The sequence below is a fragment of the Pedococcus bigeumensis genome (assembly GCF_006438965.1).
In the GTDB taxonomy this organism is placed as follows: domain Bacteria; phylum Actinomycetota; class Actinomycetes; order Actinomycetales; family Dermatophilaceae; genus Pedococcus; species Pedococcus bigeumensis_A.
Window position 1 is genome coordinate 224,611 of the sequence record NZ_RCZM01000003.1, and the last position, 114,060, is coordinate 338,670.

Annotated in this window: 104 protein-coding genes and 1 pseudogene (2 of these 105 cut by a window edge); 38 read left to right on the forward strand and 67 right to left on the reverse strand. The window is 69.6% G+C overall.

Annotated elements, in window-relative coordinates:
* The 4 genes from EAH86_RS09455 to EAH86_RS09470 form a co-directional block, all read left to right on the forward strand.
* On the forward strand, positions 1-230 hold the final stretch of the coding sequence (locus tag EAH86_RS09455) for a VOC family protein (protein ID WP_140739645.1). Its footprint begins 241 nt before the window's first position; the window shows 230 of its 471 coding nt (coding positions 242-471); its start codon lies off the left edge, out of view; it ends in the stop codon at positions 228-230.
* 174 nt (positions 231-404) lie between these two features.
* On the forward strand, positions 405-1,886 hold the full coding sequence (locus EAH86_RS09460) for a DHA2 family efflux MFS transporter permease subunit (protein ID WP_140739648.1): 1,482 nt from the start codon (positions 405-407) through the stop codon (positions 1,884-1,886).
* Between the two features lie 2 nt (positions 1,887-1,888).
* The gene (locus tag EAH86_RS20535) at positions 1,889-2,992 is read left to right on the forward strand and encodes a phosphotransferase (RefSeq protein ID WP_194150770.1); all 1,104 of its coding nucleotides are present in this window, start codon (positions 1,889-1,891) and stop codon (positions 2,990-2,992) included.
* A 54-nt stretch (positions 2,993-3,046) separates the two neighbouring features.
* On the forward strand, positions 3,047-4,648 hold the full coding sequence (locus EAH86_RS09470) for a glycoside hydrolase family 13 protein (RefSeq protein WP_140740748.1): 1,602 nt from the start codon (positions 3,047-3,049) through the stop codon (positions 4,646-4,648).
* A gap of 112 nt (positions 4,649-4,760) precedes the next feature.
* Here the strand turns inward: EAH86_RS09470 and EAH86_RS09475 are convergent, their stop codons facing one another.
* Both EAH86_RS09475 and EAH86_RS20210 read right to left on the reverse strand, forming a co-directional pair.
* Positions 4,761-5,192 (reverse strand): VOC family protein, encoded by a 432-nt coding sequence (locus tag EAH86_RS09475; protein ID WP_140739651.1) that lies wholly within the window; start codon positions 5,190-5,192, stop codon positions 4,761-4,763.
* A pseudogene (locus EAH86_RS20210) lies at positions 5,107-6,683 on the reverse strand (low temperature requirement protein A). The gene EAH86_RS09475 and the pseudogene EAH86_RS20210 overlap by 86 nt, the downstream one beginning before the upstream one ends.
* Positions 6,684-6,799: 116 nt before the next feature.
* On the opposite strand from EAH86_RS20210, the gene EAH86_RS09485 reads away from it, so the two are divergent.
* Complete coding sequence (locus tag EAH86_RS09485; RefSeq protein ID WP_140739657.1) at positions 6,800-8,038, forward strand: hypothetical protein; 1,239 nt, start codon at positions 6,800-6,802, stop codon at positions 8,036-8,038.
* Between the two features lie 4 nt (positions 8,039-8,042).
* Here the strand turns inward: EAH86_RS09485 and EAH86_RS09490 are convergent, their stop codons facing one another.
* The 5 genes from EAH86_RS09490 to EAH86_RS09510 form a co-directional block, all read right to left on the reverse strand.
* Complete coding sequence (locus EAH86_RS09490; protein WP_277752327.1) at positions 8,043-9,059, reverse strand: GTP pyrophosphokinase; 1,017 nt, start codon at positions 9,057-9,059, stop codon at positions 8,043-8,045.
* Between the two features lie 30 nt (positions 9,060-9,089).
* The gene (locus EAH86_RS09495; protein WP_140739663.1) at positions 9,090-9,647 is read right to left on the reverse strand and encodes a DinB family protein; all 558 of its coding nucleotides are present in this window, start codon (positions 9,645-9,647) and stop codon (positions 9,090-9,092) included.
* A 100-nt stretch (positions 9,648-9,747) separates the two neighbouring features.
* A complete protein-coding gene (locus EAH86_RS09500; RefSeq protein WP_140739666.1) occupies positions 9,748-10,236 on the reverse strand; it encodes a DUF664 domain-containing protein in 489 nt (162 codons plus the stop codon).
* 9 nt (positions 10,237-10,245) lie between these two features.
* A complete protein-coding gene (locus EAH86_RS09505; protein WP_140739669.1) occupies positions 10,246-11,064 on the reverse strand; it encodes an SDR family oxidoreductase in 819 nt (272 codons plus the stop codon).
* Positions 11,061-12,452 (reverse strand): flavin-containing monooxygenase, encoded by a 1,392-nt coding sequence (locus EAH86_RS09510; RefSeq protein ID WP_140739672.1) that lies wholly within the window; start codon positions 12,450-12,452, stop codon positions 11,061-11,063. Before EAH86_RS09510 ends, EAH86_RS09505 begins: the two co-directional genes overlap by 4 nt.
* 116 nt (positions 12,453-12,568) lie before the next feature.
* Between EAH86_RS09510 and EAH86_RS20435 the strand changes: the two genes are divergently transcribed.
* The gene (locus EAH86_RS20435) at positions 12,569-13,492 is read left to right on the forward strand and encodes a hypothetical protein (protein ID WP_140739675.1); all 924 of its coding nucleotides are present in this window, start codon (positions 12,569-12,571) and stop codon (positions 13,490-13,492) included.
* 76 nt (positions 13,493-13,568) lie between these two features.
* Here the strand turns inward: EAH86_RS20435 and EAH86_RS09520 are convergent, their stop codons facing one another.
* Positions 13,569-14,621: a family 43 glycosylhydrolase gene (locus EAH86_RS09520; protein WP_161988617.1), complete on the reverse strand. Its 1,053-nt coding sequence runs from the start codon at positions 14,619-14,621 to the stop codon at positions 13,569-13,571.
* A gap of 178 nt (positions 14,622-14,799) precedes the next feature.
* On the opposite strand from EAH86_RS09520, the gene EAH86_RS09525 reads away from it, so the two are divergent.
* Together EAH86_RS09525 and EAH86_RS09530 are read left to right on the forward strand one after the other, a co-directional pair.
* Positions 14,800-15,687 carry an endonuclease/exonuclease/phosphatase family protein gene (locus tag EAH86_RS09525; RefSeq protein WP_140739681.1) on the forward strand — a complete coding sequence of 296 codons (888 nt, stop codon included), beginning with the start codon at positions 14,800-14,802 and terminating at the stop codon, positions 15,685-15,687.
* Between the two features lie 111 nt (positions 15,688-15,798).
* Positions 15,799-16,905: a DNA glycosylase AlkZ-like family protein gene (locus EAH86_RS09530; protein WP_140739684.1), complete on the forward strand. Its 1,107-nt coding sequence runs from the start codon at positions 15,799-15,801 to the stop codon at positions 16,903-16,905.
* Between the two features lie 69 nt (positions 16,906-16,974).
* On the opposite strand, the gene EAH86_RS09535 is transcribed toward EAH86_RS09530, so the two are convergent.
* Positions 16,975-18,012, reverse strand: a complete 1,038-nt coding sequence (locus tag EAH86_RS09535; RefSeq protein ID WP_140739687.1) for a fatty acid desaturase family protein — start codon at positions 18,010-18,012, stop codon at positions 16,975-16,977.
* A gap of 339 nt (positions 18,013-18,351) precedes the next feature.
* Here EAH86_RS09535 and EAH86_RS09540 point away from each other — a divergent pair, with 339 nt between their 5' ends.
* A complete protein-coding gene (locus tag EAH86_RS09540; protein ID WP_241668304.1) occupies positions 18,352-18,912 on the forward strand; it encodes a phosphotransferase in 561 nt (186 codons plus the stop codon).
* Between the two features lie 174 nt (positions 18,913-19,086).
* Here EAH86_RS09540 and EAH86_RS09545 read toward each other — a convergent pair whose 3' ends face one another.
* On the reverse strand, positions 19,087-19,617 hold the full coding sequence (locus EAH86_RS09545; protein WP_140739689.1) for an orotate phosphoribosyltransferase: 531 nt from the start codon (positions 19,615-19,617) through the stop codon (positions 19,087-19,089).
* Positions 19,618-19,706: 89 nt separating this feature from the next.
* On the reverse strand, positions 19,707-20,978 hold the full coding sequence (locus EAH86_RS09550; protein ID WP_140739692.1) for a cysteine desulfurase-like protein: 1,272 nt from the start codon (positions 20,976-20,978) through the stop codon (positions 19,707-19,709).
* Positions 20,979-21,095: 117 nt separating this feature from the next.
* Here EAH86_RS09550 and EAH86_RS09555 point away from each other — a divergent pair, with 117 nt between their 5' ends.
* Positions 21,096-22,061, forward strand: a complete 966-nt coding sequence (locus EAH86_RS09555) for a DUF429 domain-containing protein (protein ID WP_161988618.1) — start codon at positions 21,096-21,098, stop codon at positions 22,059-22,061.
* Here the strand turns inward: EAH86_RS09555 and EAH86_RS20540 are convergent.
* Both EAH86_RS20540 and EAH86_RS09570 read right to left on the reverse strand, forming a co-directional pair.
* Positions 22,038-22,313, reverse strand: coding sequence for a hypothetical protein (locus EAH86_RS20540; RefSeq protein WP_194150771.1), 276 nt, complete (start codon positions 22,311-22,313; stop codon positions 22,038-22,040). The two genes, EAH86_RS09555 and EAH86_RS20540, sit on opposite strands and share 24 nt — an antisense overlap.
* A gap of 70 nt (positions 22,314-22,383) precedes the next feature.
* The gene (locus EAH86_RS09570; RefSeq protein WP_140739698.1) at positions 22,384-22,926 is read right to left on the reverse strand and encodes a hypothetical protein; all 543 of its coding nucleotides are present in this window, start codon (positions 22,924-22,926) and stop codon (positions 22,384-22,386) included.
* A 256-nt stretch (positions 22,927-23,182) separates the two neighbouring features.
* On the opposite strand from EAH86_RS09570, the gene EAH86_RS09575 reads away from it, so the two are divergent.
* Both EAH86_RS09575 and EAH86_RS09580 read left to right on the forward strand, forming a co-directional pair.
* The gene (locus tag EAH86_RS09575) at positions 23,183-23,719 is read left to right on the forward strand and encodes a GNAT family N-acetyltransferase (RefSeq protein ID WP_206665793.1); all 537 of its coding nucleotides are present in this window, start codon (positions 23,183-23,185) and stop codon (positions 23,717-23,719) included.
* Between the two features lie 473 nt (positions 23,720-24,192).
* Entirely contained in the window at positions 24,193-24,585 is a 393-nt protein-coding gene (locus EAH86_RS09580) for a hypothetical protein (protein ID WP_140739704.1), read from the forward strand.
* 85 nt (positions 24,586-24,670) lie between these two features.
* Here the strand turns inward: EAH86_RS09580 and EAH86_RS09585 are convergent, their stop codons facing one another.
* Positions 24,671-25,729, reverse strand: coding sequence for a cation diffusion facilitator family transporter (locus tag EAH86_RS09585; RefSeq protein ID WP_140739707.1), 1,059 nt, complete (start codon positions 25,727-25,729; stop codon positions 24,671-24,673).
* A gap of 87 nt (positions 25,730-25,816) precedes the next feature.
* Between EAH86_RS09585 and EAH86_RS09590 the strand changes: the two genes are divergently transcribed.
* The 4 genes from EAH86_RS09590 to EAH86_RS09605 all read left to right on the forward strand — a co-directional run bounded on the left by EAH86_RS09590 (position 25,817) and on the right by EAH86_RS09605 (position 28,015).
* Entirely contained in the window at positions 25,817-26,200 is a 384-nt protein-coding gene (locus tag EAH86_RS09590; protein ID WP_277752328.1) for an ArsR/SmtB family transcription factor, read from the forward strand.
* 74 nt (positions 26,201-26,274) lie between these two features.
* Positions 26,275-26,661, forward strand: coding sequence for an ArsR/SmtB family transcription factor (locus EAH86_RS09595; RefSeq protein WP_140740754.1), 387 nt, complete (start codon positions 26,275-26,277; stop codon positions 26,659-26,661).
* Positions 26,658-27,479 carry a cation diffusion facilitator family transporter gene (locus EAH86_RS09600; RefSeq protein WP_338325240.1) on the forward strand — a complete coding sequence of 274 codons (822 nt, stop codon included), beginning with the start codon at positions 26,658-26,660 and terminating at the stop codon, positions 27,477-27,479. Before EAH86_RS09595 ends, EAH86_RS09600 begins: the two co-directional genes overlap by 4 nt.
* The gene (locus EAH86_RS09605; protein ID WP_194150772.1) at positions 27,467-28,015 is read left to right on the forward strand and encodes a DinB family protein; all 549 of its coding nucleotides are present in this window, start codon (positions 27,467-27,469) and stop codon (positions 28,013-28,015) included. Before EAH86_RS09600 ends, EAH86_RS09605 begins: the two co-directional genes overlap by 13 nt.
* Before the next feature lie 210 nt (positions 28,016-28,225).
* Here the strand turns inward: EAH86_RS09605 and EAH86_RS09610 are convergent, their stop codons facing one another.
* The 4 genes from EAH86_RS09610 to EAH86_RS20215 all read right to left on the reverse strand — a co-directional run bounded on the left by EAH86_RS09610 (position 28,226) and on the right by EAH86_RS20215 (position 32,079).
* Positions 28,226-29,164, reverse strand: a complete 939-nt coding sequence (locus tag EAH86_RS09610) for a DUF2336 domain-containing protein (RefSeq protein WP_140739710.1) — start codon at positions 29,162-29,164, stop codon at positions 28,226-28,228.
* 690 nt (positions 29,165-29,854) lie between these two features.
* Positions 29,855-30,841 carry a CU044_5270 family protein gene (locus EAH86_RS20440; protein ID WP_170212790.1) on the reverse strand — a complete coding sequence of 329 codons (987 nt, stop codon included), beginning with the start codon at positions 30,839-30,841 and terminating at the stop codon, positions 29,855-29,857.
* Positions 30,831-31,361, reverse strand: coding sequence for an RNA polymerase sigma factor (locus tag EAH86_RS09620; protein ID WP_140739716.1), 531 nt, complete (start codon positions 31,359-31,361; stop codon positions 30,831-30,833). Before EAH86_RS09620 ends, EAH86_RS20440 begins: the two co-directional genes overlap by 11 nt.
* Positions 31,362-31,428: 67 nt before the next feature.
* The gene (locus EAH86_RS20215; RefSeq protein ID WP_161988619.1) at positions 31,429-32,079 is read right to left on the reverse strand and encodes a phosphatase PAP2 family protein; all 651 of its coding nucleotides are present in this window, start codon (positions 32,077-32,079) and stop codon (positions 31,429-31,431) included.
* Positions 32,080-33,311: 1,232 nt separating this feature from the next.
* Here EAH86_RS20215 and EAH86_RS09630 point away from each other — a divergent pair.
* Positions 33,312-33,581 carry a hypothetical protein gene (locus EAH86_RS09630; protein ID WP_140739723.1) on the forward strand — a complete coding sequence of 90 codons (270 nt, stop codon included), beginning with the start codon at positions 33,312-33,314 and terminating at the stop codon, positions 33,579-33,581.
* A 47-nt stretch (positions 33,582-33,628) separates the two neighbouring features.
* Here EAH86_RS09630 and EAH86_RS09635 read toward each other — a convergent pair whose 3' ends face one another.
* The 9 genes from EAH86_RS09635 to EAH86_RS09675 all read right to left on the reverse strand — a co-directional run bounded on the left by EAH86_RS09635 (position 33,629) and on the right by EAH86_RS09675 (position 40,062).
* Entirely contained in the window at positions 33,629-33,913 is a 285-nt protein-coding gene (locus tag EAH86_RS09635; protein ID WP_140739726.1) for a YrhB domain-containing protein, read from the reverse strand.
* A gap of 94 nt (positions 33,914-34,007) precedes the next feature.
* Positions 34,008-34,277, reverse strand: coding sequence for a hypothetical protein (locus EAH86_RS09640; protein ID WP_140739729.1), 270 nt, complete (start codon positions 34,275-34,277; stop codon positions 34,008-34,010).
* The gene (locus EAH86_RS09645; protein WP_140739732.1) at positions 34,274-34,759 is read right to left on the reverse strand and encodes a hypothetical protein; all 486 of its coding nucleotides are present in this window, start codon (positions 34,757-34,759) and stop codon (positions 34,274-34,276) included. Before EAH86_RS09645 ends, EAH86_RS09640 begins: the two co-directional genes overlap by 4 nt.
* Positions 34,756-35,331: a phosphoribosyltransferase family protein gene (locus EAH86_RS09650; RefSeq protein WP_140739735.1), complete on the reverse strand. Its 576-nt coding sequence runs from the start codon at positions 35,329-35,331 to the stop codon at positions 34,756-34,758. The genes EAH86_RS09645 and EAH86_RS09650 overlap by 4 nt, the downstream gene beginning before the upstream one ends.
* 67 nt (positions 35,332-35,398) lie before the next feature.
* The gene (locus EAH86_RS09655; protein ID WP_140739738.1) at positions 35,399-36,091 is read right to left on the reverse strand and encodes a hypothetical protein; all 693 of its coding nucleotides are present in this window, start codon (positions 36,089-36,091) and stop codon (positions 35,399-35,401) included.
* Positions 36,088-36,534 (reverse strand): hypothetical protein, encoded by a 447-nt coding sequence (locus tag EAH86_RS09660; protein ID WP_140739741.1) that lies wholly within the window; start codon positions 36,532-36,534, stop codon positions 36,088-36,090. Before EAH86_RS09660 ends, EAH86_RS09655 begins: the two co-directional genes overlap by 4 nt.
* The gene (locus tag EAH86_RS09665) at positions 36,531-37,220 is read right to left on the reverse strand and encodes a hypothetical protein (protein ID WP_140739744.1); all 690 of its coding nucleotides are present in this window, start codon (positions 37,218-37,220) and stop codon (positions 36,531-36,533) included. The genes EAH86_RS09660 and EAH86_RS09665 overlap by 4 nt, the downstream gene beginning before the upstream one ends.
* A 76-nt stretch (positions 37,221-37,296) precedes the next feature.
* Positions 37,297-37,833 carry a hypothetical protein gene (locus EAH86_RS09670; RefSeq protein ID WP_140739747.1) on the reverse strand — a complete coding sequence of 179 codons (537 nt, stop codon included), beginning with the start codon at positions 37,831-37,833 and terminating at the stop codon, positions 37,297-37,299.
* A gap of 948 nt (positions 37,834-38,781) precedes the next feature.
* Entirely contained in the window at positions 38,782-40,062 is a 1,281-nt protein-coding gene (locus EAH86_RS09675) for an IS110 family transposase (protein WP_140739750.1), read from the reverse strand.
* A 392-nt stretch (positions 40,063-40,454) separates the two neighbouring features.
* Here EAH86_RS09675 and EAH86_RS09680 point away from each other — a divergent pair, with 392 nt between their 5' ends.
* The 3 genes from EAH86_RS09680 to EAH86_RS09690 all read left to right on the forward strand — a co-directional run bounded on the left by EAH86_RS09680 (position 40,455) and on the right by EAH86_RS09690 (position 42,251).
* Positions 40,455-40,799 carry a helix-turn-helix domain-containing protein gene (locus tag EAH86_RS09680; protein WP_140739753.1) on the forward strand — a complete coding sequence of 115 codons (345 nt, stop codon included), beginning with the start codon at positions 40,455-40,457 and terminating at the stop codon, positions 40,797-40,799.
* Between the two features lie 62 nt (positions 40,800-40,861).
* Complete coding sequence (locus EAH86_RS09685) at positions 40,862-41,611, forward strand: ImmA/IrrE family metallo-endopeptidase (protein WP_161988620.1); 750 nt, start codon at positions 40,862-40,864, stop codon at positions 41,609-41,611.
* Between the two features lie 34 nt (positions 41,612-41,645).
* Positions 41,646-42,251: a hypothetical protein gene (locus EAH86_RS09690; RefSeq protein WP_140739757.1), complete on the forward strand. Its 606-nt coding sequence runs from the start codon at positions 41,646-41,648 to the stop codon at positions 42,249-42,251.
* A 39-nt stretch (positions 42,252-42,290) separates the two neighbouring features.
* On the opposite strand, the gene EAH86_RS09695 is transcribed toward EAH86_RS09690, so the two are convergent.
* The 5 genes from EAH86_RS09695 to EAH86_RS09715 form a co-directional block, all read right to left on the reverse strand.
* A complete protein-coding gene (locus tag EAH86_RS09695; RefSeq protein WP_140739759.1) occupies positions 42,291-42,725 on the reverse strand; it encodes a DUF5615 family PIN-like protein in 435 nt (144 codons plus the stop codon).
* A complete protein-coding gene (locus tag EAH86_RS09700; protein ID WP_161988621.1) occupies positions 42,722-43,354 on the reverse strand; it encodes a DUF433 domain-containing protein in 633 nt (210 codons plus the stop codon). The genes EAH86_RS09695 and EAH86_RS09700 overlap by 4 nt, the downstream gene beginning before the upstream one ends.
* Positions 43,355-43,478: 124 nt before the next feature.
* Positions 43,479-44,024 carry a hypothetical protein gene (locus tag EAH86_RS09705; protein WP_140739765.1) on the reverse strand — a complete coding sequence of 182 codons (546 nt, stop codon included), beginning with the start codon at positions 44,022-44,024 and terminating at the stop codon, positions 43,479-43,481.
* Positions 44,025-44,147: 123 nt separating this feature from the next.
* Entirely contained in the window at positions 44,148-45,629 is a 1,482-nt protein-coding gene (locus tag EAH86_RS09710) for a hypothetical protein (protein WP_140739768.1), read from the reverse strand.
* Positions 45,626-46,144 (reverse strand): hypothetical protein, encoded by a 519-nt coding sequence (locus EAH86_RS09715; RefSeq protein ID WP_140739771.1) that lies wholly within the window; start codon positions 46,142-46,144, stop codon positions 45,626-45,628. The genes EAH86_RS09710 and EAH86_RS09715 overlap by 4 nt, the downstream gene beginning before the upstream one ends.
* Before the next feature lie 581 nt (positions 46,145-46,725).
* Between EAH86_RS09715 and EAH86_RS09720 the strand changes: the two genes are divergently transcribed.
* The 5 genes from EAH86_RS09720 to EAH86_RS09740 all read left to right on the forward strand — a co-directional run bounded on the left by EAH86_RS09720 (position 46,726) and on the right by EAH86_RS09740 (position 51,692).
* The gene (locus EAH86_RS09720; protein WP_140739775.1) at positions 46,726-47,304 is read left to right on the forward strand and encodes a hypothetical protein; all 579 of its coding nucleotides are present in this window, start codon (positions 46,726-46,728) and stop codon (positions 47,302-47,304) included.
* Positions 47,304-48,914, forward strand: a complete 1,611-nt coding sequence (locus EAH86_RS09725; RefSeq protein ID WP_140739778.1) for a DDE-type integrase/transposase/recombinase — start codon at positions 47,304-47,306, stop codon at positions 48,912-48,914. Before EAH86_RS09720 ends, EAH86_RS09725 begins: the two co-directional genes overlap by 1 nt.
* Before the next feature lie 77 nt (positions 48,915-48,991).
* On the forward strand, positions 48,992-49,792 hold the full coding sequence (locus EAH86_RS09730) for an ATP-binding protein (protein WP_140739781.1): 801 nt from the start codon (positions 48,992-48,994) through the stop codon (positions 49,790-49,792).
* On the forward strand, positions 49,789-50,988 hold the full coding sequence (locus EAH86_RS09735) for a hypothetical protein (RefSeq protein ID WP_140739784.1): 1,200 nt from the start codon (positions 49,789-49,791) through the stop codon (positions 50,986-50,988). The genes EAH86_RS09730 and EAH86_RS09735 overlap by 4 nt, the downstream gene beginning before the upstream one ends.
* Complete coding sequence (locus EAH86_RS09740) at positions 50,985-51,692, forward strand: helix-turn-helix domain-containing protein (RefSeq protein ID WP_140739787.1); 708 nt, start codon at positions 50,985-50,987, stop codon at positions 51,690-51,692. The genes EAH86_RS09735 and EAH86_RS09740 overlap by 4 nt, the downstream gene beginning before the upstream one ends.
* Before the next feature lie 71 nt (positions 51,693-51,763).
* Here the strand turns inward: EAH86_RS09740 and EAH86_RS09745 are convergent, their stop codons facing one another.
* Together EAH86_RS09745 and dnaB are read right to left on the reverse strand one after the other, a co-directional pair.
* Complete coding sequence (locus EAH86_RS09745) at positions 51,764-52,051, reverse strand: hypothetical protein (RefSeq protein WP_140739790.1); 288 nt, start codon at positions 52,049-52,051, stop codon at positions 51,764-51,766.
* 614 nt (positions 52,052-52,665) lie between these two features.
* Entirely contained in the window at positions 52,666-54,033 is a 1,368-nt protein-coding gene (gene dnaB, locus EAH86_RS09750) for a replicative DNA helicase (RefSeq protein ID WP_241668305.1), read from the reverse strand.
* Between the two features lie 394 nt (positions 54,034-54,427).
* On the opposite strand from dnaB, the gene EAH86_RS09755 reads away from it, so the two are divergent.
* From EAH86_RS09755 to EAH86_RS09765, 3 genes are all read left to right on the forward strand, one after another.
* Positions 54,428-54,700, forward strand: a complete 273-nt coding sequence (locus tag EAH86_RS09755; protein WP_140739796.1) for a DUF2277 domain-containing protein — start codon at positions 54,428-54,430, stop codon at positions 54,698-54,700.
* 132 nt (positions 54,701-54,832) lie between these two features.
* Positions 54,833-55,675 (forward strand): hypothetical protein, encoded by an 843-nt coding sequence (locus tag EAH86_RS09760; RefSeq protein ID WP_140739798.1) that lies wholly within the window; start codon positions 54,833-54,835, stop codon positions 55,673-55,675.
* 67 nt (positions 55,676-55,742) lie between these two features.
* Positions 55,743-57,281 carry a DHA2 family efflux MFS transporter permease subunit gene (locus EAH86_RS09765; protein ID WP_140739801.1) on the forward strand — a complete coding sequence of 513 codons (1,539 nt, stop codon included), beginning with the start codon at positions 55,743-55,745 and terminating at the stop codon, positions 57,279-57,281.
* Between the two features lie 106 nt (positions 57,282-57,387).
* On the opposite strand, the gene EAH86_RS09770 is transcribed toward EAH86_RS09765, so the two are convergent.
* A complete protein-coding gene (locus tag EAH86_RS09770) occupies positions 57,388-57,735 on the reverse strand; it encodes a hypothetical protein (protein ID WP_140739806.1) in 348 nt (115 codons plus the stop codon).
* A 70-nt stretch (positions 57,736-57,805) separates the two neighbouring features.
* Between EAH86_RS09770 and EAH86_RS09775 the strand changes: the two genes are divergently transcribed.
* Positions 57,806-58,495: a DNA alkylation repair protein gene (locus EAH86_RS09775; protein ID WP_140739808.1), complete on the forward strand. Its 690-nt coding sequence runs from the start codon at positions 57,806-57,808 to the stop codon at positions 58,493-58,495.
* Here the strand turns inward: EAH86_RS09775 and EAH86_RS09780 are convergent.
* Both EAH86_RS09780 and EAH86_RS09785 read right to left on the reverse strand, forming a co-directional pair.
* Complete coding sequence (locus EAH86_RS09780) at positions 58,482-59,690, reverse strand: MFS transporter (RefSeq protein WP_140739811.1); 1,209 nt, start codon at positions 59,688-59,690, stop codon at positions 58,482-58,484. The genes EAH86_RS09775 and EAH86_RS09780 overlap by 14 nt on opposite strands.
* On the reverse strand, positions 59,683-60,495 hold the full coding sequence (locus tag EAH86_RS09785; RefSeq protein ID WP_140739814.1) for a PIG-L family deacetylase: 813 nt from the start codon (positions 60,493-60,495) through the stop codon (positions 59,683-59,685). Before EAH86_RS09785 ends, EAH86_RS09780 begins: the two co-directional genes overlap by 8 nt.
* A 114-nt stretch (positions 60,496-60,609) precedes the next feature.
* Here EAH86_RS09785 and EAH86_RS09790 point away from each other — a divergent pair, with 114 nt between their 5' ends.
* Genes EAH86_RS09790 through EAH86_RS09800 form a run of 3 tightly spaced genes read left to right on the forward strand, consistent with a single transcriptional unit; the run spans position 60,610 to position 65,209 of the window.
* Positions 60,610-63,105 (forward strand): glycoside hydrolase family 3 protein, encoded by a 2,496-nt coding sequence (locus tag EAH86_RS09790; RefSeq protein ID WP_140739817.1) that lies wholly within the window; start codon positions 60,610-60,612, stop codon positions 63,103-63,105.
* Between the two features lie 15 nt (positions 63,106-63,120).
* Entirely contained in the window at positions 63,121-63,801 is a 681-nt protein-coding gene (locus EAH86_RS09795) for a TetR/AcrR family transcriptional regulator (RefSeq protein ID WP_140739820.1), read from the forward strand.
* Between the two features lie 28 nt (positions 63,802-63,829).
* On the forward strand, positions 63,830-65,209 hold the full coding sequence (locus tag EAH86_RS09800; RefSeq protein WP_241668306.1) for an MATE family efflux transporter: 1,380 nt from the start codon (positions 63,830-63,832) through the stop codon (positions 65,207-65,209).
* 155 nt (positions 65,210-65,364) lie between these two features.
* Here the strand turns inward: EAH86_RS09800 and EAH86_RS09805 are convergent, their stop codons facing one another.
* Positions 65,365-66,891, reverse strand: a complete 1,527-nt coding sequence (locus EAH86_RS09805) for a gamma-glutamyltransferase (RefSeq protein ID WP_140739823.1) — start codon at positions 66,889-66,891, stop codon at positions 65,365-65,367.
* A gap of 99 nt (positions 66,892-66,990) precedes the next feature.
* Between EAH86_RS09805 and EAH86_RS09810 the strand changes: the two genes are divergently transcribed.
* Positions 66,991-67,731 carry a sulfite exporter TauE/SafE family protein gene (locus EAH86_RS09810; protein WP_140739826.1) on the forward strand — a complete coding sequence of 247 codons (741 nt, stop codon included), beginning with the start codon at positions 66,991-66,993 and terminating at the stop codon, positions 67,729-67,731.
* Here EAH86_RS09810 and iolD read toward each other — a convergent pair.
* The 6 genes from iolD to EAH86_RS09840 are packed head-to-tail and all read right to left on the reverse strand — an operon-like array spanning position 67,728 to position 74,413.
* Entirely contained in the window at positions 67,728-69,686 is a 1,959-nt protein-coding gene (gene iolD, locus EAH86_RS09815) for a 3D-(3,5/4)-trihydroxycyclohexane-1,2-dione acylhydrolase (decyclizing) (RefSeq protein ID WP_140739829.1), read from the reverse strand. The genes EAH86_RS09810 and iolD overlap by 4 nt on opposite strands.
* Complete coding sequence (gene iolB / locus EAH86_RS09820) at positions 69,683-70,603, reverse strand: 5-deoxy-glucuronate isomerase (protein WP_140739832.1); 921 nt, start codon at positions 70,601-70,603, stop codon at positions 69,683-69,685. The genes iolD and iolB overlap by 4 nt, the downstream gene beginning before the upstream one ends.
* The gene (locus EAH86_RS09825; protein WP_140739835.1) at positions 70,600-71,496 is read right to left on the reverse strand and encodes a Cgl0159 family (beta/alpha)8-fold protein; all 897 of its coding nucleotides are present in this window, start codon (positions 71,494-71,496) and stop codon (positions 70,600-70,602) included. The genes iolB and EAH86_RS09825 overlap by 4 nt, the downstream gene beginning before the upstream one ends.
* The gene (iolC, locus tag EAH86_RS09830; protein ID WP_140739838.1) at positions 71,493-72,500 is read right to left on the reverse strand and encodes a 5-dehydro-2-deoxygluconokinase; all 1,008 of its coding nucleotides are present in this window, start codon (positions 72,498-72,500) and stop codon (positions 71,493-71,495) included. The genes EAH86_RS09825 and iolC overlap by 4 nt, the downstream gene beginning before the upstream one ends.
* Before the next feature lies 1 nt (position 72,501).
* Positions 72,502-73,407, reverse strand: coding sequence for a sugar phosphate isomerase/epimerase family protein (locus tag EAH86_RS09835; RefSeq protein WP_140739841.1), 906 nt, complete (start codon positions 73,405-73,407; stop codon positions 72,502-72,504).
* A 1-nt stretch (position 73,408) separates the two neighbouring features.
* Positions 73,409-74,413 (reverse strand): Gfo/Idh/MocA family protein, encoded by a 1,005-nt coding sequence (locus EAH86_RS09840; protein ID WP_140739844.1) that lies wholly within the window; start codon positions 74,411-74,413, stop codon positions 73,409-73,411.
* Positions 74,414-74,569: 156 nt separating this feature from the next.
* On the opposite strand from EAH86_RS09840, the gene EAH86_RS09845 reads away from it, so the two are divergent.
* Entirely contained in the window at positions 74,570-75,334 is a 765-nt protein-coding gene (locus EAH86_RS09845; protein WP_140739847.1) for a GntR family transcriptional regulator, read from the forward strand.
* Between the two features lie 121 nt (positions 75,335-75,455).
* On the opposite strand, the gene EAH86_RS09850 is transcribed toward EAH86_RS09845, so the two are convergent.
* The 7 genes from EAH86_RS09850 to EAH86_RS09880 form a co-directional block, all read right to left on the reverse strand.
* Positions 75,456-77,045 (reverse strand): DUF3352 domain-containing protein, encoded by a 1,590-nt coding sequence (locus EAH86_RS09850; protein ID WP_140739850.1) that lies wholly within the window; start codon positions 77,043-77,045, stop codon positions 75,456-75,458.
* A 287-nt stretch (positions 77,046-77,332) separates the two neighbouring features.
* Positions 77,333-77,779 (reverse strand): 50S ribosomal protein L9, encoded by a 447-nt coding sequence (gene rplI / locus EAH86_RS09855; protein WP_140739853.1) that lies wholly within the window; start codon positions 77,777-77,779, stop codon positions 77,333-77,335.
* Between the two features lie 26 nt (positions 77,780-77,805).
* Positions 77,806-78,042 carry a 30S ribosomal protein S18 gene (gene rpsR / locus EAH86_RS09860; RefSeq protein WP_056884210.1) on the reverse strand — a complete coding sequence of 79 codons (237 nt, stop codon included), beginning with the start codon at positions 78,040-78,042 and terminating at the stop codon, positions 77,806-77,808.
* A 166-nt stretch (positions 78,043-78,208) separates the two neighbouring features.
* Positions 78,209-78,787 carry a single-stranded DNA-binding protein gene (locus EAH86_RS09865; RefSeq protein ID WP_140739857.1) on the reverse strand — a complete coding sequence of 193 codons (579 nt, stop codon included), beginning with the start codon at positions 78,785-78,787 and terminating at the stop codon, positions 78,209-78,211.
* Between the two features lie 67 nt (positions 78,788-78,854).
* Positions 78,855-79,142, reverse strand: a complete 288-nt coding sequence (rpsF, locus tag EAH86_RS09870) for a 30S ribosomal protein S6 (RefSeq protein WP_140739860.1) — start codon at positions 79,140-79,142, stop codon at positions 78,855-78,857.
* A 172-nt stretch (positions 79,143-79,314) separates the two neighbouring features.
* Positions 79,315-80,781, reverse strand: a complete 1,467-nt coding sequence (locus tag EAH86_RS09875; RefSeq protein ID WP_140739863.1) for a glycosyltransferase 87 family protein — start codon at positions 80,779-80,781, stop codon at positions 79,315-79,317.
* Entirely contained in the window at positions 80,778-82,985 is a 2,208-nt protein-coding gene (locus tag EAH86_RS09880; protein ID WP_161988622.1) for a transglycosylase domain-containing protein, read from the reverse strand. The genes EAH86_RS09875 and EAH86_RS09880 overlap by 4 nt, the downstream gene beginning before the upstream one ends.
* 278 nt (positions 82,986-83,263) lie before the next feature.
* On the opposite strand from EAH86_RS09880, the gene EAH86_RS09885 reads away from it, so the two are divergent.
* Complete coding sequence (locus EAH86_RS09885) at positions 83,264-83,911, forward strand: PadR family transcriptional regulator (RefSeq protein ID WP_140739869.1); 648 nt, start codon at positions 83,264-83,266, stop codon at positions 83,909-83,911.
* A gap of 13 nt (positions 83,912-83,924) precedes the next feature.
* Entirely contained in the window at positions 83,925-85,016 is a 1,092-nt protein-coding gene (locus EAH86_RS09890) for an inositol-3-phosphate synthase (RefSeq protein ID WP_140739872.1), read from the forward strand.
* Positions 85,017-85,177: 161 nt separating this feature from the next.
* Here EAH86_RS09890 and EAH86_RS09895 read toward each other — a convergent pair whose 3' ends face one another.
* The 16 genes from EAH86_RS09895 to EAH86_RS09970 all read right to left on the reverse strand — a co-directional run bounded on the left by EAH86_RS09895 (position 85,178) and on the right by EAH86_RS09970 (position 111,597).
* Entirely contained in the window at positions 85,178-85,654 is a 477-nt protein-coding gene (locus tag EAH86_RS09895) for a hypothetical protein (RefSeq protein WP_140739875.1), read from the reverse strand.
* 81 nt (positions 85,655-85,735) lie between these two features.
* Positions 85,736-86,836, reverse strand: coding sequence for a hypothetical protein (locus EAH86_RS09900; protein WP_140739877.1), 1,101 nt, complete (start codon positions 86,834-86,836; stop codon positions 85,736-85,738).
* A 123-nt stretch (positions 86,837-86,959) separates the two neighbouring features.
* Positions 86,960-87,259 carry a WXG100 family type VII secretion target gene (locus tag EAH86_RS09905; protein ID WP_140739880.1) on the reverse strand — a complete coding sequence of 100 codons (300 nt, stop codon included), beginning with the start codon at positions 87,257-87,259 and terminating at the stop codon, positions 86,960-86,962.
* 96 nt (positions 87,260-87,355) lie between these two features.
* Positions 87,356-87,625, reverse strand: a complete 270-nt coding sequence (locus EAH86_RS09910) for a hypothetical protein (RefSeq protein WP_140739894.1) — start codon at positions 87,623-87,625, stop codon at positions 87,356-87,358.
* A gap of 168 nt (positions 87,626-87,793) precedes the next feature.
* Positions 87,794-92,284 carry an FtsK/SpoIIIE domain-containing protein gene (locus tag EAH86_RS09915; protein WP_140739897.1) on the reverse strand — a complete coding sequence of 1,497 codons (4,491 nt, stop codon included), beginning with the start codon at positions 92,282-92,284 and terminating at the stop codon, positions 87,794-87,796.
* On the reverse strand, positions 92,281-94,710 hold the full coding sequence (locus EAH86_RS09920; RefSeq protein ID WP_140739900.1) for a transglutaminase-like domain-containing protein: 2,430 nt from the start codon (positions 94,708-94,710) through the stop codon (positions 92,281-92,283). The genes EAH86_RS09915 and EAH86_RS09920 overlap by 4 nt, the downstream gene beginning before the upstream one ends.
* Positions 94,707-96,224 (reverse strand): DUF58 domain-containing protein, encoded by a 1,518-nt coding sequence (locus tag EAH86_RS09925; RefSeq protein ID WP_140739903.1) that lies wholly within the window; start codon positions 96,222-96,224, stop codon positions 94,707-94,709. Before EAH86_RS09925 ends, EAH86_RS09920 begins: the two co-directional genes overlap by 4 nt.
* 2 nt (positions 96,225-96,226) lie before the next feature.
* On the reverse strand, positions 96,227-97,195 hold the full coding sequence (locus EAH86_RS09930) for an AAA family ATPase (RefSeq protein WP_140739906.1): 969 nt from the start codon (positions 97,193-97,195) through the stop codon (positions 96,227-96,229).
* A 93-nt stretch (positions 97,196-97,288) separates the two neighbouring features.
* A complete protein-coding gene (locus EAH86_RS09935; RefSeq protein ID WP_140739909.1) occupies positions 97,289-103,630 on the reverse strand; it encodes an Ig-like domain-containing protein in 6,342 nt (2,113 codons plus the stop codon).
* Positions 103,631-103,646: 16 nt separating this feature from the next.
* Positions 103,647-104,363 (reverse strand): hypothetical protein, encoded by a 717-nt coding sequence (locus EAH86_RS09940; protein WP_140739912.1) that lies wholly within the window; start codon positions 104,361-104,363, stop codon positions 103,647-103,649.
* 16 nt (positions 104,364-104,379) lie between these two features.
* The gene (locus tag EAH86_RS09945) at positions 104,380-106,020 is read right to left on the reverse strand and encodes a serine/threonine-protein kinase (protein WP_140739915.1); all 1,641 of its coding nucleotides are present in this window, start codon (positions 106,018-106,020) and stop codon (positions 104,380-104,382) included.
* Entirely contained in the window at positions 106,017-107,849 is a 1,833-nt protein-coding gene (locus EAH86_RS20920) for an FHA domain-containing protein (protein ID WP_140739919.1), read from the reverse strand. Before EAH86_RS20920 ends, EAH86_RS09945 begins: the two co-directional genes overlap by 4 nt.
* Positions 107,846-108,673 carry a PP2C family protein-serine/threonine phosphatase gene (locus EAH86_RS09955; protein ID WP_206665794.1) on the reverse strand — a complete coding sequence of 276 codons (828 nt, stop codon included), beginning with the start codon at positions 108,671-108,673 and terminating at the stop codon, positions 107,846-107,848. Before EAH86_RS09955 ends, EAH86_RS20920 begins: the two co-directional genes overlap by 4 nt.
* Positions 108,670-109,143 carry a hypothetical protein gene (locus tag EAH86_RS09960; protein WP_140739922.1) on the reverse strand — a complete coding sequence of 158 codons (474 nt, stop codon included), beginning with the start codon at positions 109,141-109,143 and terminating at the stop codon, positions 108,670-108,672. The genes EAH86_RS09955 and EAH86_RS09960 overlap by 4 nt, the downstream gene beginning before the upstream one ends.
* Positions 109,144-109,324: 181 nt before the next feature.
* On the reverse strand, positions 109,325-110,089 hold the full coding sequence (locus tag EAH86_RS09965) for a glycerophosphodiester phosphodiesterase (RefSeq protein ID WP_140739925.1): 765 nt from the start codon (positions 110,087-110,089) through the stop codon (positions 109,325-109,327).
* A complete protein-coding gene (locus EAH86_RS09970; RefSeq protein ID WP_140740765.1) occupies positions 110,086-111,597 on the reverse strand; it encodes a CCA tRNA nucleotidyltransferase in 1,512 nt (503 codons plus the stop codon). The genes EAH86_RS09965 and EAH86_RS09970 overlap by 4 nt, the downstream gene beginning before the upstream one ends.
* Before the next feature lie 110 nt (positions 111,598-111,707).
* On the opposite strand from EAH86_RS09970, the gene EAH86_RS09975 reads away from it, so the two are divergent.
* Both EAH86_RS09975 and EAH86_RS09980 read left to right on the forward strand, forming a co-directional pair.
* Positions 111,708-112,202: an NUDIX hydrolase gene (locus EAH86_RS09975; RefSeq protein WP_140739928.1), complete on the forward strand. Its 495-nt coding sequence runs from the start codon at positions 111,708-111,710 to the stop codon at positions 112,200-112,202.
* A protein-coding gene (locus tag EAH86_RS09980; RefSeq protein WP_140739931.1) for a DUF6049 family protein crosses the window boundary here: on the forward strand, positions 112,202-114,060 show its 5' portion. It continues 199 nt past the right edge of the window; only the first 1,859 of its 2,058 coding nucleotides appear in the window; the start codon lies at positions 112,202-112,204; the stop codon falls past the right edge of the window. The genes EAH86_RS09975 and EAH86_RS09980 overlap by 1 nt, the downstream gene beginning before the upstream one ends.

The window sequence follows — 114,060 nt, forward strand, 5'->3', positions numbered from 1 at the left end:
AGGACCAGGCCGAGATCGACCACTACTGGGACGCCCTCACCGCCGATGGCGGCGAGGAGGGTCCGTGTGGCTGGCTCAAGGACCGGTTCGGCCTCTCGTGGCAGGTCGTCCCGGAGAACTGGGACGAGATCGCCAGCGGTGACGGAGACCGGGCCGCAAAGGTGTTCGGCGCGATGATGACCATGAAGAAGCTCGACATCGCGGCCCTCGAAGCAGCCGGAAACAGCTGACCAAGGCCCCCACCTGCGGCGATGTCGGCGCCCGACCAGGACCTGGAAAAGGGTGTGTCGGCTGTCGGTCACCAGGTCTAGGCTTTTCCACGGGCGCTACGCAACGTCGCGGGGAAGCGCTCCCTCCAACCATTCCCGAGAGGACTCCCAGTGTCTGCACCTGCCACGACACCCATGGAATACCCAGAGAAGATCGACGCTGCTGTCCTCAAGGTGGCGGGCGTCGTGGTCCTCGGGGCGATCATGTCGATCCTCGACATCACCGTCGTCAATGTCGCGCTGCGCACCTTCCAGACGGTCTTCGCCGATGGCGGGCAGCCGCTCGCCTACTCCAGCGTCGCCTGGACCGTGACCGGCTACACCCTGGCCCTGGCCACGGTGATCCCGCTGTCCGGCTGGGCCGCCGACCGGTTCGGCACCAAGCGCCTCTACATGCTGGCGATCCTGTTGTTCACCCTGGGCTCGGTGCTGTGCGCCTCGGCCACCTCGATCGAGATGTTGATCGCCTTCCGCGTGCTTCAGGGTCTCGGCGGCGGCATGCTCATGCCGCTCGGCATGACCATCATGACCCGTGCAGCCGGCCCTGCCCGGATGGGTCGGCTGATGGCCATCCTCGGTGTGCCCATGCTGCTCGGCCCGATCTTCGGCCCGATCCTCGGCGGCTGGCTGATCGACCACTTCAGCTGGCACTACATCTTCCTCATCAACGCGCCGATCGGTCTGGTCGCCCTCGTCTACGCGTATTTCGCCCTGGAGAAGGACAACCCGCAACCCTCCGAGTCCTTCGACTTCGTCGGCATGCTGATGATGAGCCCCGGCCTGGCGCTGTTCCTCTACGGCGTCTCGTCCATCCCGGGCGAGGGCGGTATCGGCCACGCCAAGGTGCTGCTGCCGGGCATCGGTGGTCTGGCCCTGATGGCGGCCTTCGTGGTCTACAGCTTCCGGCCCAAGCACCCGCTGCTCGACCTGCGACTGTTCAGGAACCGCAACCTCACGGTCTCGGTCCTGACCATGTTCATCTTCGCCGCGGCCTTCTTCGGTGGCCTGCTGCTGATCCCCCAGTTCCTCCAGCAGGTTCAGGGTGAGACGCCGCTCAACGCCGGCTGGCTCGTCGCACCGCAGGGTCTCGGCGCAATGCTGACCATGCCGATCGCCGGCGCGCTCACCGACCGCATGCCGGTCGGGCGGATCGTGCCGTTCGGGCTCCTGCTCATCATCGGCGGCATGTTCACGCTGACCCAGATCCAGGCCGACTCCTCGCACTGGGGTTTCCTGATCCCCGTGCTCTTCGTGATGGGGCTCGGCATGGGCGCCACGATGATGCCGATCATGACGTCCGCGCTGAAGACGCTCACCCACCACGAGGTGGCGCGCGGGTCGACGCTGCTCAACATCAGCCAGCAGATCGCGAGCTCCGTCGGTGTCGCGCTCTTCTCGGTCGTCCTCACCAACGCGCTCAAGGACAACCCGCCCGCCAGTGCCCAGCCCGCCGCTGTCGCGAACGCCGCGGCTGACGCATTCGCGCACACGTTCTGGTGGGCGGCGATCCTCGTCACGCTGACGCTGGTCCCGGCGTACTTCCTGCCGCGCAAGCGTGAGGCCTCGCACCTGCTCGACGAGGGATCGGAGGCGGCCCCGGCCGCGTTCATCCACTGACCGTGGAGCTCCTCCGTCGGGTCCGTGAGGGCTTCGGCATCCCGCTCATCGGCGTCCGACCCACCGGGTTGGGCGCCGATGCGCGTGCGTCGCTCTGGCGCGGCGTCACGGCCGACGGCAGCACGTATGCCGTGAAGACCAGCTCGGCGGTGCAGCCCGGTCTCGCGGTGGCGGACTTCCTGGCGCGCCGAGGCGTGGCCGGCGTTCCGGCACCGTTGCACACGCTGTCCGGCGGTCTCACCGTTGACCACGATGGCGGCATGGTCAGTATGGCGCCCTGGATCGAAGGGCCGCGTGCCATCGACGTGGGTCTGGACCAGCAGCAGTGGCGCGCGTTCGGAGCGGTGCTCGGCGCCGTCCACGCGACGGCCCCGGCAGAACCGCTGCTGGGTGCTGGGGCACTGCTCCCCGTCGATCGGCACGACCCGGCCCCGGAAGTCGCGCGGGCGCGGGCGTTCCCCGAACGGCTGGCGCGAGCCGGGGCTGCCGCGCCGGACGACGCCGTCATCGGTGAGCTGGCGGCCCTGTGGGCGCGGTGGGGTGGGGACGTGCTGGCGGTGGCCGAGCTGGCCGAGGGGTCAACGCACTCCAGTGCCTGGTCCGGTGTCGAGGGCGTGATCTGCCATGCCGATCCGCACCACGGCAACCTGCTGCTCGGCGACGGCGGCAGGGGCGACGGCGGCGGGGGCGGCGGGGGCGGCGGCGGGGGCGACGGCGGCAGGGGCGACGGCGGCGGGGGCGGCGGGGGCGGGGTGTGGCTGGTCGACTGGGATGACGCGATCCTCGCGCCGCGCGAAGCCGACCTCATCTTCGTCGTCGGCGGCGTCTACTCCTTCGCGCCGATCACGGCCGCCGAGGAGCGGTCGTTCTTCGACGGCTACACGCCGGCCTCGGGCGGCGTGACCCGCTCCGACCTCGACACCGACCGGCTGACCTACTACCGCAGCGTCCGGGCCCTGACCGACTTCCTCGACTTCGCCGACGACGCCGTCGACCCCCGGCGCGGCGCGCTTGAGCGGGCCGACGCCCTGCGCATCGCCGGCGGTGCCCTGTCGCCCGCGGGCATCGTCGCCCTGACCCTGTCGGAAGCTGCTGCGGGGCACTAGGTTCGGCCTGTGGCCGATGACCCGCAGGCGCCCCCCTGGTGGCGCTCCGCCGTGATGTACCAGGTGTATCCGCGCAGCTTTGCGGACGGGAACGGCGACGGCGAGGGCGACCTCCCCGGCCTCCGCGCCAAGCTCCCCTACCTCGCCGACCTCGGTGTCGACGGCCTGTGGATCTCGCCGTGGTTTCCCTCGCCGATGGCAGACGGGGGCTACGACGTCAGCGACTTCCGCGGCATACACCCGATGTTCGGCACTCTCGAGGACGCCGACGCGGTCCTGCGCGAAGCCCGCGCGCTCGGCCTGCGCGTGATCATCGACCTCGTCCCCAACCACACGTCCGACCAGCACCCGTGGTTCCTCGCGGCGCTCGCCTCGGTCCCTGGATCACCCGAGCGGGCGCGCTACTTCTTCCGGGACGGTCAGGGCGAGTCCGGCGAGCAGCCGCCCAACAACTGGATCAGCGCGTTCGGGGGGCCGGCCTGGACGCGGGTCACCGATGCCGACGGGAGCCCGGGGCAGTGGTACCTGCACCTGTTCGCCCCCGAGCAGCCGGACCTCGACTGGAGCAACGAGGCGGTGCTCGACGACTTCGACGAGGTGCTGCGGTTCTGGTTCGACCGTGGGGTCGACGGGCTTCGGATCGACGCCGCCCCCGCCATGTCCAAGAAGGCGGCCCTGCCGGACGCCGACTACGGCGGGGTGCTGCAGTTCCGCACCGTCGACTGGGACGACAACCCGCACTGGGACGTCGACACGGTGCACGACATCTTCCGTCGGTGGCGGGCCATCGCCGAAACCTACGACGGTGACCGCGTGTTCGTCGCCGAGGCCGTCGTCAGCTCGCCAGAGCGGCTGGCTCACTACCTGCGCCCCGACGAGATGCACACCGCCTTCAACTTTCCCTACCTCAAGGGGCCGTGGGAGGCCGGACCGCTGCGCGAGGTCATCGACGACACGCTGTCGTCGTTCGCACCGATCGGGGTGCCGTCGACCTGGGTGCTGACCAGCCACGACGAGATCCGCCCGGTCACGCGATATGGCCGCACCACGACGAGCTCCCACTTCATCTCCGACGGCGCCGGCGAGGTCTCCGACCTTGCCCTCGGCACGCGCCGGGCCCGGGCCGCGGCGATGCTGATGCTCGCCCTGCCGGGCGGCGCCTACGTCTACCAGGGCGAGGAGCTCGGGCTGCCCAACGTCGACGACCTGCCCGACGAGGTGCTCCAGGACCCGATGTTCTTGCGCAGCGCCGGCGAGATGCGGGGCCGCGACGGGTGCAGGGTGCCCTTGCCGTGGAGCGGGCAGGCGCCGCCGTTCGGCTTCTCGCCCGACGGCGTCACGCCGTGGCTCCCCCAGCCGGCGTCGTGGCGGGACCTCACCGTGGAGGCGCAGGAGGGCGACCCCTCCTCGATGCTGGCGCTCTACCGAGAGGCGTTGCGGCTTCGCCGCGCGACCGAGGGCCTGTATGCCGCCGGGCTGGCCTGGCGCGACTCCCCAGAGGGCGTCCTCGACTTCGACCGCGGCGAGGCGCTCCGCTGTGTGGCCAACCTGTCAGGTGGACCGGTCCCGGTGCCGGCTTACCGCGTCGTGCTGTCCAGCATCCCGCTCGAAGGCGGACTGCTGCCCCCCGATGCGACCGCCTGGCTGCGCCCCTAGCCAAGACCCATGCACTCCTGGCCACCCATGCTCCACCGGCACCCGATCTGGGCACACCCGTGCCACACCAGTGGCCAGAAGTGCGGGCCGAGCAGCGGCAGACCTCACGACGTCAGGAGGTGGCCGCTCCCTCGCCAGGTGCACCGGCGATGTTGACCATCCAGCCGATCCCGAACTGGTCGACGCACATGCCGAACTCGTCGCCCCACATCTGCTTCTCCAGCGGGACGGCGACGGTGCCGCCGGACGACAGCCTGTCCCAGTAGCCGCGCAGCTCGTCGCCGTCATCGCCGGAGAGGCTGACCGCGATGTTGGTGCCGGGGTTGTGATCCATGCCGGGAGGGGTGTCGGCGGCCATGATCCGGAAGCCGGAAGGGGTCTCGAGGTTGCCGTGCATGATGCCATCGGCACCCGGCTGGCTGGGGTCGCCGAACTCCCCGAAGGTGCTGATCGTGAGCTCACCACCGAAGGTCTCCTGGTAGTACTCCAGCGCCTGGCGGGCGTTGTCCCTGAACGAGATGTAGGGGTTGAGGATGCTGGCCATCGGGGTCTCCTTGGGTGCGCAACGGGTGGGTGTCTCGCAGACTAAACCCCGGCGGTGTCAGCGTCAGGTGGCAATCTTCGGGGCCGCCGCTGTCGCCCGACGCGACCGGCCACCGGCGACCGGCGACCCGGGCATACAGGATCAACCACGCGATCAGCGCGAACATCAGGGCGACGACCCGCGCGTTGGACAGGTGCGAACCCCAGGCCGCGAGCGCCAGCGGGGCGAGGGTGCAGGGCACACCCCACCCGAGCAACCATCGCAGCGGCGCCCCGCCGGTCACGCCGCTGATCGTCATCACGAGGAAGTGCAGCGACAGGCCGGAGCACATGATCCACCGCAGGGCCGTCCCGATGTGGTGCTCCGGCTCGGCCGCCATCTTCCCGAAGCCCGCCGCCAGCGCGAGCACACCCGTGGTCGTGAGCAGGTGCATCGGCAACCCGAACCTGGGTTGCAGCAACGCCATCCGCGTGTGCGGCGCCCCGCCGAACCCGTAGCTGAAGGTGAGCCACCACAGACCCACGAGGACGATGAAGGCCGCCACGGCGACCCCGACGAAGTCACGACCCCACTCACGCGTGGACGCGGCAAAGACGAGCTGGCTGACCACCTCGCCGAGCACGATGATGACGAACAGGCCCAGCCGCTCCTGGAGGTGGTCCGGGTCGACGTCGACGACCGAGACCTGGACCGGGTCTGCCTTGGCCCGGGCGCGCTGTTCGGCGCCCTGTCGACCGCCACCCCGACGAGTCGACTCCTGGTCGAACCGTTCCTGGATCCGGGCCAGGCGTTCGTCGTCGATCGAGTTGCCCCGGAGGAGTAGGAGGCCCAGGTCGAGACCGAGACCCAGCGCCCACAGGACGTACTCCACGGGGTGTCGACCCAGATGGCCACGATCCACGGCAGAGTGGCGCCACCGAACTGCAGCAGCGGCCAGCCCTGCAGGATCCGACCGGTCCGGATCGAGCTCTGCGAGGTCACCACCCGGAGCACGACGAAGGCGATCGCGAACGCGTTGGCTCGCTGCTCGAAGTGGATCGGTGCGGTGGCCGCCATGACGGCGACGAGGAACATGCCGACGAGGATGGTCCGGGTGCGAGTGGCAGACCCCGCGACGTTGGCATAGAGGACGACCTGCACCCAGCTGAACCAGATCCCGACATAGAGGAGGGCGAACAGCCCGACGCCGGCCCAGGCGGGCTCCTCGCGCAGCCCCTCGGTGAGCACCGCCACTGCTGCGACGACGACCAGGTCGAAGAACAGCTCGAGCCATTCGATCGTCGAGGTCGCCTCGTGGCCGGAGCCTGCCGCGGCTGTCGCGTCCCCAACATCCCCCGCGCCCCGCGCGTCGCCCTCCTGCTGCGCCATGCGACCACCGTAGCCAGAGGGCAGCCGGCGATGCGGGGCCGCGCGACAACCGCTTGGACCTCTGCCGCACCTCATCCAAATGACGGAGGACACCCCTGAACGGCAGAGGACAATCGAGAACATGGCTTCGGGGAGCCCACCACCTGCCACCCGTCCCACCAGGTGTCAACCAGAGGCATTCGCACCAGTCGTCGACCGGGCGAGAGGCGGCTCCCTGACCGGAGGCCGAGGGGGAACCCATGAGCGGTGACGTGGTCAGCGTGAGCGACGTGATGGCGGTCCAGACCAGCTTCGTGGCGCTGCGACGGACCGTGGCGGCGGTGCAGGCCGACTGCAGGGAGGTCGCCGAGACGTTGGCTGCCCTGGAGGACGCCCTGACCGTGGTGACCCACGGCAGCAGTCAGGGTGGGGGCGGCGGTCAGGCGTTGGCCGGCTTCGGGTTGATCGGCCTGCCGATCGCCGGGGCCATGCGGGCGGTGAAGGCGTTGGCCAGCCATTACGTCAAGCAGCAGACCGGGGTGCCTCTGGCCACGTGGACCGAGTTCGTGACGTCCGCGTCCACCGAGTTCCAGTCCTACCTCGCCGACCTCGAGCGGGTCAGCGACCTCGCCGAGAAGCAGCGGCAGTCCCATGACGGCGAGTTCGACGCGACGCGGATCCGCAAGGACCTCAAGGTGCTGGACGACATCCGCTGGCGCACCACGGCGTGGAAGACCGTGCTCGGACGAGTGGCCCAGCTGGGCCAGGTCGTCGACGCCATCCTGCAGGTCGACCTCAGCTCCGTAGAGGGCGAGTCCGGTGAGAGTGACCGTCCTGAGGCGCCGTCGGGGTTCTCGAGCTCCCTGCAGCGCCGCCTCAAGGACGTGCAGCACCGGACCACCGACCGGTCGGGCGACCTGAGGGAATGGGTGATGCGGCCGTTCCTCGACGTCCGCGACAAGGTCCGGCTGCTGCCGGAACAGGTCACGCACCTCTCGCACGAGGTGGGGCTGCTCGAGCTGTTCCTCGAGCTGGAGCTGGCCGAGCTGCGCAGCCTGGCCGGCCAGCTGCCGGCAGAGGACGCCAGGATCGTGCAGCTGCGGGTGGCTGCCTCGGTGCTGCTGCCGGAGCTGGTCCACGACCTCGGCGAGGCGCGTTCCCGGGTGAACGCGGTCGAGGCCTACCAGCGCCGCCTCGACCAGGCCGGTGCCGACGGCGCGGTCGGGGCACAGGCTCACGAGCGGTTGAGCGCCGAGTACCGCGAGGAGCTGGCCGAGGCGCGCGGCCTCCTGTCCGAGCTAGAGTCCCGGGCCGGTGTGTGGCACCGCGAGGGCGGCGAGATCCTGCAGGCCTGCATCGACTGGACCACCGTCGAGCTCGAGGTGTTGGCAGCCCGGCAGGTGGCCGAACAGGCAGACCGTGGTGCCGAGCGGCGTGCGCTGCTCGAGCGGGAGCGCGACCGGCTCGGCGAGGCCCGCGCACTGCTCGACCAGCTGTAGCCGTTCAGACGGCGCGGACCTTCTCCAGCCGGGTGCGCAGGGCCACCTCGCGGTGGGCGTTGCCGTGCAGGGCGAGGTAGCGCGAGCCGTAGACCGCGAGCAGCGCGTCATCGAGCCGCCGGACCGCGCCGGCCGGGTAGCGGTAGCCCATCCGGGCGTTGATGCCCTCGAGGTCGATCGAGGACAGCAGGCCGGAGAGCTCGTCGAGCGAGGTGATGCCGAGCTCGAGCAGCAGCCCGGAGATCCACGCGTAGTGGTCGGTGCGCGACCAGCCGGCGTCCTGGAAGTGGCCGGCGAGGAACGTCGCGAGGTCCGAGGCGCTGATCCGCGGGTCGTCCTCGTCGATGGTCAGCCGCTGGCCACCCATCGTCGCCTGCAGCGTGTCGCGGATCTCGGAGAACTCCCGGTCCGCCAGCTCCAGCAAACCTGCCGCCAGCGTGAACCGGCGGTCGAGGTCGGGCACATGCTCCTCCGGGATGGTCCCCTTGTAGCGGACGTCGTGCTCGAACTCGGCCCACGCGTGCTGCAGGATCGTGCGCACCTGCACCGAGGCGCTGCGCCCCTTCAACGTCTCGTATGCCGCGGGCACGCCCTTGACGGGGTCGACCGCCACCAGAAGGTGGCGGCTTGAGTAACCGAACCGGCCCTGGCGCGCGGTCTCGCGACCCATGTCGCGGTCGTCCAGGACGCTGAACTGGTCGGACAGCAGGCCGGCCACCGCGTCCACGTCACCATGCAGGTAGGTCACCACCCGGACGCCGACCTGGTCGGTGATCTCGGTCATGGGGTCGCTGTAGACCGGCTCGCCGTCCAGCAGCCGGGTCGCCTTGGCGGCGAACGAGGCGACCGACTTGGCCCGACCGGTGACGCTGACGTAGTTGATACCGGCGTCATCGAGCAGCGAGGTGACCAGGGCGATGAACTGCTCCGTCGGCACGCGCAGGTCTGGCTGCAACGCGGCATACTCCTGCACCGCGTCATGCGCGCTCACAGTTTCAGGACGTGCGACCTCATCGCTCACGAGGGACAGGCTAAGGGCTACGGGCCGGGGCTACTGGCCGGTGCGGCCGTCGATGCGCTCGCGGATGAGGTCGGCGTGGCCGCAGTGCCGCGCGTACTCCTCGATCATGTGGACCAGCAGCTCCCGCAGTGAGATGGGGCCACGGGTGTCGTGCGTGCTCATCAGCTCGAGGGACTCGGCGCGCTCGACGAAGGCTTCGGCGTAGGCGACTTCCTCCCGCCAGGCGCGCCACGCCTCCACGACCACCTGGTCGTCGGCCACCGCCTGGTCGAAGTCGGCGTCCCGAGCCTCGTCCTTGCCCCAGAGGCGCGGCACCGGCTCGTTCGCCATCGTGATCCGGAACCAGGTCTGCTCGACCGCCGCGAGGTGACGAAGCAGCCCGAGCAACGACATCGACGAGGGCTCGACCGACCGGCGGGCCATCTGCTCGGCATCGAGTCCGTCGCACTTCATCTCGAAGGTGAGGCGGAAGTGCCGCAGGTAGTCGAGCAGGACCTCGCGCTCGCTGTTGCCCGCGCTGTCGTTCCCACGCGGGTCGTCCTCGGGGTCGACCCACATGTCTGGATACTTCTGCGCCTTCGATGCCATGGCCCGATCCTGTCGGCGATCCGGCACGAACGCCAACGCCTTTCCGGTCCGGAGCCCGTGGCTCGCCCGCTCACCAGAGCCACCGATCGGACCGCTTGCCCTACGTGATGACCACCCACTGCTTGCCGTCGATCAGCTCACGGACCGCGTCGGCGTGCCCGGCGTGCGCGGCTGTCTCGACCATCACGTGCAGCAGCACGTCGCGGTTCGACTGCATCCACTGCTCGCCCATGAAGTCCGGCCACCAGGCCGGCGCAGCGTCGAGGTCGACCTCGGAGAGGACCGCGTCGCTGAGCTGCGCCTCGCGCAGGTACAGGTCGCGGACGTCGGAGACGGAGAGCCCGTCGGGCACCGCCCAGGCGTTGCCGCTGAGGCCGGCCTTCGCGTCCACGTCACCGCCGATCACCGCGCGCACCCAGAACCGTTCGTCGTCCAGGGCGAGGTGGTGCAGCAGCTGCACACCGGACCATCCGGACGGCAGCACCGCGCGCTGCATGTCCTCGTCCGAGAGGCCGTCGAAGGCAGCGAGCACATGGCGCCGTTGGCCCTGGAGGTAGTCCAGCAGCAGAGCGAGGTCGGGTGACGTCATGCGTCGAACCTAGGGGTGCCGCCGGATCTTGCGCGCGGCCGAGCGCTGCTGGAGCCGGCTCACGCGGACGACGAGCGGCGCCACCCGCATCGCGAACCCGGGAGTCAGGTCGAACAGCCGGACCTGCGCGCCGCGCCACCGGGGAGCGGTGACGACCGGTCGTGGTCGTCGGACCACGCGCATCACCAGGTCGGCCACCTCCTCGGGCTGGAGCAGCTTGCCGGAGAAGGACATCGACGCCTGCGGGTCGTCCAGCTTGTCGTGCAGCATCGGGGTCCACATCCCGTCGGGGCAGACGCAGCTGATGTGGACGTCCTTGACCCCGGCGACCCGCAGGTCCGCCAACGTCGAGGTGCTGAAACCCATGACCGCGTGCTTCGACGCGGCATAGACAGCCTCACCCGGCACCGACACGAGCCCGGCCAGTGAGGCCACGTTGATCACGTGACCACGTGCCGCCGGGCGCATCACCTCGAGGGCGGCGATGGTGCCGTGCATCGTGCCGAGCGCGTTCACCTCGAACATCAGCCGACGCTGCTCGTCGGTGTGCTCCCACGCGGGCGCGGTGATCAGCACGCCCGCGTTGTTGACCCAGAGGTCGAGGGACCCGCCGCCCGTCACGACCGCTGCGGCGACGTCCCGGCAGCCCTGCTGGTCGCGGACGTCGAGCACTCGGGCCTCGCCACCGACCTCGGCGGCGACCGCCCGGGCAGCCTGCTCGTCGACGTCGGTGACGTGCACGGCATACCCGGCCCGGGCGAGGCGCAGCGCGATCTGGCGGCCGAGGCCACCGCCCGCACCGGTGACGACGGCGCCACCGGGGCTCACGAGGCGCGGTCCGCGCGGGCCGACGTCGCCCGCGCCGCACCACGCTGGCGTTCACGGCGCAGGTCCCACAGGTAGTGGTCGAAGTCGACCTCCATGGTGTGCCGCACCGAGGAGTAGAACTGGCGCCGGTTGCGCTCGTGGTCGTCCCGCATCTGGCGCCGGATCTCCGCTTCCGGCGGTGGCGCGTAGCCACCGGCGAGGCGTTCCGCGATCCACTCACCCTGCGCCTGCGCGAGCGGCATCGTGGCACCGACCGGCTGGAGCAGCCCGATGAAGTACAGGCCCGGCAGGTCGGGGTGGACGGTGCGCTTCCACAGGGGTAGGTCGTTGTCCTTGGCGGCGATCAGCTCCGGGTCGAGGAACGGGAAGCTGACCTTGTAGCCGGTGGCCCAGACGATGAGATCCGCCGGCACCCTGGTGCCGTCGACGAAGATCACGTGGTCGCCGTCGAGCCGCTCGATCGCCGGCCGCGGCGTGACCCGACCCGAGCGCAGGGCGTCGCGGATGCCCTCGGACTGGACGGGGTGGGACTGGCCGGGCTTGTGCTTCGGTTGCGGCAGACCGAGCTTCGCGACGTTGCCGGAGATCGTCGCCCCGAGCCGGAGCCGGGCCGCCGTGGCCCACCAGGGCAACCACCCAGGCAGGACGACCTGGTCGGCGGGCCGCCCGAGGGCGAACTTGCGCAGCACCCACTGGCCGCGCCGCTGCGACAGGTTCGCCGAACGGGCCACCTTCCCGGCCTCGACGGAGATGTCGAGGGCGGAGTTGCCCGAACCCACCACGACGACATCCCGACCAGCCAGCTGCTCGCTCGAGCGGTAGTCGTGCGCGTGGATCTGCTCGCCGTCAAAGGCGCCGGGGTATGCCGGGTCCGGCCACCGGGGGTCCCAGTGGTGGCCGTTCGCGACGAGGACCGCGCCGTAGTCGCAGACCTGCTCACCGCCGGGCCCGGTCGTCGTGACCTGCCAGGTGTCGTCGGTGCCGCGAGTGACGTGGGTGACGGTGGTGTCGAAGGTGATCCGGTCGCGGAATCCGAAGTGGTTGACGTAGGCGTTGAAGTAGGCGGCGACCTGGTCGTGGCGGGCATACGCCGGGTAGTCCTGCGGCATCGGGAAGTCGGAGAACGCCATCCGCGGGCAGGAGGTGTTGATCTCGAGGGTCTCGTAGCAGGCCGACTGGCCGTTGGGGTTGTTGAAGACCCAGTTGCCACCGATCACACTGCCGCGCTCGAAGCAGTCGAACGGGATCCCGGCGGCGTACAGCGCCTTGGCGGCGGCGAGGCCGGACGAGCCCGCACCGATGACGCAGGCACGTGGCACGGAGGGATCGGGCGCGATCGGCGTCGTGACCGCCGGCGCGAGGTGTCGCTGCTTGACGAGGTAGGGCATGGCGCGATCATGGCACCCGTCGCTGGGGACTGACCACGCCTCACCGACGCAGCCCCGGTCCCTCACTCCCGGTCGTCGGACCACTCGGTCGAGCTGTCGGGCTACCCTCGGTGCCCATGCGGCACACCGTCTGGTTGGCAGTGGCCTGTCTCGCGCTCGGGGCGTGCACAGGCACGGAGTCGACGCCACGGGCCGCCACCACGACGTCGACCACGAGCACTCCGAGCAGCACGACGCCGACCACGACGACCACCACCACGCCCCGGACCACGACGACGACCAAGGCACCGACCGTGAAGCCGAAGCAGTCACCCAAACCGTCCGCCGCCAAGCCGTCAGCCGCGAAGCTCCGCACCAGCCTCAAGGGCGACACCAACGACGCCTTCGCCTTCGCCCCGCTCAGCAACCCGGGCAACGTGACCGTCGAGGGGTCGGTGTCGAGCTACAAGGCCTGGTCGACGTCCAAGGTGTTGGTGGTCGCGGCCTTCCTCGACACCGTCTGCGACGGCGACCCCGGCAAGGCCACCGCCCAGCAGAAGCGCTGGGTCACCGCCGCGCTGACCGCCTCGGACATGAACGCCGTCATCGCGCTCCGGGACGCCATCCCCGGGAGCCCCGGCGCAGCGATCACCCGGGTGCTGCGGTCGGTCGGCGACACTCGCACGGTGGCCCCCGACGCCTCCCAGGGCGGCATGCAGTGGACCATTCGCGAGCAGGTGCGGTTCATGGCCGCCCTCAACTCGGGTCGCGTCGTGTCCAAGGCCTCGAGCGCCTACATCCTGTCCTCGATGCGGCCCATCGCGGCGCACCGCTGGGGGCTCGGCACCATCGGCGCCGGGCCGTTCAAGGGCGGCTGGCTGCGCAGCGACACCGTCACCCGTCAGATGGGCATCGTCAACGGGTATGCCGTCGCGATCATCACCGATGCCCAGGGCCCTGCGGTGCTCCAGAGCGACGGCGACTCGGCGCACGTCGCGCAGATGAACTACCTCGCCAAGGTGCTCCAGCGCCGGCTGGCCATCGAGTCCGGGCGGGGCTGACCGCCCGCAGCGCAAGGGCGAGTGCCGCCACCGAACGGGGATCGGTGACGGCACTCTCCGGTGTGGGCTGGCCGGCTCAGGCCATGTGGGGGTTGCCGCTGGAGTCCCACTTCAGGGTGCCCACCCAGGTCTGACGCGTGGCGTCGGCCGACTTCGACTTGGGGATGCCGTTCTTCCACACGTGGAACGCGATCCGGTAGGTGCCGCCGTCGTTGACGACCTCGGCCCCGCCCGGCCCGCAGAAGGTGGAGTTGGCGGGTGTCATGACCGCAGAGCCGAAGTTCCACCTGCCGCCGCGGATCGAGGTGGAGGAGTATGCGAAGGTCGAGTACTCACAGTCCTTGTAGCCCCCGCGTGAGGTGAACAGCCACAGCTTGTTGCCGCGCCGGATCACCTGCGGGGCCTCAATCACGTTCTTGCTGCTGCCACGGAAGTCGTGGTGCGCGGCATCGGTGAGCAGGAACGAGGCGCCCGCGTCGCGCAGGCCGGTCGCGGAGTCCATCGGCTTGGCCCGGATCTCGAACCGGCGGGTCGTGTAGTTGCCGACCTTGTAGACCAGGTAGCGCTTGCCGTCGGCGTCCCGGAACATCGAGGGGTCGATCGCCTCGTTCATCCCCGTCCGCGGGCACAGGAAGGGTGTCTTCTGGTTGGTCGGGCGAAAGTTGTCGGTCGGGCTCGCGGAGGTGGCGATGCCGATGCAGCTCTTGCCCTTGGTCGGGCTGCCCGTCCGGCCATCGCGGCCGACGAAGTACATGACGTAGAGCCACTTCCCGTCGCTCTTGACGCGGAAGACGCTCGGCGCCCACAGGCCCCGGTCGCCCGAGTCGATGACCCATCCAGGTTGGTCACTCATGCTCGGACCCTTGCCCGCGAAGCCCGACGCCTTGGGTGTGGTCGACGCGGCAGCCCGGAACCCGGGACCGGTGGCATAGAGGTAGAACCTCTTGGCGCCGGTCGCCGTCGTGAACATGGAGAAGCCCGGGTCGGCGAAGTTGGTCAGCGAGGTCGGGTGGGCGCTGGCGGGTCCCGCGGCAGCGGTGGACGAGCCGGCACCCGCTGTGAGCCCCAGGCCCACCGCGAGCGCGGTCGCCCCGACGACCGCAGCCTTGGATCGTTTCGTGAAGTTCATGGTTCCTCCCTTGTGGTGCCGGACGGGCACTGCCGGCGAACGTACGGCCATCAGCCCGTGACCGGCCATGGGGAGGACTCCCCGTCAGCTGGGCTTCCAACTACCTTCTCGCGCAAGGAGATCGGGTGGGGAGTGGTCCCCATGGTCAGGATCAGAGGGCATACCTAGCGTCGTCGGCATGAACCGACGACTCGCACTCACCGCCATCGCCACCCTCGTCGTGACCGCGGCCGCTCCGGCAGTTGCCGCGACGACGAGCACCGCCGCACCAGTCCAGAAGCAGATCGGCGTGGCCTCGTTCAACACCTGGCCCAACCTGACTGTCACCCAGGCCCGCTCCGACGCCAAGACCATCTCCAGCAGGGCAGGTGTTGACATCATCGGCTGGCAGGAGGCGGAGAAGCTCGGCCCGATCTACCGCACCGGCCCGGGCCGGGCCACGTCCGGCGGCCGGGTCTACTCGGGGAACCTCGACCACGGGAGGTGGAGCACCTTCGTCCCGAGCGGCGCCGCCAATGCTGTACCCGTCTCATGGCGCAGCGACCAGTTCACCCTGGAGAGCACCACGGTCCACCTGATGCACGGCGGCATCGCACACAAGTTCCCGAACCGCTACGTCGTGCGAGTTCGTCTGCACGACAAGGCGACCGGGCTCTCCGTCGCCATCCTCAACACGCACCTCAACTCCAGCATCGACGCCAACGGCCACCCGAAGGACAACGTCAACACCCGACGCGCGGTCGAGCACATCGCCAAGCTCCGCGACCTGGTGACGCGCAGCACGGCCAAGGTCGTCTTCGTCACCGGCGACTTCAACATCGACGCCACCGACGACGCGAGGGTTCGCGACGCGCGATTCCCTGTGCGCCAGCTCGGACCGGTCGCCACGTCTGCGTGGATGCGCTACCCGGGGGACTCCAAGCCGACCCACGGCGACCGGCGGATCGACTACGTGTGGCTCAAGAACGCCTCGAAGACCCACGCTGCGTTCGTCGACAGCTTCACGGTCACCGGGCTGAAGTCGGACCACAACGCGCTGGTCACCAAGTTCCGCGTCCACGGCTGATCCGGACACCACAGAGCCAGGTATGCCGGGGTTGCAGCCAGCCCCGCGGCACACCTCTGCGCGTGAGTGGCGAGGGCGGTCGACGCCATCGCCCAACGTTAGGGTGCCGAGGTGAGCGAGATCCGGCTGTCCAGTGAAGAGGCGCGACGCATCGCGGTCCGCGCCCAGCTGCTCGACTCGCCGCAGCCGACGGACCTGCTCGAGGTGGTGCGACGCCTCGCCGCAGTGCAGGTCGACCTCACGGCCGCGGTCGCGCCGAGTGCCGACCTGGTCTGCTGGAGCCGGCTGGGCGGGGCCTACGCGTTGGGCGATCTCGACGACCTGTTCCAGGAGCGGACGGTGGTCGAGCTGAGGGGCTTCCTGAGGCCGGCCGAGGACATCGCGTTGTTCCGCGCCCAGATGGCTCAGTGGCCGGGTCCCGAACCGCTGCACGACTGGCAGATGGACGTCGCCGAGTGGGTGTCAGCCAACGACGACTGCCGACTCGACATCCTCGAACAGCTCGAGTCGGAGGCGCCGTTGTCGGCACGCCAGCTGCCGGACTCCTGTGTGGTCCCTTGGCGTTCGACCGGCTGGACCAACAACAAGAACACCCAGCGGATGCTCGACTTCATGGAGGCCCGCGGTGAGGTCGCGGTGGTCAGCCGCGAGGCGCGCGAGCGGCAGTGGGACCTGGCCAGCCGGGTCTTCCCCGAAACGGCGGCCGTGTCCGTCGACGAGGCGCTCGCCGAGCGGACCAGCCGTCGGCTGGCCGCCCTGGGCCTGGCCCGTGCCAAGGCCGTGGAGGCTCCCGGTGAGCCGCACGACGTCGGCGCCGCCGGCGAGGAGGCCGTCGTGGAAGGCCTTCGAGGGGCGTGGCGGGTGGACCCCGAACAGCTGGACCGACTCGGCGAGCCGTTCGTCGGGCGCACGGTGCTGCTGTCCCCCTTGGACCGCCTGGTGTTCGACCGCAAACGGATGACCGAGCTCTTCGAGTTCGACTACCAGCTCGAGATGTACAAGCCGGTGGCCAAGCGCCGCTGGGGCTACTGGGCGCTGCCGATCCTCCACGAGGACCGGCTCGTCGGAAAGGTCGACGCGACGGCCGACCTACCGGGCGGGGCGCTGCGCGTCGCGGCCGTGCACGAGGACGTCCCGTTCTCGAGCGGACTGCATGCGGCCGTGGACGCCCAGATCGGCGACCTCGCCGAGTGGTTGGGTCTGGACGTGGTCCGCTGACGGGCCCAGGCTCGGTCGTCGGGGCCGGTCGGCGAGGCTGACCCAGCCGCCAGCAGCAGTTCCGTCAGGTCAGTCACGCAGGCGCAGGGGGGCACCGACTGCGTACAGGTGGCGCACCACGTCCGCGTAGGAGGAGGGGGCCGACGACTCGGCATAGGGCACCCCGTCGCGGTCGCAGAACGAGCGCACGATCACCTGGGCGCGCGGAAGGTTCGCCCGCGGCATGCTCGGGAAGAGGTGGTGCTCGATCTGGTAGTTCAGCCCACCCAGCGCCCAGTCCACGACGGGACCACCGCGGATGTTGCGGGAGGTGAGGACCTGGCGCAGGAACGGGTCCGCCTCGTCGGCCGTGGACAGCACCGGCATGCCCTTGTGGTTGGGGGCGAAGGACACCCCGAGGTAGAGGCCGCGCAGTCCCTGGTGGACCGCGACGAAGACCAGGCCCTGCTGCCAAGTCATCGTGGCGACCACCAGCCCGAGGTAGACCAACGTGTGCAGGCCGATCAGCAGCAGCTCCGTCGACCGGTAGCGGAATCCGGGGCGGACCATCGTGCGGATGCCTGCGAAGTAGAGGTTCACGGCTTCGAAGGTGAGCAGCGGGAAGAAAAACCAGGCCTGGTACCTGGTGACGGTCGCGGCCAGCCCGCGACGTTCGAGCGCCTGGCTGACGTCGAAGATCAGGACCCCTGCCCGCACGTCGGGGTCGGTCTCGAGGTCGTTGGGGTGGGCGTGGTGCGCGTTGTGCTTGTCCACCCACCAGCCGTAGCTGAGGCCACTGAGCAGGTTGGCGTGCACCAGCCCGAGCAGCGTGGCGGTCCTGGCCCGGCGCGAGACCTGACGGTGCGCGATGTCGTGGCCGAGGAACCCGATCTGGACGGACACCACGGCGAGGACAGCCGCCCACGGGATCAGCCACCACGAGTTGCGCCACACCACCATGGCCGACAGCACGGCCAGCAGGCCGAGGATGTTGAACGCGAAGTGCAGGGCGTAGGGCCCGAGTCGCCGGTCCATCAGACCGGCGGCGCGCACGGCGGCGTTCACGTCTGCGTACAGCGGCCGGGGCGCGTCGGCGGGGGGCCTGACGGGGCTGGAAAGGGTGCTCATGGCGGACTCCGGGTGTGGCGGTTGCGCCACCGGGTCCAGGGCAGCCTTCGTCATTCACTCTACCCGCGTGGCACGAACTCAAACAGAGCGACAAGTGGTGCACCGAGCCGCGAATCGACCACGCGTGGGGCACTGCGGCCGTTCCATCGCTCGACGGAGAGCCCTCGGAGGGGGTCACGGCCAAGGCCAGGGGCGAGAGTCGGGTGTCTATGATGACCCGGTGGCGCCCGGCATCGAGAACCTGTCTCCTGACCAGCGCAGACTCCTCGACCACTGGCTCCCCGGGGCCGTGGTCGAGCGGGACCACAGCTGGGGGTTGGTGGACGAGCCGTCCTGGAGGTGGTCCAGGGCGCGGACCATTTCATCGTCAAGGCCGGCGGCCCGGACGACCACCACATGGCCCGGGAGATCCACGCCCACCTGCACTGGTTGCAGCCGTGGTCCATCAGAAACCGTGCCCCCGTGCTCGCCCACCACGACGTCACCGCGAACCTCCTGGTGACCCGCTTTGTGCCCGGCCGGCTCGTGGAGGGGACGGACACGGCTGCCGACCCGGCGGCATACCGGCAGGCTGGTGAGCTGCTCGCAGTGCTGCACTCCCAGCTGTCGGTGTGGGACGACGGCTACGAGGCAGCCGAGAACGCGAATTCCCTTGCCTGGCTGGACAAGCCGCACCGCATCGCCCCGGGGGTCGAGGAACAGCTGCGCACTGAGATCGCGACCTGGCCGGCACCGCCTACGCCGCTGGTCCCGACCCACGGTGACTGGCAGCCCCGCAACTGGTTGGTCCACGCGGGGGTCCTCAGCGTCATCGACTTCGGGAGGGCTGGGCTGCGACCGGCCATCTCGGACTTCTCGCGGCTCGCAGCCCAGGACTTCCGGCGCGACCCCGCGCTTTGAGGCGGCGTTCCTCGACGGCTACGGCTCGGACCCGAGAGAGCCTGGGGCGTGGCACCGCACCCTGCTGCGCGAGGCGATCGGCACGGCGGTGTGGGCACACCAGGTCGGCGACGACGCGTTCGAAGCCCAGGGCCACCGCATGATCGCCGACGCCCTGGCGGGAGGCGAGCGGGGCTAGAGTCCAGCGGCGCGGTCGAGATCGGCCCGAGTGAGCACCGAGCGCGTCTGCACACCGAGCTGGTCCAGACGGTTGGCGCCCGGCTCTGAGCGGTCGATGGCGCAAACGGCAACGCCCACGGTGGCTCCGGCTTCCCGCAGCGCCACAGCGGCGGCGTACGCGGCCCCACCGGTGGTCACCACGTCCTCGACCAGGGTGACCGTCCTGCCCGCCACCTCGGCGCCCTCCGCGAGCCGGCGGGTGCCATAGGGCTTGGCCTGCTTGCGGACGAAAAGCGCCGGTATGCCGGTGAGGCTGCTGACCATCGTGGCGATCGGCACCCCGCCCAGCTCGAGGCCGCCCAGGAGGTCGGTCCCGGGCGGCAGCAGGGGGACCATCGCCTCAGCCACCCGTCGCAACAGGGTGGGCTGGGACTCGAAGAGGTACTTGTCGAAGTACTCCGCAACGACCTGCCCGGACCGCAGCTCGAACTCCCCGTGGAGTCGGCAGGTCGAGTCGATGTCCCGGGCGAGGGTGGGCAGGTCCATGCCGACGATCCTGCCGCAGCAGCGTCCGCGACGCCGAGTCCGACCCGGCAGGTCGCCAACCTGGGCAGGCGTGGCTCAGCGGTGCCTCCTCAGTGGGCGCGTGCGAAGTAGTCCTGCAGGCCGGCCACCAGCCAGTCGAGGTCCTCGTCGGTCGTGTAGGACGCCACCCCCACGCGGAGCCCACCGGTGTCGCCGAGCCCCAGGGCGCGGGACGCCTCGAGCGCGTAGAAGTGTCCAGCAGGAGCGTTGACTCCCCCGTCGGCGAGGTGGCGCGAGACGGCCTTGGCGTCGTGGCCCTCGAACGTCACGAGCAGCGTCGGGGTGCGACGAACCGACCGCGAGTGCAGCCTCGCGCCGGGCAGTGCTGCCAGCTCGGACTCCAGGCGTGCGCGGACCGCGAGCTCGTGCTCCCCCGCGGCCGCCATCGACGTGGCGAGCCGTTCGCGCCGACTGCCCTCGCTGGGCACCATGCCCGCCAGCACGTCCACGGCTGCGGTCACACCGGCCAGCAGCTCGTAGGGCAGCGTGCCCAGCTCGAACCGCTCCGGGACGGAGTCCGAGGAGGGCACGAGCTTGTCGGGGTGCAGCGACTCCAGCAGGGCCGGGGTGGCTGCGAGCGCGCCGCAGTGCGGTCCGAAGAACTTGTAGGGCGAGCACGCAATGAGGTCCGCACCCATCGCGGCCCTGTCGACCAAGCCGTGTGGAGCCAGGTGCACGGCATCGACGTAGAGCAGCGCGCCCACGCCATGCGCGATCTCGCCGATCGCCGCCGCGTCGGGCATGGTGCCGATCAGGTTGGACGCGGCGGTCACGGCGACGAGCCGGGTCCGCTCGCCCACCACCGCCGCGACCGCTGCCGGGTCGAGCTCTCCCGTTGCAGGATCGAACTCGGCCCAGCGCACGGTCGCCCCGACCGCCTCGGCTGCCAGCAGCCAGGGGCGGATGTTCGCGTCGTGGTCGAGTCGGCTGACCACCACCTCATCGCCCGGCCCCCAGCCCTGGGACAGGGTCCGCGCCATCTCGAAGGTCAGGGCCGTCATGCTCCGCCCGAACACCACCGCCGCAGGGTCCGCACCCAGCAGATCGCCGACCGCGGCCCGCGCGTCGAGCACCGCGGTGTCAGAGTTGCGCTCCGCCAGGGTCAGCTCGCCCCTGGTCGACATGGGGGAGGTGAGCTGGCGGCTGATGGCATCGGCGACGGCCTGCGGGGTCTGTGAGCCGCCCGGCCCGTCGAAGTGCGCCGCGCCGCCCCGCAGTGCCGGGAACTGGGACCTGAGGGCCTCGACGTCGAACGCGGACTCGGGCTGGGACTCTGGCTGGGACTCTGGCTGGGACTCGGGCTGGGACTCGGTCGGCGGCATACCCGGCACTGTGCCATCCCGGCGTCACACGGGCGGCGCCCACCCTGACCCCACGACCAGGGCACCTCATGGCACGCTGGCGCACGGCAGACACATAACCGGATGGTGGTGGCAGACATGGCGAGCGGTACCAGCGCGCGCGACGTGGCCGTCGAGCTGTCGCGGCAGGCGGCCCTGCTGGCGGAGCAGCTCGACGCACCGACGGCTGCCGTGCCGACGGTCGCACAGCCCGGCGTCCGGGCCGAGGTGATCGAGACAGTCACGACCGTTGCGGCCACGCTGAGACGGCTCGGCGACGCGCTCGGTCTCGACCTCGACGAGGCCACCACACGGCATACCGAAACTGGCCGGAGCCCGGCGAACGGCCCGATGCCGGCCCCGCCCGTGGAGGTGACGGTGCCCGTCCTCGGCGTCGATGCCTGCGCCGCCGGGTGGGTCGGGGCCATCCTCGAGCCGGGGGCACCGCGCCCGCGCATAGCCGTCGCAGGGTCCATCGCCGCCCTCGTCGAGGCGGTCCGCCAGTCGCTCGACATCCAAGCCGTCGCCATCGACATCCCGATCGGCCTCCCCGACGACACCACCCGGCAAGCCGATGTCCTCACCCGAAAAGCGTTGAAGGGCAAGGCTTCCTCGGTCTTCACGACCCTCACGCGGTCGGCGTACGCTGCTGAGTCGCGGGCCGAGTCGGACACGGTGAACCGTGGGCTGTCCGGCCAGGGAGTAGGGGCCCAGGCCTACGGACTGCGCGACAAGATCCTCGAGGTCGACGCGTGGGTGCGCAGCCGTCCGACCGTCGCGGTCCTGGAGGTACACCCCGAGCTGAGCTTCGCGGTCATGACCGGTGCGCCGGTGCTCGCCAAGAAGAAGAACGACGAGGGACGGGCAGCCCGGCTTGCGGCGCTCGCGGCCGCCGGCATCGCCTCACCGTCCGTCCTCAAAGGCGACGGGTATGCCGCGGACGACGTCCTCGACGCGTGTGCGGCCGCGTGGACGGCGGCTCGTCGGACGAACGGGCTCGCCCGTTCGCTGCCGGAGCCGCCGGAGACGTTCTCCGACGGCCTACCGGCAGCGATCTGGGTCTGACGCCTCGGACTGGTCTGACGCCTCGGACGCTGGGTCAGCCGGGGCTGGGGCGTAGACCAGGTGCAGGACCCCGGTCGTGAAGGTGGTGGAGGACACGAGCTGGAGCGGCTGCCCGCCGTGGCCGGGGACCCCCACTGCCGCGCCGGTGACCACGAACAGGCACGGCAGCACTTCCTGCACGCAGCCGAGCTCCTCGGTAACGCGCAGGAACGCGCGACCATGCAGCGTCGGGCGTCCGAGTGCGTGGCTCACCAGCTGGGCGAGGTTTGAGAACGCCGCGGTGTGTGGGCCCGGGCCCCTGAAGGGTCGGCACCCGTGGCGGTCAGCGGCAGTAGTTCTCGCCTGTCGTGACGTGGTTGAGCGGGCGACCGGTCGGGTCGGTCCCGATGACCAGGCGTTGGCCACCTTTCGTGCGCACGACAAGAGTCGTGGAGCTGCTCCATGCCATGTCGGCAAAGGCGTCGTCCGGCTGCTCCCCGTTCAGGCAGCCCGCGTACCACAACCGTGACAGGGCACCTCGGTTCTGGTGGAGATCGAGCTGTCCGTAGCGTGAGCCAACTCCGACCGTGAAGACCGCGGTGGTGACTCCGCTCGGGGATGACGAACTGACGGTGTGCGGCGTGGGTGGCGCGATGAAGGTCATGGCCGCGAGCGCGACCGCTGCGGTCCCGACGGCAAGGAGTGGAGGAAAGGACTGCGCGCGGTTTCCGCGGTTCTCATCGAAGGCAGCTGCCGCCCGCGGAATCAGTGAGGCGCAGAAGAACCACCCCCAGTCGGGCAGGACCCGGTCGACGAAGTAGTAGTTCGCACCACCGAAATACGACACCACTCCCACCAGGAAGACCGCGACGGCCCACGCGGACAAGAGGTGATGTGTTCGCTTGCTCCACCGGCGACGATCAGGGAGAGGCGGGGTCGGTCCTGGGAGCCTCAGCGGCGTCAAGGGCGGATAGTCAGGTGTCCCGGACATCGGCGATCCGTGCCGCGAGGGGTCACCGGTCGCGCGCGTCATGGCCTGAGTCTGACACCGCTGCCCCGCCGGCGACCCGCGTTCCGCCGCGGCCTCGGCGCGTAGTCCACAATGAACCGTGCCCAGACAGCTTGGTGACGTCGGATGGCCGGTGTCCACGGCGCGTCTGACGCTGCGGCGCGCAACGGTCCAGGACGCTGACGCCGTGCTGTCCTACCGTGGCTCGCCCTCGGTGTCCGAGTGGATGGGCACCCCGCCCGAGGACTTCCATGCCAGGTTCGCCGCGCCCGAACGACTCGACCTGTTGCTGATCGTCGAACGTGAGGGTGCCGTCATCGGCGACCTGATGGTCAAGATCGAGGATGCGTGGTCTCCTCCCCAGCTGGCGTCGCAGGCCAAAGGTGCGCAGGCCGAGCTCGGCTGGGCTCTGCGCCCGGAGGAAACCGGCAAGGGCTACGCGACCGAGGCGGTCGAGGCGGCCCTGCGGCTCTGCTTCGACGACCTAGGTCTGCACCGAGTGACCGCAGGGTGTTTCGTCGCCAACACGGCCTCGTATCGACTGATGGAACGGGTCGGCATGCGACGTGAGACCTTCACGCTGAAGAACGCCCTGCACCCATCCGGGGAATGGCTGGACAGCTACGGCTACGCACTCCTGGCGGAGGAGTGGCACCACCGCCACCTCTGACCGTGTGTAGCGACCGGAAGGTGTCACCGTCGACGACACGAACTGTCACCGGTGACACCTTCTGTCACTTGTCCACAAGGGTTTCGCGGCCATGATGGGCTTAGGCATTCCGGAACTCGGCCAGCACGATGGCCTCGCTGTCCAGTAGCAGGGCTGATGCGGTGCCATGCTCGGGAGCTGGGTTGTTGCCCGCCATCGCTTCGGGACCTTCGCCACTAGTGGTTCCATCGTGGGGGTGACTGCATGGTTCTGTGATGACCAACCGCTTCAACGCTTTGCGTGCTCTGGGTTTGACTGCTGCATCCGCGGCACTGCTTCTCGCAGGGTGTTCAGCGCCAAGCCGGTCTGGTGGGGGGATGTTGGGCGGTGGCGCAGGGTCGTCGGGCGGAATGATGGGTGGCACAGATGGCTACCACTATTCGCGACTGCGTTGTTCTCCGCCGGTGGACTTACCGGGCGTCACGGTACGGGTCGTGCTGGCCGATATGGGTATGACGCGGATGGTGGGTGGAGATGCGCCCATGGGCGCACGAATGATGCTGGATGCCGCCCCGGCCTCCACCTCCGCGGGCACGGTGACCTTCGTGGCGAGCAACATGGGCTGGCGAACCCACGAACTGGTAGTCATGCCGTTGTCCGACCAGGCCGCTGCGGGACGGCGCGTGGCCGGTGCGGACGGGAGGGTCGCGGAGGACGACAGCCTGGGCGAGGCGTCTTCGTCGTGCGCCGCCGGGTCGGGTGAAGGCATCGACGCGGGCGCCGTTGGCTGGGTGACGCTGAGGCTTGCGCCCGGACGGTACGAGTTGGTGTGCAACCTCAAGAACCACTACGTGAACGGGATGTACGAGGAGTTGACCATTCGCTGAGCCGGTCGCGAGGTTTGGTAGTACGGGCAACAAGCATCACCCTGCTCACGAGTGACCCGAAGTCGACCGCATCGAGGCCCGGTGCTCAGCCGGTGTTGAGTCCGTGGTGTGCCAAGGTGGCGTGCTGTCGCTCGCCTTCGGCGCCTGCCGGGCTGACGTGGACGGTGGCTTCGACGAGTTTCGGGACGTCGTGCAGAAGCCGGTGGTGTGCCTCGATGGACACGGCGTGGGACTGGACCACGGTGAGCGTTGGGTCGACGGTGATCCCGGCTTCGGCGCGGACCCGGTGCCCGACCCAGCGGAGCCGGACCGTTTCGACGTCGATGACGCCCGGGGTGTGTTGGAGGCTGTGCTCGGTGGCGGCGACCAGCGCGGGGTCGACGGCGTCCATGAGCCGTCGGTAGATGTCGCGGACCGCTCCCTTGAGCACAAAGAGGATGGCAACGGTGATGAGCAGCCCGACGATCGGGTCGGCCAGGGGGAACCCTGCCGAGACGCCGATGGCCCCGACGACCACGGCCAGGGAGGTGAAGCCGTCGGTGCGCGCATGGACGCCGTCGGCGACCAGTGCGGCCGACCCGATCTGTCGACCGACACGGATCCGGTAGCTCGCGACGAGCTCATTGCCGGCGAAGCCGATGAGCCCGGCCGCGATCACGACCCATGCGTGGGTCAGCGGTTGCGGGTCAAGCAGCCTGCGGACCGACTCCCATCCCGCAACGAGCGCGGACAGCACGATCATGAGCACGATGAAGACGCCGGCCAGATCTTCGGCCCGGCCGAAGCCGTAGGTGTACCGCCGTGTGGCGGGGCGCCGTCCGAGCGCGAACGCGATCCACAGCGGCACCGCTGTCAACGCGTCGGACAGGTTGTGGATCGTGTCAGCGAGGAGTGCTACCGAACCGGTGATGACGACGAGGACGGCTTGGATGAGGGCGGTCAGGCCAAGGACGACAAGGCTGATCTTGACCGCGCGAATTCCTCGTGCGCTCGTCTCCAGCGCGGCGTCGACTGAGTCGGCCGCGTCATGGCTGTGCGGGCGGAACGTGGTGGTCAGCCAGCCGCGGACACCAGTCGCGTGCTCGTGGTCGTGCTGGTGGTCATGCTGGTGGTCATGCTGGTGGTCATGCTGGTGCTCGCTCATAGGAGGGGCCGGTCCTTGGGGTGGTCGGTGCACTGGGACAAGCGTAGACATATGAATGCCTGCTCATGTAATCGTTAGGATCACGACGTGGGACATCAGCGCGCCGGGCACGCCACCAGCATCGACCTGGACATGGAGACCGCCCAGTCGGTCGCGGGAATCCTGCATGCCCTCGCCACCCCCAGCCGCGTGCGCATCCTCGCCCGTCTCCAGGACGGCCCGCACTCCGTTGGCGAACTCACCGAGGCCATCGGGATGGAACAATCAGCGGTCTCCCACCAACTCCGACACCTGCGGGACCTCGGCTTCGTGACCGCCGAACGGCAGGGCCGCCACATGCTCTACGAACTCTTCGATGACCACGTCGCCGAGCTGATCGACCAAGCCCTCTCCCACGCTGAGCACCTGCGCACATCGGTGCCCAGTCACGGCGGGCGACGCGGCGCCGCTGCAGAGACCGGATCGACCTAGCGCGTCGGGTCCGTCATGGGTCGACCCGGGGTTGAGCCATATCGGCCATGTCCCGATATCATCGGGCCATGCCGATGAATACGACGTCCTCCGCGCTCGCGGTGCGGGTTGACCAGACCCCTGCTTTGTCGGTCGCCGCGTGCCTGTTTCGCGGTCTGGGGGACCCTGCCCGGCTCGCAATCCTGCAGCACCTGACCTTGGGTGAGCACAAGGTCACGGAGCTGACAGCACACTTGGGTCTGGCGCAGTCGACCGTGTCGGGGCATTTGGCGTGCCTGCGGGATTGTGGTTTGGTGTCGTCTCGTCCACAGGGCAGGTCGTCGATGTGGTCGCTGTCTGCAGCCCCGGAGATCTTGGCCGTCCTGGCCGCTGCCGAAGGCCTGCTCGCCGCGACCGGCGACGCCGCGACCGGCGACGCCGTCGCCCTGTGCCCCCGGTTCGGGACGGACACGGCCCTGTGAGCACGCAGCACCTGCACACCACTGCAGCCCAGCTGACCCCCGACGACCGCGCCCGGCTCGGACGACGCGCGCAGGCGTTGGCGGGGGCCAGCGTCGCCTACAACGCGATCGAGTGCGTCATCGCCGTCGCGGCTGGGATCGCCGCAGGGTCGGTCGCCCTGGTCGGGTTCGGGCTCGACTCCATCGTCGAGGTATCGTCCGGGCTCATCATCTTGTGGCAGTTCCGCCACCGGCTGCCCGAGAGCCGTGAACGCGTCGCGTTGCGCCTCATGGCCCTGTCGTTCTTCGCCCTCGCCGCGTACGTCACGTTCGAGTCGGCCAGATCCCTGCTCAGCGGCGCGGAGCCGGACGCCTCCCCAGTCGGGATCGGTCTGGCGGTTGCGTCGTTGGTGATCATGCCCTTCCTGTCCTGGGCGCAGCGCCGCACCGGACGGGCCCTCGGGTCAAGCACGGTGGTTGCTGACTCGACCCAGACGCTGCTGTGCACCTACCTGTCCGCGGTGCTGCTCGTTGGGCTTGTCCTGAATGCCACCCTCGGGTGGGGCTGGGCCGACCCGCTCGCCGGGCTGGCCATCGCGGCCGTTGCCGTGAAGGAAGGCCGGGAGGCCTGGCGTGGTGAAGCGTGCGGTTGCGGCCCGACCACGATCACCGTCGACGGCGAGGCGGCGACCACAACGACGGACGACGGCGACGACTGCTGCGGTGCCGACGTCACCGCTCGGGCCGGCGATGGAGTGCCGGTCAGCCTTGGCCTACCGGGACCGAAGACCGGGGCTAGGGCTGAGGCCGCCCCGCAAGCGCAGGGATGGGGACCGTGACCGACCAGGTGGACAGGCAGTCCATCCACGCCGAGATGGCACGGGCGAGAACGACGTTCACCGCTCTGGTGGACGCGGCCTCCGCGGTCGACCTGCGACGGCGAACCGACGGTACCCGGTGGACCAACCAACAGATGCTGTTCCACATGCTGTTCGGGTACCTGATCGTGGCCCGGCTGCTGTGGCTGGTCAGGCTCTTCGGGCGGCTCCCCGACCGGTACAGCCTGCGGTTCACGCACGCCCTGAACGCCGGACAGCGTCCCTTCCACGTGATCAACTACCTCGGGTCGTGCGTCGGAGCGCTCGTGTTCCGCGGCCCTCGGCTGGCCCGACGGTTCGACCGGGTCATCTCCGCACTACTGCACCACCTCGACCGGGAGACCGACGTGAGCCTGGCCCGCCAGATGCACTTCCCGGTGGACTGGGACCCCTACTTCCGCGACACCATGACCCTGCTTGACGTCTACCACTACGGAACCCAGCACTTCGACTTCCACGCTCAACAGTTGACGCTGCCACCGCCCATCACCCCGTGACAAACTCGTCCATGAGCAGCGGCAGACGGTCAAAGCCTCAGGACACTGTGAGGTTGCTTGTGAAGCGACATGGAAGTGTCACCACCAGCGACATGGGGTGTCACCGGTGACACCTCATGTCGCTTATCCACAGGGTTGCTTGGCGGGGCCGAGCGCGCTCATGACCATTGGCGGCGCTGACAGTCGCCCCGTTGCCGGAGTGTCGCGCGACTACTCGATTTCTCGGTAGGACCCCGCCGGACCGCCTGGCATACCGGGAAGGTGGGGCAACTTGCCTTCGGAACCTCGGAAGACGAGGTAGGCCCAACCCCGAACGTCCTCGTTGTTGTCGTTTCGGAGATTGGCGACGAGTTCCGGGTCGGGCATCTTCCAAACCTCAACCCCGACAGTCTTGTCGGCCTGCCGGACTTGCTTGACCGCGTCACTGTCCCATGCACCCAACGCAGCCAATCGGACCTTTGCCGACTTGTCAGTGAGACCTCGAAGCACCGCCGAGCGCGGTCGGCTGTGTCCGCCTCGCTCCTTGTCGTACAGCAGCGTCGCACGAACTTTGGCGGACGGGTCGGCGGCCAGGCTGTCCACGACGTCCGAGGGAAGGCGCCTCCATTTGGCCAGCGCGAGCCGGTCGGCCGGAGTGGCTTGGGCAAGCAGGATCCGGGAGACACTGGGGTCCTTCCATACTCCGCGGGATCGTGCGAGTGCGTGCCGGACCTCGGGGTCAGGGTGGCCCGCGAGCATCCTGGCCGCGGTCGCGGGGAGGATGCCTCGGTAGGACGCGGCTGCCTTGACGACCTCGATGTCCGGGTCACCAGCGAGCCGTTCCAGGGTTGCGTCACTCAGGTTGTTCCCCAGCATCGGCTTCGCAGCCCGTAGAGCAGCGACGCGTGCTGCCGAACTCGCAGAGCGAGCCTTCGGCTCCCACACGATCTGGCTCTCTGCATCCCGGTACGCCTTGATCCGCTCGAACCCGCGCGCGTAGGCGTCGTACAGGCGGTCACCGTCCGGGTCGGACTCATCGAGCGCATCCCGCTGCCGCCAGATCTCCTGCCTACCGGCGTCGGTAGCGGCGTGCTCGATTCGGGCTTCGGCCAAGCGGTCCTCGTTCTCGACGCTCCGGTTAGCGGCGTACGCGGCCTCAGCCGCGCGCAACGCCTCACGGGTGTGCGCTGCGCAGCGACGGCCACCCTCGGCCTGGGACTTGCACATGTCGGTACTCCTGACTCTGACGCTGTCTGTCGTGGTGTCACTAACAGGGGTCGCCCTTGCGTGGCGTCCGCCTCTCGGGCCGGGAGACCGAGGGGCCTGTCGCAGCGGGTTCCGTCTTCAGCGCGACGAGGGCTGCACCCACCACGGCGGTGGCGAGTCTTGTCGCGTATGCGTCATCAGCGAGCCTCGCGCTCGGATGGTGTTCTCGGAGCACCCGGACCACCGCCTGCACAGCGTCGACCTGCACCGCGCTGGACGGCGGCCTTCGGATTCCTTGCGCCATGGCTGGCCCCTTTTTCGCGACCTGCGCATCACCCTCGTACTCGAACGGGTCCATGCAACGTCCGCTCATCACGGACCTCCTGTCGTTGTGTCACTGGTCGGTGAGCGAAGCGAAGCGCTGGCTGCCTGCTCGTGCACCTCGCTCCACTATCGGCAGGCGTTCACACGAGGTAACGCGTCACGCACGCATGCGGGTCCGGCGCGTCATTGCAGGGGCTGAGCCGCATCGCCCGGCAGCGACGGCTGGTGCCACCATCAAACGAGGTGGAACGCCCTCGCGCAGCCCCTTGCCGCGCCGCGGTGGCAATCCGGTGGGCGGCGAGGAACCAATGGCCTAGTCATGTGTGTCGCCTACTTCCAGAGGGAGTAGGCGATGACCGCTGGGACTCGTACGTTGAGGCTGCCTGCGCTGGTGGTGAGCCACTGCTCGCTGCCGTTGAGGGTTCCGGTGGAGGGGTCGAAGATGAGGATGTATCGGGTCATCAGACCGGAATGGTCGGAGTCTGTGGCGATCGCGACGCCGCGTCGATTTAGCCTGTCCCGCACGGAGCCGAGCACTTGTACGTCGGGTGCTGCAGCGAGGACTTGAAGGACCGCGGCCTTCTGAGGCTGGGTGAGTTGGCGTTCGCGGGCGAGGTCGGTGACCGCCACGAAGAGTTCGGCGGTGCCGAGGTCGCGGATCGGGTGTCCAGTCTGCAGGTACTTGGCCAGCGCAGTCGCGTTGGTCGGCGGCGCGGTCTGCCACATCGGATTGAACTCGCCGGGGTTGAACGTCGTTCGACTCAGTACCGTGCCCTCGCGTCCTGGTTGGCCGCTGCGGCGCCACGCTTCCCTGCTGTCCTTGTCAGGGAAGGACGGTTCGCCGGTTGACGTCTGGAGCAGCCCGGAGCGGTCGGCGTTCCAACGCAAGAGCGTTTCGATCGGAATGACGGCGGAGGTCACTTGCTGTCCGTCGATCCGGGTGGACAGGGACCAGTCCTGGGTGTTGATCACCTGACTTCCGGTGGCGGGTAGGCCTTGTTGCTTCCTGGCGCGCTCGGCGAGCCGGGCGAGAGTGACGTCGGCGGTTCCGGTGAGGGGGGTTATCCGCAGGGTCGGCGGAGTGGCCGCGAAGGCTGGCGTCGGGTGAGTCACTCCGTGCAGGCCGAGGACTACCGCGGTGACGGCGGCGGCTGCCGCGAGCGCGGACCACGTCCACCGTCGGTGAGCACGGCCGCGCGATGGGGCATCAGGCCGCAGGATCGTGCGCAGGTCCTCCCGGGCACGGTCGTCGAGACCCCGGTCCGACGCGCTTGGGGCGGGGTTTGCGTCCCTGAGCAGGATCAGTTCATCGCTCACGGCTGTTCCCCTTCGTTGACGCGATGCTTGCGAATTCGTCAAGCGCGTACCGGAGTCGGGTGCGGGCGCGGTGAAGGCGGACGCTGGCGGCGTTCGATGTGCAGCCGAGAACCTGACCGATTTGCAGGGGTGTGAGGTCCTCCCAGGCGCTGAGCCGCAGTATCTCCTGATCAAGTTCTGATAGTCGGCTCATGGCGACGTGCACCGCCTCGTGCATGGGCTCGTTCGGGAGGGTGGGCGGTGCAGTCTGCGTGACCAGCCGGGCGAGCAGACGGGCTTTTCGGTCTCGGCTTCGCTGCGCGTTGGCGAGCACGTTCCCTGCCGTGGCGTACAGCCATGGGAGGGCCCAGTCTTCAGGCACTGTGCTGAGCCTGCGCCACGCGACTGTGAACACCTCGGCTGCGGCGTCCCTGGCCTCATGCTCGTCACCCAACCGACGCACCAGGTAGTACACGATTGACCAGTAGTGCTGCTCATACAGCCGGGTGAACCGCTCGGGTGCGGCGCTCGACTCCCTCATGTCCATAACTGTCCACGACAGGGGCGCTTCTTACACCTGATCTTGACCTCCTCGCGGCGCGCGCCTGTCAGCGTGCTCGCGAGAAGTCGTTTCCTTTCGGTATCACCAAGACGACCACACCCCACCAGAGGGCACCCAGCGTGATAGCCCCCAGCGCGTCACTTGGCCTGTGCCATTGAAGTGCCACCGTGGCCACCGCGACCGCAGCGGTGATGCTGGCGGCAACAACTGTTCCCACGAGTCGGGCGGATCGGCGCAGTACGCCCGCTACGACCAAAGTCAAGGCGACTGCCGCGGAGACGTGGCCGCTTGGGAACGAGTTCGACAGGTCGCCGCCGGGCCGCGGAAGACCCACCTTGAGGGCGTAGGCGGAGAACAACAACCCTGCGCAGGCAGCACCGACCACCCGAACGCCATGTCTGTTACGGAACAGTCCGTAGATCAGGACCGCCAGAGAAGCCGGGACCAGGACTTCGGGACTGGCCATCCGCATGAACGTTCGGCTTGCCTGCAGTGCCGAGTTCGAACGCGGCATCATGGCGACCGTGATCGCCGAGTCGAGATCCCGGCCCCCGGACATTAGAACCAGCCCAACGTAGGCGCCTGCCAGCCCTAGCAGCCCGAGCATCATCCACAGCCAGCCAGTGCGATGGTGCGGCCGTCGCATGCGTGACGGTGCAGCCGAAGGCACGGCCTCGTCGATGGACCCCCCAGTCATCTCTGAAGTGTGGCAGGTGGGCACAGTTGAGAACGGGATCCCGCGCCGCCCAGCGCCAGGATCCCCCACGAACCTGCGGTGACCTGCCCAGAAGCCGCATCGCCGCACGGCTGTCCAAGCCAAGGATCCGATTCTCCGTGCCGACTGGCGAGGCAACCCACGAGCCCGACCCTGGGATGTGGAGTGGCTCCATGCGATCACACCGGCCAACGTCCCTTGCGATGACTTCCCGCGACCTCGCAACGGCTTGGGATCTCGTGCTCCGAGCATGGCTCCCGCAACAGTACCCATGACCATCAGCGGGACACCCATGAACAGCAACGAGTCCGAGGCCTCATAAAAGGAGCCTTGCAAGGCCATGGGCAAGAGTATGAGAACGCCTACCAACGCGAAACCGGCACCCAACCCCATCACCGCACCGCGACTCACTCGCCCCCCCATGCGAGGAGTGTGGTGGTGGCGGGCGCCGTGCACAAGTGGGCCACCAGGCACGCCACACGCGAACAAGAGTGCTAGGACGGACAGCCCGAGCCAGGCGATGGGCTTCGTGTCGACACGAACCGACGAGCAACACAAGGCGTTTCTCCCCCGCGGTGCGATATTGACAAGGGAAGCGTCAGCGTCAACCTCACCCTTTATGGGGGGAAGTTACGACCTGAGAATGCGCACTCTCATCGGCACGACCGGACTGCGGCATGATCGGACATGGCGATGAGATGGCACACTATCGCCGTGGTTGGACGAGCGTGGGCGTGGGAGCGTGTCTCTAGGTTCTTTCTTGACGAAGACCCTTCGGTGATCGCTGCGGCTTTGAGCGCCGGTCGGCACGCGGGTGGCCGACAGTTCTGGGAGGGGCTTTACGTCCGGCTCGCTGTCGCATTCTCGGCGGCCTTGGTCGGAGGGGGGATCCTGATGGCCATCACACCAGACGGGCCGATACGAGATGACGAGTACTACGTGGGGGGATGCCTCACTCTGGTTCTTGCAGGCCTCGCGTTCTCATGCTTGGCAGTGGCATCGGGTCGACGCTGGGCCTTGGCCGTTCTTCCCGTGTGGTGGGCCATCGTGGGTGGTCTCTGCGTCGTACTCGTCCTGAACCCATAACCGTCGTCGTTCCTGACAACTCGCCTGCGGTCGCCCGGCTGAGGGCGCAGCCCGACCCAAAACCCGTTCTACGGGCGGGCGCGCAACGCCTCAGGAGCGGCATGAGCGGACGCAACTAGCGCGCCTAGGTGAAGATGGGACTCATGGACGATGCGGCGCTCATCCCCTACTGGTTGGCCTTCTTGATCGGCCCCGTGCTGCTCGCGTTCGCCGCGTGGGTGCTGCCCGCCCAATTCAAAGAGGCGCAACGTCAAGTGCCCTTTCGGCGCGTCTCATCCGCGGCAGTCAACGACGCAGTCGACGCATGGTTTCCCGCAATCTGGGCAGCCGGTATGGGTGTCATCGGCACCGTCTTCGTCCTCGGAGGGCTATTCCGTTTGGCGGGCGTCGCCTTGTAGAGCGCCATACGGTCGACCCGCTTCGCGGCATGTGAGGACGTTGCGGTTCAGCGATCAAGGGCTGAGTGGCCCATCGCAACCTGACTCGCCGTATCGGCACCGGACCAGGTGAACCACGGGTCGGCACCGGACTTCGGTACGACCAGTGCGCCGTTCCCGGCCAGAGCGTCTCGGACCTCTCCGGTCTCGATGAATCGGCGGCTGTTGTAGGTGAAGGCCCACGCGGTGTCGTACTCCTCCACGTTGGCCAGCACCCATTCGCCCGTCTCGAACTCGCGCGACTGCTGGCTGAGCAGTGCCATAGCAACACGGCGAGCGTCATCCTGCGTCACGTCTGGAACGCTATCGCGATGAAAACGACCCGTCCCCTCATCGGCACGATCACGATCGGATCGCGGCAGGTAGGCGTGACGAGCGAAGGGCTGGTCAGGGCAACATTAGGAACAGCCAGCGGAGAAATCGTCGGATGCGGCCAAGCCTGGTCTTGGGTTCTCCGGGTCCGGCGCGCACCTGGTCGCGGGCGAGAACCACCGAAGACGTCAAAACTACGAGCAGCCCTAGGACCAGCACCGGGATGGGCAGTGGGATGAAGAACCCGGCGAACAGGGCGACGCCCGCTGCCAGTCCGGCCCACAACGCCACCATGCCGTACGCACTGCGGGGTACGAACTGACGGGCGGTCTCCTCGGGGGTCACCGGACGTCCTCAGCGTGGGCGCGTTCCCGGTCGCGGTGTTTCCGGCCGTCGAACTCTCCCGCGTTGACCCTTTCCACGAGGTAAGCCAGGGCTGACTGTGGATCGCGGCCCGCAGGCACCAACTCCTTGTACAGGAGCGGTATGCGTCCCCACACACTGCGGTTCCGGCGGCGCAGAACTCCGACCTTCCACGGGCGCCCCGCGAGCCATTCATCGACCACCCACCCCAGCAGCAGGTAGAGGACCAGACCGCAGAGGTCGATGGGAGCGAAGTCCGCCCCGAACATCTTGCCCCTGTGGACGGCGCGCACGTAGTACACCCAGTCGCCCCGCTCTATGCGAACGTCATGCGCGCCCGGCGTGAAGGGCAACGCGTTGTCGCCGCTGAAGTCGAAGAACTCCCGGACGAACCCGGTGACGTGAGCCCAGCCAGTGCCCAGTGTGCGCCGTAACGATGCCGACCGGCCGGTGCCCGGCTTCATCGGTACCAGCCCAGGTCGCGTTCGTGCAGCAGCGACCGCAAGGGGAGGTCGCGTCGAAGTCGGCTCTCACGGACGGCGTCGACCAGCGTGGCGACGCCGATCCAGGTGGCGCCGGAGTCTTCGACCAGGCCTTTGACGGTCAGGGCTGTCGCGCCGGTCGCGACCCAGTCGTCAACCATCAGGACCCGATCCCCGGCCTTGACGAGGTCGCGTCGGAAGCCGAACTCGACGTGCCGGTCCTTGTAGTCCGGCGGTGACACGCGTCGTCGCCAAGCGTCGCTGTCCGCGCCTGAGCCGCGGTCTTTGCGGACCTCCACGAAGCCAACGCCGAGGGCCGTCGCGGTGAGTGTGCCGACGAGGACCCCGCGAGATTCGGGTCCGAGAACGACGGTGGGTTGGCTGTCGGCGTACAGGTCCGCGAGGGCGGGCCCGATGTCGGCGAGGAGGGCGGGGTCGCGCCACCAGCCGGTCAGGTCGGCGGCTCCGGTGTCGTCGGTGCGGTCGCCGAGCCAGGCGAACCGGTCGACCAGGGCATCCCGCAGCGCGCGAGGGCTTCTACTGGTCGTGGTCATGGCGTCATCGTGACAGGTGGCCGGGACACGTTCCTTGCGCTCTCCATCGGTGGGAAGTTCTGCCTGGTCATGGGCACGCGTCGTCGAGTGGGGACAGGCGCTTGAGGGGCCGTCCGGCCGAGTCGCGGCTGGCCCGAACCCTCTGGCCGTTCTTCGTGCGCACTTCAAGGGTCGTGTCGTCCAGCCACGCGACGCTCTCGTAGGCGTTGGGGCCGTCCGCCTGGACACAGCCCACGGTCCACTTGCGCGAGAGCAGCCCCGCGTTCTGGTGCACGGTCACGATCCGCACGGGATCGACGATGATCGGAGTGCCGTCACGGACGACTGCCGTGACCCGGCCGTCCGGGGAGCGGTCGCTCGACAGGGCAGGAGGGTTCGCCGAGTGCACCGTGTAGGCGCCGAAGCCGAGCATGACGACAAGGACGGCCAGCAGGGCGCGGAAGCCCCAGGCAGGTTGACCTCGATGCTCATCGAACCACGACGCCGCCTGGATCAGCGTGGAGGTGCCCAGGAACCAGAACGCGGGCGGCAGGAGCCGCTCCACCCAGTAGTACGTGTCCCCGCCAAAGAAGACGAGGCAGGAGAGTGCGACGCACAGGCCGGACAGCGCGAACAGCCACCGGTGGGTCCGACGACTCCACCGGCTGTGGTCCACGACAGGGACAGGGCTGGGCTCCGGAACGGACATGGCCCGCATCGGCGGGTAGGCGGGGCCAGCAGCCCTCGATGGATCCTGGTCGCCAACGATCGGGGTGTTCACGAGGCGTCCTTGCTTCGGTGGCTTGAACGGAACTTCGCGATCAAGGACGGTTTCGACGCCGTGGCGGGCCGACCAAGGTAGGCGATGACACCCCAGATCAGGACGAGGCCACCGATGAGGGCGGCCAAGCCACGGAACGGTGCCCACCAGACGGCTTGGTTGGCGATGTCGCGGGCAGCCTGCCCGAACGCCGCGAGTATTCCGATGAGGATCAACAGGCCAGAGCGGATCGGGTTGTTCTCTGGGTCCCAGATCCGTCGGCGCGGAGCCTTCGTCAGGTGCCAGTACAGGCTGGCAGGAGTGAGCCGGGCCGATGGCATGCCGCTGTGACGCCCGGCCCGGGTTTCGGGCTGCGTCTGCGACGAGGCTGCGTCGTCGCCGTTCTCGTCCACTCGTGCGGTCGACGGCTCCGCACGCTGCCTGTCTTCGGGCTGTCCCGTCATGGACGTCCGCGCCTTCCGGTGACCGCGACTCGGGCGCGGCGAGTGTTCTCGTACCGGGCTTGACGGCGCGTGAGAACGCCACCGCGACGGGTGCGCCGCTTGAGCCGGAGACTGTTCAGCGCGAGGAACACTCCCGTGACCCCGAGACCTCCGAAGCCGAGGGTGAGACCGAACTCGGGATCGGTGTTGTCCTCGGTCCAGTAGTCGTAGTCGACCTTGGCCATCGCAGTCAGGATCGTGCTGTCACCGTCGCGACGGACCCGGACGTCGAGCGGGGCTTGGTAGCGGGTGATCGGGGTCGGCTGTTGCCAGCCCTCGTGAATGCCGTCGTAGAGGGGGTTGTCCTGCGCGGCGTCAACGTTCTCCAACTCAATCTGGGCGGGGTTGCCGTCGAGACGGACTCGAACACGGTCAACCTCGTGGTAGCCGCCACCGCGGCCACCGACCCAGTGAATGTGAACTTGGACATCGCCTGTGGTGACCCACTCTCCCTGCGCTTGTAGAGCGCGTGCCTCGCTCCGGTCGTGCAGGTCGAACGGGAAGTACCCGAAGCCGATCAGGGACAGGACCGCGCAAAGGCCGACCAGCCAGGTGATGCCCTCCGTGGCGTGCCCGAGCCACGCCCAGGCGCCATCGACCCAACCGGGAACCGGCTGGGTGCGACGCGGGCGGTGGTCGATGGTCACAGGAGGATTCTCGGCATGACGGTCAGACGACACGACACGATTTGCCGGTTCCCATGGTCCGTTCCAGGAGCCGGTCTCATGGCGTGCAGACTGAGGCGGGGAACTGATCCCGCGGAATGATCGCCTGACCGGATGCGCCAGTCTTGGGGTCGGTCTTCGTCACCAGGACCGTGTCCGCGGTGATCGCGGTGAGGTCTTCCACGGTGAACCGGAGTTCGTCGGCGGACCACTTCTGCAGGTCGCCGAAGGCATCCAGCACGTACGTGTGCCCGGAAGTGAGTGCGCTGGCTGTCAATGGCTCGCTCGTGGTCCAGGCGTCGGCACCCTCGTCCTCCAGCGTCCAGGTCAGGAGAGCCGCGGACGGGTTCTGCCGGGACCATTCAGCGACGTGGACCATCGTCTGCGCGTTCGGGTCGTCGTCCTGGTAGATCCCGGCGCCGTCGTACTCCCCCTCACATGCCTTGGCCAGGCCGACCAGGTTCCCGGCCACGTCACGGGTGATGCCGGTCCTCCCGTCGAGGATCGGCGAACACCCGGTGACGGCTCCCAGGAGTGCGAGGCACAAGCACCCCGACGCGACCCGCCCCAGGGGTAGTCCGAGTCGTCGCATCATGCGGACATTGTCGGCATCCGCACCGGACACGTGGTGGGTCTTCGGACGGATCGTGACCGTCGCGCAACACCCGGCACGAGTCGGCTGTAGCGGGACAGGAGCCGGTGAAGTCTCGGTGGGCCACGGTCCGCTGCGCGCGCGGCCGTTGGTCGCGCGCGACTCAAGGCAAGAACAGCCAGTTCCGCCGACGCGTTGGCACCTGCTCCAAGTTCAGGCTCAACCGGAACATCAACTGCGCCAGGAGATAGGCGCCTGGCCCCATCAAGAGGTACAGGGACCCGTAGTCCGGGTTGGCCGCAGCGTAGATGCCTGCGATCACAGCCAGGGCGGTCCACAGTGCGAGCCATCGCCCCAGGGGGCGTGGGCGGATCCCCGCCCAAGGATCCCGCTGCCTCATCGGCCTCCATCCCCAGTCCCGACCATTCAACTGATGAGACTACGGGCACCCGTACCGTACGGGCGGTGGCCGAGCCAGCCGAACCGGTCGACCAGTGTCTCGCGAAGCCCGCGCAGGTTACGACTGGTCGTGGTCATGACTGCATCGTGACAGGTGACCGGGACACGTTCACCGCGCTCGCGAGGGCTCCCCGGTTCGGTGTGGTCATGGGCAGATCTCGTCGTGCGTTGCCACACGGTTGAGTGGGCGGCCCGCGGCGTTGACCCTGGGATGGTCCCGCGAAAATCACCGGCTTCGGCTGATGAGCGGGCACTTCCCGACCCCAGATGGCCGGGACGGGCAGAGCGCCTGGTGGTGGCCAGACACGATCACCACCTGGCTGGAGGAACAGCGGCTGACTCAGTGCCCCGAGTGTGGTGCCCGAGTTTCGAGACTCCCTCAGCACATGAGGGCCCACGAGCGGTCTCTGCCGAGCACGGTCTAGTCCGAAAATGAAGGGTAAGTAGGCACAGGGCTTTTCGAGTCGGAGCCAGGACTCAGCTGTTGCGGGGTCAGGCCGCTGATTCGAGGGTGACTCGGTAGCCGAGGGCCTCGAGCTGTCGGACGTGGTTGCGTTTCCTGGTCTCGGTGTTGACGGTGCGGGCGTAGTGATCAGCGCCGAGGTCGTGAAAGTGGGTCTGCGGTTCGGAGAGCAGGTGCCAGATGATGACCAGCATGGAGCGACCGACCGCGACGATCGCCTTTTTCTTACCGCGACGTCGCGCGATCCTGCGGTATCTGTCGCCAAGGAACGTGTCGCTGCGTCCGGCCATCACCGCAGCCTCGCCCAGCACCCTGGCCAGGTAGCGATTCCCGTGTCCGGTGGACCCGCTGCCCTTGCTCTTGCCGGCCGAGGACGTGATGCCGGGGGAGAACTTGGCCCATGAACACAGGTGGCCGGCGGTCGGGAAGCGGCTCATGTCCACGCCGATCTCGGCGATGATGATCGCGGCCGCGACAGGCCCGATCCCGGGCATCTCGTCAAGCTGCTGCACCGCCTGGTCGAATGGGGCCAGGTGGGCCTCGATCTGTGCGTCAAGTAATCCGATGTCCGCATCGATGGCATCGATGCGGCCAAGCATCCGCTGCAGCAGGAACCGGTGGTGCTCACCGAAGCCGCCCGCAGGTAACCCCGCGAACGCTTCCTCCAGGATCTTGATCTTGGCTCGCATTCGCGCCTTGGCCAGGTCGGCCAGCACCTTGGGATCGCGCTCCCCGGCGATCAGCGCAGCCATCATCGCCCGACCCGAGACTCCGAAGATGTCGCTGGCAACCACGGACAGCTTGACGCAGGCGCCCTCCAGCAGCTTCTCGACCCGATTCTTCTCGGCGGTGCGAGCCGCGACCAGATCGATGCGGTAGCGCGTCAGGTCTCGCAGCACCCGGATCGGCCGGGGAGGGACGAAGCTGGGTCGCAGCATCTGACGCTCGGCGACCTTGCACAACCACACCGCGTCAAGCACATCAGTCTTGGGGCGGCCCGGAAGATGCTTGACGTCACGGGCGTTGACCAGCCACGGGTCCAGGCCGTGGGCCTCCAGCAGATAGAACACCGGCTTCCAGTAGTCGCTGGTCGCCTCCATCACGACCCGATCGACGCCCAGGTCAAGCAACCGGTTGGCCAGCTCCGACAGCGAGCGGGTCATCGTCGTATGCGTCGTCACCTCCTGAACCCGCCTCTTCGAACCGCCCGATGCCGGCACCCGCACACAACAAACCAGCTCCGCCTTGCCGATGTCCAAGGCGGCGACCCGGGCAATGATCTGGTCCTCATCGACCGACGAGGCAAACACCGTTACTCATCTCCGACCTCCACGCGATCTGACTTCGATGGCGTGGCCGCCTGAGGAGACCACTCGGCAAAGACTCAGAATCTAGTCCTCGTGCTCGACGTCGCGGCAACAATGAAGGCGCCCGGAACGTGACCTCCGCGCCCGGCTAGTAGACGCCCTCAACGGAGCATAGAAGCACGACGTCACCAGACGGCCACAGCCCATTTTCAGCCCGGAACGGGCGCCCCGGAAGGGGCAACTCGGCTAGTAGCCACATGGGCATGGAACCGTGGGCGTCGATATCACCTGGCAGGCTCGCTCGTTAGCGCCTGATGGGGTGCAGTCCGGGGTTCGGGTTGATTCTGCGTCGAACTTGACCGATACTAGAATCAAGAAGAGGAGATTTGATTCAGATGACTGTGGACGCGTTGACCTATGGACCGCGGATTCGTGCTGCTCGTGAGCGGCGCGGGTTGAAGCAGCGCCCCCTGGCGGTGGCGAGCGGCCTGTCGCAGCCCGTGCTGCACCGACTTGAGGCGGCAGAGCGGACCGCGACCGTGCCCGAACTCATCCGGATCGCGGCTGCGCTCGGGACGACCCTGGGCGACCTGACCGGCCACTCCCCGGTCAGGGACCGGCTCGTGTTCGCGGCGCGAACCAACGATGACGCCGCTGCCGAGGAGATGAAGGAGCGGCTGGCGTACTACCTTGAGATGGACGCCTACTTCGACGAACTCGGCTACTCAGCGACCACATGATCGGGCCTCAGAGCGAGGCACGTCAGGCCGCGAACCAGTTCCGGGCGACGCAACACCTGGGGGTGGCGCCCATCGCCGACCTGGTGACGGTCCTTGAAGACGTGTCGGGCGTGCACGTGGCGGTTCTGCCGGTGGCAGGCAACGACCATCACGGCATGCGAGGGGGCGACCCCAACCGGCACGTGACGGTCCTTGGTGCGGCGGCTACCGCGCACCCGGTGCGCCTGCGGTCGACGCTGGCGCATGAACTGGGCCATCACGTGTTCGGCGACCCCACTCCACTCAAGTGGTCGGACAAGAGCCCGGAAGAGAACCGGGCGACCGAGTTCGCCAGGCACCTCCTGGTCCCCATTGAAGGACTGGTCGAGTTGCTCGGCGAACCAGGTCAGGTGGATGTCACCGAGCCGCTGCTGTCGAAGGTGGTCGAACGGTTCGCCGTGTCGCCGCAGATGGCCGCGATCCAGTTGCGCGAAGCAGGCTTCATCAACCGTGCCGTCGCCGACAAGTACATGAGCGTGTCATCGCGGGCCCTGGCAACCAGGTACGGCTGGACCGCCCTATACCAGCAGTGGTCTGTCGACTCGCAGGTCGTTCGCCCACCCAGGCAGATCGTCGCGTCCGGGATCAACGCCTTCATCGGTGGCCACGCCACCGTGGAAACCTTGGCGAACCTGCAGGACACCACCACCGACGCTGTCCGCGCCAACCTGGACGAGGCTGGCATCGCCCCAGCACCGCCGGAGCCGGTGGAGACGGTTGAGGACACCCTCGACTGGGCAAGTCTGGGCAGCGAAGACCCCGCGGGTGGCTAGCCCGCCTCCGTTCATCATCGACGCGGGGCCTGCCTTGAACTTCCTGGCCTCGAACCACGAACGGCTCCTGACGAACGCGGTTGGTGGGCAACCCATCCATGCCCCTTCGTCCGTCGAGACCGAGGTGTTGCGCAAGGCCCGCAGGGTGCCCAAGTTCAAAGCGGCCGCCGTTCGATGGGCGAAGATGAAGCCGAACTGGCTGCACGTCCTTCCGGACGACTCGGCAGATCCGGCGCTGATGGACGCGGCGCTCGTGTTGCTGCCCACCTCGCTCGATGTTCGCCTCGACGAAGGGGACGACCTCGGCGAGACCATGGTTGTCCTGCACGCCTATGTGAAGGCGATGACGGGCCAGACGGTCGTGGTCATCATCGACGATCGGGCAGGCCGGGCCTTCGCCCGCAAGACCATGAACGTGGTGATGGAAGCGAAGTCCCATGGGGCACCCTGCGGCGCCATCCACCTGACGTCCACGGTCGACATCATTGCCCAGCGACTCAACACCGCGGACATCCCCGATCGCGGGAGTCTTCGGCGCGTGTGGGCGGCCATCTCACCGTTGGACGACGGCCTGCCGAACGATGTCCCCGCCGAACTCCTGACGCATGCACGCTGGACACCGACTGCGCCATCCATGTAGGGCGCCAGAGGGCCTTGCCAGGGCGCAGTCTGTGCGCCGTCACGTCCAGTAGGCGCTCGGGGGATCAACGGCCGGGTCGCTCACCTCGTACCGCCGACGACTGCTGTCGAGGCTGACGATCTTCACGATGCGCTGAGGCTGCACTTTGTCGAGTTCGGCAACGATCGGATGGATCGCAGCGCAAAGCGCTCCGGACGCTAGACCCAGTCCTTTGAGCCCAGCGGGCACCTCATAGGAGATGTGGTGCATGCCGGATCGCTTGATCGCGTCACACTCCGCAGGGACGTTGAACTGGCCTATGTTCTGGGTAACGAAGACACGAAAGCCGCGTCGGGCGGCGTCCCCGATCAGGGGAACGTCCTTCTTCCCCAGCCAGGCCAACTCGGACACGTGCTTCACCTCGTGGCCCCTCAGGAGGTGCGCGACGAGGCGGATGACCGGTTGTGGGACGTCCTCGTCGAGCAGGACCTTCATGCGCTCTGCGGCTCCGGGAGACCGACGAGTTCAGCCAGATCGAGGGCCCCTCGAATGCCGTCGCGGGTGACGCTCGGGTACAGGTCGATGATCTCGGCCGCTCCCAGTCCGTCCTGGGCGAGGCTGGCGATCGTGTCGTAGGGGATCCGCGTGCCCGCCACGACTGGGTAGCCGCCTCGTACCTCGTCGTCGATGGAGAGCCCTCTGGCAGGGGTACGCAGGTCTGGCACCTTCCGACCGTCCGCCGTGGTGAAGGCACGCAAGACCTCTTCCATCACCACGCGGATGCCCATGTGCCCAGGACGCTCGACCGTGTCGATGTAGTCCCCGTCCTCGGTGAGCCACACGATGGTTGGTCCTGCCGACTTCAACTGATGGGAGGCCAGGTGCAGGTCCGGCGCTACCTGATGCAGGTGGGCGACCGATCGACGCACGCGTTGCAGGGATGTCTCCTTGCGCAGGCGGACGCATATCCGCAGGGCAACGACGTCCCGGTAGGAGTACAAAGCGCGCGGAGAGGTCCCGTACTCCGGGGTCAGGAGAGGACCGGTACCGGTGTCGCGTCGCCAGTAGGCGAGTTGTCGCACGGTGGCGCCGCTGAGCGCCGCCGCCAGCCGAGTCGTGTACATGCTGTCCTCCTCCCGTTGCGTCGGAGTATGCCCGCTCCCGCCGCTCCCACCTGTCATTTTCGGCCGATGCGCGCCTATTCGATACCTCAGAGGCTCGCTGGCTGCCGGGGACCCACCCCTTCGTCTACCAGTCATCGACGACCAGGCGCGCCGCGCTCAGGACTTCGTCGGGGTCGTGCTGGATAACCAGGGCCGGGATGTCGCCGCCAGTCGAACCCTGACGAGAGATGAACCAGAGGCTCGTGGATACGTCGTCCCAGGCTGCGTCGCGGAACACCGTCAGGACGTCACTGAACCCGGGCCACAACTCTCGGGCGTCGTTGAACTGGAACCTGGGGTAGGTCAGCCTGCCGTCGACCGGGATGGCGAGGTACCTGTCGAGCCGGAAGTGATGCCCGGTCCCCAGTTCGGGGAGGTTGAGCAGCCCCCAGTCGCGCCGGATGACGTCGATGGCATCCCGGAGCACCTGATTGCGGTGCCCGGCCGCATGCTCGGGCGGGACGTTGACCCACAACGGTTCGACTCGGACGGAGAATCCCTGGGGGTCGTGCGGCTCAACGACCCCGCGCTCGGCACGGACCTCGATCGAGCGTTGCTCGGCCGCGTCGCGGACCACGAACATGCCCTTCAGGAACTGCTTGTCCCAGACCAGCCACACCACATCAAGCACGACTACCTCCCCTTTTCGGGAGGCCCCTCGGTCGACCCGGCCTCGTGCTCGGACGTTATGTGCCAGCACCGACAAGGGCCACCGGTACCTGCCCGCGAGGCAGAGGGCAGGGCCGCAGTCCACCTACACCGGTGGGGAAGAGGCTTCTCCGATGAGCCACGCGTCGACCTTCGCGGCGGTGATCACACCGGCCTGGCCTCGGAGCCAGGCGCGGATGGCACCGCGGTGTTCCGGGTTCTCCTGGGCGTCGCGGACCAGCGCGAACAGGGCGCGGGTGTCGAGAACCAGCCCGTTGTCGGCGGCGAACACCTCAATGACATCGTCGCGTCCGTGCAGCGGCTCGGGCCGGGTGGACGGGTCTTGGCGCACCATGTGGTTGGCGATGTACCAGCGGGCGGTCGGGAAGTCGCCGGTTTCCTTGATGAAGAAGCCCGCCCACCGGCTCAGGCTCTGCATGCCGACCTCGCTGACGCCCTTGGTGAAGCCCTTGGCCTCGCCGAGGGCGATCCAGCCGGGAGCGTCCGGGTCGGTGATCCGGTAGTCCTCCTTGAACTTCCCCGGCTCGGCTTCACGGTCCATCTCCCTGACCTCGAACCCGATGACCGTCAGCGCCTTCGCGACAGCCTCTTCGAGGGGCGTGCCCTGCTCGGTGAGCAGGGCACGTTCGAACGCGTTCGCGCGCGCCTTCGCCTCGTCAAGGGCATCACGGTGTTCCTGACGCTGCGCCAGGAGCCGGGCGACATCGGCCTTCAACGTCTGCTCGAACTGGTCGAGATCGGCTCGCAGCCGGACCTCCTCGGCCGAGCGCCACTGGTCCGCGTCGTGCCAGTCCGGCAGGGCCGGAAAACGTTCGGGGTCTACGTCGTGCCACTCACGAAGGGCGGCCACGATCCACGGCAGAAGGTCCGGCAGGTCGCTGGGCAATACCCACACACTGGCCTTGTCGCTGCGTTCGTAACTCCCCGCCAGGATCAGGTCGTCGGGGCCGAGCAGGAACGGACGGACGGGAACGTCGCCCGCCTTGAAGCCCGGACCGCTGCGCGGTTCCAGGCCGAAGTGGTCCTCGCGTCGCTTCGCGGCGGGAACAAGGTGCTGCTTCACGAGGTCCTCAAGCGTGTCGCTCAGTCCCTTGACCTCGGTCAGGTGTCGACCCACGACGCGCGTACTTGTCATCAGGGCGTAGTCCGGCATGGCCTTTCTGGTTGCGCTCGGCGGCCAGCACTCGACGACCTTGCCGCCGTCCCATGCTGTCTGCACGAGCACGATTGACAGGTGAGAGTTGAACTCTTGGCGCCACTTCCACTCCGTGATGTCTGGTGTCTGCCGCCCGTCCCCTTTCTTGGGTGCCTGCGCGATGGTGGCGGGGTACTCGACGGTGAGGATGCAGTCCCACTCCTTGAGGTTGGCATCCGCCACGTGTCCGACATGCCCGACGGTGGGGAGGATCTCCCCCAGTCGACCCGCGAGTTCCTTGAACGCGGCACCGATCAGTAGTACACGCGGTCGTTGCTGCTCCGTGAGGGTCCGGCCTCGCTCGACCCGGTTCACGCCCTTCGCGACGGCGTTCGACTCTTCTGCCTGCGTCTGGTGACCGTCAGAGTTCATGACTTGGCTCCATCGGTGGGAGGGCGTAGACCCGAAGCCTTGGGCCACAGTGCGTGTCGCAAGGTGAGGTTGAGGTTCTCCACCTGTTCGAGGACCTCGCCCAGGACCTGGTGGTAGTGCTGGCCGTTGCGGGCGTCGTAGGCCCTGGTCGCCAGGGATGAGTGTTCGGCCAGCGCGGAGAGCGCCCCTCCGAACTCGTCGCGCAGGGCCCGGACTGTGCGCGCGTCAAGGATGAGGGAACCGTCCTTGCCGTAGATGAAGCCCGGCCCGATCCAGTGTTCCGCGCTGAGGATGGCGCTCTTGGCTCCCTGCGCATCGACCTGTTTCGCATCGCGAGCCCTGGCCGCGGCCTTGTCGGCGTCGGTCTTGCACGGGCCGCAGTACGGGCTCTTGCCACGGCTCGCTGGAATCAGGACGTAGCACTTGCAGCAACGCCTGCTGCCGTCCTGCCCCAGGGCTGCCTTTCCCGGGAGCCCACCCGCCTTCGGGATGACTCCGGGGTAGGCGATCACCATTCCGTCCGCGGCTACGCGGCGCGGTTTTGCCGCCCTGGACCCGCCTTGTCTCATCGGTTGCATCGGTTGTGCGCCTGTGTCCCCTGGGTGCCGAGGGCCGTCCGATCCCGTCCCAAACGACCGATTCGCGAGTCTGGCATACCTTCTGTCAATCTGCCCGGGTTTCGGGTCATCGGTCTCATCGGTGATCCGGGCGCCCTGTCCGGTCGACCGATTCCATGTTCGTGATCAACACCGAGCGCAGCGGCCGCACCAGCCGCACCGAGAAGGCCGAGACGGGCCTGGCAGTCGTCCTGCCGTTCCGTCCAAAACGAGCAACCGATGACACCGATGACCGCTGTCGGACGGTGCCTGTATTCATGTCGACCACAGGACGGGAGCCCTACCCGGACCGTGCAACCGATGTAACCGATGATCAGTCGGCTCTCATCGGTTCCCGGACGGTTGGGCAGGTCGTCCCGGCGTCACGGATCGAAGCACTCAGGGTCGAGCGTTCCGAGGCGCCGGGGACCACCCCGGCCAGCAAGTCCACGGGAGTCTCGACGGGTCGAGGCGGGCGCTCCCCCTACCTGGGGGTAATTGTGAAGTCCTCGACCCGCAAGGTCCCGCTCACTGGCAACGCCAACAGTGACCGGGGCGTCCTGACGCACACGTTGATCGCCACGCACGCACCGCGGCTCGCGCTGGGTGAGTCCGTCGATGACTTGGTGCCTTCCATGGTCCAGTTCGCGTTCGGGCTGGTTCAGACCCACCCGAACGGCAGCCGGGTGATCGCGGCCGAGACCGTAGGGATGGCGCGGCGCTACCTGGCCGACCTGACTCCCGGCGACCCGTGGCGTCTGCTCGGTGTGGAGTACGAGACCGGCGAGGGCCCGGTCGACCTGGCGTGGGTCAACGATGCTGACGGTCGGGTCTTCTTCGACGAGATCAAGACGTCCCGCGTGGCAGCGGGCCGGGTCGCCGCCTCGTGGCTGCAGCAGTGCGGCCGGTACACCGAGGCCGGGGTGGAGCGGTTCGGCGACGCCTTCGCCGGGACCCGGCTGTTGACCGTGGCTCAGATGGACTTCGCCCGCCACATGTCCGGGGATCTCCGGGTCACGCCGATCAAGCCGACTCGGGACGACCCGTTCGCTGCCACCTCGATTGGAGGGAGGCGCTGATGGCCGCCACTGTGGTGAAGGGGTCGCCCGTCGAGGCGGCAGTGCTGACCCGACTGTTGGAACTTCGGGACTCGAACGGGGAGGTCTCGGCCGCTGATGTTCGCACGGCCGCGGCCGCGCTCGGCAAGTCCGAGCGCACCGTCTGGCGCATGGTCAAGCGCGGCTATGTCCGCAAGGAGCGCCAGCGCTGGCTACCGGATGAGACGGTCGCCGACTTGATGCACAGGAACCGTGGATGCGTCGCGCTGGTTCGCGCCGAGATGGTGAAGGACAAGTGCGCGCCACCGGTCAGCGTTCGCACCATGCAGCGGACCGTCGCTGCCAGGTACGACCAGCACCAGTTGGCCAACATGCGCGGTGGCTACCAGGCCATGGCCGCGACCCTGCCCGTGCAGCGTCGCGACATCACGGGTCGCAACCAGGAGTGGGCCATCGACCACACGATCCTGCCCGTCTTCGTCCTCACGGCTGACGGGTCCTGGTGCAAGCCGTGGATGACGACCGTGCTGGACGCCGGGACCCGCATGGTCCTATCGGTCACGATCAGCCCGAACGACATCACCCTCGAAGACGTCGTGGAGAACGTGGCCCTCGCAGCGGAGGGGTTCACCACCGAGGACGGCATCTTCGTGGGCGGCAAGCCGGACGCGATCATGTCCGACCGCGGCGGCGACCTTGTCACCGAAGCGATGACGACCCAACTGGTAGCCCTGGGGATTCAACGCCGGTTCACCGAGGCGTACACACCGCACCAGAACGGCCGGATTGAGCGTTGGCACGGCACGATCAAGCGCGAGGTGTGCCCGCGACTGCCGGGGTATGACCGGTCCGACATGACGGCGCGCGACCCACGCAAGGCCGCCAAGCCCCTCATCGACCCGCGAATGCTCATGCCGATCGAGACGTTGCAGCACCTCGTCCTGGAAGAGATCGCCGCTTACAACTTCGAGCGCGGTCACTCTGCCCTCCCAGCCGGATGCACCCCGTACGAGGCGTGGGTCACCGACCCCACCGACGTGGAGAAGGTCGACCCGGCAGCCATCCGCGCGGCGATGACCCAGTCAAAGCGGGTCAAGGTCACCCGCGGTCAGGTCCGCTGGGACAACCGTCACTACGACCTGCCGCACGGCGCGGCCACGATCGCCACTCCGTTCGCACAGACGTGGCGGGAGATCCTCGCGAACAAGTACGTGATCATCCGCTACCTACCGACACGGCCCGAGTTCGTCGAGATCGAGACGGAGCAGGGTCAGCACGTCGGTCGGGCGCTTTGGACCGAACTCCTGACCGCGGACGATGCAGCCAAGACCCTGGGTCACCGCAAGAAGGCCGTCCAGGGAGCGCGCACGTCTATGGAGGACCGGGCCAAGTCGGAGGCGCGGTCAGTGCAAGCCATGGCTGCACGCGCCGCTGAGATCGCCGAGGTCGAGCACGACGACGAGACGGTCGACTTCGGCCCACGGCACGACCACAAGCCGGTGAAGAAGCGGCCAGAGACCGCCAAGGCCGCAGCGAAGAAGGCGCAGGCAAAGAAGCGCCGGGACACCACCACTGCGGCAGTGAGCGAGGTGGTTCTCGCCAAGACCGGCACCGACGACCTCGGCTTCTAACGCTCATCCACCAGCACCTGCTACCTCCCGCTTCACCCAGCCAACACACCCACCACACCCAGAGAAGGGCGCCTCCGATGCGCAACAGCAAGACAGCCCCCGCCAGTGCCACCGTCAAGGCAGGGAACCTGCCCGTCACGCCAGAGAACGTCGGCCAGACCTCCACCCTGCAGCGGGCCATGCTCGCGTTCAGGATCATGGACGCCGAAAGCGACATCTCCTGCTTCGACGGGCCCGCGGGAACCGGCAAGACCACCGCGTCCTCGCTCGCCGCCTCCCAGTCCAACCGGACCTGGCGGTACTGCACCCTGCCACTGCGCGGCAACCCGCGCGACATCACCGCCACCGTCTTCGAAGCCGTGACCGGACGGGCGGCTCGCGGGACGGAACGTGAGATGCGGGCCGCTCTCGTCGACCGGCTCCGCGACGGAACTATCGGGATCATCGCCGATGAAGTCCACCACGTGGGCCTGCCCGGCGCGCAGCAACTTCGCCACCTGTGGGACGCGTGCGCCGTCCTCGGCGAGCCGTTCCCGCTCCTTCTAATCGGCTGCGGCGTCCGGGTCGAACTCGCCCGCGCCGACGAAGTTCGCACCCGCGTCGCCCGGTGGGTCGACTTCGACCTGATCACGGACGACGAAGACGTGGTCGCGCTGGCTGGCGCGCTCCACCCCCGGTTGGCGGCCACCAGCGAGAAGATCCTCGTCGGCATCAACGAACGCGTAGCCCGCCGCTCGGTCCGCACCTGGTCCCAGATCGGCAAGCACATCGCCTACCTGCCCACCACCGTCGTAGGAGCCAAGAAGCCCGAACCGATCACGGCCGCAGACGTCCACACACTGCGTGACCTGCTCGGCATCGAAGGAATCGCAGCATGACCATCCTCGTCACCGAGCCGCCCGTCGGCACAATTCCGCACCTCAGCGTCGCGGGACGCTTCCACATCGACAACGGCAGTCTCGCCGTCAACCTGCCGCCGGACGTCCGCCGGATCGGCATCATCGCCCTGACCATCCTCGAAACGATGGGCAAAGACCTGCGCGTCACTGGCGGCAACGCCGTCCGCAACGAGGAACACATCAAGTACGCGCCGATCTGGGTCGCAGCGCACGGCCTGGACCGCATTGCCGTCCTCAACGGACAACGCGTCACCGCCGCCATGGCCGGACACCTACGCACCCTGTTCGGGCAACACGCCCAGATCATTGCCGTCTGCGAATCAGGGACCAGCCGCCGCACCCTGCGGCTGCTGAAACGTGACGGCGCAGCAGCCACAACCCTCGACTGGGACGACTTTCTCACCAGCAACCCCGTGCGCCAGCAACAAGCGCCTACCGAAGCCCCCACGGACGGGTACACCCTCGACGACCTGCCCCACGTCGACTTCCTCGTCTTCCGGCACACCGCCCAAACCATCACCACCCCCGCCATGTTCGCCACCATCGACAAGGACTACACAACGGCGTTCAAGGCAGCCACGCAGATCGAACCCAACCTCGAAACGGTCTTGGACGATATTGCCCGCATCACCTGGAACGCTCACAGCACCGCCTCCATCCTCGTCACTGTCAAAGCCTTCCAAGCGGCCCTGTTCCGCCGCGGCTGGCTCCTACGTGCACGAGCAGACCAACTCCTGGGCACCCTCTGCTCTGTACGTCACCCCCGAGCAACAGACCGCGACTGGAAGGCGCTTCGGGCGTACATCCGTCCCGAACGGTCGGCCACGGCAGCCCTCTTCCTGCTCAACGTCCCCGCCGCCGACATCCCCACCCTCACCCTTAAGGAGGTCGAGAACGCCCTAACCGACGGAGCCCTCCGTGGCGCACCCATCCCCGAAGCAGCCCGGCCGCTCCTGATTGCCGAAGCATTGCGCCGCCACGCCGAGAACCAGTCCCCGGATGGGCCGTTCCTGACCCTGCCGCCCGGCAACCCGCGACGACACCTGGAGTTCATCATCGACGCCCGCCGCGACCTCGGCCTGCCCATCGACGGCCGCACTATCCGCACCGAGAACGACACCCACCGCACCCGCACCCTCTACAACCTCGGCCTAGACCTCGGGAGTCTCACATGACCACGTGCCAGTTCGACGACACCAAGATCCGCAACGCCATCCAGACCAGCGGCATGAGCCTCAATGAGATCTCGTTCCGCGTCCTCATGCCCGCCAAGACGCTCCAACACATCGCTGACGGCAAAGCCGAACCCATCGACATCCGCATCGACACCCTCGCTCGCCTCGGCGACGCACTCGGCCTGCCGCTACGGTCCCTGTTCGCCCAACCCGAACCCGTACCCGAGCCGGAAACTCGCGGGGCCAGCCCCCAGCCAGGACACGACGCAGCCACCGTCATCGGAGCCCTTTACGACCGCGGCAGCACCCCCACCGTCAGCCGCGACCTAGCCAAAGGCTTGCGCTGGGACCTACAACGCCTCAAAGCCGCTTGCGACGACGCCGAAACGCGTCTCGCGCCAGCGGGTCTTCGCATGGTTCGAACCCACGGCGAAGTGTCCATCGTGCCCACACACGACCAGACCGAGACCCGGGCCGCCGTCACCCAGGCCCTCGCCGAATCCACTGGCACCACCATCCCCGAAGACGCCTACCGCGCCGTGTACCAGGCCATGACCGGCCAAGCCATCCTCCCCGGCACCACGGGCTTCCGCCGTCGACTGCTCCTCGGCGCAGCAGCGAAACTCGGCATGCTCGACCTCAAACCACGCACGCCCGCTCTCAGCCAGGCCGCCAGGGACGCTTTCGTCGAAGATCCCCCATAGGCGTCAACCAGCCACGACGCCAACAGGGCCCCGCGCCGCACTAGGCGACGCGAGGCCCCACTGCGCAACGGCTAGATGTGATCCGACTCGATCACAACACGCCCACCGTCGCTGATCTGCTGAGCGAAGCGCGTCAACTCAGACCCAGTGATGTCGAGACCAGCCCGCTTCAACTCGCGCTGAAGAACGGACTTCACGACCTCGACCGGCTGACCACCGTGAGAGGCAAGGACGCGGTCAGCCGCGCGCGTGCCCTCTTTGGCCAATCCGTCGATGTGGCCCTGCGCCATGCGCATGACCTCGCGCTCCAAGTTGCGACCGAAGTTCTTGTCGAACTCGATCTCGAAGCCCTTGCCCATCTCAGGACTTGTGCTTCGTCTTGTCGGCGAGATTCCACGAAGTGCCCGGCCGGGACGTCGGCGGCAAAGGCTTGCCCTTCACTGCCGTGATCTCAGTCTTGCTACCCGGCTGCTTGTACTGCCCAGACACCGGTGCCGGAGTGCCCGGCTTGTTTCCTTTGGCCATGGTAAGGCTCCATCTCTGCCCTCAAAGAGGGTCAACAGGAGCACTAGATGACTGAGCAACGACTCCGTCACACTGCCGTGTCCCACTTGGAACACGGCGGTGTCACGGGTGTAAGTTAGGCGGCCTACGGCCAAGTAGACACCGAACCCCGATACTCAGTCCCTCGACTGGATGCCGGGGTTCTGTGCTCTTTAGCCATTCTACCTGTGCGAATGACACCTTTGTAAGTTGATGTCCCCGGGTACGCGATTTGCAGTCACAGCCCGTTGGCACTCCTGTGGATAAGCGACATGACCTGTCAGTACTGACACCTCGTGTCGCTTATCCACAGGCCCACTGACAAATCGTGTCGCTGGTACTGACATTTTCGTGTCGTCCCTACTGACACCTCGTGTCGTTTCCACTGACACTTTGGTGTCGTTTCACATTGCTTCACCCACCGAGCGGCTCAGAAGCCGTCGCGGGCCATGTTGGCGAAGCGGGAGTAGTGGCCCTGGAAGGCCAGCACGATGTCCTTGGTCGGACCGTTGCGGTGCTTGGCCACGATCACGTCGGCCTCCCCCTCGCGACCCGGGTCGGCCTTGTCGCGGTGCAGCAGGATGACCATGTCGGCGTCCTGCTCGATCGATCCCGACTCACGCAGGTCGGACATCTGCGGGCGCTTGTCGGTGCGCTGCTCGGGGCCACGGTTCAGCTGGCTGATCGCGATGACCGGGACCTCGAGCTCCTTGGCGAGCAGCTTGAGCGCACGGGAGAACTCCGAGACCTCCTGCTGGCGTGACTCGACCTTCTTGCCCGAGCTCATCAGCTGGAGGTAGTCGATGACGACCAGCTTGAGGTTGTGCTGCTGCTTGAGCCGGCGGCACTTCGCCCGGATCTCCATCAGCGACATGTTGGGCGAATCGTCAATGAACAGGGGCGAATCGGAGATCTGGCCCATGATGCGGGCGAGCTTCTTCCAGCCAGCGTCACCGATGGTGCCCTTGCGCAGGTCCTGCAGCTGGATCTGGGCCTCGGCCGAGAGCACACGCATGGTGATCTCGGACCGGCTCATCTCGAGCGAGAAGACGGCGGTGGCCATCTTGTGCTTGATGGCGGCCGACCGGGCGATGTCCAGACCCATCGTCGACTTGCCGACGGCCGGACGAGCGGCGAGGACGATCATCTGGCCGGGGTGCAGCCCGTGGGTCAGCTCGTCGAGCTCGATGAAGCCGGTGGGCACCCCGATCATCTCGCTTGCGTCGCGACCGGAGGCGACCTCGATCTCGTTGAGCGTCTCCTCGAGGATGTCGCCGAGCGCGAAGTAGTCCTCACCGCCGCGTTTGTCGGCGACGGCGTAGACCTCGGCCTGGGCGGCGTTGACGATGTCCTCGATGTCGCCGTTGCCCTGCTGGTAGCCGAGCTGCACGATGCGCGTGCCCGCCTCGACCAGACGACGCAGCACCGCCCGCTCGCTGACGATCTCGGCGTAGTAGCCGGCATTGGCCGCAGTCGGAACCGCCTGGATGAGGGTGTGCAGGTAGGCCTGCCCGCCGATCCGCTGCAGGTCGCCGCGCTTGGACAGCTCGTCCGACACGGTGATCGCGTCGGCCGGCTCGCCGCGGGCGTAGAGGTCGAGGATCGCGTCGTAGATGAGTTCGTGGGCCGGCCGGTAGAAGTCGGTGCCGCGCAGTCCCTCGACGCAGTCGGCGATCGCGTCCTTGGACAGCAGCATGCCGCCGAGCACGGACTGTTCGGCGTGCAGGTCCTGCGGGGGAACGCGCTCGTCGCTCGGCGGCGGCCCGTCGCCACCAGAGCCGAACGCGCTCGTGCTCAACTCCGCAAGAGACACCCGAGCAACTCCCTGTCACATCACTTCAACGGCCACCGGCGAGTTTCACCTGTGTGATTCGAGTAGACCAGTCCGCACCGACAACCCGCGCCAGCGACACCAGAACCCTTGATCCGGCACAACGTATGGCCGTGCGACCAACACCTCAAACCAGCCCTGTGGACAGGCTGGGGACAAGCTGTGCGCAACGCCCGGACTGCTTGTGCACAGTCGGGGGATAACCCTGTGGATTTCGCGACGGACCGTCCCGCCACAGGGCGCTGACCTGCGGTTTTGTGATCCACCGGGTGTGGACCCACGAAACTTTCGGGCGTGTCCATGCTGTGGCTCATCCACCTGACCCGCGACACACCCGACCACCTCGTCGTAGCCTGACGGTATGTGCCGAAACATCCGCCAGCTGCACAACTTCGAGCCCGCCGCCACGTCGGACGAGGTCCGTGCCGCAGCCCTCCAGTACGTCCGCAAGGTCAGCGGCAGCACCAAGCCCAGCGCCGCCAACCAGGCCGCCTTCGACGAGGCCGTGGCCGAGGTCGCCCACGCGACCCAGCACCTGCTCGAGCACCTCACCACGGCCGCGCCTCCCAAGGACCGCGAGACCGAGGCCACCAAGGCCAGGGCCCGCGCCCAGGCGCGGTACGGCGCCGCCTGACCCACGCGGCATACCCACGACTGGGTATGCCGGGCGCCCGCCTCCGCGGCGAAGACACCACTCCGCGGTGCGGGAGGCGAGGGGCTGTGGATATCCGCGCGTACGTCGCGGCAGCGCTGCCATCGTGAGGACATGACGCCCTCACCGACCTCCTCCCCGATGCCATCGCGCACCCCCAGCGAGGGCGACGGATCCTCAGTCGGAGCCCAGGGCTGGTCGAGCCGCTGGCGAGACGACGACGTTGACGACGACGTTGCGGCGCCGGCACCGACCCAGGGACGGCGACCGCGGATCACCCACTTGGTGCTCGTGGACGGGCTTCCGGCAGACCACTGGGTCGAGGACGGCAGCGACGGTGGGTGGCAGTCCCGGCACCGACGTCGCGGCGGCCCTGCCCTGTCCACCGAGCACGACGACCGCGAGCGCGAGCTGCGTTGGCTGGACTGCCTCGTCGGTGGACGCGAGGCACTGCTCGCCCTCGACGACCGGCCTCTCGTCACCGGACCGCTCGACCTCGGCGACGTCCCGCCAGACGTGCGGATGCGGGCGGAGGCGATCAGCCTGGAGTGCGACCGGCTGGCCGTCGAGGTGTTCGGGCTGGACGAGCTGGTGGCAGCCCTGCGCCGCCTGCTCGCCGCGGCCTTGACCGCCGACCCCGGGATGCTCCAGCGCAGCAACCGTGACGACACGGCGACGGGTGCCCTGGTGTGGGCGGCCGGGCAGGCCAACGGCCTGATCGGGCCGGAGGGCCACCTGCTGGCGCGCGAGCTGTGGCCGCGGCTGGGCATCCCCCCGTCGGCTGCCGGCCGGGGCGCTGCCCTGGTGCAGCGACTCGCACCGGGCAGCGACCAGCTGGTGGCACCGCCGGGCGCGCCACGGCTGAGAGCGACGGGAGTTCCCGGTGCCCTGCTCGGCACCACCCGCGCCCTGCTCGTGACCCGGCGCGACGAGGTCCTCGGCACCGGTTTGCGATGAGTTCTGGTGGGACCCGCGGTCTAAGTCCGTGAACCCAGCATCCACGGAGCACACCAGAGGACATCCCATGAGCGACACCACCTGCATCACCGAGCCGGAGCCCGCGGTGGCCCCCGCTCCCCCGCAGACCACCGAGCCGGCGACCGCAGTCGTCGGTCACCCCGAGGCAGCCGAAACCCCCAAGGTCAACGTCAACCTGGTCATGCGGATCCTCGTCCTGTCGACCTTCGTCGTCATCCTCAACGAGACGATCATGGTCAACGCGATTCCGCGGCTGATGCGCGAGTTCGCGGTTCCGGCGACGAGCGCCCAGTGGCTCTCCACCGCCTTCATGCTCACCATGGCGGTTGTCATCCCGGCCACGGGGTGGTTCCTCCAGCGGGTGACCACCCGGACGGCCTACGCCCTCGCCATGGGCTTGTTCCTCACCGGCACCACCATCGCGACGCTGGCACCCAGCTTCTCGGTCCTGCTCGTCGCCCGCGTCGTTCAGGCCAGCGGCACCGCCGTGATGATGCCCCTGCTCATGACGACGATGATGACCCTCGTACCGCCGCAGGACCGCGGCAAGGTGATGGGCAACGTCACCCTCGTCATGTCGGTGGCACCGGCGCTCGGGCCGGCCGTCTCGGGCGTGCTGCTCCAGCTCGGGTCGTGGCGGCTGATCTTCGCGGTGGTCCTTCCCATCGCCGGCGTCGTCGGCCTGCTCGGACTGCGCGAGCTGGTCAACATCGGCGAACCCCGCGCCACCCGCATCGACCTGCCCAGCGTCGTCCTGTCCGCGGTCGGCTTCGGTGCCCTCGTCTACGGCCTCAGCGGGCTCGGCGACGGCGGGCGCGCCAGCCACACCGTGCCGCCGGCCCTCGTCACCGCGGTCGGTGTGCTGTCACTCGCAGCGTTCGTCCGCCGCCAGATCACGCTGCAGCGGGGCGCCGGTCCGCTGCTCGACCTGCGCACCCTGACCTTCGGGCCGTTCGCGATCTCCCTCGGCCTGATGTGCCTGGCCTTCATGGCGATGATGGGCGCGATGATCCTGCTGCCGCTCTACCTGCAGGACGTGCTCGGGCTCAGCACGCTGACGACCGGTCTGCTGCTCATGCCCGGTGGGCTGGTCATGGGTCTGCTCGGCCCGGTGGTGGGTCGGGCCTACGACAAGGTCGGCGCGACCCGGTTGGTCATCCCCGGCGCGGTCGTCATGGCGACCAGCCTGGCACTGTTCACCCGGGTCGGGCAGGACACGTCGCCGTGGCTGCTGCTGGTCAACCACATGTTCCTCATGGCCGCGCTGGCCCTGATCTTCACGCCGGTCTTCACCTCCGGCCTCTCGGTCCTGCCGCCGCACCTGTACGCCCACGGCAGCGCCGTCCTCGGGTCACTGCAGCAGGTCGCCGCCGCGGCCGGCACCGCGATCGTCGTCAGCGTGATGGCCGGCCGTGCCGCCTCGGCCGCCGCAGACGGAGCCACCCAGCTCGGCGCCCTGAGCACCGGCGTCCGGTGGGGCTTCGGGGTGGGCGCGGTCATCGCCGTTGCCGTCGTCGCCGTGTCCTTCGCGGTCCGTACCCCGGTGCTACCCGCCCACGAGGACGCACCGGCCACCCAGCACTGACCCAGTCACCACCAGCAGGGCACCACTTCTGGCCACCCATCACCCACCAGGTCCCGATCCACCGGCCTGGTGCGTGCTGGGTGGCCAGAAGTGCGTTCGTGACGGGTCAGGGAGTAGTCGCCGCCTGCTGCGCGGCCTCATGGCACTGCGTCACGCTGTCCGGTGACATCACGCCGCTCGGAGAGATCTTCTGGCGGGCCGCGACCGCACCGAGCAGGCGGCACATGTCGATCACGTCGTCCTGGGATGCCACGCCTGCGTACGACGAGTCCCCGCTGCCGTTGGTGCCGAGGCGCTGGACCACCTCGTCGGCGACGGACCCGGCCGAGAGACGGTCGCCACCGCAGGAAGCCAGCAGGATCAGCACCAGGACGACGTTCACCCACGTCGGCAACCTGACGATGGGTGGCTTGGGCGGGTCGGGCTGTGCTGCGACATGGAAAGGCTGTGACATCGGTTCCCCCTGGTGAGTGCGCGGGCGCAACGTGGCGACATTCTGACGTGGTGGACGGCATGCTGGCTCCGTGACACACCCCGTCGTCGATGCCGTCCGGGCCACGCTCGCGGGAGCCGGCGACCCCCAGCGCGCGGTAGCCCAGCAGGCCTACATGAAGTCGTCGATGCCCTACCGCGGTCTCACCTCACCCGAGCTCAAGGCGCTGCTGCGCCCGATCCTGGCCGACCCGGCATACCGGATCGCGGAGCGCGACGACTGGGAACGCGCGGTGCGCGACCTCTGGGACGGCGCCACCCACCGCGAGGAGAGGTATGCCGCAGCGGCCCTCACGGGGCACCGCGCCTATGTGGCGTGGCAGGACCCCGCGGTGGTCCCGCTGTACCGGCACCTCATCGTCACGGGCGCCTGGTGGGACCACGTGGACGAGCTCGCGAGCAACCGGATCGGCCCGATCCTGTTGTCACACAACGAGATCATCACGCCGATCGTCCGCGGCTGGGCGACCGAGGACGACCTGTGGCTGCGTCGCACAGCCATCATCAGCCAGCTGACCTTCAAGGAACAGACCGACCTCGCCCTGCTTCGTGAGGCCATCGAGCCGAACCTCGCGGACACCAGCTTCTGGATCCGCAAGGCCATTGGGTGGGCCCTGCGCCAGTACGCCCGCGCCGACCCGGACTGGGTGCGGGCGACGGTGACGGAGTACGGCGACCAGCTCAGCGGGCTGAGCCGGCGCGAGGCGCTCAAGCACCTCTGAGCACAGGACCCCCGCCGCCGCGGACCACCACCCGGGCGATCGCGAGTGCGACCAGCGTGGCAGCCGCGGCCACGAGGAACGCTGCACCGATCCGCCCCGCGTCGGCCAGCGATCCGGCCACCGCGGCACCGACCGACGAGCCGACGAGGAAGGCCGAGATCAGCCACGCGAACGCCTCGGTGGTGGTGCCGGGCGGGGCGAGCCGGTCGACGAGCTGGAAAACACAGGTCAGCACGGGCGGCAGCCCCAGCCCGCTGGCGACGGTGAGCAGCCCCATCACCCACGGCGTCGACGGCACCAGGGCCTGCGCGGCATACGTGACCACGAGGACCCCTAGCCCGAGCAGGAGGTCACGTCGCGGGTCGCGGTGTGGCGCGCGCGGGCTGTAGGCCACCCCGCCGATCAGCGCCCCGAGCGCGTTGGCCGCCACCAGCCACGGCGCCAGCCCGCGGTCGCCGACCGACTCGGCGTAGGCGACCAGCGCGACCGCCGGCACGCCGACGGTGAGCCCGACGAGCACGATGGCGGAGTAGAGCACGACGAGCCGACGCGAGCGCAGCGGGCCCAACCAGTGCCGGTCCTCGTGGACCGGCGGCGTCCAGGCCCGCGAGGCCCGCGACGCCACGAACCACAGCGTGCCGAGCAGCCCGACGACGGCCGCGGCCACCAGCCCACCCGAGGCGCCCCCGAGCTGGGCGAGCAGGACGGCCAGCGGGCCCAGCACGAAGATCAGCTCCTGGGCCGCCGCGTCGAGGGCGAACGCCGACGGCACCTGCCGCGGCGACAGCACCGACGGCCAGAGGGTCCGCAGGGCTGGCTCGAGGGGTGGCGTTGCCAGCCCGGCCACGAGGGCGATCGCGAGCGCGCCGCCCGACGGCACCCACGGCAGCACCGCGAGCGCCACCGACGAGACCACCCCACCGAGCACGAGGGATGAGCGCTGCCCGCGCACGTCCATCACCCGCGACAGCGCGGGCCCACCGAGGCAACAACCGAGTGAGTATGCCGCGGTCAGCAGACCGGCTCGCCCGAAGCCGCTGCCAGTGTCGCGGGCGAACAGCACCAGCGCCAGCGGCACCATGCCGTTGGGCAACCGGCCGACCAGGGCCGAGAAAAGCAGGCGCGCGACCTGCGGCAGCCGGAGCAGCCCGACGGGACTCAGCGAGCCCTCAGGTGCAGGAGCCGGTTCAGTCACCGAACGGCCAGCCGACCTGCATCTGCGGGTGCTGGGCCGTGTCGACGCCGGGCTCGATGTAGTGCTCACGACCGAAGAAGCTGGCGAAGAACTCGGGCGGCATCGCGAGCATCCCCTCGATGTCGGTGGCCTGGCTGCGGTGCGCTTCGAGGGAGGCGCGCCGCTGGGTCAGGTAGTCGCCGGTGTCGACCTGCCAGGTGATCTCGGCCTCGGGGGTGCCGAGTGGGTTGCCGTCGTCCATCGGGCTGTCCGGGTCGAAGGCCTGGTCACCGGCGCCGGCTGCCACCGCGGCCTGGAACACGCCTCGAACGATGTCGCGGTTCATCGTCGACTCGAGCAGCCTCGGTCGTCGGGCGGCCAGCTCGGCGGCGCGGTGCACGACCGGGTGGACCTTGACGTGGTCGGGGTGGCCGTAGCCGCCGTGCCAGTCGTAGCCGACCAGCACGTCGGCGTCCTCCTCGTCGAGGATCGCGACGAGCTTGGCTGCAGCCTCGTCGACGTCGGCCCCGTGGAAGGCGTTGTCGTGGGTGTTTTGCTCCCAGCCGCGCATGCCCGAGTCGGCGTAGCCCAGCCACGCGATCCGCTGGACCCCCAGGGCGTCGGCGCTCGCCTGGGCCTCGCGGCGACGCCAGTGCACCAGTGTCTCGCCCTCCGGCAGACCCGCCGCGGGGAGCTCTCCGTGGTCACCGTTCGTGGCGAAGACGGTGACGACGCGGTGGCCCTCGGCGACCGCGCGGGCCATCGCACCCGCGGTCTGCGAGGCCTCGTCGTCGGGGTGGGCGTGGAGGAAGACGATCGTGGACACCCCGTCATCATGCCAACGCCCACCGACGTCGCACGAGGCCGCCGGTCGTCTCACCTCGTGAAATAGTTAGACCTAACTATTTACGACGAACCCGCGCTCCGCTGCACTGGGTTCGTGACCACCGACCACCAGGCGCTCGTCGCCACCCTCGACCTCGCGACCAAGGTGCGCCTGCTCACCGGCGCCACCTCCTTCACCCTGCACGGTGAGGACTCGATCGGCCTCGCCCCCATGGCCTTCTCCGACGGTCCCACCGGCGTGCGCGGACTCAAGTTCACCGGAGGCGAGGCGGTCGCGCTGTTCCCGAACGCCACCCTCCTCGCGAGCGCCTGGAGCGAGGACACCGCGCGCGAGGTCGGCGAGATGCTCGCCGAGGAAGCTGAGCGGCAACAGATCCACGTCGTCCTCGGACCGACCATCAACCTGCACCGCTCCCCCCTCGGCGGGCGGCTCTTCGAGGCCTACTCCGAGGACCCGCTGCTCACCGGTCGTCTCGCCGCGGCATACGTGCAGGGCTTGCAGGGCAAGGGAATCGGCGCTTGTCTCAAGCACCTCGTCGCCAATGAGTCCGAGACGCTCCGCAACTACATGAACTCCGTCGTCAGCGAAGAGGCGCTGCGCGAGGTCTACCTCCTGCCGTTCGAGATCGCGGTCGACGATGCGCAGCCGTGGTCGATCATGGCCGCGTACAACGACATCAACGGGGCCGCCGCCACCGAGCATGACCACGTCAACAACGAGGTGGTCAAGGGCGAGTGGGGCTGGGACGGCCTGCTCATGAGCGACTGGTTCGCGACCAAGACCTCGGCTCCAGCGGCGCTCGGCGGGCTCGACCTCGTCATGCCCGGCCCGGACGGGCCGTGGGGCGAGGCCCTGGTAGCCGACGTCGAGTCGGGTGCCGTGCCCGAGTCGGTGATCGACGAGCACGTATGCCGGTTGCTCCTGCTCGCGGAGCGGGTCGGCGCACTCGGTGGTCCCGACGCCCACCGGTCGTGGCCCTCGGACTCGGTCGCGCCGGACGCCCCCTCGCGCCAGGCGCAGCTGCGCCGGCTCGCCACTGACGGCATGGTGGTCCTCCGGAACGAGGGTGATGTCCTTCCGCTGACCGGGGCCGGCACCGTCGCGCTGATCGGACGGCATGCGGTGGAGACGGTCTGCATGGGCGGCGGTTCTGCGCAGGTGAACCCGCCCTACCAGGTGTCCATCGCCGAAGGTCTGGGTGCCGCGATCGGCGACCGGCTCACCGTCGTGGACGGCGTAGAGGTCCGCGAACGACCGCTGCCGGCATCGCGATCCGCCATCCGCGACCCCGAGACCGGCACTCCCGGCATGCGCGTCGAGCACCTCGACGCCGACGGCCAGGTGATGCTCTCCGAACACGTCGACAGTGCCGATGTCACGACCGGGTGGGACCACGCCCTGCCGCGTCCCACGGAGCAGCTGCGCCTGCGCGCCGAGCTCGTCGACGGCGGCCACGTGCGGCTGGGCGGCCTGGGCACCGGCCGCTGGCAGGTCAGCCTCGACGGCGTCGACCTCGGTAGTGCGGACCTCGCCTCCAGCGGTGCAGATCCCGGCGAGGGCATGTTCAAGCCGCCGCACTGGACCGCCGACGTCGACGCTGCGCCTGGCTCGCTGGTCGAGGCCGTGCTGACCATCCTGCGCTCCGACCCCCGACCCGGACCGGACGGCAAGCTGAGCACGCTGTCCCACGTCCTCGCCTCCGGCATGGGCGTCAAGTCGCTCGTGGCCGGCCCGGTGCCTCCGCCGTCGGCCGACGTGATCGCCGGAGCCGTCGAGGCCGCACGCGGCGCCGAGGTCGCCGTGGTCGTCGTCGGGCTCACCCCCGAGCAGGAGACCGAGGGAACCGACAAGACCACCCTTGCCCTGCCGGGAGAGCAGGACGCGATGGTGGCGGCAGTCGCCGCTGTTGCTGGGCGCACCGTCGTCGTCGTGAACGCTGCCACGCCGGTGCTGATGCCGTGGGCCGACGAGGTCGAGGCGATCCTCGTCGTCGGGCTGCCGGGCCAGGAGGGCGGTCACGCAGTGGCTGACGCGCTGCTCGGCGCGCGCGAGCCGGCCGGTCGGCTGGTCACGTCGTGGCCGGCAGCCGACGGTGCGGCCCCTGCCTGGGAGGTCGAACCCACCGACCTGCAGCTCGACTACACCGACGGGACCTTCGTCGGCTACCGCGGCTTCCACGCCGGCCGGGCAGACGCTCCCGCCTACTGGCTGGGTGCCGGCAACGGCTACGGGTCGTGGGAGTACGAGTCCGCCGAGCTGGTCGCGGCCAGCGCAGAGGCGGGCGGCGCCGGCGCTGACAGCGCTCCGACGGTGGCAGTCACGGTGCGCAACAGCTCAGACCGGGACTCGCGCGAGCTGGTGCAGGTCTACTTCCAGCCGACCGAGAGCGACCAGCCGGTGCGGCTGGTCGGCTGGGCCACCGTAGCGGTGGCGGCCGGCGCCAGCGCGTCCGTCGACGTCACCGCAGAAGGCAGGCTGTGGCGTCGCTGGGACACCGAAGCCGGTGGCTGGGGCACCCCGCTCTCGGGCGGAGAGCTGCTCATCGCCCGCGGCCTCGGCGACATCCGAGCCACCCTCCCGCTGGCCTAGCGGGACGCGGCGACGGTGAGCACCCGGCATCCGGTGACCGGCACGGCGGCGCCCGCGGACTCGACTCCCGCCAGACGTGGCCGCGGCAGACCCAAGGGCGCTGCGGGCGCGGGCGAGACGCGGGAGCGGATCGTCGCGGCGGCGGCCGACCTGTTCGCCGAGCGGGGGTTCCACGCGACGCCGATGACCGGGATCGCAGTCGCATCGGGGCTGAGCCAGACCGGTCTGCTGCACCACTTCGCCTCCAAGGAGGACCTGCTCGCGGCCGTCCTCGAGCAGCGCGACACCAGGGACGTGGAGGCCCTGTCGGCCAGGCGAGCAGTGCCGGCTCGTGGCTGGGAGGTCTACGACGACATGGTCGAGCTGGTCCGCCTCAACGCCGAGCGGGAGGCGCTCGTGCGGCTGTTCACGAACCTGGCCGGCGAGGCGGTCGACCGCACCCACCCAGGGCACGACTGGCTGCGCCGGCACCACGCGGTTGCCGTCGACTCGCTAACCCGCGGGCTGACCGAGGCCGTCGCGGACGGCACGGCGGACCCCGAGGTCCCGGCGTGGACCATCGCCCGACAGTTCGTCGCGCTGATGGACGGGCTGCAGCTGCAGTGGTTGATGGCGCCCGAGGAGGTGGACATGGCCGCCGACGTCGCGGCCCATCTCGCAACGGTGCGCGACCGCTGGGCGACCACGGCCGGTTAGCCGCGCGCCCAACCGTTAGCGTTGCGCGGTGAGCAGAGGGGGTCGGAGCGCGGGAGCGGCGCGGAGCAGTGGGCGGGGTTCGGCGCAGAGCCGCGACATCCTGCGGCTGGCGGTTCCGGCATTCCTCGCGCTCGTGGCCGAGCCGCTGTTCCTGCTCGCCGACTCCGCGATCATCGGGCACCTCGGGACCGCCCAGCTGGCGGGCCTCGGGGTCGCCAGTGCCACCCTGATCACGGCGGCCAACATCTTCGTGTTCCTCGCCTATGGCACCACCTCGATCGTCTCCCGCCAGATCGGGGCGGGCAGCGAGCGCGGCGCCCTCGAGGCGGGCATCGACGGCACCTGGCTCGCAGTCGGCCTCGGCGCCCTCACCTCCGTGGCCGTGGCCCTGGCCGCCGAACCGCTCTGCCGCGTCTTCGGCGCGTCCGACGACGCGATCGGGTATGCCGCGACGTACCTTCGCATCTCGGCCCTCGGCATCCCGGCGATGCTGGTGGCGTTGGCCGCCACCGGTGTGCTCCGCGGGTTGCAGGACACCCGGACCCCGCTGGTGGCGTCAGTGGTCGGGTTCTCGTCCAACGTCGTGCTCAACCTGCTGTTCGTCTACGGGTTCGGTTGGGGCATCGCGGGATCCGCGTGGGGCACGGTCATCGCCCAGACTGGGATGGCGGTCGGGCTCGTGACCGTGCTGGTCCGGCATTCGCGTCGTGCCGGGGCAACTCTGCACGCGCACCCCGGACGGGTGCTGCGGGCCGCGCTGACCGGCATACCCCTGCTCGTGCGCACCCTCGCGCTGCGCGCGATCCTGCTCGTGACCACCTGGGTGGCCGCGGGTCTCGGTGACGTGCCGCTGGCTTCGCACCAGGTGGCGGCCACGGTCTGGAGCTTCCTCGCGTTCGCCCTCGACGCGCTGGCGATCGCCGCGCAGGCGCTCACGGGCAAGGCGCTTGGCGCCGGCGACGTGGCTGGGGCCCGCGCCGCGACCACCACCATGATCCGGTGGGGTGTCTGGGGTGGAGCGGTGCTGGGGCTGCTGGTGCTGGCCATCCACTCGCTGCTGCCGGCCCTCTTCACCACCGACCCTGCGGTCCGCTCGGCCCTGTCCGCCGCGCTGATCGTGGTCGCACTGGGGCAACCGCTGGCGGGCTACGTCTTCGTCGTCGACGGCGTGCTGATCGGCGCCGGTGACGGGCGATGGCTGGCCGGAGCCATGGCCGCGACCCTCGTGCTCTACCTGCCGTTGGCCATCTGGGTGCACGCCAGCAGTGACGACCTGTTGGCGCAGGGTGCACCCCGCGCGGTGGCCGTCCTGTGGGTCGTGTTCACCGCGTTCATGGCGATCCGCGCCTGCTTCTTCTGGTGGCGGGTCCGGGGCGATGCGTGGGCCGTGACCGGCGCCGCCCGCTGATTCTTTCGCGTCCTTGCCCCCGGCTCGCCGGATGAGCGCAGCTCTGTGCACAGACCTCCCTACTTCTTCGCAGTGACCCGGTCAGTGCGCACTCGATCCAGTGTCTGTGCACAGACCCTGGATCAGCGGGCGGGGGCAAACTGCGGGCAAGCGTGTCAGGCGGAGATGCGGGTGGCTGCCTCGCGCCGAGGGTCGCCCGCCGCGTCGAGAGTCCCGTCGGCGAGCCGTCGAGCGGCCCCGACCCCACCGAAGAACATCGACGTGGTGCCGTGCGAGAACGACTGCAGCCCAAGGCCTTCCACGGCTGCCGACACGGAATCGTCGTCCTCGTGGTCGACGCGCGGCGAACCGTCGTCGAGGATCCGGACGTGCACCCGCGGGGCGTCGATCGCCTCCTGCATCGGCAGTCCTTCGAGGCAGTACCGGCCCAGCACCTGCATCAACGCCGTGGTGATCCGGTCCGCACCCGGGCTGCCGATGGCGAGCGCCCCGCCCGACGCGGAGCGGCCCACGGAGGGCGACATGTTGGACGCGAGCCGGGTGCCCGGCGCCAGGGCGTGCAGCCCCAACCGGTTGAGCTCGGGCTCGCCGAGGCAGTTGTTGAGCATCAGGCCCGTGCCGGGAACCGTTGCGCCGGAACCGTATCCGCTCGACGCCGTGATCGCGCAAATGTTGCCGTCGCTGTCGACGACCGAGACGTGCGCAGTCGACGACGAGGTCGGCAGGCTGGCCAGACCGTTGCGGTCGATCGCCTCCAGGAGCGCGTAGCCGTCCTCCTCGAGGTCGGTGGACAGGTCGTGCACCTGGTGCCGGTAGGACAGCACCCGCCGCTGGATGTCGATGATCCGCGACCAGTCCCAGCGCCCGGCCGCCAGCTCGCGCAGCAGCACCGTCAGCATCGGCCCACCCACCGACGGAGGTGGGTTCAGTGCGAGGTCCCACTCCCCCAGGGTGAGGCGCAGCGGCGTGCGGACCACCGCCCGGTATGCCGCGAGGTCGGCTGCAGTGACCAGGCCACCGCGGGCGTCGCTGTCCGCCGCGATGCGGGCGGCGAGGTCCCCGGTGTAGAGCGAGCGAGCCCCCTCGACGCCGATCTGCTCGAGGGTGTCGGCCAGGTCGGGGTTGGTCACCTCCTGGCCCGCAACGACGACGGCTCCGTCGGCTCCCCTCACCAACGGACGAGTGTGCTCGTCCCAGCCGAAGACCGATTCACCGGTGATGGCCAGGTAGCTCGCCGCGGCACCCCCGATGGCATAACCCGTCCGAGCCGCGAGGATGCTCGGCGCCAGCACCTCGCGCCACGGTGCCGCCCCGTGACGGTCGTGGGCGACGCCCAGGGCTGCGAAAGCGCCGGGCGTCGCGACCGAGCCGTGGCCGGCATACAGGGTCAGGCCGCCGCCGTAGGAGGTGTGCACCTCACGCAGCCCCGCGCCGAACCTTTCCGGGTCCTGGCCACGACCGGGCATCTCGACGTTGCCGTCGATCACCTCGGGATCCCCACCGGCCGGCCAGATGCTGACGAAGGCACCACCGGCCGCGGACACGATCCCCGGCTCGGTGGTCATCGCCGACACCATCGCCGCGATGGCCGCGTCCACCGCGTTGCCACCCGCAGCCGCTGCGGCAAGAGCTGCCTCGGCAGACGCCGGACCGGTGGCTGCGACGGCGACGCGTGGGCTCATGGGGTGATTGTGCCAACGACGGCGCTCGGACACATTCCGTGGCCGCGGCGGGCACCTGTCGGCGTAGCGTTGCCGCACCCCGACGAAAGGCCCAGCCAGATGATCACCGCCGCACTGTTGGCTGTGGCGGCCTTGATCGTGGGCTTCTCCAAGACCTCGATCGGCGGCCTGGCCACGATCTCGGTCGCGATCTTCGCGAGCGTCATGCCGGCCAGGCAGTCCACGGCGGCGCTGCTCCTGATCCTGCTCATCGGTGACGTCTTTGCCGTGTGGCACTACCGGAGAGAGTGCGACTGGGGGGTCCTGCGCCGGCTGGTGCCGGCTGTCCTGCCCGGCCTGGCCTTGGGCGCGGCGTTTCTCGCCGTGGTCGATGACGCGCTCCTGCGGCACACCATCGGCGCGATGCTCCTCGTCCTCACCGCCGTGCAGCTGATCCTCACGACCCGCGGCGGCGCCTCCCGTGCGACCGTCCGGGCTCGCGCCCACTCCCGCCCTGCGGCCCTCGTCGCCGGGCTGGCCGCGGGTTTCGCGACGATGACCGCGAACGCCGCCGGTGGTGTGATGACCCTCTACTTCACGGCCCAGGGAGTGCGGAAGCTGCAGTTCCTCGGCACTGGCGCCTGCCTGTTCCTGGGGGTCAACCTCTGCAAGGTTCCCTTCAGCGCGGGCCTGGGGCTGTTCACGATGGACGCCGTGCGGAACGCGCTGCTCCTCGCGCCGCTCGTGCTCCTAGGCGCCTGGGTGGGGCTTCGCACGGCTGCCCGGTTGAGCCAGGCACGGTTCGACGCCGCGGTCCTCGTGGCCACCGGGATCGCGGCCGTGGCCCTGCTGGTGCGCTAGTCCGCGAGCGGCGGGGTCTCGACCGGCGCGACCAGCGGTCGCTGGTCGGCCTTCTGGACCTGGTATGCCGCGTAGGCGGCCTGCGTCGACTCCAGCTCGGACACCGCGCTCACGGGGACGTCCCACCACGCATTGCTGTCCGGGGCATAGACGGTGGGGTCGGTCTCGACATGGATGACCACAGGGCCGCCGTCGGCAGGCGCAGCCTTGGCCTCCTTGACCGCCTGCTCGAGCTCGGCGCGCGAGTGCACCTCGATGACGTGGGCGCCGAGGCTGCGGGCGTTCGCCGCCAGGTCGATGGGCAGTCGGTCGCCCTCGAGCCGTCCGGTGGTGCCGTCGCGGTAGCGGTACTTGGTGCCGAACCGCTGCGACCCCAACGACTCCGACAGCGAGCCGATGGAGTGGAACCCGTGGTTCTGGACGAGGACGACGACGACCTTGACCCGCTCCTGCACGGCGGTCACGAGCTCCGTGGGCATCATGAGATAGCCCCCGTCACCGACCATCGCGAAGACGTCACGGGTCGGGTCAGCAAGTCGGATCCCGATCGATGCGGGCACCTCGTATCCCATGCAGGAGTAGCCGTACTCCACGTGGTACGCCTTGCGGTCGCGCACCCGCCACAGCTTGTGCAGGTCGCCCGGCATCGATCCCGCGGCGCAGAGCACCACGTCCCGCGGGTCGGTCTGTTCGTTGACCACCCCGAGCACCTCGGCCTGGGTCAGCAGTCCCTTCGCGAGGGCGTCCGTGACCTCGCCAGGCGGGTGGTAGGCCACCTCGACCTGCTCGTCCCACGCGCGCCACAGCGTCGCCTGGCGTGCGCGGTAGGCCGGCTCCACGGCATACCCGTCGAGCGCGGCCTCCAGTGCGGTCAGGGCCTCGCGGGCGTCGGCGACGACTGGCAGGCCCGCCTGCTTGCCCGCGTCGAACCGGGCGACGTTGATGTTGACGAACCGAACACCTTTGTCCTGGAAGGCGGTTCGTGATGCGGTGGTGAAGTCGCTCCAGCGCGTGCCGATGCCGATGACCACGTCCGCCTCCGTGGCGAGGGCGTTGGACGCGGTGGTCCCCGTGGAGCCGACGGCTCCCATCAGCTGGGGATGGGCGTGCGGCAGCGATCCCTTCCCGGCCTGGGTCTCCCCCACGGGTATGCCGGTCTGCTCGCAGAGCGCGCGCAGCGCGGCTTCTGCACCTGAGTAGTGGACTCCGCCCCCGGCCACGATGAACGGCCTTGCGGCAGCACGGATCAGCGCCGCGGCGTCGGCGATGTCAACGGCCTCCGGCACAGGGCGGGCGATGCGCCATACCCTCTCAGCGAAGAGCTCGACCGGCCAGTCGAACGCCTCGGCCTGCACGTCCTGCGGCAGGGCGATCGTCACGGCCCCGGTGGCGGCGGGGTCAGTGAGCACCCGCATGGCAGCCAGCAGGGCAGAGGGCAGCTGCTCCGGTCGGTTGACCCGGTCGAAGAACGCCGACAGCGGCCGGAACGCATCGTTGACGGTGACGTCGGCGGCATACGGCTGCTCGAGCTCCTGCAGCACCGGACCGGAGACCCGCGTGGCAAAGGTTCCCGCCGGCAGCAGCAGGACCGGGATCCGGTTGATCGTCGCGAGCGCCGCGCCGGTCAGCATGTTGGTCGAGCCAGGTCCGACGGAGGCCGAGCACGCCCACGTTTGGAGTCGGTCCTTCTGCCGCGCGTAGCCGACGGCGGTGTGCACCATCGCCTGTTCGTTGCGCGCCAGCACGTAGGGCAGGTGCTGGTCGTGGCCGGGCGAGTCGTCACCGAGCTCACCCTGCAGCAGGGCCTGACCGATCCCGGCCACGTTGCCGTGACCGAAGATGCCGAAGCAGCCGGCGAACAGCTTCTGCCGCTCACCGTCGCGTTCGGTCCACTGCTGGGACAGGAACCGCACCACGGCCTGGGCGACCGTGAGCCGGACGGTCTCCTGCGTCATCGAGTGCCTCCAAGGGGGAGTCGGGGGTCCACGGCCTGGTCGTCCCACGTGGCGCGGACCCAGGTGTGGGCAGGATCGTCGCAGATCAGCCACGCCCGCTCGGCACCCGGACCAGCCATCACGTTGAGGTAGTAGAGGTCGTAGCCGGGGGCAGCCATGGCCGGCCCGTGCCAGCCGTGAGGGACGAGGACCACGTCCCCGGTGCGGACCTCCGCCAGGACGTCGATCGGCCGCTCATCGGTGCCGTAGACCCGTTGGTAGCCAACGGGATCCGCACCGTCGCGCGCCATCCCGCCGCGCGACAAACCACCCGACTCGACCTGCACCTCGAAGTAGTAGATCTCCTCGAGCTCGGTCTCGACACCCGGCCGCTCCTCGTCGTGCTTGTGGGGCGGGAAGGAGCTCCAGTTGCCCGCCGGGGTGACGACCTCGCAGGCGATGATCGAGTCGGCGACGAGGACCCCGGGGATGGCGAAGTTGCGCACCTCGCGGCTCGCCGTCCCCGCCCCCCGCAGCTCGACCGGCACCTCCGCGACGGGCAGGTGCCGGAACGACGGCGTGTGCGGCTCGCTCGCCCGCGCGGCGCAGACAGCCACCTTCGCCGGTCCACCGGTGGCGGTGACGGACAGGCCTCGGCCGCTCGCGACATACGCCACGTCGGTCGCACCGGCGAAGACCGAGCGGCGACCGGCGAGCTGGGCGCGGTCCCCATCGGACTCGACCAGGACGGAACCTGACAGGGGGACGACGACGTGCTCCCAGTCGCCGGCCGCGACCCCCCGGCTCTGGCCTTCCGCGAGCGACGCGACGAGCAGGCCGGTGTGCTGCCAGCCGTCGGTCGCTGAGTCGACGACGACGTCCCAGCCGCCGCGACCCGAAGAGCCCAGGGGCAGCACCCAGCGCCCGTTGTCGTTCACCGGCCCACCCCGTGGACCAGCTCACCGGCGATGTCGACGGCCGCCGCCACGTCGTCGTCGGGCGGGTAGAGCAACGCACGACCGACGACCAGGCCACGCACCGGCGGCAGTTCGAGGGCGTGTCCCCACGAGGCATACGTGTCGTGCGGATCTCCCTGCGGGTCACCGCCGAGGAGCAGGGTCGGCAGGGTGGTCGCGTCCATGACCCGGTCGAGCTCGTCGACGACGGGCAGCTTGAGCCACGTGTACGCGCTCGAGGCCCCCAGACCGGAGGCGATGTGGATCGACTTGATGGTGGAGTCCGGGTCGAGCAGGTTGACGATCCGCCCGTCCCGGCGCGTCGACAGGAAGGGCTCGACCATCGCCATCAGGCCGTGCTCGGCCAGCTCGGTCACCGCCCGGGCGCTGGCCTCGAGGGTGGCCGCGGTGCCCGCGTCGTCCAGGGCGATCCGGGTGAGCATCTTGCCGCCGTCCAGTCCGTTGGCGGCAAGGTCTGCGGCACGGTATGCCGTGAACCGGTCGTCGAGCTCGAAGGTCGCCCCCTGCAGCCCGCCCCGGTTCATCGAGCCGATGGCGACCTTTCCCTCGAGGGCGCCCAGCAGCAGCAGGTCGTCGAGGATGTCGGGGGTTCCGAGCACTCCGTCGACCCCCGGCCGCGAGACCGCGGTGACGAGCCGGTCCAGCAGGTCGCTACGACTGGCCATCGCCGTGCTGTCCCCGCGAACCCCCAGAGCACCGCGGGCAGGGTGGTCGGCCGCCACGATGAGCAGTCGGCCGTCCTGGCCGAGGAGGTCCCGGCGGGTGCGCGCCTGCCAGGCGTTGCCGATGCGGTGTGGCTCCCGGGCCCGGATCTCGGTCAGGTCCGCGACGGCCAGCGGGCTGCCTGCGCTCATCGCGCGTCCCCCGTACCTGTGGAGAGGCGGTGTCGGGCCAGGGTTTCCTCGACCTCTCGCTCGGTGGGCATGGCGGTCGAGCACTCGAGCTTGGACGCGACGATGGCGCCCGCCACGTTGGCGAACTCGAGGGTCCGGCGCAGGTCCCAGCCCTGGAGGAGCCCGTGGCACAGCGCTCCTCCGAAGGCGTCGCCGGCTCCCAGCCCGTTGACGACCTGGATCGGGAAGGTCGCCACCTCGACCCGCTCGTCCCGGGTCGCCGCGAGCACACCCTTCGGTCCCTGCTTGACGATGGCGAGCTCCACCCCACGCTCGAGCAGGGCATCAGCGGCGCGGTGCGGCTCGAGCTCCCCGACGGCCATCTCGCACTCCTCGCGGTTGCCGACCGCCACGCTGACGTGTTCGAGGGCCCTGCCGACCTGCTCGCTGGCCTCCTCGGGGCTCTGCCAGAACATGGGGCGGTAGTCGAGGTCGAGGATGGTGTGCTCGCGCCGCCCACGGGCCTGCCAGGCCGCGAAGTGCGCGCTGCGGCTCGGCTCCTGGGAGAGTCCGGTGACCGTGGACCAGTAGATGCGGGCAGCGGCGATGGCTTCGGTGGGGAGCTCCTCCGCCTCGATCATCAGGTCGGGAGCGATCGGGTACCGGTAGAAGTAGAGCGGGAAGTCGTCCGGGGGGAACACCTCGCAGAAGGTGACCGGCGTCGGCGGCCCCGCGACCGCACTCACGAACGAGTCGTCGACGCCGAACCCGCGCAGCGCCTGGTGCACGAACCGGCCGAAGGCGTCCTCACCCGTGCGGGTGACCAGGGCGACGCGGTGGTCGTAGCGCGCGGTCGCCACCGCGACGTTGGTGGCGCTGCCCCCGAGGAACTTCTCGAAGGTGCGCACGTCCTCCAGGCCGACGCCGTGCTGGAGGGGGTAGATGTCGACCCCCGTGCGGCCGATCACCACGACGTCGTATGCCGCGTGGTCCCCCTGGGCGTGCGGGTCCGAGGTGGTGTCCACGTCAGATCCCCACGCCGGAGTGCTGGGCCGCGAGGGCCAACAGGTAGTAGTAGCTGGTCCGGACGTCGGCCACCGGACCCTCGTCGTCGTCCATCGGCGGGCCGGGCAGGATGGTGTCCTGCTCCAGGACGTACCAGCCGGCATACCCGGCATCCTCCAGCGCCCCCACGATGGCGGCGATGTCTACGTCGCCCTGACCGAGCGGCACGTACATTCCGGCGGCCACGCCTTCGGTGTAGGACAGATCCCCTGACTGCACCCGGCGCGCCACGTCCAGCCGGACGTCCTTGAGGTGGGCGTGGGCGATCCGGCCCGGGTGCTCACGGGCGATCCGGACCGGGTCACCGCCCCCGATGAGCAGGTGGCCGGTGTCGAGACAGAGGCCGATGGAGCTGCCGGTGAGGACCCGTTCGGTCTCCTCGCCGCTTTCCACCATGGTGCCGACGTGCGGGTGGAGGGTGGCCGTGAGCCCGCGCGCTGCGGCGGCCGCGGCCAGCCGGTCGAGGTTCGCGAGCAGGGTGACCCAACCACCGTCGTCGAGATCGGGACGTCGGTCGTAGCCCTCGCGTCCCGTCGCCGCGGCAAGGACGACCGTCGACGCCTCCGCCGCCACGAGTCCCTCCATGGCGGCCTCGACCTCGGGCAGCGGGTCGTGGGCCGGGTCATGGAGCACAACCGGGACGAACTGGCCGACCGCCTGCAGGCCGTGCTCGCGCAGCGTCTGAGCCTTGTCCTCGGGTGCATCGGGCAGGAAGCCGTCGGGTCCGAACTCCGTTGCGGCGACACCGAGCTCGTTCATCTGCGCGAGAACGGTGCCGGCTGCGAGCTGGTGACCCCAGCCAGGCACCTCGCAGACCCCCCAGGAGATGGGCGCCGCCGCAATGCGGTCGGAGAGGGGAGAGAACATGTCAGCCGCCCTTGATCTCGGAGAGGTCGACCGGGCGCCGCTCGGACCGCGACAGCTCGCAGGCCTCAGCGGTGCGGAAGGCCTGAAGCGCATCGTCCACCGTGCACGGGCTCGGGATGGTGCCGGCCGCGACCTCGAAGAACGCCGTGAGCTCGGCGCGGTAGGCCGGCAGGAACCGCTCCATGAACGACCACTTCTGCGGACCGTGCGGGAACTCGACGCCGGCCTCCATGGAGCGCAGGGCGAGCGAGTCGTCGAGCCCTACGGCCACCGCGCCCTTCTCACCCATCACCTCCATGCGCACGTCGTGACCGCCGCCGTTGTACCGGGTGGACGAGACCGTGACGAGCGTGCCGTCGTCCAGCGTCAGGATCGCCGCACCGGTGTCGATGTCACCCGCCTCGGTGAAGAAGGGGGCTCCCTTGTTGGCGCCGGTGGCATAGACCGAGGCCACCTCGCGGCCGGTGACGAACCGGATGATGTCGAAGTCGTGGATGTTGCAGTCCCGGAAGATCCCACCGCTGGTGGGGACGTACGCGGCGTGCGGCGGCGCCTGGTCGTGGGTGAGGGCGCGGATGCTGTGGATGAAGCCCAGCTCACCGGACTCGACCGCGGCCTTGGCATTTCGGTAGCCGACGTCGAAACGACGCTGGAACCCGACGTGGACGGGCACGTCCGTGTGGGTGGCGAGGTGGGCCAGCTCGATCGTCTCGTCCAGGGTCGCGGCCACCGGCTTCTCGCAGAAGGTCGCGATGCCGGCTTCGATCCCTTTGCGCAGGAGCGGGGCATGGCCGGGGGTCGCGGTGGCGATGACGAGTCCGTCGATCCCTGACTGCAGCAGCGCTTCCGCGTCAGCAGCGAACTCGAGGCCTTGGTCGGCCGCCACCCGCTGGGCCTGCTCCGTGTTGGCGTCCGTGACGACGACCTGCTCGACGGCATCCAGCCCCCTGAGGGTCTCGGCATGGAAGGCTCCGATCCGCCCCACCCCAACCAGCCCAATGCGCATGTCCGCCATCCGTTCCTACCGTTGTCCCGGAGGCGCCGAGAACGGTCCGCGCGGGATGCGTGGACCGTTGCCTTCCGTCGGCGCCAACACTGCTCTTCCGCCATCCGCCTGTCAACCAAATGTCAGGACATTCTCACGTCCGCAGGTCCTCACCACATGTCGAGACAGGGTTACAGTGCACTCGTGGCCAAACAACTCGCCGTGACGATCGACCGGTCCTCACCGGTGCCGCTGTACCACCAGCTCGCCCAGCAGCTGAGCGGCGCCGTCAACAGCGGCGAGCTCCAGCCGGGAGACCCCTTCGAGAACGAGGTCGCGCTCGGGGAACGCCTCAGCCTCTCCCGGCCGACCGTGCGCCGTGCCATCCAGGAGCTCGTGGACCAAGGACTGCTCCTGCGTCGCCGCGGGCTCGGCACGACAGTGGCGGCGCGGAAGGTGCATCGCCGGGCCGAGCTGACCAGCCTGTGGGATGACCTGGCCAGGGACGGTGGCCACCCCGCGACCCGCGTACTCGCCCATGAGCTCGTCGAGGACGAGCAGGTCGCGCTGGCACTCGACCTGCCAGCCACCACGGTCTTCCTCTCCGTGGTGCGGCTGCGCAGCTCGGGCGCGACACCCTTGGCGGTGATGCAGAACTGGTTGCCCCCGGGGCTGAACGACCTCAGTCGGGAGGACCTCGAGGAGCGCGGCCTGTACGCCCTGCTGCGCGAGCGAGGTGTCCGCCCCGTCGTCGCCCACCAGCGCATCGGCGCCCGGATGCCCACCTCCGCCGAGCGTCGCCACCTGGCGATCCGAGGGAGCGAACCGGTCCTCACGATGACGCGCAGCGCGTTCGACGCAGAGGGCCGACCCGTGGAGTACGGCGACCACTGCTACACGGCGTCGGCCTACAGCATCGACGTCCAGATCGACGAGCGCTGACCAACCCCGAGAGGTGGCCCCCACCTGGTGAGCAACGACCAGGGCTTCAGCCTCCCCTGCTTGACCAAAGACCCCGGGGTTCGGCCGCCCGCCGCGTGGGCGGACGACCGTCCCCGCTGACCTACTTCGTGGTCAGCCGCAGCGAGAAGTCCGACGACCCGCCGTCGCCGGTCACGCTGAACCCCAACGCCGACAACGCACCCAGGTTCTTCGCCTCGTCGGCGGGGACCTCGTCCTTGAATGCTGTGAGGAGGCCGGCGATGTCGACGTAGCCGACGATCTGGGCCTTGCCGGAGTCCTTGACCGCCTCCTTGAAGCCGGCGGTGTCACCCAGTCCGGAGCCCGAGGCGATCTCGTCGGCGTAGTCGTCGGTCAAGGAGACGACAGTGCGGTCACCCGCCGACTTCAGCGTCAACGCACCCCCACCCGACGGCTCGACGGAGCCCATCAGCTCACCCGCGGAGTCCGCGAGCTTCTGCAGGACGGCCTTGTCACCGTTGCTGACAACCGCCACCTTCAGGTCGCTCGCGTCAGCACCCAGGCCGCCGAAGGCGACCGAGAACTGGCTGCCGAGCGCGGCATACAGGTCGTCGGGAAGCTTGATGCCCAGCGCGTCCTGCGCCTGCGCAAGCCCGTCGGTGAACTCCTGGTCTCCCGCCATGCTCTTGAAGCCCTTCTCCAGCTCGGGCCAGCCGGCCTTGAGCTGGTCGCCCGCATTGGCGACCGTCACCGCGGCCAGGGTGTCCTTGGGCAGCGCCTCGATCGAGCTTGCGGTCGCCTTGCCGGCGAAGCTGGTGGTCCCGCCGCTGGTGTGACCCGCGAGCTCGAGGTGTGGTCCGTCGAACCGCAGGGCCACCGCGACGCGTCCCTTGCCGACCCCGCCGGTGCTCGAGGGGCTAGCACCCATCAGGCTGCCGGGGATCGCACCGAAGAGCCCGCCAGACGCTCCACCGAGCAGGCCGTCGGCCTTGCCTGCGTCGAACCAGGAGGCGGCCACGCCGTCCTCGCCGAGCTCAGCCATGTCCTTGGCGAAGTTCGTCGAGTCCGCCAGGGTCCCCTTCGCGGTGGCACTGACGACGCCGGCCAGCTTCTTCGTGGTGTCGGTGCACACTGCGTAGGCCTCGAGGACCTGGCAGGCGCCCCCCGTCGCGTCCGTGAGCTTGGGCAGGCTCGCCTCCGCCTTGCCCTTGTCGGTGACCGCCAGCGCGACGACGACGGTGGGCTTGGACGAGCCATCCGCCCCGGGGACGGCGCCGACCCCGATGCGCTGGCCCAGCCAGGGCTCGATGTCCTTGGCGTAGTCGATCCCCTTGAGCTGGCCGTCCTCCTCCAGAGCCTTGATGATGACCTCGCGCAGGTCGGAGTCGTCCTTGACCTTGCCCTCGGCGGCGGGGAACCTGCGGACGAACCGGATCGCGTCGAGCTTCTGGCCAGCCGCGGGGTCGAGGTCGACCTTGGCGAAGGCGATGGTCGTCCCCGGCATGACGGACTCGGGCTGGGCGCCGCCACCGCTGACCTGGTTGAAGACCACGGCGCCACCAGCTCCCACGGCCACGATGGCCAGGATGCCGCCGACCAGGGCGATAGTGCGGCCGCGGCCACCAGCCGGGCGCGGCTGCTCCTGCGGCACGGCTGCCCCGCTGGGCACGGCTGCCTCGCTGGGCGCGGTGTGACGGACAGGCGGTTCGAACAGGTTCTCGGGCGTGCTCATGGTGCGTTCCCCCCAGGGTGAAAGACAGTGCGAAATGTCCCGCGCAGTCTAGGAACGGCCGGCCACCGCCTCGCGCCCGTCGAGAGATGTCGTAACCGGTTCGTGCCCAATTCCACCCGAACGGCTGAACCGCACCCGCAACCCCCGGGGTTCCACCTCTGTTGGAAGTGAAACTGCCGGATATCCGGAACTTTCACTTCCAACACGTCCAGGAAGCCCCGGGCATGGCGAAGGCCCGGCCTCCGCATGTCAGCGGGAGCCGGGCCTTCGTCGGGTGTGGTGCTGGGTCAGCCTGCGACGACGTCGAGGTTCACCTTGGCCTGCACCTCGGGGTGCAGGCGGATGAGCGCCTCGTGCGTGCCGACGGACTTGATCGGGGTGGTGACCTCGATCTTGCGCTTGTCGAGCTCCGGGCCACCGGCCGCCTTGACGGCAGCGGCGATGTCGGCGGTCGAGATGGCACCGAACAGGCGGCCGGAGGCGCCTGCGTGGGCAACCACCTTGACGGCCTTGTTCTCGAGGTTGCCCTTGATCGACTTGGCCTCCTCGAGGGAGTTGATCGCACGGACCTCGCGGCCCTTGTTGATCGAGTCGACCTGCTTCTGCCCGCCCTTGGTCCACGCGGTGGCCAGGCCACGGCGGAACAGGAAGTTGCGGGCGTAGCCGTCCTTGACGTCGACGACGTCACCGGCGGTGCCGAGGCTGGAGACCTCGTGGGTCAGAATCACCTTCATGGTTCAGATCCTCCTAGTGCCCGAGCTCAGCGGGACGAGCTCGAGTAGGGCAGCAGCGCCATTTCGCGGGCGTTCTTGACCGCGGTGGCGATGAGTCGCTGCTCCTGGACGGACACACCGGTCACCCGACGCGCGCGGATCTTGCCGCGATCGGAGATGAACTTGCGCAGCAGCGCAGTGTCCTTGTAGTCGATGTTCTCGACCTTCGCCGCCTTCAGCGGGTTGGCCTTCTTCTTGGGCTTGCGCACAACGGGCTTGGCCATCGTGGTGCTCTCCTTCTGCCGAGATTCTCAGCGGATGAGCCCTGGTCGCCCAGGGATGGTGTGATTCACACTCTGTTGATCGAGCGTGGTCAAACGGTGGGTATGCCGTGTGGCCGGCTTCCCTGCGGAAGCTCACCACCCGGCATACCGAGAGGATCTGAACCGATCAGAAGGGGGGCTCGTCGTAGGACGGCGCTCCGCCGCCCCACCCGCCACCCTGCTGGCCACCGGACTGTTGACCGCCGGATGCCGGGGCTGCCTGCGGACCACCCTGGGAGCCACCGGACGGACCGGTTGCCCACGGGTCTTCCTGCGAGCCGCCCTGACCACCCTGGCCGCCACCCGAGCCGCCGAAGCCGCCACCGCCGCCTGCTCCGCCGCGCTGGGTCTTGTTGACCTTCGCAGTGGCGTAGCGCAGGGACGGGCCGACCTCGTCGACCTCGAGCTCCATGACGGTGCGCTTCTCGCCCTCTTTGGTGTCGTACGAGCGAGACTTCAGGCGACCGGTGACGAGCACGCGAGTGCCCCGCTGGAGCGACTCGGCGACGTTCTCCGCCGCGTCGCGCCACACCGAGCAGCGCATGAACAGCGTTTCGCCGTCCTTCCACTCGTTGGACTGCCGGTCGAACTGCCGCGGCGTGGACGCCACGGTGAAGTTCGCGACGGCAGCACCCGAGGGGGTGAAGCGCAGCTCAGGGTCGCCGGTGATGTTGCCGATGACGGTGATGACGGTGTCGCCAGCCATGGAGCATGTCCCCTGTTCGTTGGTCAGGTCTGGTGGATCTGGTGGTTCAGATGTGGATCGGTGTGGCTCAGGCGCCGGGGCGCAGGAGCTTGGTCCGCATGACCGACTCGTTCAGGCTGAGCTGACGGTCCAGCTCCTTGGCCGTAGCCGGCTCTGCGGTGAAGTTGACGACGGCGTAGATGCCTTCGGCCTTCTTCTTGATCTCGAACGCCAAACGACGACGGCCCCAGATGTCGATGTTGTCGACGGTGCCCTTGTCCTTGGTGACGACGGTGAGGAACTTGTCGAGCGAGGGCGCGACGGTCCGGTCGTCGAGCTCGGGGTCGAGGATGACCATGAGTTCGTACTGACGCATGCTGATAACCCGCCTCCTTTGGTCTGTAGCGGTCACGGCGTTTCCGTGACAGGAGGGTTGCAGTGCGATCCCCCTCGAGCACACCGTCGAGGTATGCCGCGGGGGAACCTGACAAAGAGTACCGGGCCGCACGGACAACGCCGAATCGTTGTCCACAGGCCCTTGGATGCGATCAGGCGAGACGGACCAGCAGGTGGTCCGGGGCGTCGGTGAAGTCGCCGGCGAGCTCGTCGACGACCGCGTCCGAGTCGTCGTCGACACCCGAGTCTGAAGGATCCTCCGTGCCCTGACCCGGATGATCCTTCAGACTCGGAGGACCAAGCGGACCAGTCCCCTCGGTCTCCGGCTCGTCTTCCGGCGCGGGGGCCTCGGCGCGCTGGGCGGCGGTGTGCCAGACCCGCCAGACGAGGTAGCCGACCGCGATCAGGCGCAGGGTGAGGAACACGGCATACCAGCCCGGCGGCAGGCCACGGTCGGGCTTGGACAGGCCCCCGACGTAGATCCACACCGCGACGAAGTGCAGCGCCTCGGCGCCCGCCCACCACAGGTGGTCGCGCCAGCGCAGGCCGCACAACGCCACCAGCGGGAGCAGCCAGAGCGAGGCCTGCACGGGAAAGGCCTTGCCGGTCACGAGGGCGACCGCGACCAGGACCAGGGCGACCTCGGCCAGGGTGGGGCGACGGCGGGTGCTCAGCGCGAAGACCGCACCCATGAGCACCGCGACGATGAGCCCGGCCGCGGTGAGCAGCGTGGTGGCTCCGTTCGGCAGGGGGTGGCCGACCAGCTGCGGGATCATCCACGGCGAGCCGAGGCCGGCGGCGCTGTCCCACCACACCTGGTAGGACCGCAGGATGGCGCCCGGGTTCGCCACCAGGAACGGCAGCAGGACCACTGCCACGGCGCCGGCGGCGGCCGCGAGGGTCCGGCCGACCGCACCGAGGCGGCCGGTGCGCAGCCCGAGGACGACGAGCGCCAGGAGGATCAGCAGCGGGTAGGTGCGGGCGGTGACCGCCAGTCCCAGCAGCGCCCCGGCCAGGGCAGGTCGGCGCCGGCTCCAGGCCCAGATGCCGGCACTGACGAGGGCCACCCCGAAGATGTCGGGCGACAGCATCGCGGTGAGCAGCAGGACCGGACTCAGGGCGAACTGCGCGGCGTTGGTCGAGTGCAGCGGTAGCGAGGCGGCAGTGAGGTAGACGATCGCCACCGCGAGGGCCGTCGCGACCAGGGCCCACAGGGCGAAGTACCAGCGGGTCTGGTCGAGGAAGGAGCCGTCGGGCACCAGACCACCGACCCAGGCCATCACGGCACCGGTGAGCACCGGATGGTCGGCCCGCGCTCCCTCACCGCCGACGTAGGACGCCAGCCCGTTGTCGAGGTTGCCGAGCTGGTAGAGCGCGGGGAGGTCGGAGAAGCAGGCGTGCCAGAACTGGTCGGAGCCGGTCCACCCCTTCTGGATGCAGTGGGCGCGCTCCGCGACGGACAGCGCCATCGTCGCGGCCGTGGCGACCAGCAGCGGCACGACGGTCGCCACCCAGGACATCGCCCGGATGGAGGCGTGCCGCCCCAGGGGCCCGCCGGCGACAGCCAGCGCACCCCCGGGCAGCACGTCCTGCCGCGTTCGGTCGGTCAGTCGCGTCACGGCGCGGCGGTGGTGCCTCGCGGTCGGTCACCGAGCAAGGTGACTGTCCCGCTCGTGGGCGGCGGGGTCGGCAGGGTGGGCTTGCCGGTTCCGTTGGTCTTGGTCTGCGTCGGGGTCGTCGTCGTCGTGGTCGGCGGCGTCGTGGTCGTAGTGGTGGTCGTCGTGCTCGTGCTGCTGGGCGGCGGCGGGGGTGGGGTGTAGACGTTGTCGTCGCCGAGGCCGGCGCGCTTCGGGAAGTCGACGATCTTCTGGCCCTTGAGCGCGACCTCCATGAAGTCGGTCCAGATGTGCAGCGGAACGGTCGCACCGGTCAGCTCGCCGACACCGTTCACGTTGTCCATCGACAGCTCGGCACCGTTCTTGCCGGTGCTGTAGATGCCCACCGCGGTGGCCAGCTGGGGAGTGAAGCCGTTGAACCACGCGGCCTTGTTGTCGGTCGTGGTTCCGGTCTTGCCCGCGACCGGACGACCGAGGATCTGCGCGTACTCGGCGGTGCCGTTCTTGACGACCTGCTGCATGGCGTCGACGGTGTCGGCCGTGACCTCCTTGTCGAAGGCTGCCTTCTTGTTCGGCTTGGCCTTGTAGTCCAGGTCGCCGGGGCCGCCCTTGACGGTGCGGATGAAGTACGGCGCCACGCGGGTGCCCTGCGACGCGATGGTCGCGTACGCGTTCGCCATGTTGGTCACCGTCACGTGCGAGGTGCCGAGCACGTTGGCGTAGTTGGTGCCCAGGCCCTTGGAGGGCAGACCGGCCGTGACGGCCGCGTCGCGGGTCGCCTTGGGCCCGACCTTGATGTTGAGCTGGGCGTAGACGGTGTTCACCGAGTGCCCGGTCGCGGTGCGCAGGTCGATGTTGCCGAACTGCTCGCCGGAGCCCGGCCCGAAGTTGCGGACGCCACCACGGCGCAGGAAGTCGCTGGCGGCCCCCTTGTCCTCGAACTCCTTGAAGTACTGGGGACTCCGACCGTCGAACTTGGTCTTGGTGCTGATCGGCTTGTCCTGCGACAACGCCGCCAGGAGCGCGAAGACCTTGAAGGTCGACCCGGCCTGCATCGTGGCCTGGGTGGCGGTGTTGAACTGTTCCTTCTGGTAGTCAGCACCGCCATACATCGCGACCACTGCGCCGTCGCCCGGCTTGATCGAGGTCAGGCCGACCCGCAGCGTCGAGGTCCCCTTGCCCGTGGGCATCCGGTCCTTGACGGCAGCCACCGCGGCCTTCTGGGCCCGCTGGTCGATCGTGGTGACGATGCGGTAGCCACCCTTGTCGATGTCCTGGTCGGTGAGCTTGAGCTTGGCCTTCAGCTCACGCTTGACCGCGTCGGTGATGAACCCGTTGGGTCCGGAGGTGTTGCGGTTGGGCTGGTACTTCACCAGCGACTTGCTCGGGAACTGCGCCGCGGAACGCTCCGCCGGGGTCAGCCACCCCTCGGTGACCATGCCGTCCATGACGTACTTCCAGCGGGCCTCGGCGTTGGCCTTCTGCGACGCACCGAGACCGGGATCGAAGAACGACGGCCCCTTGACGACGGAGGCCAGCAGGGCACCCTCGGAGGGGGTCAGCTTGGAGACGTCCTTGTTGAAGTAGGCCTTCGACGCCGTCTGGATACCGAACGCGCCGCGGCCGTAGTAGATCGTGTTGAGGTAGTTCTCGAGGATCTGGTCCTTCGACTGCTGCTTGGCGATCTTGATGGAGATGATGATCTCCTTGCCCTTGCGCGACAGCGTCTGGTCCTGCGTCAGGAAGTAGTTCTTGACGTACTGCTGGGTGATCGTCGACCCGCTCTGGGCGGTGCCGCCGCGCAACGTCGTCCAGGCGCCCCGCAGGATGCCGGAGGGGCTGATGCCGGAGTTCTGGTAGAAGTTGCGGTCCTCCGCGGCCAGGTGTGCTTCCTGCACCGGCTTGGGCACCTGCTTGAGGAGCACCGACTCGCGGTTGACCTCACTGATCCGGTCGATCTCGGTCTTGCCGTCGGCGTAGTAGATGATCGAGGCCTGCGCCGAGGCCAGGTCGTTGGGCTTGGGGGCGTCGATCGTCGCGTAGGCGATGAAGAAGGCGATCACCACCAGCAGGAAGCCCGCCAGGGCCGCGATACCGAGCCGCTTGGCCCACCGCTTGCCGGCGCCACCCTCGGGCTTGGCCGCCTTGGCACGGCGAGCCTGACCCTCCTTGGCCTGGGCGCGCGTCTTCGGACGTGAGGTGCTCATGGAACCTTCCAGATCGGCATACAACTGGCGCAGCATGCGGCTCCCAGGCCGCGCCCGCGCGCTGTCAAGTGACGCTCAGTATGACTGCTGACCATGTGAAACGTGCATTCGCGGTCCCCGGCGCGGGGCGAGTCCCACCGTCGACGTCATGGCGCACGGATATATCGGCCCGATATATCTGGTGTACGCTGCTGCCGTCGTCGAACACTCGGGGACCACCCACGAAGACCACCACGGACGAGTCCGTGTGCCGATTGCGAAGGGAGGTGCGAACCCGCATGAGCCGTCGATCCGAACTGCTCGAGTTCGCCGTCCTGGGGCTGCTCCACGAGAGCCCCATGCATGGCTACGAGCTGCGCAAGCGCCTCAACGCTGCGCTCGGCGTCTTCCGTGCCCTGTCCTACGGCACGCTCTACCCCTGCCTGCGGGAACTGCTCGACCGGGGCCTGATCGCCCAGGCCGTCGGCACCCAGCACGCGGCGGCCACCTCTGGTTCCAAGCGCGCCCGCATCGTGTACGAGCTCAGCGCGGACGGCAAGGAGCACTTCCAGGAGCTGGTCAAGGAGGCCGGGCCGACCGCGTGGGAGGACGACACCTTCGACGTCCACTTCGCGTTCTTCGCCCGCACCGAGGCCGAGGTCCGGCTGCGCATCCTCGAGGGACGCCGCAGCCGGCTCGAGGAGCGGCTGGACACCATCCGCACCAGCTCGGCCAAGAACCGCGAGCGCTTCGACACCTACACGGCCGCCCTCGAGCGGCACGGCCTGGACTCCGCCGAGCGTGAGGTCCGCTGGCTCAACGAGCTCATCACCGCCGAGCGGAACGTCCCCGCCCGGGCAACCACGCGGCATACCGCTGCGCCTGCACGACCGTCTTCGCCAGCACAGCAGTCCCACAGCACCACGACCACCACCCCCGAAAAGTAAGAGGAGTCATCCCATGGGATCCGTTCGCGTCGCCATCGTTGGCGTCGGCAACTGCGCCAGCTCGCTGGTCCAGGGTGTCGAGTACTACAAGGACGCCGACCCGGCCGGCAACGTCCCCGGGCTCATGCACGTCAAGTTCGGTGAGTACCACGTCAAGGACGTCGAGTTCGTCGCCGCCTTCGACGTGGATGCCAAGAAGGTCGGCTTCGACCTCTCCGAGGCCATCGGCAACTCCGAGAACAACACCATCCGCATCGCCGACGTGCCGCCCACCGGCGTCACCGTGCAGCGCGGTCACACCTACGACGGCATCGGCAAGTACTACGCCCAGACCATCGAGCAGTCCGACGCCGAGCCCGTGGACATCGTCCAGGTCCTCAAGGACACCAAGGCCGACGTGCTCGTCTCCTACCTCCCGGTGGGCTCCGAGGTCGCCGACAAGTTCTACGCCCAGTGCGCGATCGACGCCGGTGTGGCCTTCGTCAACGCCCTCCCCGTGTTCATCGCGTCCGACCCCGAGTGGGCCGCGAAGTTCGAGGCTGCCGGCGTCCCGGTCATCGGTGACGACATCAAGAGCCAGGTCGGCGCGACCATCACCCATCGCGTGATGGCCAAGCTGTTCGAAGACCGTGGCGTCACGCTGGACCGCACCTACCAGCTCAACGTCGGCGGCAACATGGACTTCAAGAACATGCTCGAGCGCGAGCGCCTCGAGTCCAAGAAGGTCTCCAAGACCCAGGCCGTCACGTCCAACCTGACCGGCGCCCTGGCCGGCCTGACCGACAGCCGCAACGTGCACATCGGCCCGTCCGACTACGTCGCGTGGCTCGACGACCGCAAGTGGGCCTACGTGCGCCTCGAGGGTCGCGCGTTCGGCGACGTGCCGCTGAACCTCGAGTACAAGCTCGAGGTCTGGGACTCGCCCAACTCCGCCGGCATCATCATCGACGCCATCCGGGCGGCCAAGATCGCCAAGGACCGCGGCATCGGCGGCGCGCTGATCAGCGCCTCGTCCTACCTGATGAAGTCCCCGCCCGTGCAGCGCGAGGACACCGAGGGCCGCACCAAGCTCGAGGCCTTCATCGCCGGCACCGAAGAGCGCTGATCACCTAGCGCAACCGAACGGGGCACCTGACCACGTGGTCGGGTGCCCCTTTCGTATGCCGCGTGGCGGCGCAACGACGTGCAGTCACCCCAGCGGTGGGTGCGGTGGGTGCGCGAGGCACGGCGACGGCATACCGCACTGCACGTCGCAGCGCCGGGAGCTCAGCGGGTGATGCGGGTGGAGGCGATGACCTGCTCCACGACGGGCACGTCGACGTCGACACCGGCGCCACCGGCCGACCCGGTGACGTGCACGAAGTCCTGCAGCGAGTCCTCGCGCGGCAGGCTGGCGAACGCGTGGATCTGTCGGATGGTGCCGAACTGGGGGTCGACCCACGAGACATCGACGCGATGGAACTCCTGGTCGTTGATCTGGACCGGGTGCACCTGACCGACCTCGGCCTGGGGTCGGGAGTCAACCGAGCCGCGCAGCTCCATCAGGGCATCCGCCGGCTGGTCGTTCTCGGGCCGGGTCCCCAACCGGACGATGACGTTGGGGGTGAAGTCGGCGTTGGCCTCCGTCTGCTTGGCAGCGAGGGCCACGGCCGGTGCGGACACCGGTTCCCAGGTGTCGGGCACGTCGATGCTCACCGCGGGAGGCGCGGGGAAGCGATCGGAGGGGAAGCTGAGGGTGCTCATGGTGCCCTTTCATGGCTGGTCGAACGACTGTGCTCAGGGTAGTCAGCGAGGGTCAGGGACCCGGACCGGCGACGACGTGGTCTACCAGGGCGGGTCGAACCCGATGTCGAACTTGATGCCGCCGCCGATGCCGAGGGTGGCCCCGACGTCGACCGAGACGCCGATGTTGTCGCTGCTGATCTCGGCGTCTGCCTCGGCGTGGGCTCCGATGCCGTAGGAGATCTCGCCGCCGACCCCGACGTCGACCGGACCGAGGTCCTGGCTGACCGAGGCCTCGCCCTTGCCGCCCACGAACACCTCGCCGCCGACGTTGGCCTTGGCCCCGTCGAGCCCGAGCTTGACGCCGGCGTCGGCGTTGGCCTCGGCGCCGGCGTAGGCGGTGCCCTCGACCTGGGTGCCGTGGCTGTTGGAGTAGGAACCGCTCACCTTGGCGACGTAGGCACCCGCCATGACGCCGCCCGACGCGACCAGGCCCTCCTTGGAGATGCCGACCTCGTAGTCGGCCTTGCCCTCGGTGCCCAGCAGCTCCCCAGAGAGGTGGTTGCCGTCCTCGTCACCCCAGGTCCCGCCGATGAACTCCTTGTCCCAGAGCTGCTTCTCACCGTCGGCGACCGTCATGCCGACGTTCAGCTCGGGCTTGTCGAAGCCGCCCTTGTCCCAGACACCCTCACCGTCACGGTGCTGGCCGTCCTCGTCCTCGTCGTCGACCCCGTCGTCGTCCTGGTCGTCGTCGTCCTCGGGGTCGTCGTCGCGGTCGTCGGGGACCTTGTCGTTGTCGTCGTCCTTGTCCTTGTCCTTGTCGTCCGGCGTGCCGTCGTTGTCGTCGTCCTTGTCGTCGGCGTCGGGGGTGCCGTCACCGTCACTGTCGCCGCCCCCGTCACCATCCCCACCGCCGCCGGGTCCGGTGACTCCCGAGGCGAGCTCCTGCTCGCCGATCTCGTCGCGCAGCTTCTTGGCGAGCTCGTCCACCCCTCCGGTGCTGAGGTCCAGGCTGTGCCGGGTCGTCGGCCAGGCGTTGAAGAAGGTGCTGGCGTCGTCGCCCTCCCACACCCAGCGGAGCTGGCGCACGGCCTTCTCGGCGTTGGCAGTGGCGTCGGTCAGCTCCCCCTGCACCCGAGACAGCTGTTCGGCGATGGAGCGAACCTTCTGGTTCTCCATCCCCTTCTTGTCCGTGCCGCCCATGCTGCTCTGCCTTTGCGAGAGGTGCCGCGAGGGGCACGTGGTGGATCGAGGTCATGCCGGTCGATCGAGGTCACGCCGGTGGCTGCCTGGTGTGGGACCAGGGCAGCCACCGGCGTGCGGGCCTCAGTTCGAGGCGGCCTTCTGCTCGGCGACCTCGGCCTGCAGACGCTTGTGCATCTCCGTGACGTCGAGGACGGTCTGGTCGATGTGGTTGGCGTCGGACTTCCACTGGGACTGGAACCGGTTGGAGTCCGGGCCGTGCCAGCTGCTGGCCAGCTTGTGGGCTGCCTGGTCGGCGTCCTGCTTGGCGTGCTGGAGGTCGGCCTTGGCCTTGCCGAGACGAGAGACGACGTCCTGGACCTTGGCCGGGTCCATGCCCTTCTTCTCGCCGCCGCCGCCGCCACCATCGGGAGTGGGAAGCATGGTGTTTCTCCTTTGCTACGAAGTTCGTGGTTGGTGTTGCTCTGGTGTGCTGCTGTCGTGCGTCTCGCTGTGGTGCCTCGTGTGGAGCCCCCCGGCTCAGTTCGAGGTCTGGTCCTGCTGCTTGGCCTCGGTGCGGATCTGGTCCGCAGCCTTGCTCAGGCCACTCGCTGCCTTGGTGAGGTCCGCGGCATACTGCCCGTTCCACTTGGTCTCGAACTTCTTCTGGTCCTCACCCCACCAGCTGCTCTTGAGCTGACCGATCAGGTCGTCGATCTCCGACTTCGCCTTCTTGATCTTCTGGGCGGAGTCGTCCAGGACGCCGGCCTGGGTGCGGGCGACGCCCGTCTGCATGGACAGTTCAGCCATGACATTTCCCCTCTTCTTGTCGCGAGCACCTGCTGTCCTCGCGGTGTGTGGTTGAGCTGGACAAGCCTTGATGTGCACAAACTATGGGCGGATCTGTGGGGGCTCAATGGGGAGGACTCCCCACCGAACGCCGCGCTGCGGCACCAGTGGCTTCTGGCGCAACCTTCCTCAGGTGGGGCCGTGGCCACCCCCTGTCGGGCTGGTGGGCAGTGGCTGCGCCACCTGGAGAAGTTCTGGGTTCCCACGTCGGACCAGGAAGCCACGGCCCTCGAGGAGCTGGTCCCGGCTCACGCCGCGGTAGTCGGCGGCAAAGGCCGCCGCGTCGTCGCCATTGGGCTGCAGCGACAGGCCGGAGCGGGCGGACTTCAACGATCCAGACATGCCGTAGTTGGAGTTGAAGAAGCCCGAATCCGCTTCTGCCACAACGCATTGCTCAGAGTTGATGATCGCCTTGAAAAGCTCGACCAGGTCATCCTCGGCCGACGACCCGTCGAAGTCCTGGGTGCGTTCGACCACGACGAGCATGGTCGCTCCGCCGGGGCCTGCCTCGACCACCTCGTCGGTCAGCCGCTTGGCGAGGGCGCGGCAGTCATCGATGCCGACGGCGTTCTCGGTCCACACACCGGTGGCCCGGGTGAGCACCGAACGGCGTGGGCTGAACAGCCAGCACCGCAGCCCCTCCTGGGCCCGCAGGGCTGCCTGCGCCATCGTGAGGACTGCGGTGGTGCGGCCACTCCCCGACGGGCCGAGGACGATCTGGCTGCCGCGCAGGTCGAAGCCGATGGGGCGCATCGTGGCGGACGACAACCCGATCGCGGGCCGACCCGCTTCGTCGACCGCTGGCAGGTCCTGCAGTCGCAGCGACTCGGGCAGCGACAGGATCGCCGGCGCGTCGGGCACCCCAGCCCTGCGGACTCCCTCGGCGAAACCGTGGATGGCGCGGGCCTGCACGGTGGAGTCCGAGGACCCGCCGAGTACGGCGATCTGCACCTCGCGGTCGTGCACGATGGCCCGACCGGGGGCCGAGTTGAGCGACAGCACGTCCGCGTCGACGTCGAGCGAGAGGTAGTCGTCAACGGTGGCCATCCGCAGCACGACCCGGTTCTGGATCGCCGACGACAGGCCACCCCAGAGGCCGTTGCGCTGGTCGGCCGTCACGACGAAGTGCACGCCCACCGGCCGGCCGTCTCCGGCCAGCGAGGTGAACAGGTCGAGCCAGCGTTGTCCCGCGTGGCTGTCGTAGGCAGCCTGGAAGCTGGTGAGTCCGTCGACCAGCACGAGGATGCGGGGCTCGTCAGGCGCGTTCGCCAGCCGCCGGAAGTCGGTGATGGTGGCGGCGTTGACGGCCGAGTAGCGCAGCGCGCGCTCGTCGATGGTCTCGCGCAGCATGGTCAGCAGCCGCACCACGCGCTCGTGGTCGCTCGCGTAGATGACGCTCCCGACGTGCGGCAGTGGCTCGATCATCGCCAGGCCGCGGTTGCCGAAGTCCAGACCGTAGACGTGGCACGGACCACCGCGGACGGTGAAGCCCGCAGCGACGGCGACGGTCCGCAGGAACGCGCTCTTGCCCGCTCCCGAGGCCCCGAACACCGCGAGGTTGCCCTCGATGTCGGGGCGGAAGCTGATCGCCGGCTGGGTCTGGCTGTCGGGGTCGTCGCTGATCCCGATGACGAGCTCGTCGTCGCGGCGTCTGGTCGGCAGGTCGGCGAGCTCGTAGACGGACGCCATCTCGGGCAGCCACGGCTTGCGTGGGGAGGGGATCTCGGCGGACTCCTGCGCCGCACCGATCTGGGTGACGATGCGCTGGATGTCGGTGGGTCCGAGGTCCTCCCGGACCACCTCGCGGGAGTCCTCGACGACGGGGAGCTCCCAGGCGCTGCCGACACCGAAGCCGAGGGTCTCGACGTCCAGCGACGCAGGCGGCGCCTCGCCGGTGGTCCACCCACCGGCATACCCGGTCTGGAAGGGGGTCAGCCGTCCGGGGCCGGACTTGGAGACGGCGCGACCGGGCAGGGCGGGATCGAAGTAGGCGGCCACGGGAGTGCCGAGCACGTCGTCGCTGTCGGACTCGTCGGCCATCCGCAGGGCCATCCGCAGGTTGGTGTTGGCCCGCAGGTTGTCCTTGATGACACCGGCCGGGCGCTGGGTGGCGAGGATCAGGTGCAGCCCGAGGGAGCGGCCGCGCTGCGCGACGTTGACGACACCGTCGACGAACTCGGGCACCTCTTGGGCGAGGGCGGCGAACTCGTCGACCACGATGACCAGGCTGGGGGGTGCCGCGACCTCGCCGCGGCGCTCGAGCTCGATCAGGTCCTTGGCCTTGTGCTGGGCCAGGATGTGCTCGCGGTGCTTGAGCTCGGCCGACAGGGACGCGAGCGCCCGGCGCACCAGGTGGGGCGACAGGTCGGTCACGAGGCCGACGGTGTGCGGCAGGTTGACGCAGTCGCGGAACGCCGAGCCACCCTTGTAGTCCACGAGCAGGAAGGTCAGCCGCTGCGGGGAGTGCGCGACCGCCATCCCGAGGATCCAGGCTTGCAGCAGCTCGGACTTGCCCGCACCGGTGGTGCCACCGACGAGCGCGTGCGGACCGTCGGCCCGCAGGTCGATCGAGAAGGTTCCGGCGGCGGACTGGCCGATGACGGCCCGGAGGTTGCCCGGCTTGGGGCGCGCGACCGGTCCGGCGGCATAGGGGCCGGTGAGGATGGAGCGGTTCTCGCCCCATCGCTCGATGACCGGTCCGGGGGCCTCGGCGAGCTCCTGTCCCACGATGTTGAGGAACGACACCGATCTCGGCAGGTCGCTCTCGTCCTCGACCGGGACACCCGAGTCGATGAGGGGTGCCATCTGGCGACTGAGCCGCTCGACCTCCGGCGCCTCCACGTGGTCGGCGTCGACGGGCATCCGCACGACCGCCTCACCGACGTAGCCGACGACGGCGTCCCCCGGCTGGGGGCCCTGCTCGACGAAGGTGCGGCAGGCCGCCGGCAGGGTCGCAGTGGTCGGCGACACCCACAGGACGACGATGCCGTGCCGCCAGCCGCGCTCGGCGAGCTGGACCAGGCGACTGCGCTCCACCGGGGCGTCGTCCTCGACGATGAGCATGATGATCGGCCGCCCGGCGGGCAGCCGCGGTGGCTTGAACTTGCCCTGGACCGGGCCGGTCGCGTCGTCCTCCAGCTCACGGGCCGGCTCGCTCGTCGCGATCAGCTCCTCGATCTCGGTGAGCAGGGACAGGCTGGCGGGCCCTGTGTTGGCCAGGTGGCGGGCGTCGATCGGGCTGTGCGGGGAGGCGGTGTGCGGGACCCACTTGAGCCAGTCCCAGTCACGCGCGGTGGCCGGGGAGCCGACCGCAGCGACGACGAGATCAGCCGGGGAGTGCAGGGCGACGGCCTGGACGACGACCGCGCGAGCGGCTTCGAGCGCGCGCTGGCGCGGACCTGAGATGCCGATGGCGCCGCTGCGCAGGGGCTCGGCGACGACCGGGACCGGCTCGACGGCACCCATCCCCTCGACCGCGCGGGACGCCTCGAGCCACGCCTCGGCGCGGGAGCGGCCGAGCTCGGGGAGCTTGAGGGTGTTGCGCGACGGCAGCTGGCCCAGGCCGAGCCGGAACTCGCAGAACCCGGGGTCCCCGGGACGCCTGGTCCACAGCAGGCTCGAGGCACTCCCGACGGCCTCGACCGCCTCGCTGCTGGCGGGGTGCTCGGCCTGCCGGCCGGCCACCTCGCGCACCTGCTCCTCCTCGAGCTGCTCCACCATGATCGCGAGGTCCTCGCGGAACTCGACGAGGGCCTGCTCGTAGTCCTTGCGGGCGGTGCGCCGGGCCTCGAGGTAGTGGCCGAAGAGCATGGCGGGGGTGAGCAGGATGAACAGCAGGAACATCGGGTTCTTGAGCGCCACCGCGAGCGCCACGCCCATGAGCATCGGCACCGCTGCAGCGATCCACGGCGGACGTTCCGGCTTGGGTCGCTCGGGGAGCGCGGGCACGGGGAACTCGCGGCCGACGTAGAGCGGCGCGATCCGGGGCGAGCGCGAGAACGGCAGCGACGTGCCGCGCGCGGCCGCCAGCCCGGTGCCGCCGCCGGCGATGCGGACCTCGACCTCGGTCTCGCCGATCTTGAACCGGTCGCCGCTCTTGAGGACGGCCCGGTCGACCTGCTGGCCCTGCACCTGGATGCCGTTGGAGGAGCCGAGGTCGATCACCTCGATGATGTCGGTGACCAGCAGCCGCGCGTGGCGGCGCGACACCTGAGCGTCGCTCAGCTGGATCTCGCAGCCCCGACCACGACCGAGGTATGCCGTGCCGGCACCGAGCGGGACCTCCCGGCCGGTGTCCGGCCCGGCCACGATGACGGCCGTGGCCACCGACTGGCCCTGGTCGGCATACCCCTCGGTGCGGCGGGTGACGGCGACGTGGGCACCGGAGCGCAGTCCGCTCTCGGCGATCGTGGCGCGCGGGTCGACCGCGCGGTAGCCCTCGGCCACGTGGGACAGCGTGAAGTCACCGAGCCCCGGCTGCGGCGGCGCAGATCCGGCGCGCGTCGGGTCGGCGAGGACGAGGTACTCGGCCAGCTGTCCGACGGTGGTGGTGCCGTCGACGGTGGCGACGAGGTCGGTGTCGACGTCGCCGGAGGCACGCAGGGTGAACTTCAGCTTCACGGGGTAGCAGTCCTCCGGGTCAGGGTGGCGAACGAGGGCAGCGTGCGTCGGCCCTCGCCGGGAGTCTCGGGGCCGCGGGCGAAGAGCGGGCGGGGGTCGATGTCGGAGCGCAGCCGGCGCCAGAAGTCGCAGTTGGCGCGAAGGTCGCCCCGCGCCTCGTTCGTCGACTTCCAGTAGGCGTCGGCATCCGACACCTCAGGGGTGCCCGGCCCGAAGATCAGCGCATTCGCCTGCACAGCAAGGGAGTTCGCGCTCGGGAGTCGGTGCAGCGCGGCAGCCTGCTCGAGCCGGGTCGACCGGCGGGGCAGCGCGTGACCGAACGACTTCGCGCTGTTCATCAGGTCGTCCCACGCCCACGCAACCCGGGCGGTCGCGGTGCCACGGGTGGCGTGCCGACGCCGGCGCCACGCCTTCGCGCCCCGGATCGCCCAGTAGAGGGCCACTAGGACCAAGAGGGGCAGCAGGACGTAGAAGACCAGGAACCGCAGCCACGCCGGCCAGGACGAGGGGTCGAACAGCTTCTTCGGGGGCTTCTTCAGGTTCACCGCGTTCTGGGCCTGGTCCGGGCCCTGGAGCACGCTGGGCGGGTTGACGCCGGCCGGCGGCGGCACGAGGGCGCCGATCTTCTGCTCGTCGGTCTTGGACTGCAGCTGGTTGGGCTTCTGGTTGCGGTCCGGGAGGAACGTCTTGGACAGCAACGGGATCCAGCTGCCGGTGTCGTCCTGGACCTCGACCCAGGCATGGACGTCCTTGCCCTTGATGACGCCGCCCTCTGGCAGCTCGGCGCCCATGACGACGCGGGTCGGGATGTCCAGGCGGTTGGCCACCAGGGCGAGCGTGGCGGCGTACTGCTCGTCGTCGCCCGCCAGCTGGGTCACCCCGACGAACCGAGCCAGGCGGCCGCGCGAGTGGCCGGGGAGGTAGTAGCTCTCGACCGAGTTCTTGGTGCCACCGTCGGTGTAGGCGCCGTCGTTCCGCATGGCGCCCGCGACGGCACGCAGCTCCTCCCACGGGCTCACGGCATCGCGGGTCCAGGCATCGACCTTCGCGTCGAGGAAGCTGAGCTCCTGGCTCTCTGTGAGGTTGCCGCTCGCCGGCGACAACGACGCCGGGAGGGTGTCCCGCACGACCTTGGTCGGCAGGAGCACGTTCATCGTGTAACGGTCCCCCGCGCCGACCTTGTCGGGGACGATGGCGGTGCTCGTGTCGACGTTGAGCCACAGCCGTGACGCCAGCAGGTCGGCCCGTCCACCGGCGAACTTGACCCCGGTCACCTGACCCACGGTGGGCAGCCACACGTCGGAGTAGCCACCCTCGGGAATGGTCACCTGCAACGACGCCGGCTTGCCCTCACCGCGGGCGCTCACCCGCTCGCCGACCTGCTGGAACGCGGTGCCCGGGTCAGGCGAGTCGACGCCGGCCCGCGAGCCCGCACCCCACACGCCGCCGTCGTAGTAGTCGAGGGTCGCGAAGCGGACCGGGGTGCCCGCCGGGGCACCGGTGATCCGCATCAGCTCGGTGTCGAAGAGCTTGGCGTCGTTGGGCTCGGTGTACTTGCGGAAACCCGCGAGCGGGCTCGGGTAGGCAGCGATGTCGAACGGCGGGACCACCTCGGTGCGCGCCACCCGGCGCAGGTCACCGTCGGTGCCTGGCAGGTGCGGACCCGCGAGCAGCCCGGCGACGGCGGCCAGCGCGAGCAGGCCGGTGCCGATACCCAGGCGAGCGCCACGACCCGCGCCGTTCTGCAGGGGCGCGCGCGACCGCGTGCTGCGCACGATCATCCAGCCGATGGCAGCCAGCCCGAAGGCAACGCCCTGGGCGATCAATGAGGCCGGTTCGAGGGTGCCGAGCACGATGGTCAGGGCGAGGGCCGCGAGCGGGGGCACCACCACGGCATACCCGTGGCTGCGGCGGCGAGCCACGGTGTAGGTGACGGCCGCGGCGACGAGGCCGACGATGAGCGGCAGGGCGAGCAGCGTGACGGTGGCGTCCACCGGCGGGAGCAGGGTGAGCAGCCGCTTCCACCCGTGCACGGCTGCGGCGGCGAGGTCGCGGAAGGTGCGCCCCGTCGGGAACACCCCGAGCGCGAGGTGGTCGCGGACCGCGAGCGGCCCACCCAGGAGCAGGTATGCCGCGGTGAGACCCAGCAGCGTCACCACCGACGGCAGCCGGAAGGCGGTGACCACGTGGGCAACCAGCAGGCCCAGCAGCAGACCACCGACGGCGGCCAGGATCCACTCCCAGCCGAAGAACACAGTGCGGAAGCCAAGGAGCGCCAACCCGACCAGCAGCGCCGTGAGGCCGAGGTCGACGAGGTCGTCGCGCGAGGGCACCAAGGTGGTGCGCAGGCCGGCGATCCGGTCGGCGCGGGTGCGCTCGGTGGGCATCATCGACTCGCGGGGAGGCGCGAGCGGGGAGGCGCTCATGAGGCCATCACCCCCATCAGCACGGCAGGCAGGTCGGCCAGGCCGTGGATGTTCATCAGGGTGATGCCTCCGACATTCTTGACACCGACGCGCTGGTCGCGGTCGATCGTGAGGGCCACCCGCAGGACCTCGGTCTCGAACCGGCCGAGCGCCCGCTGGACCTGGATGAACGGGGTGCCCGAGCCGGTGACCAGGACGGCCATCGAGGTGTCCGGGGCGAGGGACAGTCCCTCGCCCGCCATGGCGTAGAGGTCGCTCGGGCCGAGCTCGACCCGGGCGAGCGCATCCATCGCCAACGGGGCGCTGGTGCGGGACGCGGTGGAGTCGCGGCAGACGATGGTGAAGTCCTGCTCGTCCATGTGGGCCCGCTTGCCGACCGAGGCAGCCACCTCGATAGCGGTTTCGGCGTCCTCCTCACCGCCCGCGTACCTGTCGGGGTCGGCGTCGACGACGAGCGTCAGGTGCGATCGGCGGGTGTCGAGGAACTGGCGCACCAGCAGGCGTCCGGCCTTGGCCGAGGAGCGCCAGTGGATGTAGCGGCGGTCGTCCCCGGGCTGGTACTCGCGCAGGGCGTGGAAGGCGAGGTCGGACATCGACATCTCCTGGGTGGTCTCACCCTCGAGGTCGCGCAGCAGTCCGGCGCCGAGGCTCTCCAGCGAGACGGTGCGGGGGTGGACGAACAGCTCGGTGACATCGGTCCAGCGCAGCGTCCGCCGCACGATGCCCAGCGGGTCGCCCTGGATGGTCGAGGCGGGCCCGACCGCGATGACACCGCGACGCGCGGTGGGGACGACGAACAGCTCCTCGTGGGCCTTGCCCGACCCCAGTGGAGGCAACGTGAAGCGGGCGGCCGTGATGCCGACCGGCAGCTCGACCAGCAGGGGCAGCATGCCCCGCTTGGACTCGTTGGTCACCGAGATCCGGCCCGTGGCCGGTTCCCCGACGGTGACGCGCAACGGATCCACCTCGGTGTCGATGCGCACCCGGGTGCGACCCACCGCAAGCAGAGCGCAGCACAGCACCAGGGCGATGGCCGCGGCGCCGATCATGCCCCACTCGTCCCAGTCGGTGAAGGCGGCGACCAGCCAGCACGCGGCACCCAGGGCGAGGATGCTCCACCCGAGCGGCGAGACCCAGCGCAGGAACGCCGCGACCGGTCCCCAGAGAGGACTTGTCGCCGCACGCAGTCCCTCGGTGCGCTTGGCGAGCGCGCCCGAGGCCTGTCCACCGGCGCGGGCGAGGAACGTCGGAAGCTTCGGCCGGGGCACCGTGATGGTGGGCAGCGTCGGCAACCTCCGCGGACGGGTGGCGCTGACGCCCGACGTCGCGGGCGACCCGGCATACGGAGGCGGAGCCAGGGGGGAGCCCACTGGCGCCGTCGGGGCAGGACCGCCCGACCGACGCTCCCTTTTGAGGTCGGCTCGGCGGGTGGTGTGGCCCGCGTCCTCGGCGAGCTGGGCAGGGTGGTGCCCCCGCTCCGGCCCTGAGGTCTGCCCCGGGTTCTGCTCGGTCATGCTCAGGCGACTCGCTCAGCGGGCGGGGCGACTTCGGACAGGATCTGGGTGATGACCTGGTCGACCGTGATGTTCGCGAACTGGGCCTCGGCGGTCAGCAGCAGGCGGTGGCACAGGATCGGGTGGCTGATCAGCTTCACGTCGTCGGGGATGACGTGGGTGCGGCCCTGGCTGGCTGCCCAGGTCTTGGCGCAGCGCACGAAGGCGAGGCACCCACGGACCGACAGGCCGAGCTTGATCGAGACGTGACGACGCGACTCCTCGGCGATGCGCGAGATGTAGGCCAGGATCGCCGGGTCGACGTGCACCTCGTCGGCGAGGGCGGCCATCTCGGTGACGACGTTGCTCGTGACGACCGGTTCGAGCGCCTTGGTCCGGTCCCGGGTCTTGGCGTCCGCGAGGACCGCGACGGTCGCCTCGTGGTCGGGGTAGCCCAGGCTGGTCTTCATGAGGAACCGGTCGAGCTGTGCCTCGGGCAGCCGGTAGGTGCCGGCCTGCTCGATCGGGTTCTGGGTGGCGATCACCATGAACGGCTCACCGACGGGGTGCGGGACACCGTCGACGGTGACCCGGCCCTCCTCCATGACCTCGAGCAGCGCCGACTGCGTCTTGGGGGAGGCGCGGTTGATCTCGTCGGCCAGCACGATGTTGGCGAAGATCGGTCCGGGGTGGAAGTCGAAGGTCTGCTTGGCCGGGTCGTAGATCGTCACGCCGGTGACGTCGCTGGGCAGCAGGTCGGGCGTGAACTGGACCCGGCTGTTGGTGCCCTGCACGGTGCCCGCCATGGCCCTGGCCAGCTGGGTCTTGCCCGTGCCCGGGAAGTCCTCCAGGAGCAGGTGCCCCTCGGACAGCATGCAGGTGAACGCCAGGCGGATGACGTGCTGCTTGCCCAGGACGGCCTTGTCGACGTTGTCGACCATCTGGGTGAACGCCTGGGCGAACCACTGGGCCTGGTCATTGGTGACGGTCATCGGTGCCTGTCTCTTTCATGTGATGGTCTTCGTGGTGGTCGAGCTGGGTATGCCGGTTGGGCGGCGACTGCGAGCGGGCGGGGGCCGAGGCCCCTACCAGATGATGGAGTCGCTCACCCCGTCACAGATCGCAGTGATCCGATGGCCTGGTTGGCCGTAGAAGTTGTCGCTCTCCTTGGTGGCGTTGCCACCCATCGACATGTTGCTCCAGCCCGAGACGGTGCCGCCGTCCTCGCGGAAGGTGCACGTGACGCCCCCGTTGAAGTTGTTGGTGGTCACCTTGATCCAGCGACAGGCGGAACTGCTGCAGCTGCCGTTGCCCGTGTTGCAGGAACGTTGGGAGCAGGTGCTGCCCTTGCCCACGGTCACCGTCGGCGGAGGGTTGGGAATGGTCACCGCGTCAGGGCCTGCCACCGGACTGGTCCACCAGTTGGGTGAGCTGGCGTCTCCCGATCGCCGGTTCGCGATGCTGCGTACCTCGAGCTGGTACCTGCCGGGCGCGCGGTTGTTGATGGTGAACGACTCGCGAGCACCGCCGAGCGACTGCCACCCGCCGTTGTTCAGCGACACCTGGACGTCGCTGATGGCCCGGCCGTCGGTCTGGTTGTTCCAGCGCCAGGTGATGTCAGTGCCGCTGCGCGTGCCGTTGAGGCCGGTCGGTTGCGGAGTCGAGCCGTAGGGGCGGAACGAGTTGCTCGCCGCCGACCAGTCCGACCAGTTGGTGCCGTTGTAGGCGCGGACGGCCAGGGTCCGGTCCTGCGCGGTGCCCAGGCCGGTGAGCGTGAACGCCGTGACCGATCCCTCCGGGCACCCGCACCCGACGCTGCCGGTGCCGGTGCCACTACGCCACTGCAGCTGCGTGAAACCGGTCGACCGGGAGTCGCCCACGCTGACGCGGACCACGGCGTCGCGGTTCGGGGCGGGAGTCGTCACGCTCGGACGACCCGGCACCTCGGGTATGCCGGTGCTGGTGAAGGTGGTGGGGTTGGCCTTCGGACCCTCGATGTCGGCACCGTTGGTGGCCGTCACGACGTAGCGGTAGCTCGCACCGTCATACACGGTGGTGTGGCCGAGCGACCGCGTGCTCGGCGAGGTCGTGCCGATCGCACTCCACCCGCCGCCGTTGCGGCTCTCGTAGACCGTGTACTTGGTCAGCGGCGGACCGTTGGGACGCACAGCCGGCCACGAGATGGTCAGCCGTGAGGAGCCTGCGGCCGGACCGGTGCCGGCGTTCGAGACGGTCGGGGCCGCGACGGCGGGCGGGGTGCCGGCCGACTGCATCTTGACCGCCGGCCCGAACGGGCCGTAGCCGAGCTGGTTCTTGGCGCGCACCTGGACGGTCTGCTCGTTGTCGTTGACCAGTCCCGCGACGGTGGCCCGAAGCGTCGGCGCCACGACGACGGGCTGCTTGACGGTGCCGCTGGCGGTGTCGGTGACCCGCACCTGGTAGGCCGTGACGTCACTGCCCTTCTTGGCCGGTGCGGACCACGCGATGTCGAGCGAGCCGTCACCACGCCCGGCCATCCGCACCCCGGTCACCTGGTTGGGCAGCGTGTCGGGGACGACCGCGTTGCTGGCCCTGCTCTCGGGGCTGCGACCGATGGCGTTCACCGCAGCCACGGTGAAGGTGTAGGACTTGCCGTTCTCCAGCCCGGTGATCGTGCACGGTGAGGCCGAGCAGCTCTGCTCGCGGCCACCGGGCCCGATGACGGTGACGATGTAGCCCGTGATGGGGCTGCCTCCGTCGATGGCCGGCGGCAGCCAGCGAACGCGGGCGAACCCACCGCTGACCCGGTCGGCCTCGGCGGCGACCCCGGTGGGCGCGTCGGGCTTGCCGAGGATCTCGATGGTGCCGCGACCGGCCGCGCTTCGTCCCGGACCGTCGGAGACCGCCACGTCGACGGACGCCTGGCCTCGGGCAGTGGTCGCAGCCGTGACCGTCAGGTCACAGCCGGAGTAGCTCACCGTGAGGCCGGATGCGGCCGGGACGCTGGCCGTCGAGATCGAGCAGTCCGGCTTCTCCAGGGGAGAGTCGAGGTAGGACCGCAGGCTGACGGTCTGCGACGAGCCGGCCTTGAGACCGGAGATCGAGAAGGGCCGCAGCCGCGGCGGCCCCAGGTTGGTGAGGGGGTTGCCATTGGCGTCGGTGCCGACGGGTCCGTCACCGAGCCCGACGACGGACACCTTGATCACGGACTCGGGACCACCCCGGGCCTTGACCACCAGCCGGCCGTTGACGCCGCTCGGTGCGTCCTTGCCCGCCTTGAGCCCGAGGGTCCGGTCTCCCGCACCGCTCCTGGTCAGGTCGACACCCTTGGGCTCCGGGCGCCAGGCGCTCTCGAACTGGACGTCGTCCAGCGTCATCCCGATCGGTACCCAGGCGTGGCACAGCGTGGGCACGTCGATGGTGCGGGCCAGCCCTCCAGCGTTGAGCGACACCGCGAAGTCCGGGCATCGAAGCAGCGGGATCTTGGGTCCGATCTGCACGGGGATCGACACGTAGGCGGTCTTGAAGTCCTTCTGGTCGACCGTCTCCTGGTCGCTCACCTCGAGCATCACCGCGCCCGGGCCGATGTAGCCACCGGAGGAGGTCAGCTTCAGTCCGGAGCGGCCGTCGGCCTCCACCCTCAGCCGGTCCTTGGGCGAGGCACTGAGGTTGTCGGCGGTGGTGATGCTGACGACCCGGGCCCGCGGTGACTTGACGTAGTCGGACAGCTCGACCGACTTCGTCGAGTCCTTGTCCATCTCGATCAGCGCGCCGTTCACGACGAACGGCACGCCGGACTCACCGGTGGGCACGTAGATCAGCGCCATCGCCGTCAGGCCGTCCTCGTCGGTGATGACGTAGGGCACCGTGTAGGGGAACGGCTTGACGTTGACGCGGACCCTGCCGTCGGGCTCCACGGTGCCATCGGGTGAGAGGACGGCGGAGACCTTGAGGGACTCCTGGGGGCCGTCGATGTCGCGGTCGTTCGCGAGCGCGTCGACGACGGTGCTCGTCTCGTCCTTGGTGGGTTTGGCGGTGTCGTCCACCGCGATCGGGGGATTCTTGGCGGTGGGGTCGGGCACGACCGCGATCGTCGACCGGGAGGGGTCGAACAGGCCGTTGCTGATGCCGTAGGTCAGGTGCTGCACACCCGCCTTGGCATCGGGCACCGTGGTGGTGAAGTAGGTGTTTGCCTCGTCCACCTTCCACTTGGCCAGCTCGGACTCGGGGTTGAGGGGCGCCTTGTACTCGAGGTCGATGCTGTCCCCGCGCGCGATGAGGTCGTTGAGGGTGGCGTCAACCGTCACCTTCTTGCCGGGCTTGGCCCGGACCTCGTCCTCGACCGCCACCGGCGGCTGCGGGTCGCCGGGCTGCACCACACCGATGCGCACGAAGCCCCGGCTGGTCCCGCCGAACCGGTCACGGACCTCGTAGTTGAGGACCTCGGTGCCGGCCGCGGTCGGGTAGGCCTCGTACTTGATCGTCGACGGGCCGAAGCCGGTCACCCGGCCGTACCGGAGGTCGACGGCCCCGCTGGCGTCCCCGACCAGGCCCACGACGGTCACGCTGTCGCCATCCGGGTCGACGCCCGAGGAGGGCACCGTGATCGTGAGTGGGTCACCGGCCGTGACGCTGGTGGAGAAGCTGCGGGCCACCGGCGGCTGGTTGGGTGTGCCAGCCGAGGGCAGCGGCATCACGGTGACCGCGATCCGTCCGGTCGTCGCCTTCTGCTTGTCGCCGATCGGGTAGACGGCGTACTCGACCGTCACCGTCTCCTGGACCTTGGGGCTGCGGTTCTTGGGGATGAAGCGCACGACGTTGCCGGAGGCGAAGGCGTCGCCCGCGCCGTTGATCACCTTGACGCTGGCGGGGTCGAGCACCAACGGGATCCCGTCGGCCATGCTGTCGTTGTCCATGACCGGGATGGTCACGGTGTCCTGGGCTCGGACCACCGCCTGGTCGTCCCCGACGATCGGCACGTTGCGGTCGTTGGCGGGGAACTGCGACACGGCCACCTGCCCGGTCGTCGACTTCACGCCGTCGCTGATCGTGTAGGTGACGGTGCCGGTGCGTGGGCGGCCGCTGGGGCTGGCTGGGTCGAGCGCCTCGATGCGGACCCAGCGCCCCTGGTAGATCGAGGGCCGCAGCCAGGCGTTGGCCGTGGTGACCGTGACCGAGCGGGTGACGAGCACGTCGGCCCGGGGGCTGTAGTCGTTGGCCAGCACGTCGGTGAGCACCGGCGTCTGGTCGCGCAGCGTCGCCGAATCGGGCACCGCCACCGGAGGGGCATCGGGGCTCGGGTCGGCGATCAGGTCGACGCGCACCCGGCCTGCGGCGATGCCGCCACCCACCTGGGCGCCGTAGGTCATCTCGAAGGTCCCTGGCGTGGCACCGGTGATCGTGACGACGCCGGTGTCGAGGTCGGTGTCGACCTGGACCGCGCTGGACTGCAGCTCGCGGCTGAGTCGCAGCTTGGCGTCGGGTTCGCTGGGGTCGGCACCCGGGATGTCGTTGCCGAGCGGCTCGATCTGGAGCGGCTTGCCCACGACACCACGGACGACATCGGGTTGGGTCTCGGGCTTCTGGAGCGGCTCGTCCGGGCCCATCACCTTCACCGTCACGGTGCCCTTGGTGCTGTTGCGCCCGTCGCTGACGGAGTACTCGATCCCCTGGGTGCCGGGCTTCATCGGCGCCAGCACGTTGAGCCGGCCGAGGCCGTCGACCGACGAGCCCTCGCCGATCGCCTCCAGGCTGAGCGAGTCGCTCTCCGGGTCGCGCCAGTCGCCAATGACCTGCACCGGGAGCAGCTTGCCGCGGATCACGGGGTAGACCGTGCGCGACAGGGTGGCCGTGCCGGGCCGCAGGGTCGGCGGGCTGTTGACGTCCTCGGGCACCATCGTGACCGTGACCTTGGCCTCCGACTTCTGGATGGCCTTGCCGTTGTTGATCTTGTAGGTGAACGAGAACGACTGGCGCTCGGGCTCCTCCGGGATCGCCACGTCGATGCTCTGCCCGTCGGCAGCGACGCTGGCCGTGACCCCGGCCATGTCCACCGGACCGAGGTCGCTGGGGTTGATCGCCAGGACCGAGCCCGCCGCGTCGGTGTCGTTGTCGAGGACGTGCAGCTTGGACGTGCGACCCGGACGTGCCTTGAGGTTGTCGGGCTTGGCCTGGGGAGGCTGGGCCACCGACGTCTCGTCGATGAGGTTCTCGTTCTTCTTCTTGTTCTGCTTGTCCGTCTTCGGTGGCGGGATCAGAGAGTCCCACTCGTCGAGCTTCTTCGGCTTGCTGTCGAGGTCCCACACCTCACCGCCGTCGAGGTCGTTGAGGACGACCAGGCCGTGGTTGGTCCGCAGGGAGACGCCTGACTTCACGGCCTCCTTGGTCTCGCGCACGATGGTCACGGCCGGACTCGGCTTCTCGGAGCCGCAGTCCTTGCCGTAGTAGTTGTTGACCGTGCTGGCCCACGCCGCGTGGATGCACGCCCCGGTGCGCAGCGGACGCGACGGCAGCGGCGGCGTCTCGTTGTCGCCGATGGTGACCTCGACACCACCCGTGGCACCCTCGCCACCCATCCCGAGGAGCCGCAACGTCGTCGAGTCCTGCAGGCCCACGGAGTCGGCGTCGGGACCGGGCTGCTGCAACGCGGCATACGCCGGCTGTCCCTCGACGCGCGCCGTGCCACCGTCGACGGCCTTGTCGCTGCCCTGGATCCACAGCTTGTCGTCGCCCGCGCTGTAGACCACCCAGCGCGTGCCCACCGCCGTGATGTCGACGATCTTGGCGTCCCTTAGCTTGATCGACTCGGTGACCGGCTTGGCGAAACCCGTTGCGGTGCGGGCGATAGAGATGACCTTGCCGGTCGCGCCGGAGACGGCGTGGACGCCACCCTTGACGTCCACGGCCAGGGCTGCGACGGCGCCGACGGTCGCGAGCGGCTTGGCGCCGGTGGTGAGTGCCTCGAGGGTGACCAGACCCGCCTTGGGGTCATAGGTCTGGGCCCAGAGCTTGCCGGTCTTGGGGTCGATGATGGCGGCGGTGCCGCCCCGCATGTCGACCGTGCGGGGCACGAAGACCTGCAGGTTGGTGCCGGCCTGCGGAGCGGGAACCGACACCCCGGTGCCCTCGTCGAGTCGGCCCGACTTGGGCTCGATCGGGGTGAGGGAGCCGGAACCGACGACCAGGCCGGCCACCGCGTTGTCGTCCTGGAGGATGTCGACCGGCTCGCCGGAACCACTCGAGGCGGCCACCCCACCGTCGAACTGACCCACGGCCTTGTTGACCCGCGCGAACCGGGCGTCCTTGGCGGACGACACCCAGACCCCGCCGTCGCTGAGCTCCGTCTCGTGCACGGTCTCGCCCTTGGACGTGACCGCGAAGAACGTCAGGCTCGTCGCGGCCAGCGCCACCACGAGACCGGACGCCACCCCCACCCGTCGAGTCGACATCGGACTCACTTGCTACCTACTCCCCTTGGTTGCCGTCCGTGATGCTGTCGAGCAGCACCAGGTCAGGCTCGGTCACGAGGCGGGTCGACAGTGCGTGCTCGACCAGCCTCGCCTTGCGGTTGCTTGCGAGCTTCCCCGGCCCCCCGTGCAGACCACGTGTACCAGCATCTGCCACCTTCTGGCATACATTGTCCAGTTTTCGGTTGAACTTCGTGACCTTCCAGCCCAGCCGCGCCGCGGCGTCGGCCGAGGACGGGATCTGGGCCACGCCGGTCTGTCCGCGGCGGAGGAACGGCTCGGCGAGGGCCACGATCAGCAGCTTCTGGTCCGGCGTGAACGAGACCCGCCCCACCGTCGTGTCGCCGGTGGCGTCGTCCTCGACCATGTCCTCGGTGCCGGTCGAGGTGAAGGCCGGCGAGTCGACCAGGATGTCGAAGTCGTAGGTCGTCGGGCCGGCCGTGAACCAGACCGTGAGCCGCTCGAGGGCGAGCGGGATCCGGGCGCCGGGGTTGAGCCAAGCCTGGAAGAGCCCCTTCTTGTCGGCCACGGTCGCGGTGAGCGTGGTGCCGACGTTGGTCAGCCACCACAGGCCGCCCTCCTCGACGATCTGGAGGAAGTTGCGGTGCAGGTAGGGGTTGTCGTCGATCTCGACGTCGCCCACGCGTCCGATGGTCAGCGGCCCGGACCCCTCGGCCACGAACAGCTCACCACAGAAGTCCACGGTCACACCCATGTCATGTCCCCCATTGCTAGCCCGCCTTCTCGCAGCGCGGCGCTGACCAGTTGGTCTGCTGGCCGCCCCGCACGACCCGCGCCTCACCACAGACCTGGGTGCCCTTGGCGACCTCGACGACCTTGGTCGACGTCGGCAGCGGCGGGGAGGTCCCGGCATCCGCGACGGCCTCCACCGTTGCGGCCGAACGGAACCGGAACGTGTCACCCTTCTCCGCGCCCGGGTAGCTCCACGAGAAGGCCACCCCACCGATGACCGGCTTCACACTGATCGTGGGCACTTCCGGGATGTCGAGCGGGCTGTCATCGCCGGGGCCGGCCACCGTCTTGTTCCCGGTCGGCGTCACGGGGTCGCCGTCGCCGCGGCCGAACACCGCCCAGAGCGCGACGCCCGCGAGCAGTGCCACCACGACACCGACGAGTGTCAGCAACATCGCCGGGCTGATCTCGTGCCGCGCCGTGTCGTCCGCCGGCGTCGGTGCCTCGCCGGGCGCCGGTGCGGTCGCCACCCCGCCAGCGCGCGCTCGGTCCACCCGGATCGTGCCCTCCTCGGCGACGTCGTCGGGGACCGAGGCCCCGGCGGCGCCGGCGTGCGCGGAGGTGACCGTGGTGTGTCTGGCTGCAGGGATCGACGTGGAGCCGCTGACCGCCGGGTATGCCGGGTGTGCGGGTCGCGCCTGCGGCAGGGCCTGGGCGCTGCGCACCGCCTGGGGGCTGCGCACCCTGGTGCGGTCGTCCTCGTCCCCGACAGGTGAGGGCGTCTGGTCGGCGAGCGTCGTCTGGCCCTGTTCGTCGAGGACGACGATGGCCGTGCGCGGGAATCGTTGCTCCTGCTCGATCTCCTGCAGGGCGCGGGCGAAGCCGAGGGCGGTGGCCGGGCGGTTGTTGGCGTCCTTGGCCATGGACTGGCCGAGCAGCCGCTCGAGCGAGACCGGCACGTCGGCCCGGCCAGTGCTCGGCACCGGGTTGGAACGGATCCGGGGCATCAGGGCGTAGGCCGAGTTGTCGCCACCGGCGACCTCGAACGGGGACCGGCCGACCAGCAGCTGCCACAGGGTGGCGGCCAGGCTGTAGACGTCGGCACGTGCGTCACCGTTGGACTGCCCGAACAGCACCTCGGGCGGTGCCCACGGGACCGAGACGCCGACGTCGTCGGCCTCCTCCTCGGCAGCGGCCCCACCCCGGCCGGCGATGCCGAAGTCGGTGAGCCCGGGGGCGCCGTACTGGCTGACCAGGACGTTGGCCGGCTTGATGTCGCGGTGGGTGATCCCCGCGCGGTGGGCGGTCTCGACGGCACTGGCCAGCTGGATCCCGATGCGCAGGACCTCCTCGACCGTGAACCGCTCGGACCGGGCCCGCACCGCCATGTTCGGCGGCGGGTAGTACTTCATGACGAGGTAGGGCCGGCCGTCGGCGGAGGTCTCGGCGCGGAACACCTGCACGATGTAGGGGTGGTCGGCAAGCTGGGCCATGGTGTCGGCCTCGTCGGCGAACTGCCGCCGGATGGCCGGGGTGAGGCCCTCACCCTTGAGCACCTTGACCGCGACGTTCATCCGGGGCATCTGCTGCTCGTAGAGGAACACGTCGGCGTAGCCGCCCGAGCCGACCGGCTGGACGTAGACGAGGCCCGGGATCTCGGGCGGGGTGCTGGTGCTCATGAGCCGACCTCGTAGGTCAGGCTGACCTCGTCGGCGAGGGTGATGACGGTGCCCGGCTCGATGACCTGCTGGTCGTTGGGCCGCAGCCGGACCGGGTGCTGGCCCGGCAGGGCGACCGTGGTGCCGTTGGTCGAGCCCAGGTCGCGGATCAGGACGTGCCAGCCCTCGAGGACGATCTCGACGTGGTTGCGCGAGATGTCGTTCTGGGCGGACGCGACGCGCACGAGGTGGGGGCGCTCGGCCGCGCTCAGCTCGGCGTTGACCTTGGGCGAACGACCGAGCAGGACCCCACGGTCGAGCTGGACCACGTCGCCGGACGCGAGCCGGAGCAGGCCCAGCGGCGGCCGGGCCGTCTGGAACGGCTGCTGCGGCGGGATCTCGCGACCACACAACCGGCAGACGCCCGAGTGGGGCGGGCTGGAGTGCCCGGCCGGGCACAGCACGGCGAGGACTGCAGGGCCGCTGACCGCGGCCGCCCGGCCCGCGAGCAGGGCGCTGCGGTCGACGGTGGCGTCGGAGTCGTCCGAGGTGTCGGCGCCGCCGTCGACGGTCGGGGTGACGGGAGCGGCCGGGTGCATCGGTGCGGGCGCCGCAACCGGTGACTGCGCAATGGGTGCCGCGGGTGCCACGGACGGAGCAGGTGGAGCCGGCGGGGGCGTGGCCACCGCGCGCGTCGGCTCAGGAGGCACAGGCGAGCTCGCGACGCGTGGCGCCGGCGCCGGCGGGAGCGGCACGGCTCCCGGGATGGACACGTGCGGCGCCGCGACCGGCGCGGCCGGCGGGACAGGTGGTGCCGGGTCCGGCTTTGCCGACGGGGGCGCGGGTGGCGCAACGCGCGGAGCGGGGTCGGGTGAGGGCACGTTGGAGCCACCGCTGCGCCACGGGACCGAGTCGATCAGGCCGCCCTTCGACGGCCCCGGGGCTGTCGGTGGCGCAGCGGGGTTGGACTGCGGCGACTGCTGCCCGGCCGCCGAGCCCGGCCGCGCGGTGTCGTTCGGTGGGGCGAGGGTGTGGTCGGGGTGCCGCTGCTGGTCGTGCGGGTCCTGCTGGTCGACGGCGTCGCGCGGGTCGAAGCCCCCGGCCGACTCGATGGGGGCGTGGCCGATCGGCGGCTCGTGGATGCCCTGGGTGTCGTGCTTCTCGATGTAGGACGGGCGGTCGTGCTGGGTGGCGCCGAACAGGTGGTCATAGCTCGGCAGGTCCTGGACGTCCCCCACCTCGTCGGCCTGCGCGGCGGGCTCGGCCGGGGCGGCCGGCTCGGCCGGGGCGGCCCGCTGTGGCTGACCCGCCGGTGCCGCGGCCTCCGCGGGCGGGGCCTGGTCGCGGGTCCGCCCGAACACGCTGGGCAGCTTCCACCCCGCGCCCGAGCCGGACTGCGGCTCGGCCTGGGGCGGCGTCGTTGCCTCCGGGACTGCCGGCGCCTCGTCGACGGCGGGTGCCGGTGCGACCGCCGGCGCTTCGGTCGTGGTGGGCGAACCGGTGTGCAGGACGACAGCGGTGACGCCCGGGTCGGCGTCCTGGTCGGCCCAGGGGCCGCGCCCGGTGGCCCGCAGCTCGGAGAGGCCCTCGGGACCCGAGCCCACGGCATACGCGCTGCCGCGGGTGACCACGCGCAGCGGCGAACCCTGCTGCACCGCAACGAAGTCCGGGGTGGCGCGCACGCCATCCGCGGAGAGGGCGTCGAGCACCTCGTCGAGGTCGCCCGCGGCCGCGGCCGCGTGGACACGTTCGACCAGCGCACCACCGGCTCGGACGAGCACGTGGATGCCGCCGGCCGAGACCGTGGACCAGCCGGGCTCGTCGGGCAGCTCGATGGGGACGGCCGTCATCCGGGCCCGCCGGCCGCGGCCGCGCTGCCTCGTGGCGCCGTGTCGATGTCGTCGAGGTCGTCGTCACCGGAGTCGAGCGCGACCACGATGACCGACACGTTGTCGCGGCCTCCGGACTCCACGCCGGCCGAGACGAGGGCTTCGGCGCACACCTGCGGGTCGTCGTGCGTGGCGACGATCTCGCGGATCCGGTCGGTACTCAGCTCGTTGGACAACCCGTCGGAGCAGATGACGAAGCGTTCGCCAGCATGCGGCGGGAAGACCCAGATGTCAGGCGTCGGCAGGGACTCGGAGCCCATCGACCGGGTGACCACGTTGCGCAGCGGGTGCCGCGCCGACTCCTCCTCGGTGATCAGCCCTGCGTCGATCAGCTCGCGCACCTCGGAGTGGTCGACGGTGACCAGCCGGAGCTGGCCGTCCAGGAACCGGTAGACGCGGGAGTCACCGACGTTGAATACGGCCCAGTGGTCGGAGCCGCCGGCCGTCACCACGGCGAGTCCCGCGGCGGTGGTGCCCATGCCGGTCTGCTCGGGGTGCTTCGCGACGGACTCGAGGATGCGACGGTTGGCCAGGGCCAGGGCGTCGACGAGGTCCTCACGGCGGCGGGTCGGTGCCGAGGCGAGCTCGCCCAGGGTGGCCGTGACGATGCCGCTGGCGACCTCACCGGCTGCGTGCCCGCCCATGCCGTCCGCGACGACGAAGACGGTGCGGTCGGCGAGGATGCTGTCCTCGTTGTGCTGGCGCACCCGGCCGACGTCGGTGGCCGCACCGGCCCGGACGGTCAGCCCGCCGCCAGGGGCCGCGGGGGCCTCGGGCGTGCTCACCGGGTGATCCGGACGGTCTGCATGAGCTGCTGGAGCGAGTCGTACTCGACGTCCACCTGTTCGCCGCCGACCGACCCGGTCACCTGCAACAGGTCGACGACCTGGCCGCGGCGCGCCCCGGCGAACAGGTGCGCCTGGACGACGTCACCGACCGCCTTGTCGGTCCACGACACGTTGACCCCCACGAAGGGGACCGACTCGATCTCGAGCGTGAAGGGTGCGTCCATCTCGCCGTCGCTGCGGTCCTCGACGTAGGCCTTGAGCTCCGCGAGCGCCCGGCCGATGGTGAAGTCACCCGAGCGGGTGAAGCCGCGGACCACCACGTTGGGGGCGAACCGGCCGCCCGTGTCGTTGCGGCGCGCGGCGAGCAGGGTGCCGGGAACCCGCACCGGCGACCAGCCGTCGGGGATGTCGACGGTGACCGACGGCGGGCCGGGGAACTGCGCGCTCGGATACTTCAGGGTGGGCATCGGGACCTTTCGGGGGAACCTTGCGACAACCGGGGGCTGCATCGACGAAGGCTAGGCCGGATGGTGACCGCTACCAATGGGGAGAACTCCCCTCGCACTCCCCACCCGCCGACCCTGGGTCGACTCAGTCAGGGCAAGGCTCCCACACGGGGGCAAACCGGCAAAACCTCACGTCCGCGCCTCAATCCGCCACATCCTGCAACGCTGCCAGGGTCGCAGGCACGTCATCGACGACCACGGCGTCGACCCCGGCCGCCAGCAGCTCCCGCGCCTCGGCGACCTGCGGACACCACGCCACCACCTCGAGGCCGGCCTCGTGGGCCAGCCCCACGGCATACCTCGCCGACCGGAAGGTGGGGGCCGTGTCGGCGGGGTTGGGACCGAACGAGGACCAGTGCGCGGCGACCGCGTCGACACCCAGGTGCGCAGCGGCGGGGATCGCCTTGCGCAGCGGGAAGCCGATCCAGGTCAACAACGACCGGGGTATGCCGGGCGCCACCTCCTCGACGACGAGCAGGGCTGCGGGGTCGAAGGACGAGACCAGGACGGGTCGTCGTCCCCGCTCGGCCCTGGCGACGGGGGCGAGCAGGGCGGCGGTGGTCGCGGTCCGGGGACGCAGGGCGTCCTCCATCGCGGACTTGAGGTCGAGGTTGACGCCGATGTCGTCGGGGAGGCCGTCGAGGACCTCGGACAACGTGACCGCACCCAGCTCCCGGGCCTGCGCCAGGGTGAGGTCCACGAGGAACTGCGCGTCGCCGAGGGTGGGGTAGTGGCCGACCACGAGCGCGTCGTCAGCGGTACGACGGACGTCGAACTCGACCCAGCGCAAGCCGCTGCGCGCGGCAGCCAGGATCGACTCGACGGTGTTCTCGACAAGCCCCTGGACGGTGTCCCGGCCCAGTCCGCGGTGGCCGAGCAGCGTCGGCCGGCCGCCGAAGACCGTCACTGGTCCGCCGGCTCGGGTTCCGACTGTGGTTCGGGCTGTGGTGACGAGTCCAGCTGCGGCACGGACTCCGGCTGGGTCGCCGACTCGGGCTGGGTGACCCACCAGTCGCGCAGCTCCTGCTCGGCGGCCTCGCGGCCCACCATCCCGCGGTCGAGGCGGACCTCCAGCAGGTGGGCGTAGGCCCGACCGAGGACCGGTCCGGGCTTGATGCCCAGGACGTCGGCGATCTCGTTCCCGTTGAGCTCGGGGCGCACCTTGGCCAGCTCCTCGGCCGCCATCAGCGCCTCGATCCGGACCTCCAGGGCGTCGTAGGTCTGCGACAGGAGGGCGGCCTTGCGGGTGTTGCGGGTGGTCGAGTCGGAGCGGGTCAGTCGGTGCAGCCGCTGGAGCAGCGGTCCTGCGTCGTTGACGTAGCGGCGCACCGCCGAGTCGGTCCAGGCGCCGTCGCCGTAGCCGTGGAAGCGCAGGTGCAGCTCGACCAGGCGGGACACCGCCTTGCCCGTGTCCTTGTCGAAGCGCAGCGCCTTGAGCCGCTTGCTGGTGAGCTTGGCACCGACCATCTCGTGGTGGTGGAACGAGACCCCGCCACCGTCCTCGAACCGTCGCGTCGCCGGCTTGCCGATGTCGTGCAGCAGGGCGGCCAGCCGCAGCACCAGGTCCGGGCCTGGCACCGAGGACTCCGGTCCGTCGGCCGGCCCCTCGAGGGCGATCGCCTGGTCGAGGACGGTGAGCGAGTGCTCGTAGACGTCCTTGTGCCGGTGGTGCTCGTCGACCTCGAGCTTGAGCGCGGGGAGCTCGGGCAGCACGTGGTCGGCCAGCCCGGAGTCCACGAGCAGCCGCAACCCGGCCCGCGGCTCGGGCGCCAGCAGCAGCTTGGTCAGCTCGTCGCGGACCCGCTCCGCCGAGACGATCTCGATCGACGGCGCCATCGCCGTCATCGCCTCGCGCACCTCGGGCGCCACGTCGACACCGAGCTGCGCCGCGAACCGGCAGGCGCGCATCATCCGCAGCGGGTCGTCACCGAACGACACCTCGGGTGCCCCGGGGGTCCGCAGCCGCTTCGCGGCGAGGTCGGCCAACCCGGCATACGGGTCGACGAACTCCATCGACGGCAGCCGCATCGCCATCGCGTTGACGGTGAAGTCGCGCCGGACGAGGTCGTCCTCGAGGTTGTCGCCGAACGCGACCACGGGCTTGCGGGTCTGGCCGTCGTAGGCGTCGGCGCGGTAGCTCGTCACCTCGACCGTGTGCTCGTCGCGGCGCGCGCCGATGGTGCCGAACTCGCGTCCGATGTCCCAGTGCGCGTCGGACCACGGCTTCAGGATGGCGAGCGTCTGGTCGGGCGTGGCGCTCGTCGTGAAGTCCAGATCCGGTGACGTCCGGCCGAGGAAGGCGTCGCGCACGGGGCCACCCACCAGGGCCAGCTCGTGCCCCTGTGCTGCGAAGAGCTCGCCGAGCTCGGTCAGCAGCGGCACGACCGGCGCGAGGTGCGCGGTGGCCCGGCGCATGAGTTCGGGCAGCTGCGGTGCCTGGGTCGAGGAGGGAGGGCCGGTCTGCGGCTCGCGGGGATCGGCGGAGGACACGAAGGTCAAGGGTAGGCGCTCGTTAGAGTGGCACGGTGACCTCCCCCGCTCGCGACCCCGAACGGCTGGCGCCCAACCGGCCCCGGCTGCCCGCGGTCGAAGAGCGCTCGGCGGGAGGCATCGTCGTCGACGTGCACGAGGGCGTCGCCCGGATCGCCGTGATCGCGCGCCGCAACCGCGCCGGACGCATCGAGTGGTGCCTGCCCAAGGGACACCTGGAGAACGACGAGACCCTCCAGCAGGCCGCCGCCCGCGAGGTCGAGGAGGAGACCGGCATCGAGGGGCGCGTCCTCACCGAGCTCGGCACCATCGACTACTGGTTCGCGACCGACCAGCGACGGGTGCACAAGTTCGTCCACCACTACCTGCTCGAAGCCACCGGCGGTCACCTCACCATCGAGAACGACCCCGACCACGAGGCCATCGACGTTGCCTGGTTGCCGCTGCGCGAGGCCCACGAGCACCTCACCTTCCCCAACGAGCGACGCATCGCGAGGCAGGCCTGGGCGCGCTTGGCCGGGGACGGGTGATGCACCGCGCATCCGTATGCCGCGTGCTCGCCGCGGTGGCGCTCGTGCTGCCCGCGTGGGCGGCCGGTACGGGCAGCGCAAGCCCGGCCGAGGCTGCCGGAGTGGACCTCGCCCTCACCGGCGTCACGCCTGCCGTGGCGAGGGCCGGCCAGGACCTCGTCGTCACCGGCACGCTGCACAACGACGGCAGCGCCGCGCTGAACCGTCCCACCGTGGCGGTCGTCATGCCCACGACCGGGACTCTCCTCCGGTCCACCCGCGAGGCCGTCCACGCCTGGGCCGCGGCCACCGGCCCGTCGCAGGGCAAGGTCGTGGGCCAGACCCGCCTGCCGACCTCGGTGGCCCCCGGCGACACGGCGACCTTCTCGGTCACGGTGCCGCGACTGGCGTCGCTGGGACGGGCCGCCTACGGCGCCATCCCGCTGAGCGTGCAGACCGGGACCACCAGCGTGCGGACCTTCGCCGGGTACCAGCGGACCAAGCAGTACCAGCCGATGTCGATCAGCTGGGCGGTGCCGCTCACCCTCGACCCCGACCCGGCCCTCTTCGGCGGCCGCGGCGCCAGCCGCGAGGCCGCCTGGGCCCAGACCCTCGCGGACGGGTCCCGGGTCAACCGGATCCTCGATGCCACCCAGGACGCGCCGGTGACCTGGGCCATCGACCCCAGCCTGACGCCGGGGATGCTCCCCGAAGGAGTCGACATCGGTGACGGGTCCACCCAGGGCGACCAGGAGACCGCCATGCGGGCCGCGACCCAGGGCCGGATCGCCGCGGCGGCCCCGCGGCATACCCCGTGGGTGCTGCCCGACACCGACGCCGACCTCGCGGCGGTCGCCGGAGCCAGCACCGGCCAGTCCCTGATGCGCACCCTCGTGGGGCGCTCGCAGGCAGTGGCCGCCAAGCTCGGCGGTCGCTCCGACGTGGCCTGGCCCGCCGACGGGGGCTACACCGCGACCCGCGAGACCGCCCTGCGCCGGCTCTTCCGGGCTCCGACGCTCGCCGGGCAGGTGACCTCGGCCGCGGTGCTCAGCACGAGCGGAGCGACCATCACGCCGGGGGCCGCCCAGCGCAGCACGACCGGGCTGCCCCTGCTGGCCTATGACGACGCGCTCAGCGCCCTGCTCACCCGGACCACCTCCCCCTCGGAAGGGGTGCTCAGCACCCAGCAGTTCGTCGCCGACTCGGTCGCGCTGCTCAACGAGCTGCCCGGCACCGAGGGGCGCAGCCTGTTCGTCGCGGCGCCCCGCTCGTTCAACCCCGACCCGGACACCGCACGGGCCTTCTTCGCCGCAGCCGGCAGCATCCCGTGGCTGACCCCGACGACCACCGACGCCGTCCTGGGCACGGCACGCCGGGTCGCGGGCACGCCGGCCGCCCCGGTGACCCGGCCAGCGATCCCGGCGACCGGCGGTCGCGCCGTCCTCACCAGCGCGCGGATCAGGCAGCTGGAGCAGACCGTGCGCACCGTCCGTGGAGTCGCCCAGATCCGCGACGACGGCAACGAGTTCCTGCGCACCTGGACCCGGGCGGCCGAGCAGCTTGCCTCCACCCGGTGGCGGGCCGCACCGACCGCGTGGAACACCCTGAGCGGCCGGGTCTCCGAGGCCGCCAAGCAGACCACGACCGCAGTCAAGGTGTCGGCCAGCACGATCAACTTCCTCGCCGACTCCGGTCGGCTGCAGATCACCGTCACCAACGACCTGGCGGTCCCCGTCGAGGACGTCAAGCTGACGGTGGAGGCGTCCAACCCACGCCTGCGGATCGACAGCCAACCCCCGATCCTGCGGATCGGACCCAAGAGCAAGGCCACCGTGAGCGTGCGGGTCACCGCGCTCGCCGCCGGGTCGGTGCCCTTGCG

Excerpts from the sequence above, each read along its gene's own strand:
- EAH86_RS09460 (WP_140739648.1), top strand. The coding sequence starts at position 405 with ATGGAATACCCAGAGAAGATCGACGCTGCTGTCCTCAAGGTGGCGGGC.
- EAH86_RS09470 (WP_140740748.1), top strand. The coding sequence starts at position 3,047 with ATGTACCAGGTGTATCCGCGCAGCTTTGCGGACGGGAACGGCGACGGC.
- EAH86_RS09475 (WP_140739651.1), bottom strand. The coding sequence starts at position 5,192 with ATGGCCAGCATCCTCAACCCCTACATCTCGTTCAGGGACAACGCCCGC.
- EAH86_RS09485 (WP_140739657.1), top strand. The coding sequence starts at position 6,800 with ATGAGCGGTGACGTGGTCAGCGTGAGCGACGTGATGGCGGTCCAGACC.
- EAH86_RS09495 (WP_140739663.1), bottom strand. The coding sequence starts at position 9,647 with ATGGCATCGAAGGCGCAGAAGTATCCAGACATGTGGGTCGACCCCGAG.
- EAH86_RS09500 (WP_140739666.1), bottom strand. The coding sequence starts at position 10,236 with ATGACGTCACCCGACCTCGCTCTGCTGCTGGACTACCTCCAGGGCCAA.
- EAH86_RS09510 (WP_140739672.1), bottom strand. The coding sequence starts at position 12,452 with ATGCCCTACCTCGTCAAGCAGCGACACCTCGCGCCGGCGGTCACGACG.
- EAH86_RS20435 (WP_140739675.1), top strand. The coding sequence starts at position 12,569 with ATGCGGCACACCGTCTGGTTGGCAGTGGCCTGTCTCGCGCTCGGGGCG.
- EAH86_RS09520 (WP_161988617.1), bottom strand. The coding sequence starts at position 14,621 with ATGAACTTCACGAAACGATCCAAGGCTGCGGTCGTCGGGGCGACCGCG.
- EAH86_RS09525 (WP_140739681.1), top strand. The coding sequence starts at position 14,800 with ATGAACCGACGACTCGCACTCACCGCCATCGCCACCCTCGTCGTGACC.
- EAH86_RS09535 (WP_140739687.1), bottom strand. The coding sequence starts at position 18,012 with ATGAGCACCCTTTCCAGCCCCGTCAGGCCCCCCGCCGACGCGCCCCGG.
- EAH86_RS09545 (WP_140739689.1), bottom strand. The coding sequence starts at position 19,617 with ATGGACCTGCCCACCCTCGCCCGGGACATCGACTCGACCTGCCGACTC.
- EAH86_RS09550 (WP_140739692.1), bottom strand. The coding sequence starts at position 20,978 with ATGCCGCCGACCGAGTCCCAGCCCGAGTCCCAGCCAGAGTCCCAGCCA.
- EAH86_RS09555 (WP_161988618.1), top strand. The coding sequence starts at position 21,096 with ATGGCGAGCGGTACCAGCGCGCGCGACGTGGCCGTCGAGCTGTCGCGG.
- EAH86_RS09585 (WP_140739707.1), bottom strand. The coding sequence starts at position 25,729 with ATGAGCGAGCACCAGCATGACCACCAGCATGACCACCAGCATGACCAC.
- EAH86_RS09595 (WP_140740754.1), top strand. The coding sequence starts at position 26,275 with ATGAATACGACGTCCTCCGCGCTCGCGGTGCGGGTTGACCAGACCCCT.
- EAH86_RS09605 (WP_194150772.1), top strand. The coding sequence starts at position 27,467 with ATGGGGACCGTGACCGACCAGGTGGACAGGCAGTCCATCCACGCCGAG.
- EAH86_RS09620 (WP_140739716.1), bottom strand. The coding sequence starts at position 31,361 with ATGAGGGAGTCGAGCGCCGCACCCGAGCGGTTCACCCGGCTGTATGAG.
- EAH86_RS20215 (WP_161988619.1), bottom strand. The coding sequence starts at position 32,079 with ATGACTGGGGGGTCCATCGACGAGGCCGTGCCTTCGGCTGCACCGTCA.
- EAH86_RS09645 (WP_140739732.1), bottom strand. The coding sequence starts at position 34,759 with ATGAAGCCGGGCACCGGCCGGTCGGCATCGTTACGGCGCACACTGGGC.
- EAH86_RS09650 (WP_140739735.1), bottom strand. The coding sequence starts at position 35,331 with ATGACCACGACCAGTAGAAGCCCTCGCGCGCTGCGGGATGCCCTGGTC.
- EAH86_RS09660 (WP_140739741.1), bottom strand. The coding sequence starts at position 36,534 with ATGACGGGACAGCCCGAAGACAGGCAGCGTGCGGAGCCGTCGACCGCA.
- EAH86_RS09670 (WP_140739747.1), bottom strand. The coding sequence starts at position 37,833 with ATGATGCGACGACTCGGACTACCCCTGGGGCGGGTCGCGTCGGGGTGC.
- EAH86_RS09680 (WP_140739753.1), top strand. The coding sequence starts at position 40,455 with ATGACTGTGGACGCGTTGACCTATGGACCGCGGATTCGTGCTGCTCGT.
- EAH86_RS09695 (WP_140739759.1), bottom strand. The coding sequence starts at position 42,725 with ATGAAGGTCCTGCTCGACGAGGACGTCCCACAACCGGTCATCCGCCTC.
- EAH86_RS09700 (WP_161988621.1), bottom strand. The coding sequence starts at position 43,354 with ATGTACACGACTCGGCTGGCGGCGGCGCTCAGCGGCGCCACCGTGCGA.
- EAH86_RS09710 (WP_140739768.1), bottom strand. The coding sequence starts at position 45,629 with ATGAACTCTGACGGTCACCAGACGCAGGCAGAAGAGTCGAACGCCGTC.
- EAH86_RS09715 (WP_140739771.1), bottom strand. The coding sequence starts at position 46,144 with ATGGTGATCGCCTACCCCGGAGTCATCCCGAAGGCGGGTGGGCTCCCG.
- EAH86_RS09725 (WP_140739778.1), top strand. The coding sequence starts at position 47,304 with ATGGCCGCCACTGTGGTGAAGGGGTCGCCCGTCGAGGCGGCAGTGCTG.
- EAH86_RS09730 (WP_140739781.1), top strand. The coding sequence starts at position 48,992 with ATGCGCAACAGCAAGACAGCCCCCGCCAGTGCCACCGTCAAGGCAGGG.
- EAH86_RS09735 (WP_140739784.1), top strand. The coding sequence starts at position 49,789 with ATGACCATCCTCGTCACCGAGCCGCCCGTCGGCACAATTCCGCACCTC.
- EAH86_RS09740 (WP_140739787.1), top strand. The coding sequence starts at position 50,985 with ATGACCACGTGCCAGTTCGACGACACCAAGATCCGCAACGCCATCCAG.
- EAH86_RS09745 (WP_140739790.1), bottom strand. The coding sequence starts at position 52,051 with ATGGGCAAGGGCTTCGAGATCGAGTTCGACAAGAACTTCGGTCGCAAC.
- EAH86_RS09755 (WP_140739796.1), top strand. The coding sequence starts at position 54,428 with ATGTGCCGAAACATCCGCCAGCTGCACAACTTCGAGCCCGCCGCCACG.
- EAH86_RS09760 (WP_140739798.1), top strand. The coding sequence starts at position 54,833 with ATGACGCCCTCACCGACCTCCTCCCCGATGCCATCGCGCACCCCCAGC.
- EAH86_RS09765 (WP_140739801.1), top strand. The coding sequence starts at position 55,743 with ATGAGCGACACCACCTGCATCACCGAGCCGGAGCCCGCGGTGGCCCCC.
- EAH86_RS09770 (WP_140739806.1), bottom strand. The coding sequence starts at position 57,735 with ATGTCACAGCCTTTCCATGTCGCAGCACAGCCCGACCCGCCCAAGCCA.
- EAH86_RS09805 (WP_140739823.1), bottom strand. The coding sequence starts at position 66,891 with ATGAGCCCACGCGTCGCCGTCGCAGCCACCGGTCCGGCGTCTGCCGAG.
- EAH86_RS09810 (WP_140739826.1), top strand. The coding sequence starts at position 66,991 with ATGATCACCGCCGCACTGTTGGCTGTGGCGGCCTTGATCGTGGGCTTC.
- iolD (WP_140739829.1), bottom strand. The coding sequence starts at position 69,686 with ATGACGCAGGAGACCGTCCGGCTCACGGTCGCCCAGGCCGTGGTGCGG.
- EAH86_RS09825 (WP_140739835.1), bottom strand. The coding sequence starts at position 71,496 with ATGAGCGCAGGCAGCCCGCTGGCCGTCGCGGACCTGACCGAGATCCGG.
- EAH86_RS09835 (WP_140739841.1), bottom strand. The coding sequence starts at position 73,407 with ATGTTCTCTCCCCTCTCCGACCGCATTGCGGCGGCGCCCATCTCCTGG.
- EAH86_RS09840 (WP_140739844.1), bottom strand. The coding sequence starts at position 74,413 with ATGCGCATTGGGCTGGTTGGGGTGGGGCGGATCGGAGCCTTCCATGCC.
- EAH86_RS09845 (WP_140739847.1), top strand. The coding sequence starts at position 74,570 with ATGTCGAGACAGGGTTACAGTGCACTCGTGGCCAAACAACTCGCCGTG.
- EAH86_RS09850 (WP_140739850.1), bottom strand. The coding sequence starts at position 77,045 with ATGAGCACGCCCGAGAACCTGTTCGAACCGCCTGTCCGTCACACCGCG.
- rplI (WP_140739853.1), bottom strand. The coding sequence starts at position 77,779 with ATGAAGGTGATTCTGACCCACGAGGTCTCCAGCCTCGGCACCGCCGGT.
- rpsR (WP_056884210.1), bottom strand. The coding sequence starts at position 78,042 with ATGGCCAAGCCCGTTGTGCGCAAGCCCAAGAAGAAGGCCAACCCGCTG.
- EAH86_RS09865 (WP_140739857.1), bottom strand. The coding sequence starts at position 78,787 with ATGGCTGGCGACACCGTCATCACCGTCATCGGCAACATCACCGGCGAC.
- rpsF (WP_140739860.1), bottom strand. The coding sequence starts at position 79,142 with ATGCGTCAGTACGAACTCATGGTCATCCTCGACCCCGAGCTCGACGAC.
- EAH86_RS09880 (WP_161988622.1), bottom strand. The coding sequence starts at position 82,985 with ATGAGCACCTCACGTCCGAAGACGCGCGCCCAGGCCAAGGAGGGTCAG.
- EAH86_RS09885 (WP_140739869.1), top strand. The coding sequence starts at position 83,264 with ATGAGCCGTCGATCCGAACTGCTCGAGTTCGCCGTCCTGGGGCTGCTC.
- EAH86_RS09890 (WP_140739872.1), top strand. The coding sequence starts at position 83,925 with ATGGGATCCGTTCGCGTCGCCATCGTTGGCGTCGGCAACTGCGCCAGC.
- EAH86_RS09895 (WP_140739875.1), bottom strand. The coding sequence starts at position 85,654 with ATGAGCACCCTCAGCTTCCCCTCCGATCGCTTCCCCGCGCCTCCCGCG.
- EAH86_RS09900 (WP_140739877.1), bottom strand. The coding sequence starts at position 86,836 with ATGGGCGGCACGGACAAGAAGGGGATGGAGAACCAGAAGGTTCGCTCC.
- EAH86_RS09905 (WP_140739880.1), bottom strand. The coding sequence starts at position 87,259 with ATGCTTCCCACTCCCGATGGTGGCGGCGGCGGCGGCGAGAAGAAGGGC.
- EAH86_RS09910 (WP_140739894.1), bottom strand. The coding sequence starts at position 87,625 with ATGGCTGAACTGTCCATGCAGACGGGCGTCGCCCGCACCCAGGCCGGC.
- EAH86_RS09920 (WP_140739900.1), bottom strand. The coding sequence starts at position 94,710 with ATGAGCGCCTCCCCGCTCGCGCCTCCCCGCGAGTCGATGATGCCCACC.
- EAH86_RS09925 (WP_140739903.1), bottom strand. The coding sequence starts at position 96,224 with ATGACCGAGCAGAACCCGGGGCAGACCTCAGGGCCGGAGCGGGGGCAC.
- EAH86_RS09930 (WP_140739906.1), bottom strand. The coding sequence starts at position 97,195 with ATGACCGTCACCAATGACCAGGCCCAGTGGTTCGCCCAGGCGTTCACC.
- EAH86_RS09935 (WP_140739909.1), bottom strand. The coding sequence starts at position 103,630 with ATGTCGACTCGACGGGTGGGGGTGGCGTCCGGTCTCGTGGTGGCGCTG.
- EAH86_RS09940 (WP_140739912.1), bottom strand. The coding sequence starts at position 104,363 with ATGGGTGTGACCGTGGACTTCTGTGGTGAGCTGTTCGTGGCCGAGGGG.
- EAH86_RS09945 (WP_140739915.1), bottom strand. The coding sequence starts at position 106,020 with ATGAGCACCAGCACCCCGCCCGAGATCCCGGGCCTCGTCTACGTCCAG.
- EAH86_RS20920 (WP_140739919.1), bottom strand. The coding sequence starts at position 107,849 with ATGACGGCCGTCCCCATCGAGCTGCCCGACGAGCCCGGCTGGTCCACG.
- EAH86_RS09960 (WP_140739922.1), bottom strand. The coding sequence starts at position 109,143 with ATGCCCACCCTGAAGTATCCGAGCGCGCAGTTCCCCGGCCCGCCGTCG.
- EAH86_RS09970 (WP_140740765.1), bottom strand. The coding sequence starts at position 111,597 with ATGCGCCGGGCCACCGCGCACCTCGCGCCGGTCGTGCCGCTGCTGACC.